This is a genomic window from Peribacillus sp. NJ4, assembly GCF_030348345.1.
Classification (GTDB): Bacteria; Bacillota; Bacilli; order Bacillales; family DSM-1321; genus Peribacillus.
Window position 1 is genome coordinate 2559872 of sequence record NZ_JAUCFQ010000001.1, and the last position, 115343, is coordinate 2675214.

The 115343-nt window shown below is 39.4% G+C and carries 106 protein-coding genes, 1 pseudogene and 1 riboswitch (1 of these 108 cut by a window edge); of the genes and pseudogenes, 88 read left to right on the forward strand and 19 right to left on the reverse strand.

The features are described 5' to 3' along the window. The 8 genes from QUF94_RS12850 to QUF94_RS12885 form a co-directional block, all read left to right on the forward strand. Positions 1-336, forward strand: partial view of a C-terminal binding protein gene (locus QUF94_RS12850; RefSeq protein WP_289316197.1) — the 3' end only. It extends 624 nt beyond the left edge of the window; 336 of the gene's 960 nt are visible here — the last part of the coding sequence; its start codon lies beyond the left edge, outside the window; it ends in the stop codon at positions 334-336. Between the two features lie 14 nt (positions 337-350). After that, positions 351-1214 (forward strand): fumarylacetoacetate hydrolase family protein, encoded by an 864-nt coding sequence (locus tag QUF94_RS12855; RefSeq protein ID WP_289316198.1) that lies wholly within the window; start codon positions 351-353, stop codon positions 1212-1214. Between the two features lie 434 nt (positions 1215-1648). After that, positions 1649-2464, forward strand: a complete 816-nt coding sequence (larE, locus tag QUF94_RS12860; RefSeq protein ID WP_289316199.1) for an ATP-dependent sacrificial sulfur transferase LarE — start codon at positions 1649-1651, stop codon at positions 2462-2464. After that, positions 2461-3231: a nickel pincer cofactor biosynthesis protein LarB gene (gene larB, locus QUF94_RS12865; RefSeq protein ID WP_289316200.1), complete on the forward strand. Its 771-nt coding sequence runs from the start codon at positions 2461-2463 to the stop codon at positions 3229-3231. Before larE ends, larB begins: the two co-directional genes overlap by 4 nt. Beyond that, entirely contained in the window at positions 3212-4078 is an 867-nt protein-coding gene (gene larC, locus QUF94_RS12870; RefSeq protein WP_289316201.1) for a nickel pincer cofactor biosynthesis protein LarC, read from the forward strand. Before larB ends, larC begins: the two co-directional genes overlap by 20 nt. After that, a complete protein-coding gene (gene larC2, locus QUF94_RS12875) occupies positions 4075-4551 on the forward strand; it encodes a nickel pincer cofactor biosynthesis protein LarC2 (protein ID WP_289316202.1) in 477 nt (158 codons plus the stop codon). The genes larC and larC2 overlap by 4 nt, the downstream gene beginning before the upstream one ends. Further along, entirely contained in the window at positions 4548-5186 is a 639-nt protein-coding gene (locus QUF94_RS12880) for an urease accessory protein UreH (RefSeq protein ID WP_289316203.1), read from the forward strand. The genes larC2 and QUF94_RS12880 overlap by 4 nt, the downstream gene beginning before the upstream one ends. Before the next feature lie 90 nt (positions 5187-5276). Further along, positions 5277-5456 (forward strand): hypothetical protein, encoded by a 180-nt coding sequence (locus tag QUF94_RS12885; RefSeq protein ID WP_289316204.1) that lies wholly within the window; start codon positions 5277-5279, stop codon positions 5454-5456. 87 nt (positions 5457-5543) lie between these two features. Here the strand turns inward: QUF94_RS12885 and QUF94_RS28795 are convergent, their stop codons facing one another. Both QUF94_RS28795 and QUF94_RS12890 read right to left on the reverse strand, forming a co-directional pair. Next, a complete protein-coding gene (locus QUF94_RS28795) occupies positions 5544-5846 on the reverse strand; it encodes an EamA family transporter (RefSeq protein ID WP_353957757.1) in 303 nt (100 codons plus the stop codon). Continuing rightward, positions 5758-6453, reverse strand: a complete 696-nt coding sequence (locus QUF94_RS12890; RefSeq protein WP_353957758.1) for a DMT family transporter — start codon at positions 6451-6453, stop codon at positions 5758-5760. Before QUF94_RS12890 ends, QUF94_RS28795 begins: the two co-directional genes overlap by 89 nt. Positions 6454-6819: 366 nt before the next feature. Between QUF94_RS12890 and QUF94_RS12895 the strand changes: the two genes are divergently transcribed. The 8 genes from QUF94_RS12895 to QUF94_RS12930 all read left to right on the forward strand — a co-directional run bounded on the left by QUF94_RS12895 (position 6820) and on the right by QUF94_RS12930 (position 15006). Further along, positions 6820-7776 (forward strand): sugar kinase, encoded by a 957-nt coding sequence (locus tag QUF94_RS12895; protein WP_289316205.1) that lies wholly within the window; start codon positions 6820-6822, stop codon positions 7774-7776. A gap of 26 nt (positions 7777-7802) precedes the next feature. Further along, positions 7803-8813 (forward strand): ureidoglycolate dehydrogenase, encoded by a 1011-nt coding sequence (gene allD / locus QUF94_RS12900; RefSeq protein WP_289316206.1) that lies wholly within the window; start codon positions 7803-7805, stop codon positions 8811-8813. Positions 8814-8822: 9 nt separating this feature from the next. Beyond that, positions 8823-9842 (forward strand): zinc-binding alcohol dehydrogenase family protein, encoded by a 1020-nt coding sequence (locus QUF94_RS12905; RefSeq protein ID WP_289316207.1) that lies wholly within the window; start codon positions 8823-8825, stop codon positions 9840-9842. A 13-nt stretch (positions 9843-9855) separates the two neighbouring features. Then, on the forward strand, positions 9856-10476 hold the full coding sequence (locus QUF94_RS12910; protein ID WP_289316208.1) for a bifunctional 2-keto-4-hydroxyglutarate aldolase/2-keto-3-deoxy-6-phosphogluconate aldolase: 621 nt from the start codon (positions 9856-9858) through the stop codon (positions 10474-10476). Positions 10477-10488: 12 nt separating this feature from the next. Then, a complete protein-coding gene (gene uxuA, locus QUF94_RS12915; protein ID WP_289316209.1) occupies positions 10489-11565 on the forward strand; it encodes a mannonate dehydratase in 1077 nt (358 codons plus the stop codon). Continuing rightward, positions 11562-12398, forward strand: a complete 837-nt coding sequence (locus tag QUF94_RS12920) for an SDR family oxidoreductase (RefSeq protein ID WP_289316210.1) — start codon at positions 11562-11564, stop codon at positions 12396-12398. Before uxuA ends, QUF94_RS12920 begins: the two co-directional genes overlap by 4 nt. Positions 12399-12605: 207 nt before the next feature. Further along, complete coding sequence (locus QUF94_RS12925) at positions 12606-13607, forward strand: LacI family DNA-binding transcriptional regulator (protein ID WP_289316211.1); 1002 nt, start codon at positions 12606-12608, stop codon at positions 13605-13607. A 157-nt stretch (positions 13608-13764) separates the two neighbouring features. Further along, positions 13765-15006 carry an MFS transporter gene (locus tag QUF94_RS12930; protein WP_289316212.1) on the forward strand — a complete coding sequence of 414 codons (1242 nt, stop codon included), beginning with the start codon at positions 13765-13767 and terminating at the stop codon, positions 15004-15006. Between the two features lie 108 nt (positions 15007-15114). Here QUF94_RS12930 and QUF94_RS12935 read toward each other — a convergent pair whose 3' ends face one another. Further along, positions 15115-15984 (reverse strand): AraC family transcriptional regulator, encoded by an 870-nt coding sequence (locus QUF94_RS12935; protein WP_289316213.1) that lies wholly within the window; start codon positions 15982-15984, stop codon positions 15115-15117. 199 nt (positions 15985-16183) lie between these two features. On the opposite strand from QUF94_RS12935, the gene QUF94_RS12940 reads away from it, so the two are divergent. From QUF94_RS12940 to QUF94_RS12955, 4 genes are all read left to right on the forward strand, one after another. Next, positions 16184-17689, forward strand: coding sequence for a UxaA family hydrolase (locus QUF94_RS12940; RefSeq protein ID WP_289316214.1), 1506 nt, complete (start codon positions 16184-16186; stop codon positions 17687-17689). A gap of 31 nt (positions 17690-17720) precedes the next feature. After that, entirely contained in the window at positions 17721-18734 is a 1014-nt protein-coding gene (locus tag QUF94_RS12945) for a zinc-binding alcohol dehydrogenase family protein (protein WP_289316215.1), read from the forward strand. A gap of 83 nt (positions 18735-18817) precedes the next feature. Then, the gene (locus QUF94_RS12950) at positions 18818-20305 is read left to right on the forward strand and encodes a tagaturonate reductase (protein ID WP_289316216.1); all 1488 of its coding nucleotides are present in this window, start codon (positions 18818-18820) and stop codon (positions 20303-20305) included. Positions 20306-20626: 321 nt separating this feature from the next. Further along, complete coding sequence (locus tag QUF94_RS12955; RefSeq protein WP_289316217.1) at positions 20627-21331, forward strand: TerC family protein; 705 nt, start codon at positions 20627-20629, stop codon at positions 21329-21331. 241 nt (positions 21332-21572) lie between these two features. Here the strand turns inward: QUF94_RS12955 and QUF94_RS12960 are convergent, their stop codons facing one another. Beyond that, positions 21573-23054 (reverse strand): aldehyde dehydrogenase family protein, encoded by a 1482-nt coding sequence (locus QUF94_RS12960; protein WP_289316218.1) that lies wholly within the window; start codon positions 23052-23054, stop codon positions 21573-21575. 576 nt (positions 23055-23630) lie between these two features. Here QUF94_RS12960 and QUF94_RS12965 point away from each other — a divergent pair. From QUF94_RS12965 to QUF94_RS13000, 8 genes are all read left to right on the forward strand, one after another. Continuing rightward, positions 23631-25472: a sigma-54-dependent Fis family transcriptional regulator gene (locus tag QUF94_RS12965; protein WP_289316219.1), complete on the forward strand. Its 1842-nt coding sequence runs from the start codon at positions 23631-23633 to the stop codon at positions 25470-25472. A gap of 233 nt (positions 25473-25705) precedes the next feature. Further along, positions 25706-26836 carry a histidine kinase N-terminal domain-containing protein gene (locus QUF94_RS12970; RefSeq protein WP_289316220.1) on the forward strand — a complete coding sequence of 377 codons (1131 nt, stop codon included), beginning with the start codon at positions 25706-25708 and terminating at the stop codon, positions 26834-26836. A gap of 843 nt (positions 26837-27679) precedes the next feature. Next, entirely contained in the window at positions 27680-29089 is a 1410-nt protein-coding gene (locus QUF94_RS12975; protein ID WP_289318366.1) for an amino acid permease, read from the forward strand. Between the two features lie 269 nt (positions 29090-29358). After that, positions 29359-30117, forward strand: coding sequence for a hypothetical protein (locus QUF94_RS12980; protein WP_289316221.1), 759 nt, complete (start codon positions 29359-29361; stop codon positions 30115-30117). A 283-nt stretch (positions 30118-30400) separates the two neighbouring features. Beyond that, positions 30401-31396, forward strand: a complete 996-nt coding sequence (locus QUF94_RS12985) for a cation diffusion facilitator family transporter (protein ID WP_289316222.1) — start codon at positions 30401-30403, stop codon at positions 31394-31396. A gap of 290 nt (positions 31397-31686) precedes the next feature. Beyond that, entirely contained in the window at positions 31687-32430 is a 744-nt protein-coding gene (locus tag QUF94_RS12990; protein WP_289316223.1) for a Cof-type HAD-IIB family hydrolase, read from the forward strand. A 170-nt stretch (positions 32431-32600) separates the two neighbouring features. After that, on the forward strand, positions 32601-33599 hold the full coding sequence (locus QUF94_RS12995; protein ID WP_289316224.1) for an NAD(P)H-dependent flavin oxidoreductase: 999 nt from the start codon (positions 32601-32603) through the stop codon (positions 33597-33599). A gap of 421 nt (positions 33600-34020) precedes the next feature. Next, positions 34021-36414 (forward strand): YhgE/Pip domain-containing protein, encoded by a 2394-nt coding sequence (locus QUF94_RS13000; protein ID WP_289316225.1) that lies wholly within the window; start codon positions 34021-34023, stop codon positions 36412-36414. 571 nt (positions 36415-36985) lie between these two features. On the opposite strand, the gene QUF94_RS13005 is transcribed toward QUF94_RS13000, so the two are convergent. The 3 genes from QUF94_RS13005 to QUF94_RS13015 form a co-directional block, all read right to left on the reverse strand. Continuing rightward, the gene (locus QUF94_RS13005; RefSeq protein ID WP_289316226.1) at positions 36986-37585 is read right to left on the reverse strand and encodes an exonuclease domain-containing protein; all 600 of its coding nucleotides are present in this window, start codon (positions 37583-37585) and stop codon (positions 36986-36988) included. A gap of 189 nt (positions 37586-37774) precedes the next feature. Further along, positions 37775-38656, reverse strand: a complete 882-nt coding sequence (locus tag QUF94_RS13010) for a helix-turn-helix domain-containing protein (protein WP_289316227.1) — start codon at positions 38654-38656, stop codon at positions 37775-37777. 272 nt (positions 38657-38928) lie between these two features. Beyond that, positions 38929-39555, reverse strand: a complete 627-nt coding sequence (locus tag QUF94_RS13015) for a CAP domain-containing protein (RefSeq protein ID WP_289316228.1) — start codon at positions 39553-39555, stop codon at positions 38929-38931. 544 nt (positions 39556-40099) lie between these two features. Between QUF94_RS13015 and QUF94_RS13020 the strand changes: the two genes are divergently transcribed. From QUF94_RS13020 to QUF94_RS13055, 8 genes are all read left to right on the forward strand, one after another. Beyond that, the gene (locus QUF94_RS13020) at positions 40100-40672 is read left to right on the forward strand and encodes a GNAT family N-acetyltransferase (protein ID WP_289316229.1); all 573 of its coding nucleotides are present in this window, start codon (positions 40100-40102) and stop codon (positions 40670-40672) included. 180 nt (positions 40673-40852) lie between these two features. Next, positions 40853-41287 (forward strand): DMT family transporter, encoded by a 435-nt coding sequence (locus QUF94_RS13025; RefSeq protein WP_289316230.1) that lies wholly within the window; start codon positions 40853-40855, stop codon positions 41285-41287. Positions 41288-42004: 717 nt separating this feature from the next. Further along, complete coding sequence (locus tag QUF94_RS13030) at positions 42005-43639, forward strand: peptide ABC transporter substrate-binding protein (protein ID WP_289316231.1); 1635 nt, start codon at positions 42005-42007, stop codon at positions 43637-43639. Positions 43640-43772: 133 nt separating this feature from the next. Continuing rightward, complete coding sequence (locus QUF94_RS13035; RefSeq protein WP_141994689.1) at positions 43773-44702, forward strand: ABC transporter permease; 930 nt, start codon at positions 43773-43775, stop codon at positions 44700-44702. Then, positions 44702-45631: an ABC transporter permease gene (locus tag QUF94_RS13040; RefSeq protein ID WP_289316232.1), complete on the forward strand. Its 930-nt coding sequence runs from the start codon at positions 44702-44704 to the stop codon at positions 45629-45631. The genes QUF94_RS13035 and QUF94_RS13040 overlap by 1 nt, the downstream gene beginning before the upstream one ends. Positions 45632-45680: 49 nt before the next feature. Next, positions 45681-46694 carry an ABC transporter ATP-binding protein gene (locus tag QUF94_RS13045; RefSeq protein ID WP_289316233.1) on the forward strand — a complete coding sequence of 338 codons (1014 nt, stop codon included), beginning with the start codon at positions 45681-45683 and terminating at the stop codon, positions 46692-46694. Positions 46695-46707: 13 nt separating this feature from the next. Then, positions 46708-47700 (forward strand): ABC transporter ATP-binding protein, encoded by a 993-nt coding sequence (locus QUF94_RS13050; protein WP_289316234.1) that lies wholly within the window; start codon positions 46708-46710, stop codon positions 47698-47700. Between the two features lie 214 nt (positions 47701-47914). Continuing rightward, positions 47915-48769 (forward strand): crotonase/enoyl-CoA hydratase family protein, encoded by an 855-nt coding sequence (locus tag QUF94_RS13055; protein WP_289316235.1) that lies wholly within the window; start codon positions 47915-47917, stop codon positions 48767-48769. 218 nt (positions 48770-48987) lie between these two features. Here QUF94_RS13055 and QUF94_RS13060 read toward each other — a convergent pair whose 3' ends face one another. Continuing rightward, the gene (locus QUF94_RS13060; RefSeq protein WP_029714163.1) at positions 48988-49188 is read right to left on the reverse strand and encodes a cold-shock protein; all 201 of its coding nucleotides are present in this window, start codon (positions 49186-49188) and stop codon (positions 48988-48990) included. A 184-nt stretch (positions 49189-49372) separates the two neighbouring features. Beyond that, on the reverse strand, positions 49373-50329 hold the full coding sequence (locus QUF94_RS13065) for a D-2-hydroxyacid dehydrogenase (protein WP_289316236.1): 957 nt from the start codon (positions 50327-50329) through the stop codon (positions 49373-49375). Between the two features lie 122 nt (positions 50330-50451). Between QUF94_RS13065 and QUF94_RS13070 the strand changes: the two genes are divergently transcribed. From QUF94_RS13070 to QUF94_RS13090, 5 genes are all read left to right on the forward strand, one after another. Beyond that, positions 50452-51000: a GNAT family N-acetyltransferase gene (locus QUF94_RS13070; RefSeq protein ID WP_289316237.1), complete on the forward strand. Its 549-nt coding sequence runs from the start codon at positions 50452-50454 to the stop codon at positions 50998-51000. A gap of 199 nt (positions 51001-51199) precedes the next feature. Next, on the forward strand, positions 51200-52657 hold the full coding sequence (locus QUF94_RS13075) for a CoA-acylating methylmalonate-semialdehyde dehydrogenase (RefSeq protein ID WP_289316238.1): 1458 nt from the start codon (positions 51200-51202) through the stop codon (positions 52655-52657). A gap of 70 nt (positions 52658-52727) precedes the next feature. Next, a complete protein-coding gene (locus QUF94_RS13080) occupies positions 52728-54068 on the forward strand; it encodes an aspartate aminotransferase family protein (RefSeq protein ID WP_289316239.1) in 1341 nt (446 codons plus the stop codon). 582 nt (positions 54069-54650) lie between these two features. Then, complete coding sequence (locus QUF94_RS13085; protein WP_289316240.1) at positions 54651-55265, forward strand: NUDIX hydrolase; 615 nt, start codon at positions 54651-54653, stop codon at positions 55263-55265. A gap of 93 nt (positions 55266-55358) precedes the next feature. Then, positions 55359-56156, forward strand: a complete 798-nt coding sequence (locus tag QUF94_RS13090) for an endonuclease I family protein (RefSeq protein WP_289316241.1) — start codon at positions 55359-55361, stop codon at positions 56154-56156. A gap of 65 nt (positions 56157-56221) precedes the next feature. Here the strand turns inward: QUF94_RS13090 and QUF94_RS13095 are convergent, their stop codons facing one another. The 3 genes from QUF94_RS13095 to QUF94_RS13105 form a co-directional block, all read right to left on the reverse strand. Further along, positions 56222-57280 carry a lactonase family protein gene (locus QUF94_RS13095; protein ID WP_289316242.1) on the reverse strand — a complete coding sequence of 353 codons (1059 nt, stop codon included), beginning with the start codon at positions 57278-57280 and terminating at the stop codon, positions 56222-56224. A gap of 145 nt (positions 57281-57425) precedes the next feature. After that, the gene (ade, locus tag QUF94_RS13100) at positions 57426-59192 is read right to left on the reverse strand and encodes an adenine deaminase (RefSeq protein WP_289316243.1); all 1767 of its coding nucleotides are present in this window, start codon (positions 59190-59192) and stop codon (positions 57426-57428) included. A gap of 32 nt (positions 59193-59224) precedes the next feature. Beyond that, on the reverse strand, positions 59225-59677 hold the full coding sequence (locus tag QUF94_RS13105) for a nucleoside deaminase (RefSeq protein ID WP_289318367.1): 453 nt from the start codon (positions 59675-59677) through the stop codon (positions 59225-59227). 260 nt (positions 59678-59937) lie between these two features. Between QUF94_RS13105 and QUF94_RS13110 the strand changes: the two genes are divergently transcribed. The 10 genes from QUF94_RS13110 (at position 59938) to QUF94_RS13155 (ending at position 67516) form a co-directional block, all read left to right on the forward strand. Further along, complete coding sequence (locus QUF94_RS13110) at positions 59938-60840, forward strand: AEC family transporter (RefSeq protein ID WP_289316244.1); 903 nt, start codon at positions 59938-59940, stop codon at positions 60838-60840. A 338-nt stretch (positions 60841-61178) separates the two neighbouring features. Beyond that, positions 61179-61595, forward strand: a complete 417-nt coding sequence (locus QUF94_RS13115; RefSeq protein WP_289316245.1) for a hypothetical protein — start codon at positions 61179-61181, stop codon at positions 61593-61595. A 433-nt stretch (positions 61596-62028) separates the two neighbouring features. After that, the gene (locus tag QUF94_RS13120; protein ID WP_289316246.1) at positions 62029-62757 is read left to right on the forward strand and encodes an amino acid ABC transporter ATP-binding protein; all 729 of its coding nucleotides are present in this window, start codon (positions 62029-62031) and stop codon (positions 62755-62757) included. A 22-nt stretch (positions 62758-62779) separates the two neighbouring features. After that, the gene (locus QUF94_RS13125) at positions 62780-63607 is read left to right on the forward strand and encodes a transporter substrate-binding domain-containing protein (RefSeq protein WP_289316247.1); all 828 of its coding nucleotides are present in this window, start codon (positions 62780-62782) and stop codon (positions 63605-63607) included. A 102-nt stretch (positions 63608-63709) separates the two neighbouring features. After that, complete coding sequence (locus QUF94_RS13130; protein ID WP_289316248.1) at positions 63710-64348, forward strand: amino acid ABC transporter permease; 639 nt, start codon at positions 63710-63712, stop codon at positions 64346-64348. Between the two features lie 14 nt (positions 64349-64362). Further along, on the forward strand, positions 64363-65013 hold the full coding sequence (locus tag QUF94_RS13135; protein WP_289316249.1) for an amino acid ABC transporter permease: 651 nt from the start codon (positions 64363-64365) through the stop codon (positions 65011-65013). A 713-nt stretch (positions 65014-65726) separates the two neighbouring features. Beyond that, positions 65727-66008, forward strand: a complete 282-nt coding sequence (locus tag QUF94_RS13140; RefSeq protein WP_289316250.1) for a DUF4190 domain-containing protein — start codon at positions 65727-65729, stop codon at positions 66006-66008. A gap of 109 nt (positions 66009-66117) precedes the next feature. After that, complete coding sequence (locus QUF94_RS13145; protein WP_289316251.1) at positions 66118-66438, forward strand: type II toxin-antitoxin system HicB family antitoxin; 321 nt, start codon at positions 66118-66120, stop codon at positions 66436-66438. A gap of 386 nt (positions 66439-66824) precedes the next feature. Then, positions 66825-67271: a nucleoside 2-deoxyribosyltransferase gene (locus tag QUF94_RS13150; protein ID WP_289318368.1), complete on the forward strand. Its 447-nt coding sequence runs from the start codon at positions 66825-66827 to the stop codon at positions 67269-67271. A 107-nt stretch (positions 67272-67378) separates the two neighbouring features. Continuing rightward, entirely contained in the window at positions 67379-67516 is a 138-nt protein-coding gene (locus QUF94_RS13155) for a hypothetical protein (protein WP_289316252.1), read from the forward strand. 394 nt (positions 67517-67910) lie between these two features. Here the strand turns inward: QUF94_RS13155 and QUF94_RS13160 are convergent, their stop codons facing one another. Then, positions 67911-68657, reverse strand: a complete 747-nt coding sequence (locus QUF94_RS13160) for a L,D-transpeptidase family protein (protein ID WP_289316253.1) — start codon at positions 68655-68657, stop codon at positions 67911-67913. Positions 68658-68876: 219 nt separating this feature from the next. On the opposite strand from QUF94_RS13160, the gene QUF94_RS13165 reads away from it, so the two are divergent. Further along, the gene (locus tag QUF94_RS13165; RefSeq protein WP_289316254.1) at positions 68877-69329 is read left to right on the forward strand and encodes a YueI family protein; all 453 of its coding nucleotides are present in this window, start codon (positions 68877-68879) and stop codon (positions 69327-69329) included. A 354-nt stretch (positions 69330-69683) separates the two neighbouring features. Here QUF94_RS13165 and QUF94_RS13170 read toward each other — a convergent pair whose 3' ends face one another. Then, complete coding sequence (locus tag QUF94_RS13170) at positions 69684-70751, reverse strand: AI-2E family transporter (protein WP_289316255.1); 1068 nt, start codon at positions 70749-70751, stop codon at positions 69684-69686. Positions 70752-71121: 370 nt separating this feature from the next. Next, entirely contained in the window at positions 71122-71367 is a 246-nt protein-coding gene (locus tag QUF94_RS13175) for a hypothetical protein (protein ID WP_289316256.1), read from the reverse strand. Between the two features lie 3 nt (positions 71368-71370). Between QUF94_RS13175 and QUF94_RS13180 the strand changes: the two genes are divergently transcribed. Beyond that, entirely contained in the window at positions 71371-71541 is a 171-nt protein-coding gene (locus QUF94_RS13180; protein ID WP_289316257.1) for a hypothetical protein, read from the forward strand. Here the strand turns inward: QUF94_RS13180 and QUF94_RS13185 are convergent. Beyond that, complete coding sequence (locus tag QUF94_RS13185) at positions 71524-72792, reverse strand: L-lactate MFS transporter (protein WP_289316258.1); 1269 nt, start codon at positions 72790-72792, stop codon at positions 71524-71526. The two genes, QUF94_RS13180 and QUF94_RS13185, sit on opposite strands and share 18 nt — an antisense overlap. A 664-nt stretch (positions 72793-73456) precedes the next feature. Here QUF94_RS13185 and QUF94_RS13190 point away from each other — a divergent pair. Beyond that, a complete protein-coding gene (locus tag QUF94_RS13190) occupies positions 73457-74548 on the forward strand; it encodes a branched-chain amino acid aminotransferase (RefSeq protein WP_289316259.1) in 1092 nt (363 codons plus the stop codon). Between the two features lie 37 nt (positions 74549-74585). Here the strand turns inward: QUF94_RS13190 and QUF94_RS13195 are convergent, their stop codons facing one another. Continuing rightward, entirely contained in the window at positions 74586-75272 is a 687-nt protein-coding gene (locus tag QUF94_RS13195; protein WP_289316260.1) for a helix-turn-helix transcriptional regulator, read from the reverse strand. 138 nt (positions 75273-75410) lie between these two features. On the opposite strand from QUF94_RS13195, the gene QUF94_RS13200 reads away from it, so the two are divergent. Then, complete coding sequence (locus tag QUF94_RS13200) at positions 75411-76298, forward strand: R2-like ligand-binding oxidase (RefSeq protein WP_289316261.1); 888 nt, start codon at positions 75411-75413, stop codon at positions 76296-76298. 146 nt (positions 76299-76444) lie between these two features. After that, a complete protein-coding gene (locus QUF94_RS13205) occupies positions 76445-77656 on the forward strand; it encodes an iron-containing alcohol dehydrogenase (protein WP_289316262.1) in 1212 nt (403 codons plus the stop codon). Positions 77657-77797: 141 nt separating this feature from the next. On the opposite strand, the gene QUF94_RS13210 is transcribed toward QUF94_RS13205, so the two are convergent. Further along, a complete protein-coding gene (locus QUF94_RS13210) occupies positions 77798-78052 on the reverse strand; it encodes an alpha/beta-type small acid-soluble spore protein (RefSeq protein WP_289316263.1) in 255 nt (84 codons plus the stop codon). 265 nt (positions 78053-78317) lie between these two features. Between QUF94_RS13210 and QUF94_RS13215 the strand changes: the two genes are divergently transcribed. From QUF94_RS13215 to QUF94_RS13250, 8 genes are all read left to right on the forward strand, one after another. Next, positions 78318-79052, forward strand: a complete 735-nt coding sequence (locus QUF94_RS13215) for a YqcI/YcgG family protein (RefSeq protein ID WP_289316264.1) — start codon at positions 78318-78320, stop codon at positions 79050-79052. A 252-nt stretch (positions 79053-79304) separates the two neighbouring features. After that, a complete protein-coding gene (locus tag QUF94_RS13220; protein WP_289316265.1) occupies positions 79305-79931 on the forward strand; it encodes an FMN-dependent NADH-azoreductase in 627 nt (208 codons plus the stop codon). Between the two features lie 117 nt (positions 79932-80048). Further along, positions 80049-81845: an oligoendopeptidase F gene (gene pepF, locus QUF94_RS13225; protein WP_289316266.1), complete on the forward strand. Its 1797-nt coding sequence runs from the start codon at positions 80049-80051 to the stop codon at positions 81843-81845. Between the two features lie 224 nt (positions 81846-82069). Then, positions 82070-84316: an AAA domain-containing protein gene (locus QUF94_RS13230; protein WP_289316267.1), complete on the forward strand. Its 2247-nt coding sequence runs from the start codon at positions 82070-82072 to the stop codon at positions 84314-84316. 290 nt (positions 84317-84606) lie between these two features. Further along, positions 84607-85605, forward strand: a complete 999-nt coding sequence (locus tag QUF94_RS13235) for an LLM class flavin-dependent oxidoreductase (protein ID WP_289316268.1) — start codon at positions 84607-84609, stop codon at positions 85603-85605. 93 nt (positions 85606-85698) lie between these two features. Then, positions 85699-86721, forward strand: a complete 1023-nt coding sequence (locus QUF94_RS13240; protein WP_289316269.1) for an LLM class flavin-dependent oxidoreductase — start codon at positions 85699-85701, stop codon at positions 86719-86721. Positions 86722-86811: 90 nt separating this feature from the next. Then, positions 86812-88560 (forward strand): aminodeoxychorismate synthase component I, encoded by a 1749-nt coding sequence (gene pabB / locus QUF94_RS13245; protein ID WP_289316270.1) that lies wholly within the window; start codon positions 86812-86814, stop codon positions 88558-88560. A gap of 101 nt (positions 88561-88661) precedes the next feature. Then, on the forward strand, positions 88662-89993 hold the full coding sequence (locus QUF94_RS13250) for a D-serine ammonia-lyase (protein WP_289318369.1): 1332 nt from the start codon (positions 88662-88664) through the stop codon (positions 89991-89993). A 36-nt stretch (positions 89994-90029) separates the two neighbouring features. On the opposite strand, the gene pdxR is transcribed toward QUF94_RS13250, so the two are convergent. Then, positions 90030-91424: a MocR-like pyridoxine biosynthesis transcription factor PdxR gene (gene pdxR / locus QUF94_RS13255; protein WP_289316271.1), complete on the reverse strand. Its 1395-nt coding sequence runs from the start codon at positions 91422-91424 to the stop codon at positions 90030-90032. Between the two features lie 133 nt (positions 91425-91557). On the opposite strand from pdxR, the gene pdxS reads away from it, so the two are divergent. The 24 genes and pseudogenes from pdxS to cls all read left to right on the forward strand — a co-directional run bounded on the left by pdxS (position 91558) and on the right by cls (position 115303). After that, positions 91558-92445, forward strand: coding sequence for a pyridoxal 5'-phosphate synthase lyase subunit PdxS (pdxS, locus tag QUF94_RS13260; RefSeq protein ID WP_289316272.1), 888 nt, complete (start codon positions 91558-91560; stop codon positions 92443-92445). 1 nt (position 92446) lies between these two features. After that, positions 92447-93046, forward strand: coding sequence for a pyridoxal 5'-phosphate synthase glutaminase subunit PdxT (pdxT, locus tag QUF94_RS13265; protein WP_289316273.1), 600 nt, complete (start codon positions 92447-92449; stop codon positions 93044-93046). A gap of 106 nt (positions 93047-93152) precedes the next feature. Further along, positions 93153-93885, forward strand: a pseudogene (locus tag QUF94_RS13270) (SDR family NAD(P)-dependent oxidoreductase). A gap of 173 nt (positions 93886-94058) precedes the next feature. Beyond that, entirely contained in the window at positions 94059-94646 is a 588-nt protein-coding gene (locus QUF94_RS13275) for a TetR/AcrR family transcriptional regulator (protein WP_289316274.1), read from the forward strand. A gap of 208 nt (positions 94647-94854) precedes the next feature. Beyond that, positions 94855-95388 (forward strand): NADPH-dependent FMN reductase, encoded by a 534-nt coding sequence (ssuE, locus tag QUF94_RS13280; RefSeq protein WP_289316275.1) that lies wholly within the window; start codon positions 94855-94857, stop codon positions 95386-95388. Positions 95389-95662: 274 nt separating this feature from the next. Next, a riboswitch (SAM riboswitch) is annotated at positions 95663-95771 on the forward strand. 171 nt (positions 95772-95942) lie between these two features. Further along, the gene (locus tag QUF94_RS13285; protein WP_072273036.1) at positions 95943-96086 is read left to right on the forward strand and encodes a YezD family protein; all 144 of its coding nucleotides are present in this window, start codon (positions 95943-95945) and stop codon (positions 96084-96086) included. A 185-nt stretch (positions 96087-96271) separates the two neighbouring features. Then, complete coding sequence (locus tag QUF94_RS13290; protein ID WP_370017047.1) at positions 96272-96976, forward strand: phosphoadenylyl-sulfate reductase; 705 nt, start codon at positions 96272-96274, stop codon at positions 96974-96976. 52 nt (positions 96977-97028) lie between these two features. Then, positions 97029-98177: a sulfate adenylyltransferase gene (sat, locus tag QUF94_RS13295; RefSeq protein WP_289316277.1), complete on the forward strand. Its 1149-nt coding sequence runs from the start codon at positions 97029-97031 to the stop codon at positions 98175-98177. Between the two features lie 43 nt (positions 98178-98220). Then, the gene (cysC, locus tag QUF94_RS13300) at positions 98221-98820 is read left to right on the forward strand and encodes an adenylyl-sulfate kinase (RefSeq protein WP_289316278.1); all 600 of its coding nucleotides are present in this window, start codon (positions 98221-98223) and stop codon (positions 98818-98820) included. Between the two features lie 16 nt (positions 98821-98836). Then, complete coding sequence (locus tag QUF94_RS13305) at positions 98837-100462, forward strand: nitrite/sulfite reductase (RefSeq protein ID WP_289316279.1); 1626 nt, start codon at positions 98837-98839, stop codon at positions 100460-100462. Between the two features lie 20 nt (positions 100463-100482). After that, positions 100483-100698 carry a DUF3906 family protein gene (locus tag QUF94_RS13310; protein WP_063233666.1) on the forward strand — a complete coding sequence of 72 codons (216 nt, stop codon included), beginning with the start codon at positions 100483-100485 and terminating at the stop codon, positions 100696-100698. A 19-nt stretch (positions 100699-100717) separates the two neighbouring features. After that, complete coding sequence (gene cobA / locus QUF94_RS13315) at positions 100718-101494, forward strand: uroporphyrinogen-III C-methyltransferase (protein WP_289316280.1); 777 nt, start codon at positions 100718-100720, stop codon at positions 101492-101494. Next, positions 101495-102256, forward strand: a complete 762-nt coding sequence (locus tag QUF94_RS13320; protein ID WP_289316281.1) for a sirohydrochlorin chelatase — start codon at positions 101495-101497, stop codon at positions 102254-102256. Beyond that, complete coding sequence (locus QUF94_RS13325; RefSeq protein WP_289316282.1) at positions 102237-102869, forward strand: NAD(P)-binding protein; 633 nt, start codon at positions 102237-102239, stop codon at positions 102867-102869. The genes QUF94_RS13320 and QUF94_RS13325 overlap by 20 nt, the downstream gene beginning before the upstream one ends. 152 nt (positions 102870-103021) lie before the next feature. Continuing rightward, complete coding sequence (locus tag QUF94_RS13330) at positions 103022-103921, forward strand: sulfite exporter TauE/SafE family protein (protein ID WP_289316283.1); 900 nt, start codon at positions 103022-103024, stop codon at positions 103919-103921. Positions 103922-104794: 873 nt separating this feature from the next. Beyond that, positions 104795-105313: a mismatch-specific DNA-glycosylase gene (locus QUF94_RS13335; RefSeq protein ID WP_289316284.1), complete on the forward strand. Its 519-nt coding sequence runs from the start codon at positions 104795-104797 to the stop codon at positions 105311-105313. Positions 105314-105348: 35 nt separating this feature from the next. After that, on the forward strand, positions 105349-106089 hold the full coding sequence (locus QUF94_RS13340) for an AzlC family ABC transporter permease (RefSeq protein WP_289316285.1): 741 nt from the start codon (positions 105349-105351) through the stop codon (positions 106087-106089). Beyond that, positions 106080-106406: an AzlD domain-containing protein gene (locus QUF94_RS13345; RefSeq protein WP_289316286.1), complete on the forward strand. Its 327-nt coding sequence runs from the start codon at positions 106080-106082 to the stop codon at positions 106404-106406. Before QUF94_RS13340 ends, QUF94_RS13345 begins: the two co-directional genes overlap by 10 nt. A 319-nt stretch (positions 106407-106725) precedes the next feature. Next, a complete protein-coding gene (locus tag QUF94_RS13350; RefSeq protein ID WP_289316287.1) occupies positions 106726-107739 on the forward strand; it encodes a glycoside hydrolase family 15 protein in 1014 nt (337 codons plus the stop codon). Positions 107740-107997: 258 nt separating this feature from the next. Next, a complete protein-coding gene (gene glgB / locus QUF94_RS13355; RefSeq protein ID WP_289318370.1) occupies positions 107998-109926 on the forward strand; it encodes a 1,4-alpha-glucan branching protein GlgB in 1929 nt (642 codons plus the stop codon). Continuing rightward, positions 109926-111092, forward strand: a complete 1167-nt coding sequence (locus tag QUF94_RS13360) for a glucose-1-phosphate adenylyltransferase (RefSeq protein WP_289316288.1) — start codon at positions 109926-109928, stop codon at positions 111090-111092. Before glgB ends, QUF94_RS13360 begins: the two co-directional genes overlap by 1 nt. Before the next feature lie 18 nt (positions 111093-111110). Further along, entirely contained in the window at positions 111111-112217 is a 1107-nt protein-coding gene (gene glgD, locus QUF94_RS13365) for a glucose-1-phosphate adenylyltransferase subunit GlgD (RefSeq protein ID WP_289316289.1), read from the forward strand. A gap of 16 nt (positions 112218-112233) precedes the next feature. After that, entirely contained in the window at positions 112234-113670 is a 1437-nt protein-coding gene (glgA, locus tag QUF94_RS13370; protein WP_289316290.1) for a glycogen synthase GlgA, read from the forward strand. A gap of 127 nt (positions 113671-113797) precedes the next feature. After that, complete coding sequence (cls, locus tag QUF94_RS13375; protein WP_289316291.1) at positions 113798-115303, forward strand: cardiolipin synthase; 1506 nt, start codon at positions 113798-113800, stop codon at positions 115301-115303. Positions 115304-115343: the final 40 nt, after the last annotated feature.

Genomic DNA, 115343 nt, shown 5'->3' on the forward strand with positions numbered 1-115343 from the left:
CCCTTAATCGATGATACGTTCCATCTGATTAACGAGGAGCGCCTTAAACAAATGAAGAGAAATGCGGTCATCATTAACACCGCACGTGGACCGATAATCGATGAAACAGCACTTTCTGATGCACTTGAAAGAGGGGTAATTGCAGGTGCAGCACTTGATGTGACAGAAAATGAGCCAGTCCGCATCGATAGCCCACTACTCACTATGGACAATGTCATCATTACACCGCACAGCGCCTGGTATTCTGAGGAAGCGATGGTTGAACTTCGTCAAAAAGCAGCAAGAAATATCGTTCAGGTCTTAAAAGGTGAAAAAACACCATACGCTTTGACGTAAGAAAGGGGGAAAATATGAAAATAGCCACTTTTTCCGTACAAGACGAACGGCACATTGGCCTAGTTCAAGATGATCGAATTATTAGTTTAACGGCTCTAGGTTCAGATGAATTTCCTGCTTGTATGAAAAGATTTATAGAACGAGGCAGCGAGTTGCGTACACGTGCTGAACAGTTAATCGAGCAACGGGTAAATGATGATGCGATATTCAGACTGTCAGAAGTAAATGTCCTGCCGCCAATTGCACAGCCGGAAAAAATCATTTGCGTTGGGCTTAACTATATTGATCATTGCAAGGAAACCGGGATGGAGACACCTGCATCCCCGGTCATTTTTTCAAAATATGCGAATGCGATTGCGGGCCATAACGATGCGATTGAAATCCCAATTAATTCAACCGAGGTCGACTTTGAAGCAGAGCTTGCGGTTGTCATTGGAAGAGAAGCGAAACATGTGTCAGAAGAAGAGGCGAATGACTATGTTTTTGGCTATACAATTATGAATGATATTAGCGCCCGAGATTTGCAATTTCAGGACGGCCAGTGGTCAAGAGGAAAAACGGCGGACACATTTGCTCCATTTGGACCTGTTGTCGTTACACATGATGAAGTGGGCGATCCCCATAATCTAGCGATTTCGCTTGAATTAAACGGTGAAATTATGCAGGATTCTAATACAAGCAACCTGATTTTTACGGTTCCGAAAATCATATCATTTTTATCACAGTCCATGACACTTAAACCAGGTGATTTGATTGCAACTGGTACACCACCTGGCGTTGGAATGGGACGCAATCCGAAAATCTGGTTGAAAAACGGTGATCGGTTGAACGTCAGTATTGAAAAGATCGGCACGCTTTCCAATCACGTAATAGCCTGACAAGAGAAAGAAGATGGTGACGTGGACGTTGTAATAAAAAACATTTTAAAGGGCCGCTTCCTCACAACCCGCTTATGCCAGCTGGCGGTGTCAACCTTGACAACCTCGCTTTTTTTTTAGACTGCTGCCAACGCGGAGGGACTTGGTGGTTCATTGATCAATCCTGCGAAATTGATTTCAGGTGATGACTACTCCAGGCTGTCGGAAACGGCAAAAAAATTCTCGGCAAACGTAAAAATAGCTATAGCTTGCCGTCGTTTATATGGGTGTCACTTTAAAAACGCTGGGAAATGAAAAATAACTGTGTATTTCATCCTTTCCGGCAAATTGGCAAAAGTATCTCGGCAATCTTTTAGTGGTCCAGCAGCGGTGTTATTTCTGGTGGAACAGTAAATAAATTCCTAAATCCTCAAATCAGAAGGGAGAAAAGTGCTATGTTACTAGAAAAGTACAGAAACCTGCTGGCTATTCTCCAAAAAATGGAGACGGTTGTGGTCGCTTTTTCAGGAGGGGTGGACAGCACGTTTTTGCTTAAAGTCGCTATTGATACATTGGGTTATGATAATGTGTTAGCCATTACAGCAGATTCGGAAACCTATCCGTCGAGCGAGTTGAATGAAGCACTTATGCTATCAAAATGGATTGGCGCCAACCATCGTGTCATTCAAACTTCGGAGTTAGCCATTCCTGGATATACAGCAAATAACCAAAATCGCTGTTACTTTTGTAAAAGTAGTTTATTTGATCACTTGCGTCCTATTCTTGAAGAATATGAATTTAATAATATTATTTATGGTGTTATTGCTGATGATGCTAACGAATTTCGTCCAGGTATGAAAGCTGCTAAAGAAAAAGGAATCAGGGGCCCGCTTCAGGAAGCCGACTTGTTCAAAGAAGAAATAAGAGTATTGTCCAAGGAAGCAGGTTTGCCAACCTGGGATAAACCGTCATTTGCTTGCCTATCCTCACGTATAGCCTATGGCGATATCATTACAAAGGAAAAATTGACGAAAGTGGATAAGTCAGAGGCTTACTTAAAATCATTGGATATTCACCAGGTACGAGTCCGGACGCATGGGGAGACGGCCCGAATTGAAGTCGAACCCGCTGATATGCCGCGAGTGCTTAAATATCATGTCGCGATTACGAAACGGCTGAAGGAATTCGGTTATAAGTATGTATCAATGGATCTCACTGGCTATACGAGCGGGAGTATGAATATAGCGCTTGAAAAGGAAGAGATGTTATGATTGACGACATTTTAGAGCAGGTTCAAAATGGTACATTGACTGTAGCGGAAGCAAAGGGAAAACTTGCATCCTATGAAAATTTAGGATTTGTAAAAATCGATCACCATCGTAAAAAGAGACAAGGATTTCCCGAAATTGTGTTTGGAGAAGGGAAAACAGCTGAACAAATTTTAACGATTGTCCAATCGCTGCGGATAAGGAATGATTCCGTGCTTGTGACGCGTATTTCTCGGGAAAAAGCGGTTTTTGTACAAAAAGAATGTAGTGATTTTGAGTATAACGAGATTGCACGGACACTTGCATGGGTTAAAGAAAAGCCGAAATCCGGCGGTACATATATCGCAATTATATGCGCCGGGACTTCAGATTTGCCGGTTGCTGAAGAAGCAGCCGTAACGGCCGAAACTCTAGGTATTCCAGTCAGGCGTATTTACGATGTTGGTGTTGCTGGGCTGCACCGCCTCCTTGATCATATAGACGAGATACGAAGTGCTACCGTTTCAGTTTGTGTCGCGGGTATGGAAGGGGCACTACCAAGTGTGTTAGGAGGCCTTGTCATGAATCCAATTATTGCTGTGCCGACAAGTGTCGGGTACGGTGCGAATTTTAACGGTTTATCGGCCCTTTTATCGATGCTCAATTCATGCGCATCAGGTGTAAGTGTGGTAAACATCGATAATGGATTTGGTGCGGCCTACAATGCAGCGCTTATTTACAAACTTGTACATAAAAAGGAGATCAATGATGATGAGGACATTATATTTTGACTGCTTTTCCGGCATAAGCGGAGATATGGTAATTGGTGCGTTGATTGATGCAGGTGCAGATCCTTTACAAATGGAAGAAGAGTTAAAAAAGCTGAACATAGATGAAGAATATACTCTGTCGTGGGGGAAGGTCGTCAAAAATGGCATTACGAGTACTAAATTTGATGTCATTCTCACCAGTGGATCAGAGCAACCACATGAACACGAACACAGTCACGAACATAGTCATGAAAACAGCCAAAGTAATGGACATGAACACAGTCATAGCCATGAACATAACCATACCCATGAACACGAACACAATCATATCCATGTGCATCACAATCATCATGGCAGCCGTACGTACAAACAAATTGTGGAGGCAATAAATGAGGCTAACTTTAATGAATCGGTATCGAACATGTCACTCGCCATTTTTAAGAAGATTGGTGAAGCGGAAGGGCACATACACGGGCTTCCTCTTGAAAAAGTTCACTTTCACGAGGTAGGAGCGGTAGATTCCATTATAGATATAATCGGGGCAGCAATTTTAATCAATCAGCTAGGTATCGAATCAGTTCAGTCATCAGCCATTCCAACGGGGTCTGGACATATACATATTGATCACGGCATATATCCGGTTCCTGCACCTGCCACTCTTGAAATATTAAAAGGGGTACCAATTGCCGCAAACGATATTCGTTCTGAATTAACAACGCCGACAGGTGCTGCCATCTCTGCGGTTTTAGCTGAAACATTTGGCTCGCTTCCAGCCATGACTGTCGAATCGATTGGCTATGGAGCGGGAACAAAAACATTTGAAAATCATCCGAACGTCCTTCGCATTATCATCGGGGAGATTCAATGAACCGCCCACCTGATCATGAGCATCTTGATGAACAAATGGTAAAAATGGAAGTGAACCTGGATGATATTTCCGGTGAATGGCTTGGACATGTAATGGATTTGCTGTTTGAATCAGGAGCAAATGATGTATATTATACGCCAATCTTCATGAAAAAAAATCGACCAGGGGTGTTATTGCAACTTCTCTGTTCACAGCAGTTGATTTCGAAAATGAAGAAAATATTATTTGCTGAAACGACGACGCTTGGTATACGCTACTATCCGCTTACCGTGCACCGGCTCGAACGATCTTTTTTCAATGTGCATACACAATGGGGGAAAGTGACGATAAAGAGAGGGCTCCATGAGGGTTTGCCCATGCAGCAGGCACCTGAATATGAAGATTGCCGTAAAATTGCCATGCAAAACAATATACCGCTTAAACGGGTGTATGAAGAAGTATGGAAGTGTCTCGGGAAGGTGGTGGAAAAATGAGTTTCGTTTCGATTCTCACATTAGGCTTCCTATTGGGGATAAAACATTCGTTAGAGCCGGATCACGTTATTGCAGTTGCAACCACAGCAGGAAATACGAAAAAATTATCACGTTCCACTCTAACGGGGGTGTATTGGGGAATAGGCCATACATGTACCCTGTTTCTTACAGGGATGCTGTATATTTGGATGAAAGGGGAAATTCCGGAGTCGTTAAGCATGACGTTGGAATTCGGTGTTGGTGTTATGCTAGTTATGCTTGGGGCGAAAAGTTTATTTAAAGACCGCCTTAATATCACGAACGACCATGATGGATTACGTCCTTTTTTGGTGTCTGCATTAATTGGGTTCGTCCATGGTCTCGCCGGCAGTGCCGCAATGGTCATCCTAACGATGTCGACCGTTACCGGTATAGGTGAAGGATCCATCTATATAATTATATTTGGCGCAGGGACGATTATTGGGATGCTGTGTTTTACAACTATACTGGGCATACCGTTTGCTTTGAATGGAAAGAACATCGGTATAAACCGAACCTTCATCAAACTGGCGGGAGCTATAAGTTTTGGATTCGGACTTTATTATATATACAAATTGGGTGTGACAGAAGGATTGTTTGCGCTTTGGGCGAATTAATATAGCATAAAGGGAATCTCAGGCTGTCTGTAACGCATAGACAGTCTCTTTTTTTATTAAGTTCACAATATGTTTCCGAGGAGGTTTCTCTTGGTTGAAATAAGGGGGATATGGTCTCGTTGGTTTCCGTTCAAGGCGGGTTTGCTGCAACAAAAGTTGGATGGCACAGCTAACAAAAGGCTTGTGCAAATGGGGACACTACAATGGACTTGTTCATACATTGGTTTGTTTGGCCGGTATCATAGTAAATACGCGATTGTACATGTATAAAAAAACCTATGACACTTCAATTCCTTTTTTTAATAAGGGTAGTAGTGTCATAGGAAAAGATTCGGAAACTAGATAATGCGGTTGCCGCTAGGCAGATATCCCTTTATTTTTCCTTTGAAGAATCCAAATTTCCATTGCCCCGGAGCCCAGCAATACACCTGAAACAATGAAGATCAGTCCAATGAAGTGTGCAGGCACTATGGCTTCATTAAGGAAAAATGCTGCCCCTAACAGAGAGAATAAAGTGTTTAAGTTAAGAAAAATGGATGATTCGGCTGCGCCTACCTGACCAATTGCATAATTATAGCCCATGTGCCCAAGGGCAGTGGCAAAAATAGCGGAGAAAAAGACAGATGGAATGCGGTGCAGTTGCCAGTGAAGATAAGCCATCAGGTTCTTTCCATAAGCTGATGGCAAAAAGGATAAAAGACCCGATCAGCATCATGTAGCCGGTTAATAATCGTGGATCCATTGTTTTGGATGCTTTATTAATAAGAATGAAACTTAACGCCTGTGACAGAATTGAAAGCAAAATATCAATATCCCCCAGATTAATAGACTGTATTCCTCCACTTCCTGCCATAACGGTAAAACTCACTCCTAACGCACCGCATATAAAGCCAAGAAGCCGGATTAATGTGGGCTTTTTGCGAAAGAATATCATAGTCAATATGACTGTCAAAATAGGACCCATACCCAAAATCAGCCCAGCATTCGAAGCGGAAGTCTTCGTTAATCCCTCAGCTAAAAAATAATGATGAAAAACGACACTCAAGAGTGCTCCTCCAAAAACGTAAAAAAGTTCACTTTTTTTAGGAAGACGTATTAGACCAAGAAAGAAAAGGATAATAATGACTACAAGGGAAGCTGTAAAAATTCTCAAAGATGTTATTGTTACGGGCTGTGTATTCGCAACTAAAATTTTAATAACTGAGACGTTCAATCCCCATGTGATCATAATTCCCGTAAGTAAGATGTAAATTTTCACAAAACTCATTCAAAACAACCTTTCAAACTTATTTAACAATTGATATATTATACAACTTACTCCAAATTAATAGCAAAGAGTAAAATTTTAATAAGATATCCAGGATAAAAAATCAGAAACTGATAATCAATTAAAAATCCAATACCGATTTTACGTAATATGGATATTTACCATGGTTTAAGCTGAAATATGCACGGAAATAGGTCGAATAAAAATAAAATTACAAATTATCAAACTTTTCTATTGTTTTTGGTAGGGTTTTCATTTACAATTTCCTTATGATTTACCAAACCGGTTTAGTAATTAGCTAAATCGATTTAGTGTTATCGCATGTTTTATTTTTTACTTGATTGTTCGAAAGAAGGAGGTACTGTATTGTCATCAAAATATGGTGTTTTAACGCTCGGCGACGCCATGATTACGCTAAATCCGGAAGAAACAGGACCTTTAAGATTTGTTACCCGTTTTGAGCGAAAAGTAGGAGGCGCTGAACTCAATTTTGCGATTGGCTGTGCAAGGCTTGGCCTGAGGGCAAAATGGTTAAGCCGTTTAGGCAAGGACGAGTTCGGTAGAGTCATATATAATTTCGCACGCGGGGAAGGCGTGGACATGAGTGATGTTGCCTATGTAGATGGATATCCAACATCCATTAACTTTAAAGAAATACGGGAGGATGGTTCCGGAAAGACATTTTATTACCGTTATCAATCTCCCATTCTGACTTTAAAGCCGGAAGATATAACGGAGAAGATGTTTGAAGCGATTGATATAGTCCATCTTACTGGAGTTTTCTTGGCTATAGACCCCAAAAATGTGGATATTGCCAAAAGGGTGATGGAAATAGCGGAACAAAAAAATATCCCTGTTTCGTTTGATCCGAATATCCGATTGAAACTATGGTCCATCGAGGAAGCGAGATCGGTTTATTTCGATATTTTCCCATATGTGGATATTTTGCTTACAGGTTTAGATGAAATAAAATTGATCACCGGAAATGACACTCAAGAATCATTGGCGGAATTCGCAAAACTGAATGATATTGATCAGCTTGTCATCAAAGACGGGAAACATGGTTCAAAACTATATACAAAAAGGGAATGGCATGAAAAAGAAGCCTTCCCTGTTATACCGGTAGATACTGTTGGAGCGGGGGATGGTTTTGATGCCGGTTATATATACGGATATCTTCATGGCCTATCCATCGATGAAAGATTGACATTCGCTAATGGTGTAGGAGCTCTTGTCACGACTGTTTCAGGGGACAATGAAGGTTTACCATATTTAGATGAAGTAATGCCTTTCATACAGAATGAGGCTGTTATTGAAAGATAGAAGACTGAAAGGAATGAGGGGATAAAATGACAACAGTAACGATACAAGCTGAGGAAGCAAAACGATTAGTCATAAAACAACTGACCAAAGTGGGTTTAAATGAAGAAAATGCCGGAAAAATCGCAGAGGTATTGGTTCATGCCGATCTAAGAAATGTCAATTCCCATGGTGTTTTGCGAACGGAGCATTATGTAAACCGTTTACTGGCAGGAGGTATAAATCCCGATGCACAGATTTCCTTTCAAAAGACAGGGCCTGTTACCGGTGTAGTTGATGGAGATGATGGATTTGGGCATGTCATTGGCGAAGTGGCCATGGACCATGCGATTGAAATGGCCCGGAATAACGGAGTGGGCATGGTGACTGTTTTTAATAGCAGCCATTGCGGAGCACTAAGCTATTTCGTTCAAAAAGCCACTGATGCAAAGTTGATAGGCATTGCGATGTCACATACCGATAAAATTGTGGTCCCTTTTGGAGGAAAAACCTCATTTCTTGGTACAAACCCTATCGCTTATGGAGTTCCTGCTAAAACAAAGAAACCCTTTATCCTTGATATGGCAACTTCGCATGTTGCATGGGGGAAAATCCTTCAGGCGCGTGAAGAAGAAAAGGAAATCCCTGAAGGATGGGGAGTGGATGAAAATGGAGCCGCGGTCACAGACCCGAATAAAGTCGTTTCCCTTTCCACTTTCGGAGGCCCGAAAGGCTATGGTCTATCCGTAATTGTAGATGTGTTTTCTGGATTATTGGCAGGCGCGGCATTTGGTCCGCACATTGGGAAAATGTACGACGATCTTGATAAGAAACGAAAGCTGGGACACTATTTTTGTGTAATTAATCCTTCGTTCTTTACGGATACCGATATATTTTTAGGACAAATGGATCATATGATTGAAGAACTGCAGCAGGTTGAACCTGCTCCAGGGTTCGAACGCGTATATGTACCTGGTGAGATTGAACAAATCAATGAAGAAAAAAACCTGAAACAAGGTATAACGATAGCTGCAAGTGTTTATGAATTTCTTACAAAGTAGGTGGAAGAAATGAAAGCGGTTCAAGTACGTAAAGCTCATGAACTTATCATTCAAGAAGTGGAAAAACCCCAGATTTCGAACTCAATGGATGTACTTGTGAAAGTAAAAAGAGTCGGGATCTGTGGATCGGATATGCATATTTACCATGGTACGAATCCCCTTGCAACTCTGCCGCGGGTAGTTGGGCATGAGGTAGCGGGAGAAGTTGTGGAGATAGGTCAAGGTGTCGCGGGCATAAAAGTGGGGGACCACGTTGTTATTGAGCCAATCAGTTATTGTGGGGAGTGTTACGCTTGCCGTAAAGGTCGCCAAAATGTTTGTGAAAAACTGTCCGTTTTTGGCGTGCATGAAGATGGTGGGATGAGGGAATGGTTCGTCCTTCCCGAGAAACAATTACATGTTGTGGATTCCGCTTTAGCTTGGGAAGAAATAGTATTGGCTGAGCCTTATACAATTGGCGCACAGGCCGTTTGGAGAGGCGAAGTGGAGGAAGGGGAAACAGTGCTTATCCAAGGAGCAGGCCCTATTGGAATTTGCATATTAAAGATGGCAAAGCTTCAAGGCGCATCAGTGATGATCACGGATTTAAGTGATGAGCGTTTGGAATTCGCTAAAGAAAGCGGCGCCGATATTACCGTCCATGCGGGAAAAGAAGATGTTCAAAAGCGAGTACAGGAATGGACGAAGGGCGAAGGGGCCAACGTCGTCATTGATGCAGTATGCTTGCCGATGACATTTGAATTGTCATTCGATGTCGTATCAACGGCTGGCCGGATTGTCGTACTGGGTTTTGATGAACGTCCTGCATCCGTTTCCCAGCTGCCAATCACTAAAAAGGAAGTATCGGTAAAAGGATCTAGATTGCAAACCAACCAGTTCCCAAAAGTGGTCAAGCTGTTAAATGAAGGCAGACTCAGACATGAAGGTTTAGTTACCCATACATTTTCACTCGATGATATCCAAGAGGCATTTAATTTTGTTGAAAATCATCCAGAACAAGTTCGAAAAGCGATCATCGTTTTTAATTAAGGGGGTAGGAGTTATGGATAAACATTCTATTATTCATCGAATAACGGAAACGAAAGTTGTAGCTGTTATCCGTGGGCAAGATGCAGGGGAGGCAGTACAACTTTCGAAAGCAGCTGTGGAAGGCGGTGTTCAGGCAATCGAATTGACTTACACAACACCGGGAATTGAAGAAGCTTTCAAACAATTGCAGAATACGAATGCACTTTTAGGAGCAGGCTCGGTACTGGATTCTGAAACGGCACGACATGCGATTTTAGCTGGTGCCAATTTTATCGTCAGTCCCTATTTTGTCAATGGTGTTGCTGAGCTTTGTAATCGATATGGCATTCCCTATATGCCTGGTTGCATGACAGTTAAAGAAATGGCTATGGCATTGGAGGCAGGTTGTGATGTTTTAAAATTATTTCCGGCAAACCATTTTGAACCTTCTTTCATCAAGTCGGTTAATGGTCCCCTTCCCAATGTAAGGATCATGCCAACCGGCGGAATTAATTTGGACAATATGAAGGACTGGCTGAATGCAGGCGCGGTATCAATCGGTATCGGCAGTGACTTGAACAAAGCCTATAAGAATGGCGGCTATGAGGCCGCAGTGGAGTTAAGCAGAAAATACATGCAGAAAATTGCGGAATGATGGAGGTGCATGATGAACATTACATTTAGATGGTACGGGAAAGACAATGATACTGTTACATTGGAGCACATTAAACAGATTCCTGGAGTGAAAGGGATTGTCTGGGCACTACACCAAAAACCTGTTGGTGAGGTATGGGAAAAGGAAGAAATTAAAGAAGAAATCGAGTATATCCAATCATTTGGTTTTCACACGGATGTCGTGGAGAGTGTAAATGTCCATGAATCGATAAAATTGGGTAACGAAGATCGCATGATATATATAGAGAAATACAAAGAGACGATTCGCAATCTTTCGGAAGCCGGAGTGAAAGTCATTTGTTATAACTTCATGCCGATCTTTGATTGGACTCGGACGGAAATGTTCCATCCTTTGGAAGATGGCTCAACTGCCTTATTTTATGAAAAGGCGAAAGTGGATACGTTAGATCCGCAAGATTTAATTCGTACTGTAACCGAAGCTTCAGATTTAACTTTACCCGGTTGGGAACCCGAAAAGATGGATCAAATTTCTGAATTATTCGAAGCTTACAAGACTGTTGACGAAGAGCAGCTATGGGCGAATCTTGAAATATTCCTTAAAGAAATATTACCTGTTGCCGAGGCTTGCGGTATAAAAATGGCAATACATCCTGATGATCCGCCATGGTCCATTTTTGGCTTGCCAAGAATCATCACCGGAGAATCGAGTTATGAAAAACTGATCTCGATTTCGGATTCGCCGTCGAATGCGTTTACCATGTGTACAGGCTCGATGGGGGCAAACCCAAAAAATGATATGGTCCAAGTAGCTAAAAAGTATGCAAACCGTGCACCTTTCTCCCATATACGCAATGTGAAGATTTATGAAAACGGTGACTTTGTGGAAACGTCCCATCATACTCAAGATGGTTCCATCAATATACAGGGTGTCGTGGAAGAATTGAATAAGCAAAATTATACGGGTTATGTCAGACCGGACCACGGCCGCCATATTTGGGGAGAAGTTTGCCGCCCAGGTTACGGTTTATATGACCGAGCACTTGGAATCATGTATTTGCTGGGTTTATGGGATGCATATGAAGCTACTAAATTAGGTGAAAAATCATGATTCCCATCCATGAAAACCTAACAAACAGGGTAGCGGTAATCACTGGAGGCAGTGGTGTATTATGTTCCAAAATGGCTGTGGAATTGGCCCGTCATGGTGTCAAGGTAGCGATATTGAATAGAACGGCTGAAAAAGGGCAAGAAGTGGTCGAACTCATTGAACAATCAGGGGGCGCTGCGATATCCATCGCGACAGACGTTTTGGATAGAACTTCATTGGAAAATGCAAGGGAGAAAATAATAGAAACGTTCGGTAGTGTTGATCTATTAATAAATGGAGCGGGAGGCAATCACCCTGATGCCATTACAGCTCCAGAGAAATATGGGGAAGAAGCGGAAGGAAAATCCTTTTTTGATTTGGATGAAAATGGTTTCTCTCAAGTTTTTGCCAGTAATTTCACCGGTACATTTTTGGCCAGTCAGGTTTTTGGAAAAGAGTTATTGCAAGTGGAAGCACCAGTTATCGTAAACGTATCTTCCATGAGCTCCTACGCTCCAATGACTAAAGTACCAGCATATAGTGCTGCCAAAGCTTCGATAAATAATTTCACTATGTGGATGGCTGTACATTTTGCCGAAGAGGGTTTACGGGTGAATGCCATTGCTCCGGGATTCTTTTTGACGAAGCAAAACCGGGACCTGTTGCTTAACGAAGATGGCAGCATGACAGAAAGGTCTAATAAAATCATTACCGCGACACCAATGAAGCGTTTTGGTCAGCCTGAAGATTTACTCGGTACTTTGCTGTGGCTCGTTGATGAATCCTATTCGGGTTTTGTCACGGGAATAACGGTACCTGTCGATGGGGGCTTCATGGCATACTCAGGCGTCTGAATTCAGTTCCAATAAAAAAGCAATAAAGTGACCGATTGTACATTAGTTCAATTAGTTCGAGGGTAGGGGAAATTGACTTTTTTACTGCATCAGAAGGTGATTGTAAAGCTTTACTTATTATAATAGAATATTCCTTATATAAATAAGCCAATATTGTTTTATGGCTTTAGGCAGAGAAATGAAAAAACACGACAGGAATGAATGAAAATGAAAACCATTACAATTACTGATGTCGCCAATCACGCGAAAGTATCAAAAAGCACGGTTTCCCAATACCTGAACAAGCGATACGAATATATGAGTGAAAAAACCAGGAAAAAAATTGAAGAGACTATAGAAGAGTTAAACTATCAGCCTAATATAATTGCGCGTAGTTTAAAACAAAAATCCACTTTTACAGTTGGGGTAGTGGTTGCCAACATCCTTCATACGTTTTCAACGCAAGTTATTAGAGCTATAGAAAACTACTTTTATGAACAAGGGTTCCATATTATCGTATGCAATGCAGATGATAATCCTGAAAAAGAAAAGAATTATATTGAAATGCTAAGAGCTAAACAAGTGGATGGGATCATCATTTTTCCCACAGGGGATAATCTGGATTTATATAAACGGATGAAGAGTGATCAATTCCCGATTGTTTTCATGGATAGGACGATCGAGGAATTAAATATTGCAACAGTCATGCTCGATAATCACCTTGCTTCCAAGTTAGCCATTGACCGGTTTGTTGAAAGGGGTTTTGAAAACATTGCAATCATGACCACTTCAATAATACGCGATATCAGTCCCCGAATCGAACGGATCCAAGGGTACAAGGATTCACTCGCGTCACATGGGATACCATTCAATTCTGAATATATTAAAACAGTGAACGTAGATGAAATTCCGAATGCACTTTCAGAATTTTTCGAATTGGAAAAGCCGCCTCAAGCCATATTGGCAGGAAATGATATCGTCCTTAATGAGGTATTGCGTTATATGAAACAGCACGAAATCAACATACCTGATGACATAGCGGTCATAGGAATCGATGATGTACCGTATGCCAGTTTCTATACACCGACCATCACAACGGTTAATCAGCCAGCCATTGAAATGGCCAACTTGGCAGCAGAGTTACTGCTTAGTCAAATCAATAAAACAGGAAATGAGGATACAAGTGTCCATCGCTTGAAACCGACTTTGCTTTCAAGGAATTCTTGCTAGAAACGGATGTAAGAATTCCTGTGAAAAAGAAAACGCTTAATTGCGGGAATTCTAAACCGATTTAGTTATAGGTCATATAGGCTTTACTCTTGGTTATTAAATGGAAACGTTTCCAAAAATGCGGCTGCATTTATTGAAGCGTATAGGGGGGTACTTTATGTTTTCAAATGGTAGAGGAATGGTCATCGTTTTCTTGTTCTTGGCAGGGGTAATAAATTATCTGGACCGATCTGCACTGTCCATTGCGGCTCCGTTCATCCAAGATGATTTATCTTTAACTGCAACACAGATGGGAATTATCTTTAGTAGCTTTTCTGTTGGATATGCCATCTTTAACTTCCTTGGAGGAATGGCGTCCGATAGATGGGGTGCGAAGCTAACGCTTTTTGTTGCGATGATCGTTTGGTCTTTATTCAGTGGTGCACTTGTACTTGCTGTCGGTTTTGCGAGTATGATAGTCATCCGCATACTGTTTGGGATGGGCGAAGGCCCTCTTTCGGCAACAATCAATAAAATGGTGAATAACTGGTTCCCAGCGAATCAGCGGGCATCTGTCGTTGGTTTAACGAATAGCGGGACACCGCTTGGTGGCGCAATTGCAGGTCCAATAGTTGGATTTATTGCGATCTCATATGGATGGAGAGTTTCTTTCATTGCCATTATGGTGATTGGTCTTATATGGGCGATTTGCTGGTGGAAATTCATTAAAGAAAAACCAGAAGAGTCAAAAGAACAGAAACTTACGGGGAAATCTTATGTAGCGGCAACATCGGAAGAAAAGGTGAAATTCACCTTTTATTTAAAACAAAAAACGGTTTTATTTACAGCTCTAGCCTTTTTTTCTTACAACTATATTCTCTTCTTTTTCTTAACTTGGTTCCCAAGCTATTTGGTGGATGCACGCGGCCTAAGTGTAGAAAATATGAGTATCATTACAGTGATTCCTTGGATTTTTGGATTCATCGGACTTGCTTTGGGTGGATTCGTGTCGGATTTCTTTTTTAAAAAATTCGCTCAAAAAGGTGTTTTATTCTCACGTAAGCTCGTACTTGTAACATGTTTGTTCTTATCGGCGGTATGTATCGGTTTTGCCGGACTTGTATCCACAACGCTCAGTGCGGTTACACTTGTCGCACTTTCCGTCTTCTTCCTATATTTGACTGGTGCCATTTACTGGGCAATCGTCAACGATGTTGTCGACCCTGGTAATGTTGGATCTGTTGGAGGTTTTATGCACTTCTTGGCAAATACAGCAGGAATCATCGGACCTACTTTAACAGGATATATTGTCGATACCTCAGGCACATACACAGTTGCATTCTTGCTTGCAGGTGGATTGGCCATCGTTGCATCGCTTGCAGTCATCCGTTTTGTACAACCGATAGGAAAGCCTGCGTAATAGATTGTTAGAATGGAAGTGTCTCCCAAAGGATATATCAAGGGAAGACACTTCCATTTTTAATCGATCGATATTTTTCCATGTTTAACAGACATGAATTTTACCATCCTAGCCCATTCGATTTTCTTTGCGAAATGCAGCAGGTGTCTTATCATTGTATTTTTTAAAGGTACGATAAAATTGGGGCATACTTTCAAAACCACACATTTCAGCAATATTGGCAATGGTGTGATTCGTTTCCAGTAATAGTTCCTTTGCCTTGATGATCCTTTTCGTATTTAAATACACGATTAACCCAATTCCAGTCGTTTCCTTAAAAACTCTGCTGAAATGAGCGGGACTGACCAATGCTTTGTGTGCAAGTACCGTCAAGGATAATGGTTCACCCAAATGGTCATTAATATAAATTAAAATATCTTTGATCCATTCTGAGCTATAGCTTTTGCCTTCAGTAAAATCTTGTTTGTCATTTATCCGGGTACGGTATAAATCAAGTATGATTTGGTGAACGACCAGCAAACAAGCATGTCTCGAACCCATTGAATGGCTAGTTGACTCTTGCAGGATGAGGTGGAGCTGTTCTTCGATCTTTACTTGTTTCTTTTGCGGCAAAGATATTTTATAATTCTTACTCTTTTTTGTTAGGTCAAACAAATGTAAATATGAAAAAGAATCATCAACCATATCTTTATATATTAATGTTGGACTGAAAAAGATAATGGTGGATGTAACAGGATCGTCCTTGTTGGGTAATGCCCTATGAATGGTATTATTCGGGATTAGGAATACATCCCCTTGCTGCATATCATAAAACACATCACCGATAAAAAAGGTACCCTTACCGTTATAAACATAAACAATTTCATAATGGTCGTGCATATGATCTGACAATTCAGTCTGAGGACTTTTAGTATCTTGATAGACAAAAGAAAATGGGAAGAGTAAATCATGTTTTAATGGATTATGGGTTTTTTTCATTTCGTTCAGCTCCTGAAAATATAATACAACAAGAATGAGTATATTTATAGCAAAATATGCAATTTATATTTCAAATATTGATGTTAAAATGATAATAGATTCAATAGAAAATATATTTAAACACAAAAATGAAAGGGCTTTCTAAACGTATTGACGTTTGCTCTTTGAACGTCATCACCCATGATAAGGAGGGGACAAAATGAATAAATTTGTTCAATTGCATTCAAATGATGATGTGGTTATTTCCTTGGAGGAGATTCATAAAGGACAGAGCCTCCAGATTCAAACAGAAGACAGCGGTATGATCCATATAAAGGCAAGTGACGACATTCCTAAAGGGCATAAGATGTCAGTGAAACCGGTAAAACGAGGGGGGGACGTAATCAAATTTGGCTACTCGATCGGAAAAGCTAAAGAAGATATCTCCATAGGGGATTGGGTTCACACCCATAATCTAGCATCCGGTTTGCAGGGTATATTGGATTATTCCTATAAACCCAGCATTCAAGATACAGAAGAGCCAAGTCAAAATCATACCTTCCAAGGATTTATCCGTGAAAATGGGGAAGTGGGTATCCGGAATGAAATCTGGATCATCAACACGGTCGGTTGCATCAATAAAACATGTGAAGTTCTCGCTAAAATGGGCAATGAGCAGTTTAAAGATCGCCAAATTGATGGGGTTCATCATTTTTCCCATCCCTACGGTTGTTCTCAATTGGGAGATGATTTGACCCATACACAAAAGCTATTAGCGGCCTTGGCTCAACATCCGAATGCAGCCGGGGTTTTGGTTGTAGGATTAGGATGTGAGAACAATCAAATCGAAGCATTTAAAGAAGTAATAGGCGAATTTCCTCCAAATCGAATTAAATTTTTAAAAGCCCAAGAGGTTGATGATGAATTAGAGAGCGGCTTACGTTTAATGGGAGAATTAGTGGAATATGCGGAAGGGTTCGTACGAATGCCCGTACCGGTTTCAAAGTTGAAAATAGGCTTGAAGTGCGGGGGTTCCGATGGTTTTTCAGGCATTACCGCTAATCCATTGGTTGGTGCGGTTTCCGACCTAATAGTAGAACATGGCGGGACGACGATATTGACAGAGGTTCCTGAGATGTTTGGAGCGGAAACGATATTAATGAACAGGGCAAAGGATGAAGACACCTTTAATAAAATCGTTGGCCTTATTAATGATTTCAAACAGTATTTCATTCGCCATGATCAGGAAATTTATGAAAACCCTTCACCTGGAAACAAGGTGGGCGGCATAAGTACACTGGAGGAAAAATCACTTGGATGCACGCAAAAAGGGGGCCATGCCACTGTAGTGGATGTAAGCCCATATGGTGAACGAGTATTGAAGCATGGATTGAATTTGATCAATGCTCCAGGGAATGACCTGATTTCGGTGACGGCCTTGGCGGCAGCGGGCGCACATATCGTTCTATTCACCACAGGAAGGGGAACACCTTTTGGCGGTCCGGTGCCAACTGTAAAAATAGCTACGAATTCAGAATTGGCCAAGCGTAAAAAGCACTGGATTGATTATAATGCCGGGCGGTTAATTGAAGGTCAAAAGATCGATGAATTAAAGGACGATTTATTCCAATACATCCTTGAACTTTCATCCGGTAAAAAGAAAACGAATAATGAAAAATTCGGTTATAAGGAGATAAGCATCTTTAAAGAAGGAGTCATTCTTTAATACATATCTCATAAAAAAGGAGTGTTAATCAGTGAAGACTATCGTTTGTGAACAACCTTTTGAATTTAAGATGATCGTGTCGGAAAAACCAGTTCCAAACCCGGGGGAAGCTTTGATTCGTGTGCGGCGCATAGGAATATGCGGTACTGATATTCATGCATATGGAGGTAATCAACCCTTTTTTAGCTATCCTCGAATACTTGGCCATGAACTATCCGGTTATATTGAATTTATACCGGAGAACGCATCAGGATTGAATGTCGGGGATCAAGTATCGATCATTCCCTATATGGAATGTGGAAAATGCATCGCATGCAGAAATGGAAAAACGAACTGTTGTACAGATATGAAAGTGTTGGGTGTACATAAGGAAGGCGGTATGTGTGAATGGATTACGGTTCCTTATGATCATTTGGTGAAAACCGAGGGTCTTACACTTGACCAATCGGCAATGATAGAGCCTTTAAGTATAGGGGCCCACGCGGTCAGACGGGCTGCTATTCATAAAGGGGAATTTGCACTTGTAATTGGTGCTGGTCCAATTGGCTTGGGAGTCATGGCATTCGCTAAGGAACAGGGTGCGAAGGTGATCGCAATGGATGTAAATGATGAACGCCTTGCGTTTGCTCGCAAATGGGCAAATGTCGATTATTCTTTGAACGTATTGGAGAATCCAATGGAGAAATTAGCTGAATTGACAAATGGAGATATGCCAAGCGTAGTATTTGATGCGACAGGTAATGCTAAATCAATGATGGATTCATTTAAATTCCCTGCTCACGGCGGAAGGTTGATATATGTAGGTTTGGTTAAAGCGGATATTTCCTTTAATGATCCTGAATTCCACAGTAAAGAGCTTACATTAATGGGAAGCCGTAATGCAACAAGGGATGACTTTGACTATGTCGTAAAAACGCTGAAAAATGATAAGTTGGATATGAGTCAGTATATTACACACCGCACACATATGGATGAAATGATCAATCAATTTGAGGGGTGGTTAACTCCTGAAGCTAAAGTGATCAAGGCCATTGTTGAAATATAAGTTTAAGGTTTCAGGTCGTAAGGACAACCACTTGAAATTGTACTCCGAATTGGATATTCCTATGAGAAAGGAGTTTTTTGGTCATGAACATGAATAAAGGTCACCTGAAGAGTCTGAGTAAAGATACAAAAGCTGTCCAAAATCAACATATGATGGATTTTCCCATAAAGGTATTGCAGATTGGGGAGGGGAATTTTCTCCGCGGCTTCTTTGATTGGATGATTTATGAATGTAATAAACAAGGTCATTTCCTGGGAAGTATTGCTGTTACCCAGCCTCGCCCCGCTGGAAAAGGGAAAATAGAGGAACTAAAGCGGCAAGATGGACTGTATACATTAATGTTAAGGGGTTTTCACCAAGGTGAGAAAGTGGAACATCCAGAGATCATTTCCGTTTTTTCAAAGGTAATTGATCCTTATGATGAATGGATGGAATTTTTAACATTATCCGAAAACCCTGCATTGGAATTTGTAGTTTCCAACACGACCGAAGCAGGAATCAAATATCAGCCGATTCCTTTGGAAGAAGGAGTGCCGATTGAATCTTTTCCAGGAAAACTGACTGCATTTTTATATCGGCGCTATCTGCATTTTAACGGTGATGCGGAAAAAGGACTCATCATGCTACCTTGTGAGCTTTTAGAGAGAAATGGTGATTCATTGAAGCAATGTGTTCTCAAGCATGGCAGTGATTGGGATTTACCAAAGCCATTCATGGAGTGGGTGGACCGGGACAACCTATTTTTAAACTCGCTTGTAGACCGTATCGTAACAGGATTCCCCGCTAATGAGTCGGAAAAACTATTTGAGGAATGGGGATATAAGGATACTCTCCTAAATACGGCTGAACCCTATCATTTATGGGCTATTGAAGGTGACCCTTCTATTGATGAACGTCTACCTTTACAAAAAGCCGGATTAAATGTGCGTTGGGTTAAAGATTTAGTACCTTATCAAATGAGAAAAGTACGGATTCTTAATGGTTCACATACCTTGATGGCTCCTCTAGGCATTTTATCTGGATTGGTAGAAGTAAAACAGGCAATCGATCATCCGGATTTCTACAGATACTTGAGCATGGCCATCGAAGAGGAAATAATCCCTACATTACCTTTTGCTCATAATGAGATGATGCTATATGGGAAAAGCGTTCTTGAACGATTTATGAGTCCCTATGTACATCACCTCCTTGCCGATATTTCGCTGAATAGCATTTCGAAATTCAGGGTTCGTCTCCTGCCAACTTTAGAGGAATATTATAAGGCGAAAGGTAGCCTGCCTGACTGCATCGTACGAGGTTTTTCGGGCCTAATCCGATTTTATAAGGTTTACGAAGTGAATGGGAATTATATAGGTAAAAGCTTTAAGGGTAAAGAATATGTCGTTAAAGACGATATAAAGACAATTGAATTTTTTAGGGAACAATGGCTTCGTTATGAGAGTGGAGATATTACACTTTTACAATTGATAGAGGCCACCTTAAGTAATCAATATCTATGGGGGAAGGATTTGGGTTATATCAAAAACCTAGGAAACGAATTATGCCTAAAACTAGAAGAGATGATTGACTGAAATTATCCGTTGAAAGGTGATGGGCTAGGTAAAGTTCATGAATATTATTCCAATCTCTTATTTTTTACTTTATTTTATTTGTATTTTTGGTATACTAGATTAGTGATATTTTTTCTTGGTAGATTCCTAAGGGAAAGATATCAAAAGAATTACATATTCTTTATTCCCGTGAAGGGGAGTAGCGTCAGGGATAACCTGAAATAAAGTCGTCATTACGTGGGATTCCACCGGCTTTATTGGCCTAATTCATTTAGTGCTTAGCGAGACCTTTGCCATAAATGGCAGAGGTCTCTTTATTTTTGTATAAAGGAGGAAAATGTGTTGGATTTTTTAACAGGTGAATTTATTTCAGGACTTTTAGCGATCATTATGATAGATTTGGTTCTTGCCGGTGATAATGCGATCCTTATTGGATTGGCTGCAAGAAAGCTTCCAAAAGATCAGCAAAAAAAGGTGATAATATGGGGAGCGGTCGGGGCAATAGTGATAAGGATCATTGCAACGCTGCTGGTTGTTTGGCTCTTAGAGGTGCCAGGACTGCATTTAATAGGGGGATTACTTCTTGTATGGATTGCTTATAAGCTCCTTATCGATGAAGAAGAACATGATTTGAAGCCTGCAGACTCTATGTGGGCTGCCATAAAAACTATCATTATTGCAGATGCATTGATGGGATTGGACAACGTCCTAGCTGTGGCAGGTGCTTCTCATGGTAACTTCACTTTAGTGGTAATCGGTTTACTTGTATCAATTCCAGTAGTGATGTATGGAAGCACTTTGATCCTGAAACTGATCGAACGCTTCCCATTCATCATAATAATTGGTGCGGGAATACTAGGCTGGACAGCTGCTAAAATGATCGTAGCCGAGCCCTTCATGCACGACTACTTTACAAATCCCTTCATAAAATATGGATTTGAAGCGATAGTAGTGATCGGAATCCTGGTTGCCGGGACTTCAAGACAGCAAAAAATAGAAAAAGAAAAAGCAAACAAAGAGAAAATGCAAATCGAACGTAATGGGTAATTAGCCTAAAGAGACCTTTCAAAAATGAAAGGTCTCTTCTTTTTGTCTAGAATAAGTTACCAAAACAAGGAAAGGGTGTCCAAAGTCCGGACTTTGGACACCCTTTTGCGAATATTTAAAGGAAGCAAAAACAGGCTCTTATGTCTTTATTAATACATGAATTGAATGAGTGACTAATTCCCAATATCCAGATGCATTTCAATTGCAATGTCTGAGCCAAATGGAGCGATCATTCTTTTTGTTAGTTTAAGTTAATCCATACACTTTTAACTTCCGTATAATTATCCAATGCATAACTGCCCATTTCCCGACCGATTCCACTTTGTTTATAACCACCAAATGGAGAAGCTGCATCAAAGGCGTTATAACAGTTTACCCAAACTGTACCTGCCTTTAATTCATTAGCCACATAATGGGCCTTTTTTACATCTTGTGTCCATAAACCAGCGGCCAATCCATATTCAGTGTTATTTGCACGGTTTATTACATCGTCCAAATCGTCAAAAGGCATGGCAGCTACAACAGGACCGAAGATTTCTTCTTTAGCGATTGTCATTTCATCTTCAACACCTGCAAATATTGTAGGTGCTACAAAATAACCCTCACCTTGTCCGTAATTGCCCCCTGTAACCACTTCAGCTCCTTCAGACTTCCCTTTTTCAATATAACTGCCCACTCTTTCCATTTGTTCACTGGAAACCAATGGCCCTATCTGGGTTGATGGATCAAGACCGGCCCCTTGTTTAATATTTTTTGCGTGGGACACTAAGTCAGCTACCACGTTATCATAGGATTTCTTCTGAATATACAGCCGGGAACCGGCACAGCAAACTTGTCCTTGATTAAACATGATGCCCATCAAAGCACCAGGAATGGCTTTACTCATATCTGCATCCGGTAAAATGATATTAGGTGATTTCCCACCTAGTTCCAACGAGATTTTTTTCACAGTGCCCGAAGCTTGGCGCATGATCATTTTCCCTACTGAGGTTGAACCGGTAAAGGCAATTTTATCGACATCAGGATGGTCTACAAGCGGTGATCCTGCTGTTTCCCCAAATCCAGGTATGACATTAAGAACGCCAGGAGGAAAACCGGCTTCAAGCGCCAATTGCCCTAAATATAATGCTGAAAGCGGCGTTTGCTCCGCTGGTTTTAAAACGATCGTACATCCGGTTGCAAGGGCTGCACCTAATTTCCATGCCGCCATAAGAAGGGGGAAATTCCAAGGGATGATCTGTCCTACCACTCCAACTGCTTCATGACGGGTATAATTAAAGTAATTTCCTGCAACAGGAATTGTTTGACCCACTATCTTAGTGGTCCATCCAGCATAATAACGGAAGTGATCAATGGCGAGGGGGACGTCGGCATTAGTGGTTTCACCAATTGGCTTACCATTATCCAGGGTATCTAATTGTGCTAACGCCTCTTTATGATCCTCCATTAGGTCCGCTAACTTATAAATGAGGCGACTGCGTTCCGATGCACTCATTTTTTTCCAGGGACCGTTGTCGAAAGCCTTGCGGGCTGCTTTGACTGCTTTATCTACATCTTCTGGTCCTGCTTCACTCACAATGGCCAGAACCTTGCCATTTGAAGGATCGAGAGTCTCAAAAGTTTTTCCTGAAGCAGCTTCCACCAATTCCCCATTAATCAATAGCTTTTTAGTGCCCTTTAGGAATTCTTGTACTCGCGGATTAAGTTTAATAGTTTGTTCCATGTATAATACCCCTTTTCATATTAAAGTTCGATCATGAAAATCTGTCCGGATAATTGCGTTCTCTAAGTAAAAGGATCAGGCATATGCTTATGTCTTCGATAAAAGTTTCCCTTTGGCTGATCTGTTGCATATATGGATTTCTTTGGTCCTGATGGTACACAGCTATTCTTAATAGACCTAGTAGGCAAGGAAAACACTACCCAACGGAATACAAGGCTTTCGACTTACTTGATTCTTTCCCCCCTCATCAAAAAGGAATCAATTACTCATCATGTAATTATGCAAGACTTATGCCAATAATAAAAAACCAATAAAATCAAGGGAATTGGATAGAAGGAAGCCACCTAACTGTTCCACTTTGGAACAGTTAGGTGTTCCAAAGTGGAACAAAAACGTTTAATACTTGGCAAAAAGGCAATTTTCATTTTGGTGGATATCTGAATTTTCTGTTATAATTAAATTATATGGATTAACCTTAATACTCTTAAACTGTAGGTTGTTTAGAGTTGCCTAATTGAAATTGAATCGAAAAACAGTGGCCGTTTACTGGATTTTACATACGGGAGGACTTATTCAATGTCTATTAATATTAGCGCGGATAAAGGAACCGTTCCGGCATTTATTCAAGAATCATGGAAGCGGTGCCATTCAAAAGGACTTCAGCCTAGCACGATGGATAAGGAAGATATGCTTGGCGCATTTGAGTTGGCCGAATACCACGATCAATATGCAGAACTGCTGTACCATTCTTCCCCCATTTTAGAGGAAGTTCATAGCTCGATTAATGGCTTGGAGTCCATTTTATTACTTGCTGCTCCTGAAGGTTATATCATCGAAACAGTTGGCGATCCAGCTTTCATTCGGCATGCAGATAATGTTTCCCTCAGAAAAGGGGCCAATTGGCTAGAGGAATCAAAAGGGACAAATGCAATAGGAACAGCCATTGTAGAGAAAAAACCCGTATTGATTCATGGCAATCAACACTTTCATCAGGATAACCATTTCCTTACTTGTGCCGCTTCCCCCATCTATCACCCTGATGGGCATCTGCTTGGTGTCTTGAATTTAAGCAGTCATCAACAGAATTATCATCCTTTTTCCATTAGCCTGGTTCAAAGGGTGGCTGATAGCATCAAACAAGCACTCTTATTGTCACATACTCAAAAAAGGGAGAAAAACCTTTATTTTATATATGATCAATACCCTGATCCTCTAATTACCCTTGATAAAGAGGGAAAAGTTACAAATCTCAACATTGCGGCGTCCAAAGTTATTGGCACATTGAAAAAACCGATACCGAATATAATATCAAGATTAGACCCGCTTGTTTTAGAACAGAAGATTTCAATAAAAGACCAGGAATACACAGTTCAGACCCTTGGTAAAAATATAGAAAATCAGTCCTCCGTGATCCTACGGTTAAAAAAACAAAAATTGAATGATGGTTTAACTAATCGATATCAATTTACCGATATAATCAGTAATGATCCACAAATGAATCAAACCATATCCATTGCCAAAAGGGCAGCAACACTTGATATCAGTCTTCTAATCACTGGAGAAAGTGGAACGGGAAAAGAACTGTTCGCTCAATCCATTCATGGGGTTAGCTTAAGAAGCGATAAACCGTTCATCGCGATCAACTGCAGTGCAATACCCGAAAACTTATTGGAAAGTGAGTTATTCGGGTATGAAAAGGGTGCCTTTACTGGCGCAAAAAGCGGCGGACATAAGGGGAAGTTCGAAGCTGCTGATGGCGGAACCCTGTTTTTGGATGAAATCGGGGACATGCCGCTTCCAGCTCAAGCGACTCTACTTCGCGTGCTTCAGGAAAGATGTGTGACCCGTGTCGGCGGACATGATTCCATTCCAATCGATGTAAGGGTCATTGCCGCCACAAACAAAGACTTACAAAAAGAAATTGAAGCGGGGGAATTCCGTGCCGATCTATTTTTTCGCCTGTGTGGATTATCGTTAAAACTTCCAAATCTCAGGAGTCGTAAAGATTTATTACTGTTAGCAGAATACATTTTAGAAGGTTTAGCTTATAAGAGCGAACATACCGAATTAACGCACGAAGCTAATACATTCATTTTGGAATATTCGTGGCCAGGAAATTTCCGTGAATTGCAAAACGTGCTTGGACAGGCTGCATTCCTAGCTGATAATGGTCCGATTACAAGGGACTTACTCGAGGCACTTTGCCCTGTTTCTTCCATTACACTTGAAGAAAAGGCAAATGCCGATCGAGAACCAAGAAACTTTCGAGAACAAGAAACCAAACTTATCAGGAATGCCTTGGAACGAACAAATGGAAATATCAGCAACGCCGCAAAACAACTTGATATCGGCCGAAATACACTTTATAGAAAAATGAAAAAATACGGAATGAACTTTCAAAAAGTAAGAGATTCTTAGGATATAAAAAGCAGGAATGAAGAGTTTCCTTTTTATGAAAATCTCTGACCTGATTTGGTCGTTTCTTTGTTATCGCAAGCAACTATATGCGGACCAGCAAACCTTGTTTCCTTACAAGCTACTTTTCATCTGCAAAACAATAAATAATGAAGTGCAGGAAATCAAAATCTCATATAGAATGATGTTATTGATATAATATCTAAAATTCCGCAAGGGGATGTGTGGTCAATAGTATGGAGTTGTCATCTGAACATAAGGAGTACAAAAATGTTTTGATTCGATATCTGGAAGAAAATGAATCTTTGTTTTTAAATGAATGGAACGAGACCATTAAGATCAATGAAATAGACCCCTACAAAGAAAAAGTTAAAGAAAATGGATATGGGATGTACTCACTGGTCATCCAAACGTTCAAGGAGGCATTGTCGGAAGACGTGCTGATAAGGTTGGCTTACCAGGTTGCAAAAGAACGCCTTGAAGCAAATATCAACATCGGGGATTTTCTATATAATATTAATTTAGGGAGAAATATCATAATCAGAAATGTTTTTGGGGCCAATATCCCCATTTATTATATGCAGAAATTCATCAATGACATCAACTTGCACTTTGATTCATTCAGCTATCATGCAGTAACGAGATATACGAATCTTACAAATGAAGTGATTGAGGAAAAAAAGTCTTATATAAGTGAAAACCACAAAGATAAATTAGCGGTACTGGGACAGATATCATCAAGCTTTGTACATGAGTTCCGAAACCCGCTTACAGCTATCATGGGGTTCAATAAATTACTAAAGCGGGAGAATCCAGAGTTGAAATATTTGGATATCATTGATTATGAATTAAATCAGTTGAATTTCAGGATAACCCAATTCCTCCATACTTCCAAATCTGATTTTAATGAGGAACAAAGAGAGGAAATTTCCATATTAAAGTTAATTGAAGAAATACAAGAACTGACTTATGCGAATATTGTGGATGCCAGCGTTAATGTGGAAATAGATATATATCCAAACTTAGTCATGACAGCGAGCAAAGATGGGTTAAAACAAGTGTTCTTGAATCTTTTCATTAATTCCATTGATGCTTTAAAGGATAGGGAACACCCTAGAATTTTGAGGATAAACTCTTTAATTGAGGCGAATGAAAGAATAATTCGAATCTCTAATAATGGACCGGCCATTGCCAGTGAATTGATCGAATCTATTTTTGAGCCCTTTGTCACAACAAAAGAGTTAGGAACCGGAATTGGATTATACGTATGTAAAAAGATCATTGAAAGTAATGATGGGTATATGAATTGTGACTCTAATGAAAATTTAACCACATTCAGCATCCATTTCCCAAATGTTCAGTACTAAATTTTTATAATGGTTTGATACATATCCTACAGGACTTTACATACAGCTTTATTCATACATATCCTTATTTTCCGAAGCATGTAGTAGGTCTTGGATTAGTAGCGGAAGCACATCCCGGACGAAGAATCAGTCTTAGTGGAAATAAATCCATTTGGGAAGATGTCAAAATTCATAATTTGGATTTTGGCATCTTATTTTTATCGCCCCTTTAGTAATTTTTTTACACTTTATGAAAAAGATACTAGAATCCACCTTGAAATTTTTCAGTCGATAATTTTTGTCGATATTTTAAAAGATATCAATTAAATTGTCATTTTTTAATTCGAATGTGAATCAAAAGGGGAAAAAAATTAATTTATGAATCATATATTGAATTTTTGATTCAATATTGAATCGAATTAAATTCACAAAAGCGTTAAATCCTATTGAACTAACCATCCTTTTTTTGGCATGGATATTGCTTTTATAATATGTATAAATTTATTTGGAGAGAGGGTGTTTTTGGAAGGATATGGCAGGAGTGTGAAATTTTATTTTTTACATAACAATAAGTAAAAAGATCAAAATCCATCAAGGATCATTATACTTTTCGCGTGTTTCGTTTAGGGGCTGTAAATAGAAAAAGAAGAAGTTTTAATGGGAAAAGCGGATACGGTTAATAGTATAAGCGTTACAACATACATATAACTTTTTTCTTAACGACTAAATTTGGCCTCATAAAAGCATTGGTGAAACAGGGGGATAGACTGCAAACATTGTTTTTGAATGAAAGATTTCTACTAGGGTACCCATGAGCAGTAGTTATCTGCTTGCAAAACGTTAAATTGACAGTTTTAGAGGATGGTGACAATAGTGGCTTTTCAAACAAATGAACTGAAACATGGTCTCAAGACCAGGCATGTCACAATGATTTCTATTGGCGGGGTAATTGGGGCAGGACTATTTATCGGAAGTGGAACAATAATAGGTTCAGCAGGACCTGGTGCTATTTTATCGTATATTATCGCAGGATTGATGATCGTGCTCATCATGCGCATGCTGGGTGAAATGGCTGTGGTGAACCCTGATAGCGGATCCTTTTCAACATATGCACATCAGGCAATGGGCCCTTGGGCCGGATATACGATTGGCTGGTTGTACTGGTTCAACTGGGTTATCATTATTGCTATAGAAACAACTTTATTGGGTACTATGGTTCATGATTGGTTTCCTGCCATACCCATGTGGGCTGCTAGTCTTTCTTTCCCTATTTTAATGATGGTTACGAATATATATTCAGTCAAAGCTTATGGTGAATTTGAATACTGGTTAGCTTTCATGAAAGTGACAGCCATTGTCATTTTCCTGTTCCTGGGTGCAGCCATGATCTTTGGATTTGTTCCTGGATTTGATTCACCAGGACTTGCCAACATTACCGGGCATGGAGGTTTTGTTCCAAATGGTTTTCTTCCGGTCCTCCTTAGTGTGATATTCATTACCTTCTCTTTATCGGGAAGTGAGGTTGCTGCCATTGCTGCAGGAGAGTCTGAAAACCCTGAAAAAAATATTATTAAAGCCATAAACGCTGTTGTATGGCGTCTCCTTCTTTTCTTTGTCGGCTCAGTGGCTATTTTAGTTATCTTAATCCCGCAGGGGGCTGAAGATTTACTGAAAACCCCCTATGCCAGCGTTTTTGATATGGCAGGCCTCCCGGCAGCGGGTCAAGTTATGAATATTGTAATCTTCATATCATTGCTTTCTGTTTTGAATTCAGGGCTATATACAAGCTCACGTATGTTATACTCTTTATCAAAAAAAGGTGATGCACCGAAAATCCTATCCCGTGTGAATAAGAGGGGAATCCCGATTTGGGCGTTAATGGCATGTGTTTTCTTTGCTTATGTGTGTACGACATTTAAATTTGTTTCCCCTGATAAATTGTTTGCTTTTCTCGCAAATAGCTCGGGAGGAGTCACTATGATCATGTATATATTTATCGCTTTTTCTCATCTGTATTTGAGGAAAAAGACGGAAAAAGAAAATCCCGGAACACTTAAAGTGAAAATGTGGCTATTCCCTTACTTAACCTACGCGACTATTGCAGTATTATTTATTATATTTGTTGCTCAAGCATTTATTGATTCCATGCGGTTGCAATTCTTTCTTACAAGCCTTCTCACGATTCTTGTTATAGGGTCATACTTTCTGTTTTATCATAAGAAAAATGTAATGACTTCTGAACAAGACGGTAAACTAAAAAAAATTTCAAGTTAAAGAAGGGTAAAGGATGTAGTCGTTTTTGTCCAGGAAGAAATAATTGACTATTCTAATAAAAGTGCTGCTCTTAGTGAGCAGCCTTTTTTCTAGTTTAAAAAAGATGGCATTCATTGTATGGGGGGAATTGAAAGATGTTCGGGACTCTGAATGCCATCACTTCTGGACGATTTTTAGAGTGGACATTCGATTATGATAAACTCATTCATTTGCAACTTTGAAATCCTTTGCTAGAATATAATCTATAGAAAAGATTAGGAGTGGTGACTGTGGCTGAAACTCCAGCTGAAGATTTGATTCATTATATCGCACCAAAAGGAGAGTATATCCCTTTTTTAGATGATACGGACTATATCGCTAAAGGAATGGAATGGAAATTATTTACTGCCCGTTCGGTTAAAAGAGAACTATTATATAAAAGCGGCAGTTTTCAAGGGAAAGTCAAATTGGCAGGTTATGAACAATATGGAAACGGTCTTGACACGGTGGTAGTTGAATTTGAAAATGGAAAGCTTAGTTGCATTAACCCTTCCTATTTAAAGGAAATGCAAAGCTCCAGTTTCGGAAAAGAGTTGTTGAGCGGACCGGTTTCCGAAACATCCGCAGTTCCAAGTGAACAGGAACAGGTGATGGAAGCCCCAATTACCGAAACATCGGATCAGCTAAGTGAAGAACCAAAAAAAGCAAAAACCAAAAGTAAAAAGGCGACAGCAAAACCTAAGTTGGATTTACCTGGGGAAAAAGTGCATTTCACCGCAACCGTCAAGGAGTTCACGGCGAAAATGAACCATTTCACTGGTGAAGAAGATGAAGTGATACTCTTGGAGAATGTCAAGGTGACAACGGAACCTGAACTGACAATCGGTGATGCTTGGTGTGGATATAGCAAGACATTAAAAAAAGCTGAGCTCGAAGAAGGGGACGAAATCGAATTTGATGGAAAAGTGGTCGATAAAAAATACAATAAAGAAATACGATATAAAGTAAATAATCCATCTAAGTTAGTGAAAAAGGGGATGGAAGCTTAAAAAGGGAGTAAGCTGCTGCTTACTCCCTTTTTTTTGTAAGGATCTTTCATCGCATTAATCAGTTCCGAATAAAATGAATGAGTTTTTTGTGATCTTATTAGAATTTATGCGTCCAACCCTGGAATATAATCGTGTGTGGGAGATACAACATATAAACAACATAGTAATGCCAGTTATTCTGAATTCGTTTAGTTTGGAGTTTTTCCTTTTTGTGGTTTCATATATTCCAGTGTTGGGGATAATACACTAAGATAATGGATTTGATAAGGGGGGGGGCATTTATATGAAAGAATTATTCCGTTTATTAAAACAAGGTAATAAATCGGCGTTCATTGCTGCATGTGTGAATAGTATCATCTCTGTGCTAAAGGGAATTGCTTATTTCATGACAGGGAATGTCGCTATGTTTGCTGAAACATTACATACTTTGGGCGATGCTGCGAATCAGTTTTTTGTCTTCATCGGTTCTGCACTTAGTAAAAAGTCACCAACTGATCGATTCCCTGATGGCTTTGGGCGTTTGGTTAACCTCGTTTTATTAGGGGCGGTTTTGGTTGTCGGGATTATGTCTTATGAAACGATTAAAGAAGGGTTCCATCACATATTGCACCCTGTAGAATCAACTGGAATCATTATTAACTTGTCCGTTCTTTCGTTAGCGGTTGTGTTGGAATCATACGTTTTATTTAAAGCCATGAAAGAAGTGGTGCATGAGACTGGAATCGAAGCTAAAGGTACAGCCGTCATCTTTAAGAGTTTTGCTGGTTTAAAAAGAGCAAAACCAGCGACGAAATTAGTATTCATGGAAGATATGGTAGCAACTGGAGGTGGAGTGCTTGCGATAATTGCCATCTTATTAGCAAACTTCACGCCCTTCATTCAAGCGGAAGGTGTTGCTTCTGTCATGATTGGTCTCGGTATGTTCTATGTGGTTGGAAGGGTTTTCCTTGATAATGCTGCGGGCGCTCTTGGGGAAGCGGATATAGAAATGCGTCAAAAGATTGGATCTATGGTCATGGGTGACCCAGATGTAAGGGATATACAGAAACTGGCCGTAATAAAAGAAGGGGAGGACTTTCATGTTGAACTTGAAGTGGAACTTGATCCCCATATTTCAATCGCCCAGGCTGATGACATCAAAGATCGCCTGTTTAATGAGATATTCAAGGAAAGAGGAGTCACGGATGTCATCATAGAATTTGATGAAAATGACGGTGTTCCAAAATGGGAAGGTCAGATTAAAAAAGAATTGAATGAAATGGAAAAAGATAGGAAGTAGAGAATGTTTAGAATTCTAGAATACAAAGTGTTCGGATAAGGATATATTTATATTTAATCGAATCCGGATTGATGCTCAAGGTCACAAAAAATTTTGTGACCTTGTTTCACGACATTCATTTCCTTATACTAAATCATAAAAACATCAATAGCTATTTTACAATTGGAAATGGAAAAATCAAAGCCTCCATGGTATTGCCTGTTCAATACTTCACGTTCTTTCCTTGTGCATGCAAAATAAGCTATCATGGACATAGTTACATAGGAAGGATTAAGGAAGGGTGAATAAAAATGAAGAAACCTGATATTAAATTAGTTGCACTTGACATGGATGGCACGCTTCTAAATATTGCAGGAGAAATATCCGAAGAAAATAGGAGAGCGATTAAAGAAGCCGAAAATCAAGGGGTTTTTGTTGTATTGAGCACGGGAAGATCCTATGCTACATGCAGTGATTTTGCAAAGTCAATGGAACTCCAATCATACCTCATTACGGTAAATGGAAGCGAAATTTACGATAATCAAGGAAAACTGGTGGAAAGGAATATCGTCGATAGTGAGTCCATACAGTGGATGTGGGAATTAAGCCAAAAACATGGTACGCATTTTTGGGCAATTAGTTGCGATAATATTTACAGAGCTGAAATGCCTGAAAAAATCCATGATTCGCAATGGCTTAAATTCGGTTTTGATACAAATGATGAAGGTATCCGCAAAATCATCATGGATGAACTGTTATCAAAAGGAACCTTTGAAATAAGCAATTCAAGCCCAACGAATATTGAAGTGAATGCCATTGGAGTCAATAAAGCGAAAGCGATAAAGCTTGTATGTTCATTCCTCGATATTACTATGGATAATGTTATGGCGGTAGGAGACAGCCTTAATGACCTTGCCATGATTTCTGAAGCAAAAGTAGGAGTGGCAATGGGAAATGCCCAAGAAATTGTGAAAGAAAAAGCAGATTGGATTACAGCAACAAACGAAGAAGACGGTGTTGCTAAAGCCATTCGTAAATGGGTGCTTTCAAATTGAATCGATACTGTATATGGGCCCTTTTCCATATACAGTTTTTTTATGAAATGGCTTGCATGATGATGAAGTTCAGCTCCTGAATTAATTTCTTGAAAATTGTGTATTTTAGAAGTATGATAATCTTGTAGTGTTATATTTTGGTAATATATTAAAAATGGGAGGTTTCATAGATGAGAAGAAGTTTGCCTGAACATTGGTGGAATCAATTATCTTTACCAGTTATCTCAGCACCTATGTTTTTAATATCCGGTCCTGAGTTAGTGAAAGAATGCTGTTTGAATGGGGTGATTGGCTCTTTTCCAGCGCCGAACGCGCGGCCAATAGAGGTACTGGATCAATGGATGGGTGACATAAACGACACATTGAATGCAGCAGGGGAGAAAGAACCAGGCTCAAAGATTGCTCCATGGGCAATGAATATGGTTGTCCACCGTACTTATAGCCGTCTTGATGAAGAGTTGGAACTGGTCAAAAAACATCAGCCTCCCATTGTCATTACATCATTAGGTTCACCAAAACATGTGGTGGATGTGGTACATAGCTATGGCGGTTTGGTTTTTTCGGATGTCAGCTCTGTGGAATTTGCAAAAAAAGCTGCCGAGTCAGGTGTGGATGGATTGATCTTAGTTGCTGCGGGAGCCGGCGGTCATGCGGGTGAAATAAATAGTTTTGCTTTCGTTGACAGCGTAAGGACATTCTGGGACGGAATCATTTTGCTTGCAGGATCAATTAGTACTGGTCACAGTATTTTGGCGGCTCAGGCTGCAGGAGCAGATCTGGCTTATATGGGAACACGTTTTATCGTGGCAAAAGAGAGTAGGGCAAATGATGAATATCGTGAAATGCTTGTCGATTCTGATCATGATGACATCATCTTGACTGATGCATTTTCAGGCGTTAATTGCAACATGCTGAAACCGAGCATCAGAAAGCAAGGTATGGACCCAGAACAATTAGCAAAAAAAGAAAAAGTCGACTTTGACAGCATGTCCAAATCATCTGACTCAAAAGCGTGGCGCGATATTTGGTCAGCAGGTCATGGTGTAGGGGCGATAAAAAAAATAGATACCGCTGCCGGCATCATTAAACAATTAGAAAAAGAGTATCAGGAATCCTTAGAGAAATTGACTGGGCAGGCGGAAAAATTAAAAGGCATCATATCAAAATGATATGAAAGCGCTTCATTTAATTATGCGAATATAACTTATTTTCACACAAAAAAGGGTGTCCATAATGGATGCCCTTTTTTGTGTGAATTATCAGGGCTAATTTTTCAGCTGATGATAAAAGAATTATTCAGCCATAAATGCAATGTGTATAGGATATATAAAGAAAAATAGTGAATTTAGGATGTAAGACAGTGAAAAAATATTGATAAAAAGATGGATAAATGTTATATTATTTTCGTGATAATGACCGAATGAACAATATAGTCATTAGTCATTTTTTGTTTTGAAAGTAATATATAGATAAAGAATGATAAATATATATTGCAGAAGCAATTGACTTAATTATGTATTCTTCAATCCGTTTTTCACTGAAATAGATTAAATAAACGGCATATTCGTCGTTAAGGAGGACTTGGTAGGCGTGTTAAAATCTTTAAAGGGTGAATTTTTAGCCATTATAAAACATCCTATGATACTCATTTCCATAATCGGGATCATAATGATTCCCTTGTTATACAGCGGTACGTTCCTTTGGGCATTTTGGGATCCATACGGTAAGGTGGACCAATTGCCAGTTGCCATTGTCAATATGGATGAAGGTGCCGAGTTCAATGAATCGGAACTTACAATAGGAAAAGACTTAGTCAAGGAGTTAAAGGAGAAAAAGGATTTCGATTGGCATTTCGTCAGTCAAAAGGAAGCCAATGAAGGTCTGGAAAATCAAGATTATTACATGAAAATTGAAATCCCGAAAAACTTTTCGAAAAATGCAACGACCTTACAGGATGACAATCCGGAAAAACTGGATTTAATTTACACGTCCAATGAAGGGTTCAACTATATATCAACTAAAATAGGTGACGCAGCTTCGGAGAGAATCAAAGGGGAAGTTTCGTCAGCCGTTACGAAAACCTATGCGGAGTCAATGTTCGACAATTTGAACGAAGTGGCTGACGGACTCAAAAGTGCCAGTGATGGAGCTGGAGAATTGAAAGACGGAACAGATACAGTGAAGAACGGATCAAGTGAACTTGGTGATGGGATTAACTCTGCTAAAGAAGGTTCCAAAAAAGTGGATGAAGGAATTGATTCCGTTCATTCAGGTTCTGTAGAAATCCATGAAAACCTTGAAAAACTAGCCGAAAAATCATTGACCTTTTCAAATGGGGTAGGTTCCGCAGCAGCAGGATCAAAAGAGCTTAATCAAGGGTTACAACAGTTTAGCTCTGGTGTTGGACAAATGAAAGATGGGCAATCCGAGCTTTTGCAAGGAGCCAAGAAATCTGAAGCGGGTACCGGTGAATTGGCATCTGGACTGCAGCAGTCATTAGAGGGCTTCAATCAAATAGTAGAAAAGCTGCCCGCTTTGACAGAGGGGGCAAATGGCGTGGCCGCTGGTGCTGATCAGCTGTCAGGTTCATTGTCTGAATGGAGTGCAGCATCGAGCGAAGCGAAAGAGGGGGCTTCTGAAGTTTCAGCAGGTTTGGAAGAAGTTATTTCCGGATTGAAACAACAATCCGAAGCTACTGATGATCCTGCCGAGAAAGCGCGTTTGGATGGAGTGATTGCTTCTCTATCCCGCATAAGCGAAGGCAGTAAAGGAGTCTCTGAAGGAGTGGGGAAACTATCAGCAAGTGCATCCGAAATTGCTAAGGGCTCAAACAGTCTTAGTGATGGCGCAAATCAGTTAGGTGAAGGCACAAGTGCGCTAAGCGGTGGTTTTACTCAATTGAAGCAAGCTCAGGATAAACTTGCCAATGGAGCGAATGAACTGAAAAATGGTCAAGGTCAATTGGTTTCTGGATTGACAACGTTTGGCGATAGTATAAATTCAGCACAGAGTGGGCTTGGTCAGTTAACCGAAGGCAGCAACAACTTGGTAAGCGGACTTGATCAGCTTGAAGATGGCTCCAAGCAATTATCAAGTGGAACCTCACAGCTTTCGGAAGGTTCTAAAGGTCTAGTTACAGGAACGGATAAGTTGAAAGAAGGTTCATCCAGCCTTACTAGTGGTATGGGAGAACTGGCCAATGGAGCTATCAAGTTACAAGATGGAATCGCCAAACTTTCAGATGGATCTGAAGAATTACGTGACGAATTGAAGGATGGGGCAAACGAAGCTGGTAACATAAAATCAAATGAAGAAGTATATGACATGTTCGCAAGTCCAGTTAAAGTGGATAAATTGCCAATAAATAATGTACCGAACTATGGCACTAGTTTTGCACCATATTTAATTTCATTGAGTTTATTTATCGGGGCTATAGTACTGACGATCATATTCCCGTTAAGAGATCCTGCTGTTAAGCCTGCAAGTGGATTTAGCTGGTTTATTAGTAAATACAGCGTCATGGCCCTCATAGGAATCTTTCAAGCCGTATTGGTGGACTCGATTTTAATTTTAGGACTTGGAATTGATGTTACGAGCATGCCGCTGTTTTTTGCAGTAAGCATTCTTGCTAGCTGCACATTCATGGCTATCATCCAGTTCCTGGGTTCAGCCTTTGATAATCCTGGCCGGTTCATAGCATTATTAATTTTGATTCTTCAACTGACCAGCAGTGGCGGAACATTCCCGAATGAATTGGTTCCTGGCTTCCTACAAGGGTTCACACCATTCTTACCGATGACTTATTCGATTAATGCTTTCCGAGCAGTCATCTCAACAGGAGATTATAGCTTCATGTGGCATAACCTTAGCATATTGGCCATATTCCTTGTTGTCGCATTATTATTATCACTCACGTACTTTATTTTCCGGTATAAAAAATTGAACGGTGCATTAGATGAAAAACAGGAAGAGGCAACCGTATAATGATTAAAAAACAGCGTCCCGTAATGGGTCGCTGTTTCAGACTGTAGACAAACTCGATGAAAATCGAGTTTGTCTACAGTTTTTTTATGGGTGTACAATTTAGACGTTGATTTCCGCTCCAGGCACTCGCTTTCCGCGGGCGGTCCGCTCCAGGCACTCGCTTTCCGCGGGCGGTCCGCCCTCGGCGCCTTTGCGCCTGCGGGGTCTCCCCTGGACGCGCTTTTCCCGCAGGAGTCTCGCACACCCGCTCCAATCAACTTTGTTTTAACTTTTAGATAGAACCCTTTTGCCTAAAGTCTTTATTGTTTTAAAATAGAATTATAAAAATTGAGGTGATGAGGATGCTTTCTAAACATATTTCAAAAGGGATTCGGAATTTTTTAATTCCGAACCCCCTTTGTCTACAAACTGAACAGCGTCCCGTAATTGGTCGCTGTTTTTTATTGATAACCTGAATCTATGTGCCAAGCGCTTCCTGTTCACAAGGAAAAGGGAAAGATGTCAAAAAACGATTATAATGACAAAACTATGGCGCAAACTGTACAAGAGTGTAAAAGTATTTAAACAGCTGCTATACCCTTGTCTTTTGAGTGGCAGGTGCATATTTCTTCATCGGATTTTTAGCAATGACATCTTTAAAATAAGGGTGACCAGAAGGGCCAGGTTTTCTCATAAGTTCCATTAGGTAAGAAATATCGTCCAGAGCTCTGTGTGTTTGGAAATTGGTGATATTATGTGCCTGCAGTAATGTTAAGAGTTTACTATTCTCGAACCCGTATTGCTTCCAAGGTACATTCCGCATCGTACAGAACCACTTTTGATCATTGATTTCCGGATACATTTGGTAGAGAAAACTTCTATCGAAAGAAGCATTATGTGCGAAAATCGAATCAGTACGGGCTATGAAGGATTTAATTTTTTCATCGTGAAAACTTTTTCCTTCAACGGAGCTGTATGGAATTCCATGAATCCTGTATGCTTGATCATAATTACTTCTCGCTTGATAGGAGAGAGGCTCCCTTAAAAATGATTCTTGATCAATAAGATTAATAATTTCCCCTGTTTCACTGCTGTATGTAAAGAGTATAAGGGCAAGTTCGATAATTTCATCGGAAGAGGGACGTAAACCAGTTGTTTCCACGTCTAGTACTAAACCTAATCTATTAGACAATTTTTTTTCCTCCAGTAGAATTTCATTAATCTATTATAGCTGACATAGGTTAGCAATTGAAAGTGTAATGTAAGGGCGAGGTTGAACTATCCTGGATTAAAGCGATTTCGGATCAAACGATGCTATAAAAAAAAAGATAGAGAAGTGCTTTTATCAAAGCAATCTCTATCTTTTTTTATCAAATTAAGTTCAGATGAATTGTAAAATGCTCTCCAATTCATCTTCGACAATTTGTACGAATTCTTCGTTTCTTTGAAGACTGAAAATGTTCTTGGCTTGATTTAAATATTGCAGTCCTTCGTCAGGTTGTTGGAGATTAATCAGATTTTTACCAGTTAAAAGATGGAGTTCTGCATATAAATATAATGATTCTATCGAATTACAAATGTTGATCCCTTTAAGGGTATAATTTAACGATTCCTGATAGTATTGAAGTTCAGTCAATGTTTGTGCTAATCCATGAATGATCTTCACGATAATTGTACCTTCTTGATTCACATGGGGAATATTCTCGATAAATTCCAATGCTTCATTAAAGATGGTGATGGCCTCTTCATAATTCTTCGTTTTAAAATGGATGATTCCGATACTATTTAGTACTGCTATCTCCTGTTGATGTAGAATGACACGTTTACCCATTGTAATCCGAATGGCCTCATTCAATAATTCTATAGCCTTTTGTTTGTCATTGTACAAATAAAAAAAAGCTATACCTTCATGCCATTTCAAGAATTGATAAAATGAAATCGATTTTTCCGGTGCCGTTGCCATTTCTTTTTGGACGATTTCATAGATTGCTTCATAATTACGTGTGCGCCTATATTTGTTTATCAAAAGTTTAATGGTTTCTATGTAATTATAAATTGGTTCATTTTTGGTAGTGAAGAAATAGGGCAGGTCAACTTTAAGTTTATCCGCAAAAAGTGCCAATTCATCAATTGTTGGAGAAGTGATGCTTCTTTCATAATCTAACAGGATATTAGGTTCACATATATCCTTAGCCAGTTCTTCTCTTGTAAGATTTTTTTTTATTCGTAATTCGTGGATAACAGAGCCAACCTCTATTTTCATTTCAAATGCCCCTTTATACCTATGTCTAGATTTCTATTTTAACATAATTTATTTTTATCAGGAAGATAATTGAAAAATAGTATGATATAACTACTTTAACTGTTTTCCATTTGAATCCCTCCAACAAAAAAATAAATGACGAACGTTTTATTATTGAAGCTATCATACTGTAGGTGAACAGGTTCAGAATTAATAGATGAGGGGGAAGCGGTAGATTAGGAAGGGAGGGTAATGATAAAAAAAGAGGCGGCAATCTTCCGCCTCTAAAGATTTCAATTTCCAATGAATTGCTGGGTCCAATAGTGGGTGTACTTCCCTCCTGTCACATGCCCAATTCCAATATGGGTATAGTTCTTGTTCAGAATATTGGCCTTGTGTCCGGGGCTGTTCATCCAGGATTTCATGACAGCATCCGCACTGGGTTGACCTGCTGCGATATTTTCCCCTGCGTACCTGTAGCTGATCCCAAAGGATTTCATCATATCGAAAGGCGATCCGTAGGTTGGGCTTGCGTGATTGAAGTAATTACTATCACGCATATCTTCAGATTTCAGATTTGCAACCTTGGAAATGGCTGTATCCATCTCAAGGGAAGGGAGGCCGGATTTTGAACGTTCTTCGTTCACTAAATTAAGAACCTGCTGTTCAACTGACTGACTATTCTCTTGATTAGCTTTGTGGATGGATGTAGGCAGATTTATGATTTGTCCAATTTGTATTTGATTTGCATCTTTTATAGCAGGGTTAGTTTTAAGTAGTTCGGAAATGCTGACATCGTATTCAGAAGCAATTTTCGTTAAGGTATCTCCTTTTGCTACCTCATAAGTATCGGCTCCCAGGGCAACGGTTGGAGATAAAAGGGATAGTGACAGTGCTGATAAAAGGATGATTTTCTTCATTTTGTTTCCTCCTAGTATAATATCTGGATTGGAAGTATAGTATCCTATAAAAATAGTTTTGTGTAAAATTAGCTCATTCACATTCTTAGTTGCTATGGGAAAAAGGTATCGAATGGGAACAGAATAATAAGGGTCCATATAACCCTGGAAGTGTTAATGGTAAACCAAAATCATAGGGCTTTTTGATAGATCGGAAGAATTTCCCCATGTAGATAAAGAATCATTTTACGTTTGGCAAGCTATGTTTGTCAGGGTAAATAATAAGGACAGCAAAACGAAAGTAGCTGTATAGAACAAGTGAAAAAATGATGAAATAATTAAATGGTCCTAAGAACATCCTGATTGTTATTTCTGATTAGGTTAAGGCGGGAACAGGATGGTTTACGTCATTCTTACATAAACACAGGGATTTGATATAAGAAAGGACATACGGAATGGCTTTGTTCCTCAAAAAAACGAATTAAAAGAATTGTCCATTAAGACAGGTATCACTTCTTCATGAATAGAATTAAATAGACAGCTGAATATACGGGGGGGTTCTACGATGTGGTTTAAGGAATTGGAAACAGAAAGGCTGAGTTTAATCGAAATAGGTCACCATCATGCCGAGAGTCTGTTTGAAATTCTCTCTAAAGATGAAGTGACCAAGTATGATGGGATAGAAAGTTTAACTCAAGTTGAAGATGCCCGCCGCTTAATTGACTCGTTTAAAAGTGCTTATATAAACAAACGTGGGATGCGGTGGGGGGTTATTTTGAAAGATTCAGGCAAATTCATCGGTACCGTTGGCCTGAATCAATTGAGCATTGCCAATAAACGCGCCGAAATAGGATATGAAATCCATCCGGATTATTGGAGGCAACATTTCACATCCGAAGCTGTCAATGAAGTATTACGCTATTGCTTTGAAGAATTGAGACTAAACAGAATTGCCGCTTTAACTTTCAAGGAAAATATTGCATCTAGAAACCTATTGAAGAAATTTGGATTTAAAGAGGAAGGCAGCCTCCGAAGTTATCTATTTCTTCGTGAACAATCGCATGATGCCCTGGTATTTTCCTTGTTAAGTACAGAGTATTGCCAGTTACGGCAACAAAGGAATTCAGTGATCAAATAGATTTTAGTTTAGTATAGAACATTGCAGCTGGCCCAAAGTGCCAGTTTTTTTATTTGTAGATTATCTCTCCCATACAGATGATTTTATATCACTAAAGGACAATATACATATTTTTCATGTTAAAATGGAATGCGGATTCATTAATCAGTCCGGATGGACATAAAAAGGAGCAAAATCATTGTGAAGATATTATTTCCGTTGCTTGCGGTCCTAGGTGGCATCACCATTGCCATACAAGGGCAAATCAATGGTGGATTAGGGAAAAAAGTGGGGGTCATTGAAGCTTCTTTCATTTCGTTTGGAATCGGGACACTCGCTTTATTATTTATTGTTTTGTTTGCTGGAAACGGAAATATTTCTGCTGTTTCGACTGTACCTAAATGGCAATTGATAGGCGGACTCCTTGGGGCTATTTATGTCATTGTTATAATAATGGTTGTCCCGCAGATTGGAGTGGCCCCTGCATTGGTTGGGGTTATCGCTGGTCAGATACTGATTGGGGCTGTCATTGACCATTTCGGTTTATTTGGAGGGGTACGCATCCCATTGGATGCGAAAAAGGTGGCAGGCATATGCTTACTTTTCGTGTCATTATATTTATTTAATCATAAATGAGTTAGAGTTAGGTTATTTTTCGTGGGGGTTGACGCGTGAATATAGTTGAGAAACTGATATAATATTTCTATTCCCCTATAGTTTTTACCCATTATTTGGGATTTGGATAATTAGAACCCAGTATTTTTTTTAGGTAATGTATTATTCTACTAAAATGTATCATTTGTTTGAAAATGGTTTGCTAGGAAAGTGGGCTTAGCAACCGATCTGACTTGAATTATTAGAATATTTAGAAAAAAATAACATGGGTAAGACAAGCGAACATATATGAATACTGGTATTAAACTGTGTCGAAAAACCATAGGATGCCGAAAGTCATTTTACATTAATTAGGTTGCTCGATTCTATTTACCTATTATCTAGATCTAATTGATTAGCAAATAATTACTATCTTGTGAAAAAGTACTCATCGGTTTATTGATTTTTTGATTTATTCGTAATATACTTAAAATTCAACATCTTTAATTCGAGGTATAGTACCCTGGCGAGGTTGGAAAGTGGGTGATTTTTAACTAGTAGACTGCATTAATTGGTTTATTTAGGTAGAAACGCAGATTTATGCAAACGGTTCGCTAGTTTTTTTGTGGATTCCGGCAATGAATGCTTCTCACTTTCCTCGCTGACATTCAGTATGTACTATACGAACAATTATAGGTGGTAGAAGGATAATCTCGTAAACGGGAATATTCAAAAGATAAAGATGAGGGGGAATATTTTTTGAAAAAGTCTAAATTTTCAGTGCTTGCTCTTCTTATGGCCATCATGCTTATTCTTGCGGCATGCAACGGCGGTTCGAAGGAAACTTCGAATGAAAAAGAAGGCGGCTCGGGTGACTCAGCCAAATCAAAAGTGTTAAACGTAAACAACTCAAGTGAACCTGGTTCGCTTCACCCTGCCAATGCTCAAGGTACTCATGAATCATGGATCCTTGAACATACGTTTGAGGGATTGACTAAGAAAACAGAAGAAGGCAAAATCGTACCTGGTTCTGCAGAATCGTGGGAAATCAGTGAAGATGGATTAAAATGGACATTCAAATTGAAAGATGGTTTGAAATGGTCAAATGGAGACCCGCTTACAGCTAATGATTTCGAATATGCTTGGAAATATGCTTTGAAACCGGAAACAGCTGCTGATTATGCTTACCAACTTTATTATCTTAAAGGTGGGGAAGCCTACAACAGTAAAAAAGGGAAGGAAGAGGACGTAGGAGTTAAAGCGACTGACGACCTTACATTAGAGGTTACTTTGGAGCAGCCTACACCATATTTCCTTGACTTGACTTCCTTCTATACTTTCTATCCAATCAATAAAAAGGTACAGGAAGAAAATCCTAAATGGGCTTTGGATGCAAAAACACACGTATCGAACGGTCCATTCAAATTAACGGAGTGGAAACATAAAGAAAGCCTGAAAATCGAAAAGAATGAAAATTACTACGATAAAGACAAAATTAAATTGGATGCAGTTAACTTTGCTCTGATTGAAGATGAAAATACAGCATGGCAAATGTATCAGAGTGGCGAATTGGATATCGCTTATCCGCTGCCAGTGGATGTGCAAGGACAATTGGTTAATTCTGGCGACAAAGAATTCAAAAACGGCGCAGAACTTGCTGTTTACTATTACAACTTTAATACTGAAGTAAAGCCTTTCAATAATGCAAAAGTCAGGAAAGCGCTTTCAATGGCTATCGAACGTAAAAAAATTACTGAAAATGTTGCTCAAGGTGGTCAAAAACCTGCCTTTGGAGTAATCCCGCCGGGCATTCCTGATGCAACTGGAGATTTCCAGGAAAATACAGGTAACCTATTTGAGGAAAACGTTGCTGAAGCCAAGAAATTGTTAAAAGAAGGTCTTGCTGAAGAAGGCATGAAAGAATTACCTGATTTTTCAATTTTGTATAATACTTTAGATACTCATAAGAAAATTGCTGAAGCCGTTCAAGGAATGTGGCGCGATAACCTGGGTGTTGAAGTGACACTTGAAAATGCAGAATTCCAAGTTAAGCTTGATCGTGAAAAAGCTGGCGACTTTGAAATTTCCCGTGCAGGATGGGTTGGTGACTATGTTGACCCAATGACTTTCATGCTTTGGGAAACGGACGGTGCCTATAATGATGCAAATTGGTCGAACAAAGAATATGATGGTTTATTAAAAGAGGCAAAATCTACAATGGATCCAAAAGAACGCATGGCTGCTTTACATAAAGCAGAGGAAGTTCTGATTGAAGAAATGCCGATCCTTCCGGTTTACTTCTATACAAAACCATATATGGTTAAATCGAATGTTACTGGAGTTTTTGCTCCGATTAATGCTTATCCGAACTTTATTTACGCGGATAAAAAGTAATAGAAGGATAAAAGTGAAATGGGAGGTATGTCCGATTTAGGACATACCCCATTTTTCAATTGCGAATTTGAATATTTCATGAATTCATTTCCGTTTTCAACTCCTTAGAAAATCGATGATTGGGGTGATTACCATGTTGAGATATACATTAAATCGTTTTAAATGGGCGATTATTACTTTATGGGCTGTTATAACATTAACGTTCATCATAATGCATACGATTCCGGGAAATCCATTTGCTAAAGAAGGAGCTATGCCTCCTGCTGTATATGAAAACCTTCAAGTCCACTATGGATTGGACAAGCCGTTGTTGACCCAATATGGGAATTATTTATTGGAAGTCGTTCAATTTGATTTTGGTCCTTCATTGAAATCCTCTTCCATTTCCGTGAATGATTACATTTTGAAGGGTTTTCCAGTGTCCTTGCACTTAGGGGCACAAGCATTGGTGATTGCCATCTTCTTTGGGCTCATTTTGGGCGTAGTGGCATCACTGAAAAGAAATAAATGGCCCGACTATTTATCAATGGTCATTGCCATCGTAGGGATCTCTGTTCCTAACTTTATCTTGGCGACTATTTTAATCAATTATTTTGCAATAAAATGGAATATATTCCCTGTTGCTACATGGGCGACATGGCAGCATACCATTTTACCATCCATTGCCCTATCAATGATGCCTCTTGCTTTCATCGCGAGATTGATGCGGACAAGCATGCTTGAAGTAATGGGACAGGATTACATTTTGACAGCAAAGGCCAAAGGATTGAAACGGAGCGGTGTCATTATCAAACATGCCATTCGGAATGCGTTATTGCCGATTATCACAATCCTGGGTATCCTGACTGCTAATATCGTGACAGGAAGCTTCATCATTGAACGTATTTTTGGTATTCCGGGCATGGGAGATATGTTCGTAAAGGGAATATCCAACCGAGACTACCCGGTCATTCTTGGTTCCACAATTGTGTATAGTGCGGTGCTTATCCTTTTAATATTCATCGTTGATATAGCCTATACGTTGATTGATCCGAGAATAAAAGTGACGGGGGAGAAGAAATAATGGCAGATAAAGTGCATTTAACCGAAGATATGTTCCAACCCGCTGAAGGAAACTTTAAGGAAGCAGAAAGAATTGCCAGACCAACAGTTTCATATTGGTCTGACGTCTGGCGTCGCTTTAAAGAAAATAAACTGGCGATGACGGGATTTGTTCTTATTATCCTCTTGGTCTTAATGGCGATTTTTGGGCCATATATTAACGGATATACTTATTATGGACAAGATTTCGAGAAAAAGAATCTTAGCCCCAATGCCGAGCATTGGTTTGGAACGGATTCAGCAGGTAGGGATTTATTCACGCGAGCTTGGTATGGTGCAAGGATATCCTTGTTCATTGGATTGATGGCTGCGCTGATTGACTTTTTGATTGGTGTCCTTTATGGCGGGATTTCAGCCATTCGTGGTGGACGCACGGATAATATCATGATGCGGTTTGCTGAAGTTATTTATGCGATTCCATACCTATTGATGGTTATCTTAATGATGGTCGTATTAAAACCTGGTATTTTGCCAATCATCATTGCGATGTCAATTACAGGCTGGATTCCAATGGCGCGACTGGTAAGGGGACAGGTTTTACAACTAAAAGAGAATGAATATATCCATGCAGCAACCATCTCTGGAGCCAATACGAGCTGGACTTTAAGAAAACACATGATTCCGAATACAATGGGACCGATCCTTGTCAATTTAACGTTGACTGTACCCACTGCTATTTTTGCCGAAGCTACTCTAAGCTTTTTGGGATTGGGAGTGCCAGCGCCTCAGGCAAGCTGGGGAACATTGACAAGTGATGCCCTGGGAAGCATTTTGGTAGGGAATTTCTATCAACTTTTAATCCCGGCAATATTGATTTCCTTAACCATGTTCGCGTTCAATGTGGCTGGTGACGGACTGCAGGATGCCCTAGATCCAAAACTACGGAAATAAAAGAGTCCTAACATAAAGATTTGATATTACTAGAATAGGAGGGACGATGATGGAGAACCTATTGGAAGTCAAAGATTTACACATCACCTTCCATACTTATGCAGGAAAAGTCCAAGCAGTTCGCGGCGTGAACTTTGAAGTGAAAAAAGGGGAAGCCGTTGCCATTGTTGGAGAATCCGGATGCGGCAAAAGTGTTACTGCTAAATCCATCATGAGATTACTGGAAACACCCCCAGCAGAGTATGGAAAAGGGTCAATAAACTTTGGCGGCAAAGACCTTATTAAAATGAGTGAAAAGGAAATGCAGAAGATTCGCGGAAATGAAATCAGCATGATTTTCCAGGATCCAATGACTTCCCTCAATCCAACGACAAAAATCGGCAGCCAAATCATGGAAGGCATTTTAAAGCATAATAAAAATATGGCCCGAAAAGATGCATACGAACGGGCGTTGGAAACGCTTAAACTGGTAGGTATTCCTCAGCCGGAAAAAAGGATGCAGCAATATCCACATGAATTTTCAGGTGGTATGCGCCAAAGGGCGATGATAGCAATGGCTCTAGCTTGTGAACCGAAATTATTAATCGCCGATGAACCTACAACGGCATTGGATGTAACGATACAAGCGCAAATTTTGGAACTGATGAAAGATATCCAACGCAGAATGGATACTTCCATCATTTTAATCACTCATGATTTAGGTGTGGTTGCGGAAACTTGCGAACGGGTAGTCGTCATGTATGCAGGTAAGGTTGTGGAGACGGGTACAGTAGAAGCTATTTTTTCAAACCCACAGCATCCATATACAAGAGGCTTGCTTAAAACGGTGCCAAGGCTGGATATGGAAAAAACGGCACCGTTGGTTCCCATTATCGGATCACCGCCCGATTTATTGGATCCGCCAAAAGGATGCCCTTTTTATCCAAGATGTGAATCCGCAATGAAAGTGTGCAAAGACCATGATCCGGAACTTGAAGTAGTCGAAGTGGGACAGACAGCCGCATGCTGGCTACACCACCCAATGGCAAAAGCAACACAGGTACAAGCACCGACTAATGTATAAAGGAGGAGAACCAATGGTTTCACTAAAAAATAAGTCAGTAAAAGAAAAGACAGTCAACGAAAATTCTCCTCTTGTTGAAATTAAGAATTTGAAGAAATATTTTCCTGTTGGTTCTCAGTCGCTGAAAGCGGTAGATGGTTTGGATCTCAAAATCTACCCAGGGGAAACGGTCGGTCTTGTTGGGGAAAGCGGTTGTGGTAAATCGACTGCCGGTCGTACAATTACCCGACTTTATGAACCGACAGACGGAGAAGTTCTGTTTCAGGGAAAAAATATCTTCGATTACAAACCGGGGGAAATGTCACATATCCGCCGTGAAATACAGATGATTTTCCAAGATCCCTACGCTTCCTTGAACCCAAGGATGAAGGTGGAGGAATTGATTGGGGAACCACTTGCCATTCATGGGATATCAAAAGGTAAAGAGAGAAAAAAACGAGTGGAAGACCTGTTGAAGCTGGTTGGTTTAAGTCCGGAACATATCACTCGTTTTCCGCATGAATTCAGCGGTGGACAACGCCAGCGTATTGGAATTGCAAGGGCGTTGGCTTTAAATCCAAAATTCATCGTCTGTGATGAACCGATTTCTGCCTTGGATGTTTCGATACAAGCTCAAGTAGTTAACTTATTAAAAGAGCTACAAAAAGAAATGGGATTGACTTATTTATTCATCGCTCATGATTTATCGATGGTCAAGTATATTTCAGATCGCATTTTAGTCATGTATCTTGGAAGAATGATGGAACTTTCGGATAGTGATTCTTTAACGAAAGATCCGCTGCATCCTTACACGCAAGCTTTGCTTTCTGCAGTGCCGATTCCAGACCCCACTATTAAACGGGAAAGAATCGTACTTAAAGGCGATGTACCAAGTCCGATCAATCCGCCAAGTGGCTGTGTATTCCGCACTCGCTGCCCAAAAGCGATGGAGATATGCTCCAGTGCTGCACCTGAATGGAAAGAACAAAAACCGGGGCATTTCGTTGCTTGTCATTTATATTGGTAAATAAAAAAACCAGTTGCATTTGCGACTGGTCTTTTTTTACATATTTATGTAAAATATTTTAGATAGAAGCGATTATTTTTGCAGACTAAATTAATTATCAGTTTGTAAAAATAAATAACTAGGAATCTGAAAATAAAACATATAAAATGTAATTATATGTAAAATTAAAAATCTGTTGAATATTTCAATTTTTGAGAGAAGGAGGAGACTGATATTGTATTCCACGATAACTAGTGAAATCGTCGATCGAGTCATGATTGTTACTCTTAATCGTCCTGAAAAAATGAATGCTTTCAATGAAAAGATGTGTGAGGAGATGATCCATGCTTTTGATGAAGCGGATGAAAATGATGACGTACGAGCCGTAATTATAACTGGCGCTGGGGATGCTTACTGTGCTGGAATGGATTTGGAAAAAGGTGCAGAAACCTTTATGGATCACACTCCTTTGGTTGAATACCGCGATGCAGGGGGGATGTTGTCATTACGGATTTTTGAAATGAAGAAACCTATGATAGCGGCCATTAATGGAGCGGCAGTTGGGATTGGTATCACAATGACTTTGCCCATGGACATTAGAATTGCTTCAACAGATTCAAAAATGGGTTTTGTATTTGCGAGGCGAGGGATAACGATGGAAGCATGCAGCGGCTGGTTCTTGCCTAGGCTTGTCGGAATGGGTAAAGCTTCCGAATGGATTTTTACCGGCAGGATGATTTCGGCCAGTGAAGCATATGAGGGAAGGTTGGTAAACAAGATCGTCGAGCCGGATGAATTGATGTCTGCTGCAATGGAGATTGCATCAGACATTGCAGAAAATACATCTTCTGTCTCCGTGACGTTATCCCGGCAGTTAATGTGGACCATGCTCGGTGCTAACCATCCTGTTGAATCACATAAAATAGAATCGAAAATGATTCATTGGACCGGAAAACAAGCGGATGCACTAGAAGGGATTGAAGCGTTCTTGGAAAAAAGGAAAGCTGATTTCAAAATGAAAAGCAGCACCGATATGCCTCCGTTTTACCCATGGGGAACGGATCGAACATATGAAGTTGATAAGAAATAAGACATGAATGGTAGTCAGGGAGCCTGTGGAAGTGAGTGATAATTTTTACTTTTCGGATAAATTAGGGTTTCTTTTCTTAGTGTGTTATACTGTGTTTACCATTTACTAAACTTGTTTCATGTTCCCCTATTCCCCGCGAATAGGGTTTTTTTATTTTTGCTTTTTAATCAAAAAAAACAGACCCTACAAGTAGAGTCCGTTATATATTGTATTTAAAATTATGCTTTTTGAACGTTAGTAGCTTGGGGTCCACGTTGACCTTGCTCAACTTCAAAAGTAACTTCTTGACCTTCGTCTAATGATTTGAATCCTTCGCTTTGGATAGCTGAGAAATGTACGAATACATCGTCTCCGTTTTCGCGTTCGATGAAGCCAAATCCTTTTTCTGCGTTAAACCATTTTACTTTACCTTGTTCCATTGTTGTTGCCTCCTAGTGTGAATCCACACATTGTGTTACTACCCTTGCTCAATCATTAGACGAAAAGTGTTTCACTTATCAATCTTCCCGAACAAAAATAATTCTTTTTAAATATAACAGATAATGTCGGAATCTGCAAGCAAACAAAGTAAGATTATTTATTGTGCATAGTGTTGTACAATTCTTAATACCCTTTTCTGTAATCAAGTAAATTAATTGAGGGGTGTTTACCATTTAGGTAATTCTCTAAATTCGGCATGAAAATATCCTGAAAAAGCCGTTGGTCGTAAAATTCCGTATTACCGGATGTATGCGGCGTGATGATTACATTGTCCATCTCCCATAATGGGCTCTTCCCAGGAAGTGGCTCCGTTTCAAACACATCAAGTCCAGCTCCAGCAATATCTTTGTCCTTGAGAGCTTGGACCAATTCGTTTTGAATAACGAGATTTCCCCTTCCTATATTAATGAAAAAAGCGGAGGGCTTCATTAGTCGGAATTCGTTTTTCCCGAACATATTCCGTGTTTCTGGGGTCAATGGTAATGTCACGACAATATAATCGCACTTAGGAAGGAGATCATTCAATTGATTTTGTGTGAACATCTCATCGACAAATTCTTCAGATTTACCGGAATGGCGCATTCCTAATACGGACATGCCAAAAGCCTTGGCAATTTTAGCTGTTTCCTTTCCGATTTTTCCAACACCGATGATCCCGATGGTCTTTTCATGAATTTCCTGCTTCATATTTGCGTGATGCCAAGTCTTCACCTGCTGTTGCTTAATATATGTATCTATTTTCCTTGTTAAGGCAAGCATTAACGCGAAAATGGTTTCTGAAATGGGATAGGCATGGACGCCATTTGCAGTTGTAATCTGCACGTTCTTTTGTTCCAAACTTTCCAGGGGTAAGGCATTCACTCCGGCACTCCATGTCTGGATCCATTTTACTTCGCTTGCATCGATGGATTCAGCCATTTCCGTTTTCCAGCCTGCGATCACTTCAGCATCGGCTAGATGATCCTTCCATATTTCCGAAGATCTTCCGGTGATGACAGTCCACTCGGGAACCAATTCTTTAATCTTCTGTAATAAGAGCACATTCAAGTTTTGGCTTATTATGAGTTTTCTTTTTGGCATAATTATCCTCCGAGATCATTTTTCTGAATTATACGTAAATTTCAAAAATATTTCAATTGGGAAAGAGGTTGGGGTTCACAATCTTGTTATAATACTGATAATTAATGGAATGGGGTGTAATCATGAACGTCAAAGACATATATGGACAGCTGCCTATTATAGAATCAAAACGTTTGGTTATGAGGAAAGTCACCATGAGCGATGCAGAAGACATGTTCGCGTATGCATCCAACAGTGAAGTTTCCCGCTACGTCACATGGGAAGCGCATCGTTCACTAAGTGATACAAAGGATTTTATCAGATTCATCCTACAAAATTATGAGGATAAGAAAATCGCTCCATGGGGCATACAACACAAGGAAAGTGGTAAGTTGATTGGTACTATTGACTTTGTTTCATGGCAGGTTAATCATCATAATGCCGAAATCGGGTATGTATTGGCACCCGAATATTGGGGGAGTGGCTTAATGACGGAGGCAGCCCAAAAGATAATTGCCTTTGGCTTCGAAAATATGAACCTGGTTCGAATACAAGCACGCTGCTTCGTTGAAAATTTTGGTTCAGAGCGAGTCATGCAAAAGGCGGGTATGTCTTTTGAGGGAATCATAAGAAAAGGAATGTTTGTTAAGGGAAAGCATCAAGACCTAAAGCTATACTCGATTATTAAATGATGGGTGTGAGGGCTTCCGGTAAAGGGAAAGCACAAAGGAGATTCTACATGGTGAATTCTTTTCATGAATATAGGAAAATCAAAAACAAACAATATGTGCAAATATTGAATTAAAAACTATACAAAACGTCTAATGTAAAAAGTCCGTTTGAAAAATATAATGAAACTATGAAATCGTGTTGAAATGGAGGGTTTCTTTAATGGCAGTTATCAATGATGTAGAAACGTTGAAAAATTATATCGGTGGCAAATGGGTGGATTCCTCAACATCGAAACATGAAGAAGTGCCAAATCCGGCAACAGGAGAAGCATTGGCAATCGTACCCCTTTCCACAAGGGAAGATGTAAACCAAGCGGTGAAGGTTGCTAAAAATGCGTATAAAGAATGGAAAAAGGTGGCCGTGCCAAAAAGGGCGCGCTTCTTATTCCGTTACCAGCAATTATTGATAGAACACTGGGATGAACTGGCAAAGCTGGTCACGATTGAAAATGGAAAAAGCTATACAGAAGCATATGGTGAGGTTCAACGTGGGATTGAATGCGTGGAGTTCGCTGCAGGTGCGCCTACCCTAATGATGGGCAGTCAGCTTCCTGACATTTCCCCAGGCATTGAATCTGGCATGTACCGTTATCCAATGGGTGTCGTTGCCGGCATTACGCCGTTTAATTTCCCAATGATGGTGCCATGTTGGATGTTCCCGCTTGCAATAGCCTGTGGCAATACGTTTATTTTAAAACCTTCAGAACGGACACCGCTCTTAGCCAACCGTCTTGTAGAATTATTGACGGAAGCCGGTGTTCCGGATGGTGTCGTCAATATTGTCCATGGTGCCCATGATGTCGTGAACGGGATTTTGGAACATGAAGACATTAAAGCGGTATCTTTTGTAGGATCCCAGCCTGTCGCAGAGTATGTTTACAAAACGGCAGCTGCCAATAAAAAACGTGTCCAGGCTTTATCAGGAGCGAAAAACCATTCAATCGTCATGCCTGATGCAGACCTGGAAAATGCGGTAACGAACATAACCAATGCCGCTTTCGGATCTGCAGGCGAGCGCTGCATGGCTGCTTCGGTGGTTGTTGCAGTGGGAGAAGTGGGAGATTCGCTCGTTGAGAGATTAAAGGCTGCAGCGGATGAAATCAAGATTGGAAATGGAATGGATAAGGGCGTTTTCCTTGGACCCGTGATCCGTGATACACATAAAAAGAGAACAGAACAATATATTGAAATTGGGGAAAAAGAAGGAGCTGTCCTCCTTCGTGATGGCAGGAATGAAGGCGATCAGGAAAATGGCTATTACGTTGGACCGACATTATTTGATCATGTAAATACAAACATGAAAATATGGAAGGATGAAATTTTTGCCCCTGTCTTATCCATAGTACGGGTTAATACCCTTGAAGAAGCAATCGATTTGACCAATCAATCCGAATTTGCAAATGGTGCCTGCCTCTATACGGATAGTGCAAAAGCCATCCGGGAATTTCGTGAAGAAATTGATGCAGGAATGCTTGGTATTAACCTTGGGGTACCCGCACCAATGGCATTCTTTCCATTTTCCGGCTATAAAAGTTCATTTTATGGAGACCTTCATGCCAATGGAAAAGACGGAGTGGAATTTTACACTAGAAAGAAAATGTTAACGGCAAGATACTAATATGAAAAAGGGGTCGACGCAATTTGTGGTCGGCCCTCCTTTATACATTATGATAGGGGGAGTGTGGCTTATGCAGGTTGAAAAACAGGGTCAGGATCTTAAGGCGATGGATGGCAAATATGTTTGGCATCATATGAAAGGGGCTGAACCCAACCCTGGGACAATGGTGGTCAAAAACGGGCAAGGAGCATGGATAACGGATGTTGATGGAAATCGCTACTTGGATGGGATGTCAGGGTTATGGTGTGTCAACGTGGGTTATGGTCGAACGGAACTCGCTGAAGCAGCTTACGAACAGTTGAAGGAACTTCCTTATGCCCCTTTAACGAACAGCCACATTCCTGCTATTAAGCTAGCAGAGAAGTTAAATGAATGGCTGGGTGGGGATTATGTGATTTTCTTCTCTAACAGCGGTTCAGAAGCAAATGAGACTGCTTTTAAAATTGCTCGGCAGTATCATCAGCAAAAAGGTGAACATGGACGTTATAAATTCATTTCCCGTTATCGCGGCTATCATGGAAATTCGATGGGAGCCCTGGCAGCTACCGGGCAGGCGCAGCGGAAGTATAAATATGAACCACTCGCCCCAGGATTTCTTCATGTATCACCGCCTGATTCTTACCGAAATCCAGAGGATGAAAGCGGCGAAAAAAGTGCGGCGGAAATTGACCGTACCATTACATGGGAGTTGAGCGAAACGGTGGCTGCGGTAATAATGGAACCTATCATCACAGGAGGCGGAGTTTTGATGCCACCTGATGGATATATGAAACGTGTGAAAGAAATTTGTGAGAAAAATGGCGTCCTTCTCATTTCGGATGAGGTCATTTGCGGGTTTGGCCGTACTGGGAAGAAATTCGGATTTATGAACTATGATGTAAAACCGGACATCGTAACAATGGCTAAAGGAATCACTAGCGCTTACCTGCCATTATCCGCCACAGCCGTCAAACGTGAGATTTATGAAGCATACATCGGTACCGATGATTATGACCGCTTTCGTCATGTAAATACTTTTGGTGGCAATCCAGCTTCCTGTGCCCTTGCTTTGAAGAATATTGAAATATATGAAAATGAAAAACTTATAGAACGTTCTAAAGAGTTAGGGTTTCGCTTGCTGCAAGAATTTGAAGAAATCAAATCTCATCCTAATGTTGGCGATGTGCGTGGGAAAGGATTGTTGGTAGGAATTGAACTGGTTGAAGATAAAGGGACAAAACAGCCGATCGAACTTTCCAAAATCAATAAAGTGATTGTGTCATGCAAAGAAAAAGGGCTGATCATAGGTAAAAATGGTGATACGGTAGCAGGCTTCAATAATGTCCTGACCCTTGCTCCTCCACTTAGCATAACTGAAGAGGACTTCTTATTCATCGTAACGACAGTAAAGCGAACGCTAGCAGAACTATAATAAATATTACGAACCTTCAGAAATAATAGAATGAGTGGTCAAGAATTGAATTTCTGAAATTCAGTATTAAAGTGGATTGCTAAATAGACCTATTGATATTCTCTTATACATTCGGTTTTGTAAATTAACAAAGATTGGATCCAGTCTTTACTTTTTAATTGAGACTGCTGTGTTTCGTTTTAGCACCGTTCAGAACTTTGACCGGTGCTTTTATCTATTGTTAAATGATCCATATGGATGATGTGCATCCCATCAATAGTGAAAAAACCCTATCAGTGATCGTCCATCCATAAATTAGCTAATCACATAGGTTATTAAAGAATATAATTTCCACGTGGAAATGAAATGAGAGATTTGTAATGGAAAAAGGTTTAATTCCTCTTTTTCTTGGATGATGAGGGCCTATTTTGTATGAAATACCAAGAATATAGAGGTTAAGCAATCTATTACGAATTAAAGGGAACATATTGGAATCGTTTTCCTTGCTTAGTTATAGCGTATGTTTGAAAATGGAAGGATAAGGAGTGGTAGAAAATAAACCGATCTAATATCGTCAATATTCCGTCAGAAGAGGTGAGGGACATGAAAACTGAAGATATAACAAAAAAACTCACATTACATAACCCTGAAATTTTAGGGAGTGGGAATTTTTCAAAGTATGCCGTATTGGTACCGCTAATAGAGAAGGAAGATGGAATACACGTTCTATTTGAAGAGCGTTCACACAAACTGAGGAGGCAGCCGGGGGATATCTGTTTTCCAGGCGGTAAAATAGACAAGTTGGACCATGATGAACAGGCGGCTGCACTAAGGGAGACATACGAGGAACTTAATTTAAATAAAGAAGATATCTATAATGTCTTTCCAATTGATTATTTGGTATCTCCTTTTGGCATGATTGTTTATCCTTATGCAGGATTTGTTCGTGACCATCAACGGATAATACCAAATCCAGCTGAGGTAGAGACCATTTTTACGGTCCCGCTATCCTTTTTCATGGAAAAACCGCCAGAGATATATCATGTGAAGTATAAAGTGGAACCACATGAAAACTTCCCCCATGATTTAATCTTTGGCGGTGAGAATTATAAATGGCAGCCAAAACAGATGGAAGAATATTTTTACTTATATAACGATCGTGTAATCTGGGGAATGACAGCAAAAATCCTTACCCATTTTATTGAAATTCTTCGTTAGACCCTTCTAAAGCACCTTTTTTTTTCGTTCTATTTCTATTAAACTTTAAATATGGTAAAAGTTAGGTTTTAATATAAGTGGGGAGATGAGTGGATGAAGAATAGTTTTGAAGTACTTGAAAAAGAACGGGCAATGGCAATGGCTGCGTTTGTGAACTTCAATGAAAACCGCGAATACTATGATGAATCCAAAGATCAGGAACTTAAGAAAGTATACTATCAAAATGGTTCCTTGGACCGAGAAGCACTGAAGGAGCTGCTTGTGACAACCCATAAAAACCAGCTGAACTACTCACCACATCGTCATGTTTACCCTTGGGTGGACTTACAGGAAAATGGCAAGCTGAAAAGTCTGTATTCCGGAAAAGGAATGGATCCTGTGGAAGTCATTGAGGAAGATATCCGTATACTTGAAGTGTTGTCAAGAGGCATTGAATCAACAAAGATGGACAACATGCTCGTTAATTGTGAACATGTCGTACCTCAATCATGGTTCAATAAAAAAGAACCGATGAGGGGAGATTTGCACCATCTGTTCGCTTGTGAACCAACTTGTAACAGCAGCCGGAGTAACTATCCATACTATGATTTTGAGGATTATATCCCAGAAGCATCGGCTGCCGGTATAAAGCCGGGTTGCGGGAAATCTGATGAAGGTAAATTCGAACCTGAATACGGAAAAGGTATCGTAGCGAGAGCTACCATGTATTTTTTATTAAGGTATGAGGGAATCATCGATAGCGGCAAAGTTAACCTGGCACTGCTTTTGGAATGGCACCGGCTTTTTCCGGTCAGCATTTATGAAAAACATAGAAACCAGGCTATACATGAAATTCAGGGTAATCGAAACCCATTTATAGATTTTCCGGAAATGGCGGAGAAATGGAATTAAAGAAGGGTTTATAAAAAAGGGATTGAAGCTGTGGTAAAAGCTTCAATCCTTTTTTAATTATAGAACTAAAGGAATTTTACACAAACAGGGAAGGGAACTTGAACATCTTTTTGCAACAATGTTAATTTTCCGTCCTGTTCATTCCGTGCAAATAGTGTCAGGTTTCCTGATTGTTCATTAGAAGCGATCAGGAATTTTCCGCTTGGGTCCAATGAAAAATCACGTGGCCAATGTCCTTCGGTAGAAACCAGTTCCACGAATGCCAGTTTGCCTGTTTCTTGATGGATTTGGTAAACCGCAATACTATCATGTCCGCGGTTTGCGGCATAAATGAATTCCCCGTCATCAGAAATATGAATGGCGCTTCCTTGGTTATTTTCCTTGAAATCTTCCGGAACGGTCCGAACCGTTTGCAATTCAGAAAAGCTTCCTGATAGACTATCGAAGCTCAAAACAATGACTTCCGGTACAAGTTCTGCCATGACATACGCAAATTTTCCGTTTGGGTGGAAGGTCAAATGCCGCGGTCCGCTGCCGGGAGCAACAGATAAACTGTTTACTTCTTCCAAAACCCCATTATGTATTTTATAGGTTATTACTTTATCTATTCCGAGGTCGACTACAGCAATGAACCTTTCATCCGGTGTGAAACCAGCGAAGTGAGTGTGTGCTTTTTCCTGACGTTCTTCATTCGGTCCTTGACCCTCATGTTGAATGGTGGATGATACTGGCAAAGGGGTCGCATTGTCATGAAGCGGATATGATTCAATCAGGCCATCTCCATAACTGGAAGTGATCAAGATCTGTTTCTTGCTGTCGACACTTATATGGCAGGAAGAGCCATTCGGTGTCAATTGTTTGCCCAAGAAGGTAAGTTCACCCGATTCTTCATTAATCGAATAGGAAGAAACTCCACCGCTGCCCGCTTCTTTTAAAATGGCGTAGAGATTCTTTTTGTCCTGGCTGATGGCGAGATAAGTCGGATCAGTTAATTCTGCTGCAAGAACCGGTGTACTGAGTTTTCTTTCTGCTGTATCTAAAGTAAAGCGATAAATACCTTTGCTGTTTCCTTTTGTGTAAGTGCCAATATATCCAATGATGGTCTGTTGATCCTGTTTTGCCATATTTATCTCCTCCAAGAAAGATTTGTGTTTTTTTTATTTTAACATAGATGATACCCATTATATCCTTTTCCCGATTTAAGTTGAGTTATAACATTATTCATATAGAAATTTTGGGGGTGAATGGGAAAAACCCCCGGGTAGGGGGTCAAAGTAGATTGAACTTATCGGCAGGCATAACGGCTTCAATAGGAATATGCCTAAACTCAGAAACGGAAAATAAGCCCTGATCCGTCAGTTTAATTTCCGGGATGACAGGTAACGCCAAGAACGCAAGTGTAAGGAAAGGGTTGAAATGCCTGTTGGCACCGAGTTTCAAAAGGGCTTCATCGATTCGTTTCAATGAATGAACCACATCCATATATGTGCATTCACTCATCAATCCAGCTATTGGAAGGGGAAGGGAAGCTAGTATTTTCCCATTTTGGATTACGGCCAATCCACCCTGCATCTTTTTGATTTCCTTTGCTGCCCTTAGCATATCTTGGTCATTCGTGCCGGCAATGATTAAATTATGTGAATCATGGGCTACTGTAGTGGCAATTGCGCCTGATTTCAAACCAAGCCCTTTGACGATTCCAAGACCTAATTGTTTGGTCATATGATGCCGTTCAATAACTGCCAGTTTTATATGATCAACATGTTCAGAGAACTGGAATAGACCATCATGATTAAGTGTAACCGGTTCAATCGAATGCTTTGTAATCAAACTGTTTGGAGTAATCTCAATAATATTAGCAAGATTATTATTAAAAGGTATCGCCAAATCGTCTTCCGTTATTTCATGAAATTTAACGGAGTGCTTCAAACCGTCGTCAATAACCTGTTCCTTTTCAGCTGGAAAGTTCAGTAATCGATTATTTTGGACAATAGGTTTTCCCTCTTTAAAGACCGAATGGATGATGATTGTATCGAGATCATCTAATAGAAGGAAGTCTGCCTTGTATCCGGGTGCTATAGCACCATGTTCCTTTAAACCAAAGCATTCTGCAGCATTGATGGTCGCCATTTGAATCGCGGTAATTGGTGGGATACCATTTTCTATGGAAAGTCGAACGTTGTGATCGATACTTCCTTCAGAAACAATATCATCGAGGTGCCGGTCGTCGGTGACGAATAAACAACGGCGGGAGTTCAGCTCATTAATGGCTGGAACCAGGTTTAATAAATCTTTGGCAACAGTGCCTTCCCTGATCATAAGATACATTCCTTTTCGCAGTCTTTCTTTTGCCTCTTCCGCTGTAGTGCATTCATGATCCGTTTTAATGCCGGCACTCATATAAACATTGAGCTGTTGTTCGGATAATCCAGCTGCATGGCCATCAATGCTTTTGCCTAGTCTATTTGCATCGTATAATTTTTGCAGCATATCATCCTCCGTATGTGAAACGGCCTGGAAATTCATCACTTCGGCTAAACCAAGCACTTTCGGGTTTCGATAAAATGAATTTAGATCTTCACTTCTTAAGACAGCGCCAGAATGTTCAAACTCCGTAGCAGGTACACAAGATGGCATCATGAAGTAGAAGTCAAAAGGAAGTTGGCCGGATTGTTCAATCATATAATGAATGCCCTTTTTACCGGAAACATTGGCTATTTCATGAGGATCTGCAACGATGCTGGTCACACCATGTAAAAGGAGGATTTTTGCGAGTTCAGAAGGCCTGACCATCGAAGATTCAATGTGGACATGGCCATCAATGAATGAAGGGGATACAAATTTTCCAGCAGCATCAATTTCTGAAATACCCTCATAACTCCCAATGCCAGCAATAAAACCATCGACAATGGCAATGTCGCCTGAATAGGTATCACCATTGAATACATCTATGATTTGCCCGTTTTTAATGACGCAGTCTGCAGGCGTTTTGCCTGCGGCGACGTCTATTCTCCTTTTAAGCAAGTTTTTTTTCATATTCGTAACCCCTTTGGCAAAGATATAACATTTTAATATTTTACTTTTTCAATATGGGTCTCCCATGTCCGGAATGGTAAATCGTGGTCATTGAAAGACATTTGTTCCATTTTAATAGTGCGGTTTTTCATTGGCAGGGCAAGTTCTTGGTATATAAAGTGATCATCAAAGCCAATAAGTGCAGCGTCTTCTTTAGTGCATGAGTAATAAATGGCTTTTGGTCGTGCCCAATAAATGGCACCGATGCACATTGGACAAGGTTCGCAGCTAGTGTATATTTCACAATCTGTAAGCTGGAAGCTATTGAGATTCCTGCATGCATCACGTATCGCCTGTACTTCGGCGTGAGCTGTGGGATCGTTGGCTGTTGTCACATTATTACATCCTCTTCCTACAACTTTGCCGTCTTTTACGATTATAGCACCGAAAGGTCCTCCGTTCTTTGCCAATACATTTTCATTTGCTAGCCGAACAGCCATCTCCATGAATTTTATATCCACTAAAAAAGCACCCCTTCATTTATTAATAAACCAATAGTGTTGATGTTACGTTTATTAACGTAAATATAATAAATAATATACCATATATAGACAAAAATTGAATATAATTTTCTGAAAATAAAGAAAAATCATTTTGTGTTAGGATATATTACGTTGGAATCAGGAACGGTTTGAAAGAATTTTTACAAATAATGATAAAACTGATATTGTTATAAGAAAATCATAGGATTATGAAGGTGAGATGTATGGGATTTTTGGGCGTTCTTCTACCGATATTCGGTATTTTTGTTTTAGGGTACGTCGGTCAGAAAAAGTTTAAACTTGATACAAAATCGATTTCCACGATGGCATTATATTTAATGTCACCTTTTCTTGTGTTCCGAACTTTTTATTCCGCTGAATTTACGGTTGATTATTTTTATCTGTTCCTTTTCACGATAGTACTCTGTCTTTCTCTCATACTGGTAGTCTATATCATATCATTTTTCCGTAATTATTCAGTCACCGAAACAAGCGGCATGATATTGGCATCGGCATTCATGAATAACGGGAATTACGGAACACCAGTCATTTTCCTGTTATTCGGTGCAGCAGGACTCGATTATGCAATCATCCTGATGGTGGGTCAGCAGTTAGTCATGTGCACCATAGGCATCTATTTCGCAGCGAAGGGCAGCCCGGAAGGTAACGGAGTCCAAACAGCGCTTAAAGCAGTATTCAGGATGCCAATCGTGTATGGAGCTATTGCAGGTACGGTTTTTCAGTTTGTAAAAATTCCATTAAGCAATTCGGTTATGGAAGCTATTAACCTTGTTGCAAATGCAGCAATCCCAACAATCATGATTACACTCGGAATGCAGCTAGCCAACATTTCACTGAGAAAAATTGCCTATCGTAAGCTATCAGTTTCACTTCTTCTTAAACTTGCTGTTTCGCCAGCCATTGCATTCCTGTTATCACTTGCCTTACCAGTGGATGAAATGGTCAGGCATATCATGATTATCGTAGCTGCCATGCCAACGGCGGCCAACACTACGATGTATGCGCTCCAATTCAATACAGAACCTGAATTCGTCTCAAGTGCTACGTTCATTAGTACTTCATTAAGCTTGATTACGCTTCCGATCATCTTTTTCTTTGTATTATAGAAGATTATCATTCTGATTATGCGGGCAAACTTAATATATACACGAGGCGGAGAATTCCTTACAAATGCGCAGGAATCCGGATTACATGCATTGCCGTTGATGATCAAGTTTAGGCAAATTCCACTTATAGTAAGCAGGTGGAGTAATGATTATCATACGCGTCTAGGTTAAGGAACGAAATGATGGCTTTGGATTCCATTTGGATTTATGGGTTAATAAGGAACGGACTTATACCAGTTTTCATTTAATATTGATCAAAGGATGAGCTTGCTTTTTTTATTTTTCATTAAACTGGCATATACTTTTTAAATGTCATTGTATTAAATTGGAGGGATTTTGTGATCCAGACTAAAATTAAACTAACTAATCCTGGAAAGATTGAAGCCATTTTGAAGGAGATCGTTCAGAAATCCTATCAAGAAGCACTGGAAGAAAAACTCTTGCTATGCATGGAGTGTGGAGATGTGGATTTTTTTATCGCGTATTCAAATAATGAGGAACTTCAAGATGCGATTAATGAAAACTTTGTAATTGATGAATGTGGCGAAATCATGAAATTAGATGAACATCAGGAACTTATGGATGATTTATACGAGTATTTCTTGATCATACATAAGGAAAGTGATTTGTTTGATTTTTATCCAGCAGGTCCATATACTGTGGGTGGGGAAAGCCGGGAATCGGATACGGATATGCTGGCGCCTAGTGGCTTATTTTCAGCACCATTTGAAGATGCTATAAAGGAAGGAATGTAAAAGACAGCAATTGCTGTCTTTTTTTTGTTCGTTCTATAATTGCTAATTCATATCAGGCATTTTGCTTACGGGAAATAAATCTCCTTTTTACAAAAATAGGAATCGTTTAGGGGAGATCGATTTAAATATGTTGGTTTTATGGAATATAGCAATAGTATCATAAAATATGTTATTGTTTTTAACAATTTAAAGTTTATATGGTAATTTTAAGTAATATTATATATAATGAATAATGTGAATATTGAATATATTTTTTTATATTACTAGTTTAAAATAATAAAAAAAATAACCTTATATTGGGAAATAATAAATGGAGAAAGGATTATACATATAGAAATGATTCAATTTAAGAGAATGCTATTTTATGCATTCGAAATTCTGATTATTATCAATTTTCAGACCAAAAGATTGATTATGGGCAGGGAGGCTAATTATGATTGTTTTTGACCGGGTGAATAAGTATTTTGGTGATTTCCATGTATTGAAGGATATTAATCTTACTATTAATAAAGGGGAGGTGGTAGTAGTCATCGGACCGTCAGGATCAGGGAAAAGTACCCTGCTTCGATGCATTAATCGTCTTGAGACCATTTCGGAAGGCTCCCTTTCCGTTAATGGTTTAAATGTAGCGGATAGAAAAACGGACATAAACAAACTGCGTCGGAATATCGGTATGGTTTTCCAGCATTTTCACTTATATCCTCATAAAACCGTGCTCGAGAACATCATGCTTGCACCCAGGAAGGTTTTAGGACAATCAGAAGAGGAAGCGAAAAAGATTGCGCAAAAGTATCTGGAGAAAGTAGGGATTGGAGATAAAGCGAATTCATTTCCTTCTCAGCTTTCCGGTGGACAGCAGCAAAGGGTAGCGATTGCCAGAGGTTTGGCAATGGGGCCTGAAATCATGCTATTTGATGAACCTACCTCAGCCTTGGATCCAGAAATGATTGGCGAGGTACTGGATGTTATGAAAGCACTTGCCCATGAAGGAATGACGATGGTGGTTGTCACGCACGAAATGGGATTTGCCCGTGAAGTAGCGGATCGAATCGTATTCATGGACGAAGGCAGGGTTTTAGAAGAGGCATCACCGGCTGAGTTTTACGCCAATCCTCGTGAAGAGAGGGCTCGTTTATTTCTTAGCCGTATATTAAATCATTAAATAAAAAACAGGGGTGATTAACATGTTGAAGAAAAAGAAATGGTTGAAATTATCTTTGCTATCTTTATTGGCTGTCATTTTATTGGCTGGATGCGGCGGGGGAGAAGATTCAGGCAAAAATGAAGAGGGTGGCGGTAAAGACAAAGGAACGGATGTTCTTGCACAAGTGAAGGAAAAGGATAAGATTGTTTTTGGGGTAAAAAATGATACAAGGCTATTTGGATTGAAAAATCCTAGTACTGGAGATGTAGAAGGATTTGATATTGATATCGCCAAAGCTCTTGCAGCAGAAATCCTAGGTGATGAGAATAAAGTTGAATTTAAAGAAGTGACTTCTAAAACAAGGATGGCCTTATTGAATAATGGTGATATCGATGCGATTGTGGCGACAATGACAATCACGGAAGATCGTAAAAAAGAAGTTGACTTCACCGATGTTTACTTTGATGCCGGACAATCCCTGCTAGTCAAAAAAGGCAGCGACATCAAGGGTATTGATAGTTTAAAAGGGAAAAAGGTACTGGCTGTCAAGGGCTCTACTTCTTCCATAAATATCCGTGAAAAGGCTCCTGACGCACAAGTTCTTGAATTTGAAAACTATTCCGAAGCGTTCGCTGCACTTAAATCTGGGCAAGGGGATGCATTGACTACGGATGATTCAATCCTTTATGGCATGGCTGACGAGGATCCAAATTATGAGCTTGTTGGCGGTACATTTACAGACGAGCCTTATGGCATTGCTGTGAAAAAAGGAAATGCTGAGTTTGTTGACGAATTGAATAAAGCCCTTAAGTCACTTAAAGATTCAGGCAAGTACGATGAAATCCATGATAAATGGATTAAACATTAATCATTACCAAATGTAAGGGAAATGACCTTAATTAACATTTGAACATTTGTCTTGTGAGGATGAGCTTTTTGCTCATCCTTACTAGTTAAAGGAGTGTATGCCGTGCTTGATTTCTCCATTTTAACAGAGAATCTGGATATGTATTTATTAGGCTTTAAAAATACGATCATGTCGAGTTTAATTGCATTGGTAGCGAGTTTGCTCCTTGGTGTGCTTGTTGCTATCATGCGGATTGCCCCGATAAAGCCTCTAAACTGGCTTGGAACCGCCTATGTTGAGTTCATTCGGAACATACCGTTATTGATTATTACCTTTTTCTTCTTTCTGGGCCTTAAACTAAGTGGACTATACGCAGGAACATTAGCCCTGACCATTTACACTTCATCTTTCATAGCTGAGGCAATTCGGGCAGGCATTCTTTCCGTGCCAAAGGGTCAAATGGAAGCTGCCCGTTCTTCAGGACTGACATATGGGCAGGCAATGAGGCTCGTCATATTGCCACAGGCAGTTAAAATAGTCATTCCTCCTCTAGGAAACCAATTTATCAATCTAGTTAAGAATTCTTCCATTTTAGCCGTCGTTGCAGGACTAGATCTCATGTACCATGGGGATTTGATTTCTTCAAGAACATTTGTCGTGTTTGATGTATACATTTTCGTTGCAGCGTTTTACTTAATTCTTACCATTCCTTTAAGTCTTGGCGTTGGTTATTTGGAAAAACGTCTGGCAAAGAGTAATTGAGGGAGGTATAAGATATGGATTTTGCAGGTGCCTATACACCGGATAATCTTAAGTTTTTATTAGAGGGATTTTGGGTAACGCTCCAGGTAGCTTTTATATCCATTATTCTAAGTTTCATCATTGGCGGGCTTGTGGGCATAATCCGTTACGCAAAGGTACCGGTGCTATCTCAAATATTAGCCATGATTGTAGAAACGGTACGTAATTTACCGTTGTTATTAATTATATTTTTTACGTATTTTGCTTTACCTGAGATACGCATTAAACTGGAAATCATTCCAGCGGCCATCGTTGCCTTGACAATTTTCGAGTCGGCCATGCTATCTGAAGTAATTCGAAGTGGGCTAAAATCCGTAGATAAAGGGCAAATGGAAGCCGCTCGTTCATCAGGCTTGAGTTATACACAGGCATTGATACATATTATTTTGCCCCAAGCGCTGCGCCGCATGGTTCCTCCTATTGTCAGCCAATTCATATCATTATTAAAGGATACTTCATTAGCGGTTGTCATCTCGTTACCGGAGCTAACTCATCATGGTCAAATTATATATGGGCAAAGTCAAAAGTATTTAATACCTATTTTGATCCTGGTGGCGCTCATGTATTTCATTGTAAACTATAGTCTGTCTTTGGTAGCCCAGAGGCTTGAATTGAAACGAACCTAAAAAAAACGACTCAGAAATGAGTCGTTTCAGTTTGTCTGCAATTTTTTTATGGCTTGTGCAATTTGGACCTTGATTGGAACTTAAGGCACTCGCTTTCCGCGGGCGGTCAGGGAGCCTCCTCGGCTTGCGCCTGCTGGGATAATCCCTAGACGGCTTTTCCTAGCAGGATTCTCGAGCCTTCCATTCCAATTTTAAATTGAATACGAATAACCCTAAAGAAACTGAATACAGACAATAGGATTTGCCGGTCTCGGTTTGAAGACAACATAGGGTTCGGAATGGTCTCATCCCGTATAGCTGTCACGATTTTACCGTGGGAATGATTACCATGATTTCAAAACAAGATTTGGTTATACTCCATGATTATTTATTCATTTATATGTGATGAAACGAAGTTTTCGCGACTCCTGCCGAATAACTGGCTGGCCGAAATCCCTCAGATGCTTGCGGAGAGGAGGCTTGGCAGACAGTCGCCGGAAAGGGAACGGATTTCTGAAAACTTTTTTTAACTTCATGCAAACTCAATTTTTTAGAGTTTGTCTACAATCTGAAACGACTCTAAATGAGTCGTTTTTTACATGCATGGATCGGACCAAGTGTATGGAATTCACCGGCAGGAGAGCATGGAATATTAGTGATGAATGAGTAAACAAATAATGAATCTTTTGCTTTTAATGACCGTATATATAAGGAGAAGAGAGAAGGTGGAATATATGTCTGAAATTAAACCAAGCAATAGCAAAGCGATTGTATCATTAATCATGGGGGTATTATCCCTGCTTATTCCATTCATCGGCATCGTATTAGGTATACTAGGTTTAATATTTGCAGCGAAGAGTAAACAAGAAATGAAACTTACTGGTGAAACCGGTAATGGATTGGTGACAGCTGGTAAAGTGTGCAGCATTATTGGAATATTTTTGAATGTTATCGTGATTTTGATTTTCCTAGTGTTTTCTTATTTTGTAGTAAGTACGGACATAACAACTTATTGAATGTAAAAATAAGCTTGACAAACAAAGAAATGTAAATAAACCTATTTTTAATGGAATTTCATGTTATAATTAACTTAAAATCCTAAAAATTGTATGAAGGGATGATATTTTGACCATTCAAATCTTTGAGTATCCAGCTGTATTCTATTATGAAAAACACCCGTTGATTATCGACTCTTTTTCCGTTCAAGTTTGTTTCCCGGATTTTAGGCGAGAAGGAATTATTTCTTCCGTTAGCGGTAGGAATCGGGTAGATGCCTTAGCTTGTGCTCAAGAACTGTTGGAATCCATGGTCGAACATTTTATTCTCGATAAAAAAACAATACCGGATGCGAGTGAAATGGAAAAGGTAAATCTAGATAGGGGAATTAATATATGTGAGGCTGCACCCTTCAGGATTGAAATAGAAAATATCACATATGAAAAATAAAAAAACCTTGCCGGGTAGGGGACAAGGTTTTTATTTTTGATTTCTTGAAGATTAATCAACATTTTGTTACCCTTAAAATCAGATTTATAAGAGTAACTTTCAGTCTAACCATCCAAAAACATTAATATTTTTACATAAGTATATGTTTTTTTGAGAGTAAGGGAAGGCGACATTAATAATTGTAATAAGGCCAGAATACCCCGTCATATCATTTTTTTAACAAAAGCCATCATTGCCTGGAAAAGGAATGATGGCTTTTGTTTCGCTTAAATGTATGGGACCGAGACTTTGTCCTTAAATTTTTATTTATTTTTGGAAAAGGATATTGCGTTCTTTATAACGAATATGTATAGTGTAGGTAACGTAGGTAAAAAGTATCAATAGTTATATATTTTGGAGGTGGATGTGTGAAATATTATATAGCATCAGATGAAAAAAATTTGAAGCAAGTAAGGTCATTGATAAAGAAATTAACTTCAAAAGGATTTACATGTGTGAATGGCGGGAATTTAATTGCGGATGATGAGACTAACCAAATTACGGACGGTATTGGAGAATATGAAAAAAAGGGGATTGAGGAAGCTGATTTTATGCTGATCTTCCTAACTGCAGGTAAAGGTAATCTCTATGAACTTGGATATGCTTTATCGTTAAATAAGAAAATTATTGTGTATTCACCTGAGAAAGACAATTATCATATTAATAAAAAATCAATTTTTCATAATCTGCCTGAGGTAACCATCTGTAGCGGGACATTTTATAAGCTGGTTAAATTGATACATACACTTTCACCTGAAGGATCGGAAAAAAATGATTCACTTCCCCTTAAATAAATGTCAAATGTAAATTAAAAGGTACCCTCTAATAAAATATCTTTTGAACGAATTGTTTGATGTATTAAAAATGAGGGTAAAACCATTAAAAAAGGGAGAGGACTGTTTTGGTTTTGGCCATTATTGATATCGACCAATTATTGTTAGCCACTGAAGCGATTGCAGAAGAATCAGTTCCATTCCATCTTGATACATTTGACATTGACCAACTTTTAGATAAAACGGATTTCTGGAATGGTAAGTAAGCATGCCCTTTGAGGATATGCTTTTTTCTGAGTGAAATTAACCTGATTACCGGTATGAACATCATACGAGTAATCAGGCAATGAGGATATGTTAAGGAATTGGAAAAAATTAAAACTTGCGCCCTTTTACGAATCCTAAAATCACAAACATTCCGATTGTGCCGATAACAAAAATTGATTTAATGGATAGTATGAGAAGTTCATCGTACATTTTTATATACCTCCTTATATGTAGTGACAGTGCGATTATGATTAGCTGTTTATATATAAATTATAACATAAAGGCAAAAGTGATGGTGGAAAATTACAGCCGGGATGGGTATTAATGTATGGAGTGTCACAGTTTAAACATAAAAAAAGATATCCACTAATCAGTGGATATCAGTAATGATGATTATTTAAGTCCAAGCGCTTTTTTCGTTTTTGGTCCTACGATCCCATCAGAAGTAAGTTTTTTAGACTTTTGAAATTTCTTTACGGCCATTTCAGTATTTTTTCCAAATGCACCATCTATTCCTTTAGTGCTGTATCCAAGTTTAGTTAATCTTTTTTGTATTTCAATTACTTGGGGCCCCTTACTTCCATTCTTCAGGATAGAGTTGGTAGTATTTACAGGTAAGCTCTCAGATCCGATCACCTTATATCCATTCTTAGCTGCTATGGAAGCAAAAGATTTATTCGAACTGGCAATCAAGACTACAGTGTTCATCCTCACCTTATCGTACAGCCATTGTACATCATCGTTATACATGCGAATACAACCGGCACTTATATATTTCCCAATGGTTTTAGAATCATTATTGCCGTGTATTGCGTACGTATTTCCTGGTGTATTCCGTGCATTTATCCCCATCCATCGTTTACCTAAAGGATTCCTGGGATCTCCGCCTCTAATGTTGCCTTTATAATAGGGACGATTCACTATCTTTGTCACTACCTTGAACTTTCCTTCAGGAGTATAGGAGGGTTTCTTTCCTGTCGCTACGATGAACACCTTCACCAATTTATCATTTTCATAGTAGGCCAGCTGATTATTGGCTTTATTGATGATAATCAGTTGTCTCCCTGCTGCACCCGAAGTATTACTGAACCCAACAAAACAAAAGGCGAATATCAATACAAATACAATTAATTTTTTCATTTTCTTCCCCGTCCCTCATTTAAACAACCTAAATTCACGCATATACTATCCTATGCAAGAAGCGAATCTAGAGTGACAATTTTTTAACCGAAGGGTAAACTAAAAAAGGGAAAGTTAACCTAAATCACTTTTTACTTTTATGCATTCCAAAGAATGATGGGCACTATTTATGGCCATATTACATACAATTATTGAAGTGAAAGCGGAGGTGGGAAAGAATTGTCACGCCTAAAAGTGGAGGACTATCTAGAACAAGGAATCTATGGTCCAAAAGAAATCAAGCCTGGTGAACGAAAGGAGTTTCTGGGCACATTAAGAGAGCGCGTCGTCATCGTCTTAAAAAAAAGCCAAGTCTTTGAACTGAATGTATATCCGGAGATTGAGCAAAAGATGAAGCGGCATCCCCATTCAAATTTGTTTTTAAATGGTCAGATGGACTATCAATATCTAGGGAAATATATTAAATTGGCAATGAGTCATAATATTCCTTACAAAATTGTCCTAAACAAAGATCATGACTCCGATTTGGGTCTAGTACTAGCAGAAAAAAATGCAATAAACAAAGAAGAGATTTATATTGAGAAGCAAAATCATGCCATTAAAGTTATAAAAAAGAAAAGTGTCAAAGCGTTTTTCAAAAGGTGGGTTAAAAAAATATTAAACAAACGTTGATAGAACTATCAACGTTCAGTTTGTCGACAAAACGGGGTTGGGAATGGTCTCAATCCCATTCACGATTTTACCTATTGTTTAATATGGGGATGAAACCCTCAGTAGCTAGATTGAAGAAATTTGTGACACTCCAGCCGAATAACTGGCTAACGAGACACCAATGAAGCTTGCGGCGAGGAGGCTTGGCAGGCATTCGGCGGTAAGGGAGCGGATTTCTAAAAACAACTGGAACGCACATTAAATAAAAAAACTTAAGGCAAACTCGCTTTTCTTCGAGTTTGTCTACAGTCTGAAATGTGATAGAATTATCTTTGTTTTTTTAAAAAAAAGACCCCATGACTTAACCATTCCTGGTTATGCAATCCTCTTCCTTAATTTATAAAACTTCCTAAAGTTTCCAATAATCGTTTTTACTACTGAATAAGTAGGAATAGCTATTAAAATGCCAATGAAACCGTATATTGAGCCTGCAGCTAGCAGCAATAAGATAATGGTCAATGGGTGAATGTTAAGCCGTTTTCCCATAATATTCGGTGTAACCAAGTGCCCCTCGACTTGTTGAACGACGGTAAGGACAATGAGTACTTTCACTGCCAATCCAATGTCTTGCTGTAAGGCAATGAAAAGGGCAGGAATGATGCTTATTAATGGACCGAGAAATGGTACAACTGTAAAAATCATGGCGAGTAAGGCTAATACGAGTGCATAATCGAGACCGATAATCAGGTAGCCAATATACATTAAAGTCCCAATGACGATTGATACGATGAATTGACCGATAATATAAGTTGAAAGGGCTTTATCGACGCCTTTTAAAATCGTGTTTCCCTCTGATTCAACGTCGTTCGGAATATATTTTAAAAGAAATGGCCTTAGTTTATCTCCATCCTTCAAGAAATAAAATAAAATGAATGGTGTTATGACCAACACTGTTAATACACTAGTGATCGTGGAGAAAATAGAATTGACATTCACCAAGAGTTTCTCTGAGTAATCTTTCAAATGTGTAACCGCTTTTTCTTTCAGGTCTTCCATATTAACCATGCCAAAATCATTTTTTTCAATCATGTATTCAGATTCCTTAGAGAATTCCTTGACTTTGCCGGGGAGGTTTTCAGATAATTTTTGAAATTGGTCCACGATTACAGGACTTCCAAAGTAACTTCCCATCCCGATCATACAAAAAATAATCAAAAAGACGATGAATATGCTAACTGTCCTAGGGATAAATTCAGTTAAAAAGTTAACGACGGGCCGTAATAAATAGTATAAAAGCCCAGCCACTATAATAGGGAAAAACATAGCTGCAATGATTTTTTGCAGCGGGAGCAGAACATAATCAATCTTACCTAGTAAAAATATAATTAAAATGATCAAAATTATCGCACATGCATATTTGAAAAACGGTTTATTGATCCACAAGACAATCCCCCCTAATTCCATCTCTTTCTTAATTCCCTTGTTTGGCTGAATGTTAAACTATATAACTTGTTCAGTATGCTGGTAATCGAATTTCTTTTGCTTTTGAAATTCCCATAGCTATATAGCAGCAACCAAACGAAGTTGTTATCCATTAAAAAACGTTCCCGTTATTTTCAGAAATCCGCTCCTTTTCCGCCGACTGTCTGCCAAGCCTCCTCACCGCAAGCGTCTTTGGTGTCTCGGCTAGCCAGTTATTCGGCTGGAGTGTCGCAAATTTCTTCAATCTAGCCCCTGAGGGTCATCCCATATAAAACAATAAAAAATCATGGAATAAAGCCCGCCTACAAGGGTTACACCGCCAACTGCATAATCACAGTTGATGAAATATCACTTCAATTAACTTAACCAGCAAAGATATGGCAGCCACTTTCAAATAGGCTATCAATAAGATATCAGATTCAGTCAATCCCAGTAGATGTCCGAATATATAAACATCAAAAATAGATCTAACCTTAGTGATCGCAAACATGATCCTTAATTGATATTGTTCAATGGAAAATACCCATGTTTTTGTTGGGCACTCCGAGGTTAAAGGGATGATAGTGGAGGGAGCCAAGTAATGAATGGCGGGGTTCTTATCCAGAAGGCTTATGGGGGCTTGGGTGCATGTTCAAATAAAAAGGAAAAAGGCATCATCAAAGTATACTCCGGTAATGGAGGTTTACTTGATGATGCCTTTTTGCAGGTGTTTAAGAAAAAAGCTATTTTAAAATCAGGATATTTTACTTAAAGTATTCGTTAATCCTTGTTTCTGTTCTTTTTGCATTTTTTTAATATCCAAACGCAACCAGATGGAGATGGCGAATGCTATCGCAATTAATGCAGCGAAAACGTAGAACACCGGGATGTAACTGTTCGTACTTTCCCTTATTGCAGTAACCAGCATTGGCCCGCAAACTCCGCCTAGTGACCATGTAGTTAAAAGATAACCATGGATGGCCCCAATTTCCTTAGTTCCAAATAAATCCCCGGCAAATGCAGGGAGATTTGAAAATCCGCCTCCATAACAACTAACGACCAACAAGATGAGTCCTTGGAACAATAGAGTATTTGTAGTCGTTGGAAGTAAAAGGAACGCTCCGATTTGAATGATGAAGAAAATGACGAAAACATTTGGACGTCCAATATAATCTGATGCTGCTGCCCAGCCCAGTCTTCCTCCGCCATTAAAGATTCCCATAATGCCGACTAATGTTGCTGCACCGGCTACAGACAGCCCAACAACGTCTTGAGCCATGGGTGAAGCTACCGAAATCATCATGATCCCTGCACTTGTATTAATCAATTTCATGGACCATAACATCCAGAAGTGTTTAGTTTTAACCGCTTCTTTTGCCGTTAACTGCCTTAGGTCTTTCTTCAGTTCTTTCTTACCGGACTCAATATCTTTCTTCATTCCTTCAGGTAGCCAGTTGGCCTTTGGAGGTGCAATATAGGATGCCCCCAAGAACATCAGTATGAAATAGCCTGCGCCTAAAAGATAATATGTAGTATAAATGCCAACGGATTCCATAAGGCTTGCAGCTACTGGGGCTGTAATGAGGGCTCCGGCACCGAAACCTAATACTGCCATTCCTGTTGCCAATCCCCTGCGATCAGGGAACCATTTGACTAAAGTGGATACTGGTGAAATGTACCCGATCCCCATACCAAGTCCACTTAAAACCCCATATGTCAATAGGTAAAGCGGAAGTGAATCGACCATTACTGCCAAACCGGAACCAGCTTGTCCTAATCCGAATAATACAGCAGCGACCATAGCTGACTTCCTTGGACCATTTTTTTCTACGAATTTACCAAAGAAAGCAGCAGAAGTTCCTGCAAGCGCCATCATTATTGTGAATGCTAACGTTACTTCGGTTTCTGACCACCCCATAGTCTCAACTAATGGTTTTTTGTACACGCTATATGCGTATGCACCACCAATGGAAAGGTGAATGGCGATAGCGGATAAAGCGATTAACCACCTGTTTTTTGTCATGTTGTTACCCCTTTTCATCTAAAATAAGAAAGTTACATGCGTTTTATCTATAATATTTTAATTTGCATGCATTTTATCTATCTTGTGGGATAAGTATATAAGAATATTAATTAGTCGTAAACTGCTAAATTGAATTTTATGAAAATTTCACCTTTATAAACTGTATTATATTAAATTTGGGAATAACGCTAAATTTTATGTAATAGTATAAAAGTGTTTCATTTCTTTAGTTGAGCTTTGTTAAAATACATATATTGCGTCCAGGCGGCTGCGATTAGTAATCGGCTGCACATTTATCCATCTTCTTGGTTAAAGAAGTGGAAATAATTCATTTGATTTGCTTGCATTTGGTTCCATGATGGAAAATATTCAATAATTCTCATTGGCACTATTGTAGATAATTTGTTAAAATAACCTAATATTAAGGATATCAAGAAACCTTACAGAAAAATTCGGAATTGATATTTTTGAGAAATTTGACTAATAATAGGTTCTTTTTTCAGGAATAATAGTATGGAAATAAAAAAAAGTCATTTATTTTAAAAAAATTCCGAAAATTTCGTCTTAAAGGGTTGAACTATGATTCCTTATAGGAGTAAACTAATTAAAGATAGATTTTATGGAAGTGAAATCTTGTAAATTTATTCAACAAGGGGTTTTGGTAATGAAGGAACATGACATGCAAATCACGCTTAGTACAACAAAGAAAGAAAAACCACAAGCGGACCAGCTTGAGTTCGGTAAGCAGTTTACCGATCATATGTTTATAATGGATTACACACAAGGGCAAGGGTGGCATGATCCAAGAATTGTTCCTTATCAACCGCTCGCATTAGAGCCGTCAGCTATGATTTTTCACTATGGTCAATCTGTATTTGAGGGATTAAAAGCATATGCAACACCAGAAGATGAAATTATACTATTCCGTCCGGAAAAGAACTTTCAACGCTTGAATAGTTCAAATAGCCGATTGTGCATACCGGATGTCGACGTTGATTTTGCGTTGAAGGCCTTAAAAACTTTAATTAGCGTTGATAAGGATTGGGTTCCTCAGGCAGAAGGGACCTCCTTATATATCAGGCCATTCATTATAGCTACTGAGCCTTATCTTGGAGTTTCTCCATCAGAGAAATATCAGTTCATCATCATCATGTCACCTGTAGGTTCGTATTATAAAGAAGGCATTCATCCGGTTAAAATAGCAGTGGAGTCAGCTTTCACACGTGCAGTCAATGGTGGTACTGGAGAAGCTAAAACGGGCGGTAATTATGCATCGAGCCTAAAAGCACAAGAAGTATCAGAAAAGCTGGGTTATGCCCAAGTCCTTTGGTTGGACGGAGTAGAGAAAAAGTATATTGAAGAAGTTGGAAGCATGAATGTTTTCTTCAAAATTAATGGTGAAATTATCACACCTGCCTTAAATGGAAGTATCCTTCCGGGTATTACTCGTGATTCCATTATAGAATTGCTGAAACATTGGAATCTTCCCGTTTCGGAAAGACGTATTTCCATGGAGGAAGTCCATGAAGCATATAAATCAGGTCACTTGGAAGAGGCCTTTGGAACGGGTACAGCAGCGGTAATCTCACCAATTGGTGAATTTTTGTGGAATGGTGAAGAAATGATCGTTCAAACCGGGGAAACTGGCGAACTATCTAGAAAGCTTTATGATACACTGACGGGTGTCCAAACAGGTAAAGTTGCAGACGAGTTAAACTGGACCACTAAAGTTGAAGAAAAAGTGACTCAGATATAAAGACAAAAAAAACCTTCTGTGAAGGTTTTTTTTGTCTTTATATAATCATTTTGTTTCTTATGGCAACCGCGACGGCCTCTGTCCGGTGACTCACTCCTAATTTCCTGATTGCAGAAGAAATATGATCTCTGACGGTAAATTCACTAACGTTCATTTTTGGTGCCATTTGCTTTAGTCCTAAGCCATTGGCTAAATGTTGAAGGACCTCCACTTCACGTTTACTTAGCAGGTAAGTGGGAGGAGCGGATTCCAATGGTGAACTGACAGCCAGTTTCAAATAATGGGAAAGCTTCATTAAATCATTCTTGGTAACAGGCTTGTTGGCATGAATGGGGTCAACCAAAACGAAACCGATAACCATGTCATTCAAGATTATCGGAATGATTGCCAATGAAGAGATGGAAAATCTTTTAACGTATTTTGCAGGGATGGAAGATTTCGCATGTTGGATGGTTAAGTATACGGGTTTGTTATGGATGACTGCTTGGTGGATGGGGTATATATTATGAATATTTTCTTTAACATTATGAAATGAAAAAATATCTTCTCTTGTACATGCGCATATTCCTTCACCCATTCCTGTTAAACATGAGTAACTGAATAAAGATGCCCGTTGAAATGAAAAAAAATCCACACAGCCCTTTACGATCATTTGTGATTTATTTTCCATATCTTTTTGATCGGAAATCTTTTTTACATGATTCATCAGGGTTTCCTCAAGCATTCGACTTTTTTCCTCCCTACATTTTCAGTGCTAGGATACATACTACTAATATCTTACAATATAATGAAAATCCTTACAAATTAAAACATTCTATAGGAATTCAAAAGTTTACAGTTCATAAATCAAGGAGGCATTAACATGAAAAGAAAGAATTTAACGACCACCAGCCGGAGTTTTAGAGAAGATACCCTACCATTTAAACTTTATCAAAAGGCAAAGAAATTTGGTATATGGAATCCCCGTGACATAGATTTCAGCCAGGATAAAGAAGATTGGAAGTCATTTAATGATATTGAAAGGGAAGTGTTATTACGGATCATTTCCCTTTTTCAGGGGGGCGAAGAAGCCGTGACTTTGGATTTGCTTCCGCTCATCATGACGATAGCAAAAGAGGGTAGGATCGAAGAAGAAATGTACTTAACGACATTCTTGTTCGAGGAAGCGAAGCATATGGAGTTTTTCCGTTATACATTAGATCAAATTGGTGAAACGGGTGATTTGACGGTATATCACTCAGACACTTATAAATCCATTTTTTATGAGATATTGCCTGAAGCGATGGGGAAACTTTTATCCGATCAATCCCCTGAGGCATTGGCGGAAGCCGCCACTGTATATAACATGTTTACGGAGGGAGTTCTTGCAGAAACTGGATATTTCGGGTTCTATGAGACTCTCGAAGCTAGTAAAATGATGCCTGGTTTATTAAAAGGCGTTGGTCTATTGAAGAAAGATGAATCACGCCATATTGCTTATGGAACTTTCCTTCTGCAGAGAATCATCAGTGAACATCCACATATCTATAACCAAGTTGAAAAGAGGATGGAGGAACTTTCACCACTGGCCTTCAAGTTAAATATGGAGGGTTATGATCTGTTAGGCAATCCATTTGGTAATGACAAACAAGCTGTTCTAGATTTTACCATGAAACAATTATCAGTACGGATGGAGATTTTGGGAAGGGCAAAAGGAAAGGGAGTTGAAGAAATCTATCAAAGTAACGAAAGGGAATATGGGGTTTTGTGAATCGGAAACAAGCTTACGATGTTCCATTTCTGAATGTTGGATATTGAAAAAGGATTTCACCTCATGTATGACATCACGCACTTGAAAGCTGGAAATGAACAATCCTTAAACGTTAATATAGACTAATTTGACTGAGGTGAAACTTTATGAAGGCAAACACTCAATCCAATTTTTGGCTAAGGTCTTCGATTTATAGCGGCCCGAATGCTCGTTCAATCATTCCGGATATATTCAATGGTCTTGGGGCCCAAAGGATTCTACTAGTGAGTGATGTGGGTTTGGAAAAGGCTGGTGTCGTTAAAAAAGTGGTCGAGAGTTTTAAGCTGCCGATCTTAGGCACCAAAGCTGAAATAGTAGGGCAGTTTCTTGGTGTTACACAAGACGCAGCGAGTGAATGTGTAAACGAAGCATTGAAATATGCACGCAAAGTGAATGCCGATGCCATACTAGCCATTGGTGGTGGAAGTGTCATGGATACCGCAAAAGCATTGAAATATGGATTATTTCAAGGAATTACGGATATAAATGATGCGATACCAAGAGGTTATCTGTATGAGGGGTTTCCAAAAGCCCAACCTATGAATATTCCACATATTTCAGTAGCCACAACAGCTGGAACCGGTTCTGAAGTATCCCCGATCGCAGTCATTTATAATGAACATATAAAAGTCAAAATGAATATATACAATGTTTTCTTAAGTTCGGATGTAGCCATTTTAGATCCCGAGTTAACTATCGGACTTCCTCCTGAAATAACGGCGTTTACTGGGGCAGATGCATTGACACATGCAATTGAAGCGATCGTCTCACCTGCAGCGACATCAATAACTGATGCTTATGCATTTCAGGCCATTCGAGTTATTGAAAAAAATTTACCGTGGGCTGTAAAGGACGGAGCCAATATTGAGGCCAGAATGGAAATGTTGCATGGAAGCATGATGGGAATCACTGCATTTTGTAGTGCACTGAATGCGATTCCGGTTCATAACTTTGCGCACGCATTTGGAGCGTTATTCCGTATTCCGCATGGATTGGCCAATGCCGTGTTATTACCTGTTGTCATGGAGTCTATCCCGGAGTTATATCTCCAAAAGGCCCATTTGATAGCCGAAGCCTTTAAAGTCAAAATACACGATGAAGATCCAAAAGGGATCTTAGCGAAAGTGGTAGAAAAGATCCGCGTTTTCCTATCTGATCTTGGGTTGCCCCTTGACTTCAGTGACTATGAAATTAGAGATTCAGACATGGAGGGAATCCTTACTGCAGTAATGAAGGATCCAGCTGCCACTAATTATCCGATGTCGTCGGAATTAATCATGTCAGTGGTTTCAAGAGTTTCACCCGTAAGCATTAATTAATTTCAAAAAAAGCCAGCCAAAAGGTTGGCTTTTTTGTTAAGTCCCAAAATGTATATTCTTTAGCAGGTAGGTAATGATCGCTTCAATGATATGGGACTTAATGAAACAAACGATAACAACTTGGATCGGAGAGGCACCTACTTAATGCCTTTTTCCTAAGTTTTCCTGGGCCATCTTTATAAGTTCCTTGACCATGCCTCCTCCTAACTTTCCGCCAATTTTCCCATTCTGCTTGGATGTGAGCTCACCGTTATAGTCTTTTTTCAGCGGTACGCCAATTTCTTTTGCTACTTCAAACTTTGCCTCTTCAGGATTCTTTGTACCAGCAACTTTGGCTTTTAAATCATCGAGTCCTTTTCGTGCTTCGGGTACGAGAACTCTTCTTCTTCTTGCCATTTTAGCATCACTCCTATTTTTTTCTTAGGTTATCCTAATGGAAAGAAAATGATTAACATGCTGAACGATTGTTTTTGGCTGAATACCATAATTACGTTTTTATTAATGGAAATTGGAATCACCTTGGAACGGGGAACTTATAAAATCTTAAATGAAGAATTATTTAGATAAGATGTACCTGATTACGGTGATTTGCCAGGTCGAAGAAGTTTTAGTTTAAATAAATTCGGGTATCATATATTATCACGATTTAAGGAGAACAATGATGCTAACTGCTAATTCAAGTTTATTAACGAAAGAAGATATGACAAATCCCGATCGAGTGCCCAAATGGCTAATTAAAGAATATCAAACATTCCATAATACAGTGACGGACAAAACATTTCCTTGTTATTTCGGGATGAAAGCTGAAAATAAAGGGGAACTTCGTTATGCTTATATCACACAGGGAGATTGGTCCAATCTCCCTAAAGCAGTGGAAAGTTTTCTTGATTTATTTCAGGAACCACCATATACCAGGCATGGCCTGTTTGTCTTTATGGAGCCTGAATCGATAGAAGGAGATATTGAAATGTACCGTAAAAGGTTTTGGGATATCCTGCAATACCTCCATAAAGCGGATAAAAAACCTTGGCCAATTGAAAAGCCGAAAGATCCTGAGCATTATTTATGGGACTATCATTTTGCAGGGGAACCAATCTTTGTCTTTGGTAATGCACCTGCTTATAAACAGCGTAAAACCCGCGATTTAGGAAATAGCCTTGTTCTTGGATTCCAACCCCGGATGATCTTTGAAGGGTTGGAAGGAACGGAAAAAGGCGGGATCATGTCACGTGAAAAGGTTCGTGAACGAGTGGAGAAGTGGGATAACCTTCCTACACATCCTGATATCAGTCACTTTGGTGATGTAAATCATAATGAATGGAAACAATTTTTCATCGGCGATGATATAGAACCGATAAAGGGTAAGTGTCCATTCCATCACAAAGAGTTAACTTAACCGAGGGCAAATTGCTCTCGGTTTTTTTATTCGCGGCATAATGGAATGCTGGTGGTTATAAAAAATCCAGGAGCAAATTCCTGAAATGTACATTTGAAAATTAAAAACATATTACTTGCCTTATTGGATGTTCAGTCATATAATGTGAAAGTAGAGATTGCAGTTAATTCGAGATATATGGATTAAACATTTATTTCGAAACTGTACTTTTTTCTGACACATACAAAAATTAAATTCTTGGGGGAACTGAAAATGTCTAAAGTATTATTTGTTAAATCAAATGACCGTCCAGCGGATCAAGCTATTAGCGTGAAAATGTATGAAACGTTTTTGAACACATACAAGGAAGCAAATAGTAACGATGAAATAACTGAATTGGATTTATTTAAACTGAACTTACCTTACTATGGAAATACAGCAATTACTGCACTATATAAACGCAGCCAAGGAATGGAATTGACTGAAGAAGAAGTTGAGATTGCTGAAATCGTGCAACAATACTTGAATCAATTCCTTGCTGCCGACAAAGTGGTATTTGCCTTCCCGCTATGGAACTCAACGGTTCCTGCGCCATTGGTAACTTATATTTCTTATCTTGCTCAAGCTGGTACAACTTTCAAATACACAGCTGAAGGCCCTGTAGGCTTGGTTGGAGGTAAGAAAGTGGCTTTGCTTAATGCTCGTGGATCGGATTATGCATTGCCTGGTATGGATGCTGGCGAAATGGCAGAGAGATACGTAACGATGAATTTAAACTTATGGGGCATAACAAACCCAGTAACGGTTGTTATCGAGGGACATAATCAATATCCAGATCGTACACAGGATATCGTTGCAGAAGGATTGGCGAAAGTTGCTGAAACTGCGGCAAAATTCTAATTGATGAAAGAAAAACCAGTATGTATTTTTAACATACTGGTTTTTCTATGCAGATTTTTCTGAAAGTCGATTATAATAAAGGGTAAGCCTATAAGCATGAAAGGAAGTGCCGATAATATGCAAATGTTTAAATCACGTGACGAAATCAAAGAGGAAGAAACATGGAACTTAAAGGATATTTACGAAGATCAGGCTAAATGGGATAAAGATTTTCAAGAAGTACTTAAGATGACAGATAAATTAAAGGCATATGATGGGCATATTCAATCTTCTCAAGATTTGTTCGAGTATTTACGATTAAGTGAGGAACTTGGGTACATTTATAACAAGCTGTATGTATATGCCATGCTGCAAGCCGATTTGGATACAAGGGTTACCTCATCCCAAGCATTACTGGATCGAGCAGCTCGGTTAGGGCAGAAAATGAGTAATGCAACTGCATTTTTCATGCCGTTCCTTTTGGGCCTGGAAGAACAAACATTAAAAGGGTACATAAAAGAGATAGAGGGTTTAAAATATTTTGAAGAAGATCTCCTGGATTCCTATCGCTATAAAGCCCATGTGTTAGCGAAAGAACAAGAAGAGGTCCTTTCTCAAGTAGGCGAAGCCTTTTCAGCACCCCAAAAAACGTTCGGGATGATCAACAATGCTGATATTAAATTTGGGGAAGTTACGAATGAAGACGGCGATAGGGTAGAGCTTACGCGAGGAATGTATTCCAAATTGATTGAAGACGATGATCGCGATAAAAGAAAAGAGGCGTATATCGCCTATTATCAACCATATATACAGTTGAAGAATACCATCGCTTCCACACTTTCTACAGCAATCAAGAATAATGTGAATCTTTCAAAACTAAGAAATTATCCATCTGCCTTGGAAAAGTCCTTATTTGGAGATCAAGTTCCAAAAGAAGTATATGATAATTTGATTATGTCAACTAAACAAAATATCGGCCCCATGCATAAATACATTCATCTAAGAAAAAAATTGCTGGGGGTAGAAGAATTACGTGCTTATGATTTAAGTGTACCATTGGTGGAAGGTGCTAAAGAGGAAATTTCTTATGATGATGGTTTTGCTTTGATGGTGGAAGCACTGAAACCTCTTGGCGAAGAATATATCACAACACTGAAAACCTTTAAGGAAAAAAGATATATCGATGTCAGGGAAACACCTGGAAAACGTTCAGGCGCTTATAATTTAGGACTTTATGGTGTTCATCCGTTCATCTTATTAAATCACCGTGATGATTTAGACAGTGTTTTTACACTTGCCCATGAATCTGGACATGGCATGCATTCTTACTATAGCTCAAAATATCAACCGCAAATAAGTGCAGGATATTCCATTTTTGTTGCTGAGGTTGCATCCACTGTGAATGAAATCCTGCTGATCCGACATTTGATTAAGACAACAAAAGACGTGCAAAAGAAAAAACACTTACTTAACCATTTCATAGATAGTTTTAAAGGAACGTTCTTCACACAGGTGATGTTTGCGGAATTTGAAAAGATTGTACATGAAAAAGCTGAAAATGATGAACCTCTAAATGCCGAGGTTTTTAATACAGCTTATGAATCGATATTCCGAGCTTATAATGGAGATGAAATAATTTTCGATGAAGAAGTGAAGTATGGGTGGTCACGCATTCCACACTTCTATCGTCCGTTTTACGTCTACAAATATGCAACTGGTTACGTTTCAGCTATTACGATCGCAGATAAGATCATTTCCGGGGACCAAAAAACACTTGAAAGTTATTTGACGTTCTTGAAAAGCGGGAGTTCCGATTTCCCATTGGAGTTGCTTAAGAAAACAGGCGTAGATTTAACTAAACCTGATCCAATCGAAAATGCAATGAGGATTTTCAGTGATCTGGTTGATGAATTCACTGAGTTATCAGAGGGCTAATCTAAACCATTTCTTCCAAAAGAGCCCATGGTATGATGTTATAAAAAATGCTATAGTTAAACTATTGGCGTAGGAAAGGCCCAATCTTTTGATTGGGCCTTATTTTATATGTTAAAGAAACGAATACTGCGCGAAAAAGGTCATAGGGACAGATATTTTCTACATCGGAGCTTTAGGCCAGTTTCTTTAAACTTCAATGGCATATTTTGTGAGGAAAGTGAAAAATGAATTCAACAGTTAATTATATAAAAGAATGGCAGCAGGCCCTACAACTTGAAATCCTGCATTTAAAAAAATACGGCAGCACAAAATACCTGGTTTCGAACGGCCATCTGCTTACAAGTGACGGGTCTTTCAGCTATTATTTTGAAACAGGTTCATCGATAAAAATTCCTGTCGGTTCCCTAGTTCGACTGGAATGGGGAGGAATTAAACAGGATGGAAGGATCCTCTCATCGGAAGGGAAAAGTATAATTATCGTATTTGATCGCTCGTTAGGTGATATGATCGGTGAAGCCTTTTTATACCATGATCCATGGGAATTGCTAGAACAATTGATTATCCGCTTGGATGAAATCAAGAGAAGTAAAAAGAAAAGGCTTCGGATCAAGCGCCTGATGGACCCATCCATGCCTCAAAAACATCCTGTTAACGAAAAACTAAGCAGTGTGAAAGAGCTATATGCCCGTTCGAAGTTCAATCCTGTCACTTTTGTCTGGGGACCCCCTGGAACAGGAAAAACCTATACGCTGGCACGTACAGTAGCCAATCATTATTTACAAGATAAAAAAGTACTGGTCTTGTCCCATAGCAACCAGGCTGTAGATGTTTTGATGGCTGAGATTTCTTCATTCATTAAAAAGAAAGATCGTTTCAAAGAAGGCGATGTGCTTCGCTATGGGTCTCAAATCGGTGAATCTCTAGCCATCCATGATGATATTGTTACGGGACAATTATTAGGTAAACATGAACCGACATTAGTTAAAGAAAAAGAACAGCTTGGAGAAGAGAAACGTTTATTAAAACATGACTTGGCTGGCTCCTTCAGTAAAAGGGATACGGATCAATTAATCGAGATAGAAAAAAAGCTGGCCAAAGTTTTGGAGAAAATCCGCCAAAAAGAGGTTCAATTAGTAAAAGAGGCAAAAATCATCGGTACGACCTTGGCTAAAGCCGCAAATGACGAAACGATTTATCAAAAGGAATATGATCTGGTCATTTTGGACGAAGCGAGCATGGCTTACGTACCACAGGTGGCATTTGCTGCAGCGATATCCAAACATATTATCGTTTGTGGTGATTTCAAACAATTGCCGCCTATTGCTTCCGCTCGTGATTCACTCGTGAAACTTTGGCTGAAGGAAGACATCTTTCATCGGTCCGGTGTCGCTCAATCTGTGGAAGAAGGAGAACTTCATCCTCATTTATTCCTTTTAAAAGAACAGCGCCGCATGCATCCTGATATTTCGGCATTCACTAATCGTATCGTCTATAACAATTTTGTTGGGGATCATGAAAGTGTTGCGACTAGCAGGGAGAGCATAATGCAGGCGGAACCGTTTGCCAATAAGGCAGCCGCACTAGTCGATACTAGCTTATCAGGGGAATATTGCATCACTGAACGCACTTCCCACTCGAGAATGAATCTTTGGCAATTGCTTTTATCTTTTCAACTGATTCATGAAGCGTATATGGGCGGGACAAGGTCAATTGGTTATGTCGCCCCATATCGTGCTCAGGCAGACTTGATGGAAAAACTATTGGATGATTTATATGTCAAAGAACGGCAAACGGCTGATATCATCGCAGCAACTGTACACCGTTTCCAGGGAAGTGAACGTGAAATGATGATTTTTGACACAGTTGATAGTTATCCGCAAAACAGGGCTGGAATGTTATTGACAGGGAGAGAAAGTGAAAGGCTCATTAACGTGGCAATAACAAGGACGAAAGGGAAGTTTGTACATGTATGTGACACTTCATTTGTTAACAAACACGTTTATCGCAGTAAAACACTCCGTCAGCTTGTCGATCATCAAATTCAAAATGATCAGTTTGTGTCAAAGAAAGACATTGGAAAATGGGTTAAACACCAGCACCCAAAATTGCAATGGATGCATGCCCGTAAATTGGATGATTTTATGGAAGATATTGAATCAGCAAAACAAGAGATGGTTCTGGCAGTGCCGGATTTAAACAGTTTGTCAGAAGAATGGAAGCTATACTTAATGAAACGAAACCCAGCAGTGAAATTGACGATTATTTCAGTAAAAAGAAACCCTGATATAAATTCTGATCATTTTATTTGTTCACCGGTATCCTTTTCGTTTATCATCATTGATAAACGAGTTACCTGGTTAGGTTTGCCCGTAGAGTCCAATAATCGGATACAGCCCCCATTTATAGCGGCTCGTTTGGATTCGCAAATAATGGCTGATGAATTACTATCTCAATTCAAAAAAAATGAATAGCTCCGGAAAAGGCCCTTTTAAAGGGCTTTTTTTATTTTACAAAATGTATATTCCTTAAAATACCTCGCTAGAATATATGTTATTCTCTTGAGCCACCTACTAATGTTAATATATTAAAACAAAGACCTCGTCAGAATATATCAATCACCCATAATCCCGAATCTGGATTCAACTCCTTATAATTTCCGCTAAAGGCTGGAAACTACAATAACATAGCAAGCTTTTCATGCGACTTTCGAATAGTTATGATTTACTATTAAGTTACGAAAGACAAGAAGGGGGGTAATAAAATGAAACTGGGTATATTAGATCAATCCCCAATTGCATCCGGACAATCTGCACAAGAAGCATTACAGGCCTCTCTGCAACTTGCTCAAGAAGGCGATAGGCTAGGTTATAGCAGAATCTGGTTTACTGAACATCATGATCTGCCGGGATTGGCCTGTTCCGTTCCTGAGGTGTTGATAAGTTATATTGCTGCGCAAACCAAAAATATCAGAATTGGATCTGGGGCAGTGCTGCTTCCGCATTATAAGCCATATCGGATAGCGGAGACTTATAATATGCTTGCGACCCTTTTTCCAGGCAGGATTGATATGGGACTGGGACGCGCTCCTGGTGGATCTGCGGAAGCTACGATGGCCTTATCCGATAATTTTCTTCAGAATGTTTACAAAATGCCTGAACTTGTTAAGGAACTGTTGAATTTTCTTAGAGATGAATTTCCGAAAGAACATCCCTTTTCAAATGTTTCTGCTGCTCCTATCCCAAAGGTATCTCCTGAACCATGGATATTGGGAACAAGCGGGAAAAGCGCAAAACTTGCCGCTGAGAATGGTACTGCATACGCATTTGGTGAATTTATGAGTGAAAATGATGGAGTGCAGAGTTTTCAGCAATACCGTGATAACTTCCTATCGAAAGGGTTACTTAAAGCTCCTAAAACAATCGTTACGGTTGCTGCCATATGTGCGGAAACCGAGGAACTTGCAAAAGAAATCGCTCTTAGCAACACCCTATGGAAAATTCAAAGTGGACAAGGGAAAAGAAGGCAGGTTCCAAGCATAGAAGAGGTAAGGAATCATGTTTGGACTGAAAAAGAAAAAGCACTGATGGAAACCATGCATGAAAAACTGATTTTTGGTACACCTTCACAAGTGAAGTATCGTCTTTTGGAGATTCAGGAGAAATATCTAGCAGATGAAATCATGCTGATAACCATCACCCATAAGTTGGAGGATAGGCTTAATTCGTTTCGTTTGATTGCCAGGGAAATTCTTAACAGTTAATCCCTTCGAGCATTTTGTGTGCATTTTGTGTGCATTTTCTATATGATGGCTTTGCGTCCAATTTATCATAATTGAAAGAAAGAAGATGAAGATATGAATGCTGATCAACATGCAAAAAAACTTAGCGACATTTCTTTTTCCGTTCTGGACCTAGCTTCTATTGTTGAGGGTGGTACAGTTTCGGGAGCTTTTAAAAATACAATAGATTTAGCCAAGCATGTGGAGCAATGGAATTATAACCGTTTCTGGGTTGCAGAACACCATAGCATGCCAGGGATCGCAAGCTCTGCAACGTCAGTGCTTATTGGCTATGTGGCAGGAAAGACGGAAAGAATTCGCGTGGGTTCTGGTGGCATAATGCTGCCGAATCATGCACCACTTGTTATCGCAGAACAATTTGGAACATTGGAAGCAATGTATCCTGGTAGAATAGATTTGGGACTTGGGCGAGCTCCGGGAAGCGACCAATTTACGGCCATGGCTCTCCGGGGTGATGTACGTAATAACGGTCAGGATTTTCCTGAACAATTAGCACAGCTCCGCAGTTATTTGGATGCGGATTCTAAACATAATCGTGTTCGTGCCATCCCTGGAGAAGGACAGGACATTCCGATTTGGCTGCTTGGTTCAAGTGGCTTCAGTGCAGCATTATCAGCTCAGCTGGGATTGCCATTTTCATTTGCAAGCCATTTTTCCCCTGAAAATACCCAACCAGCTTTAGCTCGTTACCGCAATAATTTCCAACCATCCGACGTTCTCGATAAACCTTATGTCATGGTTGGTGTCAATGTTTTTGCAGCAGATACTACGGAAGAAGCACAAAGGATTGCTACATCTTATCAACAGCAATTCTTGAATTTGATCCGTAACACACCTGGACAACTTGCTCCTCCAGTTGATACGATGGAAGGCATTTGGACAGAATATGAAAAGGCCATTGTCATGAAACAGCTGAATGCCTCCATTATAGGAAATCCGGAAGAGGTAAAAGAGCAGTTACAGTCCTTTTTAGATGAAACCCAGGCGGATGAAATGATTATAAACTCTGCCATTTATGATCAGGATGCACGCCTTCGTTCTTATGAAATCATTGCAGAAGTGACTGGAATGAAATAAGTGTCATTGAATGAGCTTGCAGATCACGTGTCTGCAAGCTTTTTAAAAATACATAACGATTGACTTTATAAACAAAGTTAGGAGAAAAGAATGAAACGAGAAGATCCTTTATCCTTAGTATTTCACTTCACAGATAAACAAGGTGACAGCAGGCCACTCTATTTTACGAACCCGAAAAAAGTGTTCACCGCCCATTCCATTGGGGATGTCCTTCCTCAATTTCAAAAAGTCCAGGAAGCGATCGAACAGGGGCATTACGCAGCGGGATATGTTTCCTATGAAGCTGCACCTGCTTTTGAAAAATCTTTTAAAGTAAAAGATGGAGCCAAAATGCCATTATTATGGTTCGGAATTTTTGATAAACCGGAAGAACAATTACCTGGAAAAATGACAGGGACTTTTAATTTGGCTGAATGGGAATCAGAAACGGATTCAAATACCTATCATTCCGGGTTTCAAAGAATAAAATCCGAAATTGAGAAAGGCAATACGTACCAAGTGAATTATACGATGCGTTTGCAATCCATGTTCGAAGGAGATGACTTCGCTTTCTTTGATCGCTTGAAGAGAGCTCAACGCTCGAACTATAGTGCATATTTGAATGTGGGGACACATCGAATCCTCTCTGCTTCACCTGAGTTGTTTTTCCGTTGGGAAGATGGTCAGCTGATTACTCGACCAATGAAAGGAACGGTAAAGCGGGGAACGACACTGAAAATGGATCAGCTCAATGCAGACTGGTTAGCAGCCTCGGAAAAGAATCAAGCTGAAAACTACATGATTGTGGACCTGCTCAGAAATGATTTGGGAATGATTGCAGAACCAGGAAGTGTCGAGGTTCCACAACTTAAGGCAATTGAAAAATATCCGACCGTTTGGCAAATGACATCCACGATAACAGCCGATACGAAACCCGGAACAACAATCATTGATATATTCAAGGCCCTTTTTCCATGTGGATCGATAACAGGGGCACCTAAAATAAAAACGATGGAAATCATCACCGATATCGAAAATTCCCCACGTGAAGTTTATTGCGGTGCAATCGGGTTTATCACTCCTGATTCCGAAGCCGTTTTTAATGTGCCGATTCGTACGGTCGTGATCGAAAAGGAAACAGGTAAAGCCGAGTATGGGGTAGGCGGGGGAATCACTTGGGATTCCGAGTTAACGGAAGAATATGACGAAGCCTTTTTAAAGGCCAAATTATTGACAGTCGAAAGTCCTGCGTACAAACTATTGGAATCGATGAAGCTTAACGATGGAGAATATTATTTGTTGAATGATCATATCGATCGGATGAAACAATCCGCTGATTACTTTAATTATCGGTTCTCTGAATTGAAACTTAGAGATCAACTCCAAAAGTATGCGGATTTGAATAAAGGCACGTTGCAAAAGGTAAGGGTACTACTTAATGAATATGGTGAAATTGAAGTCTCCGGACAAGCAATTAAGCCTCTTGATTCAGAATTAACAGCTATCTTGGCTGAAACTCCAATATCAAGCGGAAATCCCTTTCTTTTTCATAAGACGACTAATCGTGATGTATATGAAGGCTTTCAAATGAATAATCCTGACTTCCATGACGTTCTACTTTGGAATGAAGAAGGATACATCACGGAATTCACGAACGGAAATGTAGTGGTGAAAATAAATGGAGACCTCTTTACGCCTCCTGTGGAATCAGGACTACTTGCTGGAACTTTTCGTCAAGAGTTAATCAGGAAGAAGGAAATCAAAGAAAAGCCCATTTCAAAGGCTGACCTTAATAGCGCTGAGGAAATTTGGTTTATTAATAGCGTGCGAGGGAAATTAAAAGTGAATTTAACATTCTAAGCTGATTTCCCTAAAAAAATGATAATTGTAATCTTTATTGCAGTTTGTTGAGTTATAGTAGATGATGAATACTACATATACTGGGAGGGACTGCTGTGGAGATGCATAAAATCGCAGGTTTATCGATTATGGAGTGGAAGACGAAAGATCCAATGCTTAAAAATCTTATAAACATGGATGAAGTCTTCTGGATGAATCCAAATTACGGTGCCAAACAAGAAAACCCAATCGTCCATGCTGAACAGGTTAAAACGGCTGAGGACAGATTGGATAGATTCGCAAATTATATGATTAATGCCTTTCCGGAAACTGGACCAATGGAGGGAATCATTGAATCACCACTAGTTGAGATTCCTTCCATGCAAAAAAACTTGGAAGAATCCTATAAGACTGAAATGGCTGGGAAACTTTTGCTTAAATGTGACAGTCATTTACCTATTTCAGGATCTATCAAGGCACGCGGAGGTATTTACGAGGTGTTGAAACGTGCCGAGGAAATTGCCATGAAGCATGGTGGTTTAAGACTAACTGATAACTATGGAATACTTGCGAGTGATGAATACAAAGAGCTTTTTTCAAAATATTCGATTGCGGTCGGTTCAACCGGCAATTTAGGAATGAGTATTGGAATAATAAGCGCTAAGCTGGGGTTTAGAGTAACAGTCCATATGTCGGCAGATGCCAAACAGTGGAAAAAGGATAAATTAACAAGTCTTGGTGTCATAGTAAGGGAATATGATGATGATTATAGTAAAGCTGTGGAAGAAGGCCGTATGGAGGCATCACTTGATCCCAATTGCCATTTTATCGATGATGAAAATTCGGTGGATTTGCTGCTGGGATATGCGACGGCTGCAACGCGGCTGAAGAAACAACTGAAAGATATGTCCATTCCAGTTGACGAAGATCACCCTTTGTTTGTGTACTTACCGTGTGGAGTCGGCGGCGGACCAGGCGGTATCACATATGGGCTCAAGTTAGCCTTCGGAGATGATGTTCATTGTTTTTTTGCAGAACCGACACACTCACCATGCATGACGCTCGGATTGATGACAGGCCTTCATGACAAAGTCTCGGTGCAGGAATTTGGAATCGATAATAAGACGGAAGCGGATGGACTTGCTGTCGGAAGACCTTCAGCGTTAGTTTCCAGTATGATGACGACCATGTTAAGCGGCAGCTATACCATAGAGGATAAAAGGTTATTCGAACTGCTCCGTGAGATGGCAGAGACGGAAGGTTATTATTTAGAGCCATCTGCCCTCGCAGGAGCATTCGGACCCATACAACTTTTTTCAGGTCCAGAAGGAAGGAAATATCTTAGGGACCAAAAACTGCTGGATAAAATGAACCAATCCACACATATCATCTGGGCGACTGGCGGAAGCATGGTACCCAAGGATATGATGGAACAATATTTATCTAAAAGTTAAAAAAAAGAAGTTCACGACAGTGAACTTCTTTTTTCTTTATAAACCCCATGATTTCAATAAAAGGTGAATGGCTTTTTCCAATTCAGATTCAGGAATCCCTGCAAAGCCCAATATGATTTTAGGAGGATGTTCGTCAATTTTTTCGATCGAATATGTGGATAATCCATAAATTTTAATACGGTCTTCGTTTGCCATTTGAATAAGTGTCTGTTCATCCATGCCGTTCTTAACGATGAGGACGATATGTAATCCTGACCGCTCACCAGTGATGGTTATTTGTTGATGTGGTTTAAACAGCTCGATCACTTTATCCAACTTGCGCCGGTAAACTTTCCTCATCCGATTTAAATGCTTTTCGAAATCCCCTTCCTTCATGAACTGTGTCAACACATGTTGATCAATTCGTGAAACGGTTGAATGGTAAAAAGATAATTTCTGTTGATGCATTTGTAACAGCGGAGCGGGTAGAACCATATAACTGATCCGAATTGATGGCATCAATGATTTGGAGAATGATCCTAAGTAAATCACCTTATCACCAGCATCCATACTTTGTAAGGAAGGAATTGTTTTTCCACTATAACGAAATTCACTATCGTAATCGTCTTCGATAATATAGCGGTTTGCTGCCCCTTGAGCCCAGTTCAGCAATCGCGTCCGTCTGTTAACGGATAAGATCGTCCCATAGGGGAAGTGATGTGAGGGAGTGACATACACTACATCGATCTTTGAATCTTCAATTGGGTTTACCTTTACGCCTTCTTCATCAATTTGCAGTGGATGGACTTCATTTGGGTAGCTGCGTAAAATCCGGTGAATCAAGTGAAATCCAGGATCTTCAACACCATAAATGGCATTTTTATCGAAAAGAAGGACAAGCTGCTGCAATAAAATTTCCATTCCTGCACCAATGATGATCTGTTCGGGCACACATTGAACCCCACGTGCATGATACACATAATGGGCAATTTCACATCGTAATTCATATTCCCCTCTAGAATCCCCCAGTAAAAGAAGATCTTGATGCGATTCATCAATTTTATTTTTCGTGTATTTTCTCCATTTTTCAAATGGGAAGTTTTCCGTGTCAATTTGGCTGGGATGAAAATGATACAGTAAATCCCCTTCATTATCATTAATTTGTTCCAAGGAAACTTGGTTGGTTTGCGTATACTCTAAATCCTCGAATGTTTGAATATAGTACCCTTTTCTTGGTATGACTTCAACGTATCCTTCAGCAGTTAATTGTTCATATGCTGTCTCGACAGTATTTTGACTAATCTGAAGGAACTCTGCCAATTTACGTTTGGAAGGCAGTTTTGAGCCATAAAGAAGACGGCCATCAATGATTTCTTTTTTAATATGTGAATATAATTGTTCGTACAAAGGTACTTCACTAAATCGATTTAAATCACAAGTTAGCATATTCATATTGTTTCCGCCTTTTAGATAAAATTATACTGACCCCATTAAATTAATTAAAACTGACACTTTCAATACGGTCAACTATTTTTTATACTAAACACAACAAATCTAAAAAATGCAAATATTAGGGGGAAGAGAAATGGAAAAATTATTAGGAACTGACACAGTAAAAAGAGGAATGGCACAAATGCAAAAGGGTGGCGTAATTATGGACGTCATAAATGCAGAACAAGCAAAAATTGCTGAAGCATCAGGTGCTGTCGCTGTCATGGCATTGGAGAGGGTTCCTTCAGACATCCGTGCGGCTGGCGGGGTAGCAAGAATGGCAGATCCGCGAATTGTCGAGGAAGTAATGAATGCAGTATCCATCCCGGTTATGGCTAAAGCAAGGATTGGCCATATTGTTGAATCAAGGATCCTGGAATCCATGGGAGTGGATTATATCGATGAAAGTGAAGTGCTGACGCCTGCTGATGAAGAATATCATATATTAAAAAGTGATTTCACAGTTCCTTTCGTTTGTGGCTGCCGTGATTTAGGCGAAGCTTCACGCCGTATTGGAGAAGGAGCATCGATGCTTCGTACAAAAGGAGAACCAGGTACAGGTAATATCGTGGAAGCTGTGCGTCATATGAGAAAGGTACAGTCCCAAATTCGTAGAGTTAGCATCATGAGTGATGATGAATTAATGACGGAAGCAAAAAATATTGGTGCCCCTTATGAAATTTTAAGAGAAATCAAACGGACTGGTAAATTGCCTGTAGTTAACTTTGCAGCTGGCGGAATTGCCACTCCAGCAGATGCAGCACTGATGATGGAATTGGGAGCAGATGGCGTATTCGTGGGGTCCGGTATTTTTAAATCGGAAAATCCAGAAAAATTCGCATCGGCAATCGTTCAAGCGACTACATATTTCACAGATTATGAATTGATAGGCCGGTTGTCAAAAGAGTTGGGCAGTGCAATGAAAGGAATCGATATTTCCAAACTAGCTCCAGCAGAACGTATGCAGGAACGTGGATGGTAATATGATAACTATCGGTGTTTTGGGATTACAGGGTGCAGTTGAAGAACACTTGAACCAAATCAATGCTGCCGGAGAACAAGCAATACTTGTTAAAAAACCGGAACAGCTGCAAGAAATCGATGGCTTAATCATTCCAGGCGGAGAAAGCACCACGATGAGAAAGCTAATGGATCGTTATGGATTCAAGGAACCAATCAAAACTTTCTTCGAACATAAAAAACCTATTTTCGGTACTTGTGCGGGGATGGTATTGGCGGCCAACGAATTGACTGGTGATGAGAAGGCCTATCTTGAACTAATGGACATTTCCGTGAAAAGGAACGGATTTGGACGTCAACGGGATAGTTTCGAGGCTGAATTATCAATTAAAGGAATGGAAGAACCTTTTAAGGCCGTTTTCATCCGAGCTCCATTTGCGGATGGAATTGGAGAAGATGTAGAGATATTGGCTGTTTATGAAGAGAATGTTGTCGCTGCGAGACAAGAAAATGTCCTTGTCAGTGCGTTTCATCCAGAATTAACAGGGGATGATCGTTTCATGCAACTTTTCATTGAAATGGTTAAGACATCCATAAGTAAAGTCGAATTGAAAACCTGTTAAACAAATGAAGCTGTCCTTTTATTAGGACAGCTTTTCTTTCTAATGCATTAAAAGCTAAAAGGGAATGATTAAATAACATATTTCTTGAAATTACTATTTTATACTTATAACAGCAAGAGTTGCAGTTATTACAGGAGGAGCAAGCGGAATTGGCTGAGCGACATGCTTGAATTCGACAAGGTCGTTGTTGCGGATTTTAATGAAGAAATGGGACGGGAAACCGTTGAACGGATAACGGCAGAGGTGGAGAGGGCATTTTTGTTAAAACGGATGTTTCCAATCATGAAGATGTTGAAGCGTTAATCAATAAAGCGGTCGAAGCATACGGTAGGATCGATATCATGTTTAATAATGCCGGCATTGGTGCTGGAGGGATGATCCTCGATCAAGATATGGACGGGTACTTCAAAACGATTGGAGTGAACCAGCACGGAGTGGCCTTCGGCATCATGGCAGCAGGCAGTAAAATGAAGGAACTGGGTATCAAGGGTGTCATTATAAATACCGCCTCTGTATTTGGCTACTTAGCTTCCCATGGGACTTTTGCCTATCAGGCGTCCAAAGGAGCAGTTAGAATGATGACACAAACAGCAGCTTTGGAATTGGGTGCTTATGGAATACGCGTAGTAGGCATTGCACCAGGCGGTGTTGATACTTCAATCATACAAAGCTATAAAGATATGGGAATCATCGATAAATTGAATGCAAGTCAAATGCACGGTAAATTAATTAAGCCAGAAGCCATTGCAAATGCTGTCTATTTATTATCCTTGGAAGAAGCGGATGCAATCAATGGAAGTGTAGTCATGGTCGATGATGGCTATGCATCTTTTAAATGATTATCTGAAAAAGAAAACATCGTCCAAATTAGACGATGTTTTCTATATACGATATATGGGAATATTGATTTCTAATAGATCGAAGGTAATATTGACCGATTGGTACCATCGGGATATCATGTAAAATAGATTGGTGAAACCGGTCTTATCTTTATAAAAGAAGGTTGATATTTTTGAAAAAGGGGCAACAAACCAAAGAACGAATCATAAATGTAGCCCGGACTCTTTTTGCGACAAAAGGGTTTGACATGACAAGAACGAATGAAATTGCCTCTGCATGCAATGTTTCCGAAGCTACTATTTACAAATACTTTGAAAGCAAAAAAGATTTGCTTCTGGCTACAATTACTCCTAATGAAAAAGAGGAGTCTGAAGATGGGACAAACCATCTGTCAACTGATGATCTTGTGGAAAATCACGTTTGCACCATGATAAAAAACGTTCTTGAAAATAAAGAACAGTTTTCGATATTATTTCGGGAAACACAATTCGATCAAGATATTTCAAAGCAATATGTTGATCGAATTTTCAAGCCGAATGCCAAGCATATTGAAATACAGAAGAGAATAGATAGCGGAGAGATACAATATATTTCTGATATTATCCTTTTTAATGTGGGGATCATTTCTTTCACATTGGCATTATCTACACATTATGAGATTCATCAACAGAAAAAGGAACCATATTTTACTTCTGAACGAATTAAGAGCATTGCACAACTTTTGGTATATGGTATTCATGGAAAACAAAATCATACATAATGAAACGGTCATATTAAAAGGCATGAGCATCAAGCCGCAAATATGACCGTGTTTTTTTGAATGGTAAGCAATCATTACTTGTGAAATTAATAAACCGGAGTGTAAGATTTGACTTATATTTTTCAGACTATTACGATAAATGCATGCTGCAACAAATTCATTACGAGGATTTTTATTCTAAAACCATGTAATATGGGAGGGGATTTATATGAGCGATATCGTAATTTTATCAGGAAGTCCAGCGATTCCATCAAGAACGGACATTTCACTAAAACATATTCAATCATTAGTAGAAAACCAAGGATTTACCACAGCTTATTACTCAATTACGGATTTCTCAGCAGATGATTTATTCCAAGGGAAATATAATAGCGAAGATATCTTAAAGCTTTCGGAGAAAATACAAGCAGCCAGAGGAATCATCATTGGTTCACCGGTATATAAGGCTTCTTATACAGGGGTATTAAAAGCCTTGATTGATTTGCTGCCAGAAGGAGCTTTTAAGGGGAAGCCAGTGCTGCCCATTATGATTGGCGGAAGTAACAGGCATTTATTGGCGATTGACTATGCGCTTAAACCATTAATTTCAATATTAAAAGGCGAGCCGTTGCAGGGCATATATTTTGTGGATAAGGAAATAGATAAACAGAATTCAGAAAACCCGATCAATGACTTGAATTTAGTTGATCGCGTTCAGAGTCAGGTTCAAGAACTAATAGAAGCGATTCAGTTAAGAAATTAATAAGTAATCGACTTCAATAAAAGGAATGGAATTCAAGTAATTACTTTTTCAATGAATGACAGGCATCAATAATAGCTTAATAATGAAAATAGACTCATTTTTTTGGAGACTTTATCTAAAAAGACGAGTCTATTTTCATATTTAAATGAACATAAAATCATGAATGGAATAGTGTGTATAAAAATAACAGTTCCTCCATAATATTAAACCAAGTTATTTTATAAGAAAACTCCATTGACAAGGATTAAATATATGTTAATATTTAAAATAATAAAACTTATCCAGAGCGACGGAGGGAATTGGCCCTTTGAAGTCCAGCAACCTGCATGATGGATGCAAGGTGCTACCTCCAACAAAATGTTGATCATTTTGGAAGATAAGGTAAAGAATATTTACCTTGAAATCTTTCCATCATGGAAAGATTTTTATTTTTCGGAAAATTCTTTGGGAAACCATAACAATTTAAGGTTGTTTGGAATTATATAAATTTAATAAATTCATTTAATCAGCGGTGAAATAATATATTCGCGGATTTTCTTAAAGGAGGAACAGGTTTGGATAAAGAGAATCAGCTTGAAGAAATATTTGAACGACTTCAAGAAATGCTTAATTCAATGAAGTATGGATCGATTACACTTATTGTCCAAGATGGTAAAATCATTCAAATGGAAAGAAATGAAAAACTAAGAATTAAATAAGGTATCTGCTGACTAGAAAAACTAGAGGCGGGTTTAACTGATATAAAGAGAGTATTGGTTAGATTCGTCTCTTTTTCCTAGGGTCATTTAAACTGGGGAAGATTATAACGGGCATTGATCAAAAGTAATTCTAACCAGTGACATACAGCAAGTTCTTAGAGGGGGCTGCAAAGTTGGCTGCATTAATAAACTATGAAAATTTCAACACCGGAGATTTACCTGTATTTCCTGAAGATAGTGAGACAAAAGGTGCTTTGGAAGTACTGCAATGGGCGAATGACCATTATGGAAACAAACTGATATATGCGTGTAGTTTCGGTATAGAAGGCATCGTGCTTACGGATTTATTGGCGAAGGTCAATCCCTCGGCAAAAATAGTTTTCCTTGATACAGATGTTCATTTTGAGGAAACGTACCAATTGATCGATCAAGTGAAAAAGCGATATCCAAATCTTTCGATCGAAATGAAGAAACCAGCATTGACGCTTGAAGAACAGGCAGCGGAACATGGGGATGAATTATGGCTTAGCGATTCCAATAAGTGCTGTAACATCCGTAAAATCACTCCGCTTACAGATGTGCTTTCAACGGCAACAGCCTGGCTTTCGGGACTACGGAGGGAGCAATCTGAAACAAGGGCTCTGACAGAGTATATCAATAAAGATAATAAGTTCAAGTCAGTAAAAATATGTCCACTCATACATTGGACATGGAAAGATGTTTGGCGTTATGCCCACAAAAATGGACTTCCATATAATATCCTGCATGATAATGGATATCCAAGCATTGGTTGTAAAACATGTACGGCACCTGCCTTCAATGCAGATGATTTACGCTCAGGCCGTTGGCAAGGAGCCCAAAAAACGGAATGCGGATTGCATTTATCTTAAATAAATAGAAAGTATAGGCTTAAATATTTAGAAACCATAGGGGGAAATTAGCATGACAATCAGTTTACCGCACGGAGGAACACTAATCGATCTTTGGGAACCAAAATATGATTTTAGTAAAATAACAAAGTCAATCGAAATTGACGAAATAGCTTTAAGTGATCTTGAATTGATAGGCACTGGTGCCTACAGCCCGATCAAAGGTTTCTTTACAAAAAGTGACTATGAGACAGTTGTCAAGGATATGAGGCTTAGCAGCGGCCATGTATGGAGCATCCCGATTACGCTGCCTTTGAACGTTGAAGTTGCAGAAACTCTTACTATAGGTGAAGAGGTAAAGCTGACTCATGAAGGTGAAACATACGGAGTTCTCTCCGTTTCCGATATTTTCACTCCCGATAAACAATTGGAAGCGACATTAGTATATCAAACGGATGATGAGAAGCATCCTGGTGTGAAAAATTTATATAACCGCGGGGATGTATATGTCGGCGGAGAAATAAAGTTAGTAAAGAGAATAGAGCGTCCGCTATTTCAAGCAAATTATCTGGACCCAGTTGAGACAAGGAAAGCTTTTGCTGAAAAAGGCTGGGAAACGGTTGTCGGATTCCAAACGAGGAACCCTGTTCACCGTGCACATGAATATATTCAAAAGACAGCATTGGAGATTGTCGACGGCTTATTTTTAAATCCTCTTGTAGGTGCCACTAAATCCGATGACATTCCGGCAGATGTACGAATGGAAAGCTATAAAGTGTTGCTTGAAAAATATTATCCCAAGGATCGCGTCTCACTTGCAGTTTTCCCTGCTGCCATGCGTTATGCAGGACCAAGAGAAGCGATTTTCCATGCGATGGTCCGTAAAAATTATGGTTGCACCCATTTTATCGTCGGACGTGATCATGCGGGTGTGGGTGATTATTATGGCACATATGATGCTCAAAAAATCTTTGGGAATTTTAATTCAGATGAGTTAGGGATCACGCTATTATTCTTTGAACATAGTTTTTACTGTAAAGAATGTGGCAATATGGCTTCCGCTAAAACTTGTCCGCATGGCAAGGAAGACCATGTCATCCTGTCTGGAACGAAGGTAAGGGAAATGTTGCGTAATGGAGAAATTCCTCCAGCTACCTTTAGCCGTAAAGAAGTCATCGAGGTGTTGATCGAAGGTCTTAAAAAGAATGAAGTTTATAACTGATTGGACATAAATTGAAGGATCACATGAAGAGGGGGATTATTAAATGAGTAAAAGTACGAATGTCACTTGGCATGAAACGTCATTGACCAAGGAGCTCCGCCGGAAGCAGAACGGGCATGAAAGCACAGTTCTATGGTTTACAGGACTCTCGGGTTCAGGAAAATCAACGATTGCGAATGCGGTCGCTAAAGAGTTATATAATCGGAATATTCGAAGTTATGTTTTGGATGGTGATAATATCCGCCACGGTTTAAATAAAGATTTAGGTTTTTCTGAAGAGGATCGGACCGAGAATATTAGGCGAATCGGTGAGGTTTCCAAGTTATTCGTGGATAGTGGGCAGTTCGTATTGACCGCCTTCATATCACCTTTCAGGGCAGATCGGCAGATTGTACGTGATTTACTCGATGAAGGGGAGTTTATTGAAGTATACATAAAGTGTCCGATCGAAGAGTGCGAAGTGCGTGATCCAAAAGGTCTTTATGACAAGGCGCGTAAAGGAATCATTAAAGATTTTACCGGAATCGACTCTCCATACGAAGAACCTGAACAACCGGAAATCATTTTAGAATCCGACCAATACAGCATTGAAGAGTGCGTTGAACAGGTAATCGCCTATTTGACAGCAAAGAAAGCGATCTAATCAAGGAGGAAATGTAATGGTTTACGAGAAATTTTGGTCGGAAAATCCACAAATCGCTAAAAATAAAACGGAAATCTGGAAATTGGAAAAAGACGGATTGAAGATATTCGATGATATTCCACATTACGCTGCAAATGGTTTTGATTCCATCCCTAAAGAGAATTGGGATATGTTCAAGTGGGCAGGTTTATACCTGCAACGGCCAAAAGAAGCAGGTTACTGGATGATGCGTGTCGTTATTCCCGGAGGTATCCTGACTTATGATCAACAGATAACTCTAGCTAACATCGCTAAAGATTACGGGAGGGATGTATATGACATTACAACCCGTCAAGCCATTCAATTCCACTGGTTGACCATCGAACAAGTCCCGGATATCTTAAACCGTTTGGAAAAGGTTGGAATGACTACGGCCGGTGCATGTGGTGATATCACACGTAATATTATCGGTAATGCATTGGCAGGCATCGATCCTGACGAACTTTTTGATACACGCGAGGTACTTTATGATGTATTTGAGTATTTCCGCCTTAACGAAGACTATTCGAACCTTCCTAGGAAATATAAAATGTCCATAAGTGCTAATATCCATAATGCTTCAAATGCTGAAATCAACTGTGTTTCATTCAATCCAGCTACTAAAGTAATTGATGGAGTAACGGAAGTTGGTTTTCACGTAAAAGTAGGCGGAGGGCTATCCTCCGTTCCGATGCTGGCAGAAGAACTTGACTTATTCATTTTACCTGAAAAAACAGTCGAAGTAGCGGCCGCCATCACGACGATATTCCGTGACTTTGGGTACCGTGAAAAACGTCATCGATCGCGATTGAAATTCCTTGTCGCTGATTGGGGTCCTGAACAATTCAAGGAAAAATTGCTGGAGTACACCGGTCCGCTTCCTGAAAAGGGTGAAAGTGCGGTGAAGGGATGGAATGCAGGTTATTTCTACGGCATCCATAAACAAAACCAAGATGGTCTGAACTATGTTGGAGTCAATATACCAGTTGGTCGTCTAAATCCAGACGAAGTGATCGAGTTTGCCGAACTTGCGAAGAAATATGGAAATGGTGAAATCCGAAACTGTAATTCTCAAAATCTTATCATTCCAAATGTGCCGGATGAAAAACTTGAGGAATTAAAGCAGGAATCCATCTTTGAAAGATTTCCATATCAACCAAAAAAATTCATTGGTTATTCCGTTTCTTGTACAGGCATCGAGTATTGCAACCTGGCACTCGTTGAAACAAAAAACAGAATGAGGGCCATTTCTGAAACACTGGACAAGGAGATAGATCTCGATGTACCAGTAAGGATGCATATGGTAGGTTGTCCTAATAATTGCGGTCAAAGAGCCATCGCCGAGATAGGGCTGCAAGGCATAAAAATGAAGAACCAGGATAAAAAGATGGTCGAGGCTTTTGAGATATACGTCGGAGGAACGTTGAATGAAGGCGGGAAGTTCAATGAAAAACTTAAAGGAAAAGTGGAAGCTGAACAGCTCTATCATGTTCTGAAAGAACTGATCCTATTTTTCAAAGAAACAAAGCTTCTATCCGAAACCTTCCTTGATTTCGTGGAAAGGGTAGGAATACCAGAGTTACAAAGTAAGCTTGATGATATATTAACGGAAGTGGCCGTTTAATAGGGGAAGGTAAGCAATCCATGAATCTATACCGTTTCGAAGTCACTATCAAGGAAAAACCAATCCATGTCATCATTGTTGCCGATTCAGATGAAAAGGCGTTTGAACTTGTTGATATCGAGCTGGAAAAACATTTTTTGAAAATGCCTGAAGTGGATGACATCTCATTATATGAAAAAAGGAAAATTAAAAATGGAGCAGGTTTCGTTTTATCGGAATTCGAAACGATTCTCTAAGGGAAGGCAGGTTGCATAAATGGGGAAAGTATATCTAGTAGGAGCCGGTCCCGGAGATCCAGATTTAATTACATTAAAAGGATTAAAATGCATTCAAGAAGCTGATGTCATTTTATATGACCGACTTGTCAATAAAGAACTTTTGAATCATGCAAAAGACGGTGTAGAACTGATTAATTGCGGTAAACTGCCGGATTATCATTTATTGCAGCAGGATACCATCAATCGGTTCCTGGTCAAATATGCAAAAAAGGGAAAAATAGTCACTCGTTTGAAAGGCGGCGATCCATTCGTCTTTGGGAGAGGCGGGGAGGAAGCGGAAGCCCTTGCCAAAAGTGGCGTGAGCTTTGAAATCGTTCCAGGAATTACGGCTGGAATCGCCGCTACAGCTTATGCGGGAATTCCAGTTACACATAGGGACCACGCTTCATCTTTTGCAATTGTTACCGGTCATCGGAAAAAGGATGAAGAGGATAATATCAAGTGGGAATCACTTGCAAAAGGCATCGATACATTAGCCATTTACATGGGTGTTAAAAATCTGCCATATATTCAAGGAAAACTTTTGGAGCATGGAAAAAGTCCCGAGACTCCGGTAGCCCTCATTCATTGGGGGACCTTAAAAACGCAAAGGACAGCTGTCAGTACTTTGGCTAATATAGTGGAAACCGCCAATAACGAACAGATTTCGAACCCTTGCATGATAGTCGTGGGCGATGTCGTTAATTTGCGAGAGAAAATTAAATGGTTTGAAGCAAAACAAACCGAAAATTTGTTGGCAAATGAGGCCTTTTAAATGGAAGCCATTTTATACATATGCCATGGTAGCCGCGTTAAAGAAGCCTCAGCCCAAGCCATTGATTTTATTAAAGTTTGTATGGAGGCACAACCCAATACCATTCAGGAGTATTGCTTCTTAGAGTTGGAAACTCCTACGATAGAAGACGCCTACGAACGCTGTGTACAAAAAGGTGCGACGAGAATAATCGCCATTCCAGTTCTATTGCTAACAGCCGTACATGCAAAACATGATATTCCAGTCATATTGAACAAAATGAAAAAACGGTACCCTGCCGTAGACTTGAAATACGGAAGGCCGATTGGTGTCAGTGATAAAATGGTTGACATTTTAGTGGAACGGTTGAAGGAAACAAATGTAAGGGTTACAGAGGATTCATTGGTTTTATTGGTTGGGAGGGGCAGTAGTGATCCCGACGTTAAAAGGGATTTAGCTCGATTGGCCGATTTGCTAAGGAACAGGTTTCCAAAAATCCGTGTGCAAGAGTGCTATTTGACAGCTGCCACACCAAGCTTTGGAGAAGCATTGGAATATGCAGAGGAATATCCATCAAACCAAGTATTTATCATTCCTTACCTATTGTTTACCGGTCTCTTAATGCAGTCCATCGAAAATAGTTTAAAAAAGATTCAAAAAACGGGAAAGCAGAAATTCATACTTTGCCAGTATCTAGGTTATCATCCAAAGATTGAACAAGCAATATCGGAACGAATTCATGAAGTGAGTGGGGAGGGAGCTTATGTATCCAATTACGCTTAATATCGAGAACAGAAAGTGTGTCATCATCGGCGGTGGTAAAATAGGTTACTTTAAAGCGGGCCCTTTATTGGAAGCTGGTGCTGAAGTGACCGTCGTAAGCCCCGAGATATGCACGGGTTTTCAACTGTTGGAGAAGGAAGGTAAGATTAAAGTTTTACTTAAAGAAGTGGAAGAAACTGATTATAAAGATGCGTTTTTAATCATTGTTGCAACCAATTCCACTGAAGTTAATGAACGAGTGTATGAGAATGCATCCCAAAGTCAGTTGGTAAACGTAATTAGTAATCATGAGCTGGGTAATTTTCATATACCAGCCACATTGAATAGAGGCATGCTATCCATAAGTGTTTCCACCAATGGAGCAAGTCCAACGCTCGCAAAAAAAATTCGCAATGACTTAAGGGAAGTATATGATGAATCATATGAAGAATATCTTGAATTCCTTTTCGAAGCAAGGATGATTATTAAAAATGGTTCATTCTCAAAAGAGGAAAAAGCTAAGTTATTGAAAGATTCAATTGAGGATATTTATAAATATTCCCTGAAAGAAAGATTTCGTTTTTTAGCTAGGCTTTTGCCAGTAGAAGCTGAAGAAAATATATCATTGGGCTGATCAGAAAAACTGAAGGCACCTAACCAACATGTCATTCCATTGGTTAGGTGCCTCTTTGTGTCTTAATGAAACCTGAATGATCTATTTATACAGGCGAACTGTACCGTCGGATTGATGTTATCAAGGTTCTATTTTAGTGAAAGGGGAAGGTCATGAAAAAGTTAATCGTTTTAGCCTTTATCGGGTTTTTAGCCCAATTAATCGATGGTTCGCTTGGCATGGGGTATGGGGTGAGTTCAACTTCCTTATTATTGACATTCGGGATTGCCCCTGCAGTAGCATCAGCATCCGTTCATTTATCGGAAGTAGTGACCACTGCGGTGTCCGGAGCTTCACATATAAAGTTTGGGAACGTAGATAAAAACATGGTCTATCGCTTGATCATCCCAGGTTCGGTTGGAGCATTTGTAGGGGCATGTTTCCTGAGCAACCTGCCTGCCGAATTAGCTAAACCATACATTGCCATATTTTTATTTGGCCTTGGTGTATACGTTTTATTCCGCTTTTTATTTATTTTTAAACCGTCAAAAGAAAATGAAACCGTTAAGCCATTAACCGCAAAACAATCCATTCCGTTAGGCCTTTTTGCAGGCTTTTGTGATGCAACAGGTGGAGGCGGTTGGGGCCCGATTGCAACGCCCGTTTTATTGTCAAAAAAAGGAATGACTGCTAGAAAAGCCGTAGGGACTGTAGATACGAGTGAATTTGCCATTGCTTTCTTCGGAAGTCTTGGTTTTATCCTCTCGCTTGGATGGGAAGCTGTCAATTGGCTTTGGGTGGTGGCGTTGATAATTGGTGGAGTGGTTGCCGCACCGATTGCAGCCTGGCTCGTCAGGATGCTTCCTGCTCAATTAATGGGTGTTTTAGTAGGGGGTTTTATTATCTTAATCAATGTACGAACCCTATTAACTACATGGATTCCGATTGAAGCCCATATATATATCTATACAGCTATCGTGGTAATTTGGCTTTCAGGAATTCTTCTTACCATCAATAAGATGTCTACAGCAAGAAAACATGATCATATCGAACAACGGCAGAATGTTTCCTAAATCCGGTTAGAAAGAAGCGGATTTAATAAAAAGATAGTCTGATACCTAACATGAAAACTCGTAGGTACATAAATACCTACGAGAAAAGTCATTTGATTGATGCGATTCGCCTTAAAAGTCAACACAGGTTGCGTTAAATTTAAAGGTTCCTGATCCTATTTAATAGACTCATTTAATTTCTGGATCCATAGCTTTGTTAATTACCATATCCATTAAGTATACCCTTTTTAAAATCGAGAGACTTGTGCCTCCAATAACTATATAGTTTTATTCTCCTGACAAAGGATCAAAACACCCCTATCCTAAAGAAGGCCATCCTTATCTTCATCCATTCTGAGAGTTTTGAAGTAATCTAAATATCATTACCATATCGTTTAATCAAATAAATTATGTTCGAGTGGATCGCGCACAATAAGGTATATGAAGAAGCAGCCATCTATAAGGTGGCTGTTTCTTTTGAACACGGGTTAATACCTCGTATCGAGACCTTTCCCGACAGGTTGGCTACGCTAGGGTATTTTATATTAAATAGTCATTCCATTATTCAGGGAAATGAATGAAGGAAGCTGGGTTAATGGTCATTTCATTCCTGAAACTACACTCATTCGAGCAAGAGAAATGAGTGTAGTTTTTTCTTGTTTTAAAGCATTTATCATTCTGTGGAAAAAAGAATACTAAATTCAAGCGGAGCAATGGGTCTTCAATCTTCCATTTGTCAGGTTATCACTATATCATGGAACTATCATCCTTCATTCTAATTAAAGCGTTTATAAGTTTTTGGACATATGTTTGTGAAAATGTCGGAAAAGGTAATTAAATATTTTTTGTTTTTTGTACAATAATTATATAAGAGATTTGAAAAGGAGTTTTAAAATGGAAGGCATCTCTGATCATTTAAAGGAAAATCTGGATATATTGTTCGTAGGTTTCAATCCAAGCATTCGGTCAGGAGAGACTGGCCATCATTATGCGAATCCAAACAATCGTTTTTGGAAAATCCTCTACGAGTCCGGACTGACACCAAGGAAATATCACCCAACTGAAGACTCGTCATTACTGGATTTAGGTTATGGTTTTACCAATATCGTTTCCAGGCCTACAAAAGGTGCTGACGAAATCACAAAAGACGAGTACATAAGGGGTAGGAAGCAATTAAAAAGGAAAATTGAAAAGTATAAACCTAAACTTGTCTGTTTTGTAGGCAAGGGTGTCTATCAGGAATATCGTCAAATTCGAAAGGTCTCTTGGGGGCTTCAGGAAGATCCTTCATCGAATCGGACCATGGAATTCGTTGCCCCTTCTTCCAGCGGTTTAGTGAGAATGCGGATAGAAGAGATCATTGAAATATATAGTGAATTACCAATTTTGCTCGGCAAGCAAGCTGGAATCTAATTGAAGGAACTTATTTAAACAAGGGTGGAATTCATATGAGTCAGGATCGTGCTGAATGGAAAAGCGATGGCATTTCCGAAGTCATTGATGGGGAAGGCTTTTGGCAAGGGGTAAAGGATTGTATTCCTACATTATTGGGGTACCTAAGTATCGGTTTTGCTGCAGGGGTCGTCGAAAAAACGTCAGGATTAAGTATGATGGAAGTGGCACTAATGTCGCTTTTACTCTATGCTGGGTCTGGACAATTCATAGCGGCAGGGATGATAGCTGCAAGTCATCCAGTATCGGCCATTATTTTTACGATTTTTTTTGTTAACAGTCGCCATTTATTACTTAGTGCGGCATTGACTCCATATTTCAGACATCAAAGTTTTAAACAAAACCTGATAACCGGGGCCTTGTTAACTGATGAAACGTTTGGAGTGGCCGTCACAACAGCACAGAAAAAGAAACAACTCGATTTTAAATGGATGCTTGGTCTGAATCTTGCAGCCTATTTAAATTGGTTCATTGCAAATATGGCCGGTGGTTTCTTTGGACAATGGATTCCAAATCCCGAAAAATATGGGATGGACTTCGCTCTGCCAGCGATGTTCATCGGCCTTTTAGTTTTGCAAATAGTAAGTAAAAAGGACTTTTTTATAGATCTTGCAGTGGCTTTTAGCAGCATATTAATCGTTGTTGCAGTAAGTTTCTTATTTCCTGGCAGTACTGGAGTAATAGTTGCAACGATTGTAGCTTCAACGATAGGGATGGTGATTGGCAGATGGAAATAAGCGGATATATCCTTATAGTAATCTTAGGGACTTCGATTGTAACTTTCATACCTCGAGTCGTACCCTTGATGCTGCTTAGTAAAATGCAGATTCCTGAGTGGGGCATCGACTGGCTAAAGCATGTTCCAGTGGCCGTAATGGCGGCGTTATTGGCTCAAGAACTTCTATTATCGGAACAAGTCTTTTCAATTAGGGATAATGCATTGAATTTGGCCGCAGCTTTACCAGCTTTCCTGGTTGCCATTTTTACGAGAAGTCTATTGGGTACGGTTATGATTGGAGTGCTTTCCTTGATGATATTACGATTTTTCTTTTAATGAATACTAAACTTTTATGTGATAGGCCGATATAACCAGTAATGGATTGCCATTACTGGTTTTTTATTTCACAAGAATAACCAGCAACTTTTTGAATTCGTTCATTTCCGTTAGGCAAATAACGCTTTTTAATGAACATTGGAAGCTTGATTATCAAAACCGGCAGTGATTACATAAACTAGGGTGAATGAACTTCTGAAATGTTGTTTTGGTTAACTGGAATGAAAGCGCTTCTAATAGAAAATGTATGAACCAACGTTTAGAAAGTGGGAGTTTGTCAACAATGGGAATAAGCAAATAACTATGGAGGTGTTCATTGATGAATGTAAATGGTGCCCTAGAGGTTCTAGATCGCATGCGGCTTCCTAATGGCGCATATACTGCAAGCATTTCCGATGATTATAATTATGTCTGGATAAGGGATGTCGTTTATACAGTATTGCCTTTTATAAATGATCCATCCAATCGTTACGAGAAAGCATATCATGCTCTATTCGACTTATTTCAATCCTATGAGTGGAAGATAGATATTCATACAGAACAGAAACCCCAGTTTCTTTTTGAACATATCCATGCACGGTATTCCACTGAGCTTAGGGAACTGCCCGATGAGTGGGGGCACGCCCAAAATGATGCGATCGGTTCCTTCTTATGGGGTGTCGGTGAAGGATACAGGCATGGGAAAAAGGTGATAAGAAATCAACGTGATTTACAAATCGTTCAAAAGTTGGTCAATTACTTGGAATGCCTGCAATATTGGCAGTCGGAAGATAACGGGATGTGGGAAGAAAATATCGAAATTCACGCTTCAAGCATCGGTGCATGTATTGCTGGTTTGAATTCAGTCAAGATGCTGGTCAACGTTAAAGAGGAACTGATTAAAAAGGGAGAAGAAACCCTCCGTTTCCTGCTTCCAAGGGAAAGTTATACAAAAGAGACGGATTTAGCCCTTTTATCCTTAATTTATCCTTATCGACTGGTAGATCGTGAAGTAGCCCTTAAAATATTGAAAAATGTCACAGAGCGCCTTGAACGAACAAAAGGCTGTATACGATATGAAAGGGACCTTTATTATAATGACGGTCAAGAAGCGGAATGGTGTTTCGGGCTTCCATGGTTGGGCCTATGCTATCTTGAACTTGGCATGATGAACAAAGTAAAGGAATATATAAATAAAACGAAAATGATCATTCCGGAAAATTGGGAAGTACCTGAGCTATATATAGGAGGCAGTGATATTCCAAATAGGAATACTCCACTTGCATGGTCCGTCTCTTTATCCTATTTATTCTTAACGAAAACTGACATGGTTCGAACTGAACAAGCAACATGAAACATTCATACAAGAAACCATAAAGCTCTTTCCATAAAATGGAGGGAGCTTTTAGTGGTATAATAATATTTTTACATTAAATGGTTATTTTTTTCAAAATAATGTTTTAATTTGCAAAAAAACGGGCATTTATTACAATAACTTCACCTCCATTTGAAGGATTAATGTCATTTTCACCGAATATATATAATAACTGGGGAAGGATAGGTAAAATACTATCGAGTTAATACTGATGGAGGGGTTTTATTGAGTACAATTATGGACCAGCTACAAGAGAATTATCCAAGCGATTTCGATTTATATTTGTTTCATGAAGGCACCCTTTATGAAAGTTATAAAATGCTTGGGGCACACATTGTAACATCATTAGGTAATGAAGGAGTACGCTTCGCCGTTTGGGCCCCCCATGCCAAGCAAGTTTCAGTAGTCGGTAATTTTAATAATTGGGACGGTAATGAACATGCGATGAAGCGGATCGAGCGTTCAGGTATCTGGGTGTTGTTCGTACCAGGACTACAAGAAGGGGAAATATATAAATACGAAATACATACACCTGGAAATAAACGTATCCTAAAAGCCGATCCATATGCCTTCTATTCGGAAGTCAGACCAAAAACAGCCTCGGTCATTAAAAGGCTTGATAATTTTGAATGGCAAGATTCGAAATGGATAGCCGATAGGAAAAAGGAAAATATTTATCATAAACCCATGTCCATTTATGAAGTGCACCCCGGAACATGGAAACAGACAGAAAATGGCGAATTTTATTCGTACCGTGAATTGGCTGATAGATTAGTTGATTATGTGATTGATAATAGTTTTACACATATTGAAATCATGGCCATTATGGAACACCCATATGATAAATCATGGGGATACCAGGTCACGGGATATTATTCAGTAACTAGTCGTTACGGATCACCGGAAGATTTTAAGTATTTAATTAACCTTTGTCACCAAAAGGGCATTGGGGTAATCCTTGACTGGGTTCCCGCCCATTTTTGTAAAGACGCGCATGGACTTTCCCGTTTTGACGGTACGCCTCTCTATGAACCAATTGATCATGCTAGGGCAGAGCGACCGTTATGGGGTACGTACAACTTTGATTTTACCAAACCGGAAGTAATCAGTTTCCTCATATCAAATGTAATGTTTTGGATGGATGTTTACCATATTGATGGAGTCCGTGTTGATGCGGTATCGTCAATGGTTTATTTAAATCATGATAATCCCTTGCCGGTCAAGCTAAAAAACCAGTTTGGCGGCGAGGAGAATCTAGAAGCCATACAATTTTTGCAAAAACTTAATGAAGTGGTTTTCAAGAAATATCCCAATGCATTAATGATGGCTGAAGAAGCAACAGACCGGCCACTTATAACTTCTCCTACCGATATAGGCGGCCTGGGTTTTAACTACAAATGGAATATGGGATGGACGAACGATATCCTTCGTTATATGAAACTTGAAACGGGAGAAAGGCCAAATCACCATAGCCTCTTAACATTTTCATTTTTCTATGCTTTTTCAGAAAATTTCGTCTTGCCCTTTTCACATGATGAAGTAGTTCATGGCAAGAAGTCTTTATTGAACAAGATGCCAGGTGACTATTGGCAGAAATTCGCAAATTTGCGTTTACTCCTTGGATATTTCATGGCGCATCCTGGTAAGAAGCTTCTATTTATGGGCAGTGAATTTGGCCAATTCATAGAATGGAAAGATGAAGAACAATTGGATTGGCTGCTTTTGGAATATGAATCTCACGAAAAGCTGGCATATTACTTCCGTACCCTTCAGGAATTTTACAGGGAAACTTCCTCTCTATGGAGACTAGATCATGTCCAGGAGGGATTTGAATGGGTAGATCCAAACAATAGTACCCAGAGTATCATTACCTTTATGAGAAAAGGGAAACGTAAAGGCGATTATTGCATTGTTGTATGTAATTTTTCTGCGCAGACCCATGCTCATTATCAAATAGGTGTACCATCCCATGGGAAATATATAGAGGTCTTCAACAGTGATTCGACAGCTTTTGGAGGATCTGGCCAGATCAATGAAGAACCCATTAATGTCAAAAAAGAACCATACCATAATCAACCATTCAGCATGGAAATAACTGTACCTCCATTAGGCATTTCAATTTATATGAAGCAAACAAAAAAAAGACGGGGGAGAGTGAACGAATAATGGGAGCGAAAAAATGGATAGCAATGTTATTGGCAGGAGGCCAGGGTTCAAGGTTAGGTGAATTGACAATTGGTTTGGCAAAACCAGCTGTTCCCTTTGGCGGTAAATATAGAATCATCGATTTTCCATTAAGTAACTGCACTCATTCTGGTATTGATACGGTTGGGGTACTGACCCAATACCAGCCATTGATTCTAAATGATTATGTTGGTAATGGCAAAGCTTGGGATCTCGATCTGGATGTTGGCGGAGTATCCGTTCTTCCCCCTTATCAAGGGAAAGAAGGCGGTGAGTGGTATAAAGGGACGGCAAACGCTGTTTATCAAAATATCCAATACATTGATAACTATGATCCGGAACATGTACTGATTCTCTCAGGTGACCATATCTATAAGATGGATTACAGTAAGATGCTGGATTATCATGTCGAAAAAAATGCAGAGGCAACCATCGCCGTCATTCAAGTGCCATGGCAGGAAGCAAGCCGTTTTGGAATCATGAATACCAATGATGATGATAAAGTCACCCAATTCGACGAAAAACCAAAGTATCCAAAGAGTAATCTTGCATCCATGGGCGTTTACCTTTTCAACTGGAAGACCCTAAGACGGTATTTAATAAACGATGAAAAAGATGCAAATTCTTCTAATGATTTCGGTAGCAACATCATTCCAAAGATGCTTGAAGACCGAAAAAAGCTATATGCCTATCGTTTTAATGATTATTGGAAAGATGTTGGAACGGTGGAAAGCCTTTGGCAGGCCCATATGGATTTATTGGAGGAAACGCCAAATTTCCAGTTGGATGATCAACAATGGAAAATCTTTGCCCGCAATGCGAATCACCCTCCGCAATATATATCGTCAGATGCCGAGGTCAGTCAGTCGCTTATCAATGAAGGGTGCATGATACATGGGAACATTGAACATTCTGTTTTATCCTATAATGTTCAGGTGGGCTATGGGTCAACCATAAAAGATTCAGTCATCATGCCTAATGTCACTATTGGTGAAAACGTTCATATAGAAAGAAGCATCATAGCCAGCAATTGCGTAATAGAAGATGGTGCCGTAGTTGGCAATTCAGCGGTTACATCCGATATTACATTAATTGGCGAAAATCAGACCATTATCAATCCAAACAAAAAAAAGATCACTCTGAACTAGGAAAAAGGGGAAGATGCTATGGAAAACGTGTTGGGTATTATTAACTTAATCAATGAAAAACAACATTTAAAAGATCTGACTGCTCACCGTAATGTAGCATCGGTGCCATTTGGCGGGCGCTACCGTTTGATTGACTTTACGATGTCTAACTTCATAAATGCGGATGTATCGAAAGTGGCCGTTTTTCCAAAGGAAAAATATCTCTCGGTTATGGATCATCTTGGATCAGGTAAAGAATGGAACTTGGATCGGCGTTCAGGAGGATTATACATCTTGCCCCCTATCCATCCGGATGAAACGGTAACAGGCGATATGAAGCAATTCTACGATCACCTCAGCTTTTTCGAACGTGCAGAGGCAGATACTGTCATCATTTCCCCTGGATGCCATGTATGCAAATTGGATTTTAATGAAGTGCTTGATTATCATAAAAAACATAAAGCGGATATCACGGTCGTATACAAGGATTATGAAGGGGAACTGATTGAAAAACCAATCTATCACACCTGCTCAGTAGATTCGGATGAAGACATCACTGACATTAGCTTCTACACAATCCCTAGACCTGGTGACCATGTTTGTCTAGAAACCTTCATCATAAGTAAAACCCTTTTGGTGAACTTGATCAAAAGCTGTGTTGCCAGTGGAGAATATGACTTTTTGAAAGATGCTGTGAAAGCCAATCTTCATCGTTTTACCGTCAAAGGCTACAATTTTACTGGAGATATGCCGTTCATCCATTCCATTGAAAGTTTCCATTCCAGTAATATGAATTTCCTGAACCCTTCGGTCATCCGTTCTTTCTTCGGGGATACTTGGGATGTTTATACAAAAATCAAACATGAGGCACCGACCAAATATTCAAGTTCTTCGAAGGTTACGAATTCATTGATAGCCAACGGTTGTGTTATTGAAGGGACTGTTGAAAACAGTATTCTCTTCCGTGGGGTAAAGGTTAAAAAGGGCGCGATTATAAAAAATAGCATCATCATGCAAAAAGGCGTGATCGAAGAAGGCGCTATCGTAGAAAATATCATTACCGATAAAGAAGTGAAGATTACTAGTGAAAAATCCGTAATTGGTTTAAAACAGCCGACTGTAATAAAAAAAGCGGAAGTAATTTAATAGAGGAGGTGCGGCAATGAACGTTGTATTTGCTGCTTCAGAATGCGCCCCCTTTATAAAAACGGGAGGGCTCGGAGACGTTATAGGCGCGCTCCCGAAAGCGCTAAAAAAACAGGGTGTCCATGTAAGTGTAATCCTTCCTAAATACGGGGATCTGCCAAACCGCTTCAAAAAAGAAATGAAACATATGACGAGTATCGAGGTCCCTGTCGGTTGGCGCCAGCAATTTTGTGGTATCGAAAAACTTGTTGCTGATGGAATTACATATTATTTCCTGGATAATGAATATTATTTCAAAAGGCATGGGAGTTATGGTTTTTTTGATGATGGCGAAAGATTCGCCTTCTTTTCCCGTGCAGTATTAGAGGCTTTACCCTATTTAGAAGAAAAGCCGGATGTCATACACTGTCACGATTGGCAAACTGGCCTTGTCAGTGTTTTGCTGAAAGCTCATTATCATAACCATCCTTTCTATCAGGATATTAAAACGATATTTACCATACATAATTTACGCTATCAAGGAGTTTATCCTAAAGCTGTTTTAGCAGAATTACTGGATTTGAGTGAGTTATATTTTAATATCGATGGTCTTGAATTCCATGGGAATGTCAGTTATTTGAAAGCTGGCTTAGCTTTCTCTAACATAGTCACAACTGTCAGCCCAAGTTATGCGGAAGAAATTCAAAGTCCCTATTTTGGGGAAAATCTGGATGGGTTTTTAAGGAAAAGGAATGGTGACCTTAAAGGGATTGTCAATGGTGTCGATTATGAGGAATATAATCCTGAGGAAGATGAACATCTTCCTGTTCCATTTGACTCCTATGAGGGTAAGATGGAGAATAAACGTCAGTTACAGGAATCGCTGAATCTTCCGGTCAATGATGGAGTCCCTGTTATATCAATGGTGACCAGACTTGTTGATCAAAAAGGAATCGACCTTATTCTCCATGTATTTCATGAAATGATGAATCAAGGGATTCAATTCATCCTTTTAGGTACGGGTGATGAGCAATATGAATCTGCATTTCACCATTTAGCTGACCAATATCCAAATCAGGTTTCAGTAAATACATATTTTGATGAGGGTTTAGCAAGGCGCATTTATGCAGGTTCTGATTTATTTCTGATGCCTTCCCAATTCGAACCATGTGGTATTGGCCAACTATTAGCGCTTCGTTATGGTACTCTGCCGTTAGTGAGGGAGACAGGCGGACTTCGTGATACGGTCATTCCGTATAATCAATTTACTGGTGAGGGGAATGGCTTCAGTTTTACGAATTATAATGCTCACGATATGCTTCATGCAATTGAACAATCTGTTGGGCTGTACAAATTCCAGCCGAAAAGATGGAGGAATCTGGTCGAAAACGCAATGAAGTTAGACTTCAGTTGGACTTCATCTTCCTTAAAGTATATGCAGCTATATGAATCTCTGATTCCTGTCATGAAGTGATAATTGGATAGGAAATACACAAAACACTTGCGAAAAGAGTCTTCGTAAGTGTTTTGTTTCTTTTACCATCAAATATGGGTATATGTTTAGATATATATAAAATATTGCTGTGTAGGAGAATGAAAAGATGAGAAGAAGAAGAATGGAAATTGTATTTTTATTTATTTTAATGGCTGCGGTTTATATGATCCTGTTCACTCATGTCAGCTTCAACGTGAAGCTATTTTTTATTGGATTATATATTTTTGTTGTGTTTGTTACCATGTTTTCACTCATGCTGGAAAATAGATTTGCTCACGAGACCCTTTTATGGATATACGTGCTTTTGTTTTTCCCTGTATTTGGATATGTGTTTTATCTATTTTCAGGACAGCTCTATTTAAAGGGGTATTTGTTTAGAAGTAAAAGAAAAAAAGATCGGGAAGAATGGAAGAGTCTTGTCACTCATGTATCATCGCCAGATTTAACGTTCTTGAATAATCATCAGCAATCATTCGCAGCTTTTGCCAAAAATGCTTCTGAGACCACTATAAGTACATCTTCGCAAACGGAAGTATTGAAAAATGGGAACGAAACGTTTACAGAAATCATCAAACAGTTAAAAAAGGCTGAAAAATTCATCCATATTGAATATTATATTTTTCGTTCAGACAGGCTGGGGACGGAAATAATAGATATCCTAATTGAAAAAGCAAAAGATGGTGTGGAAGTTTTATTCATTTTTGATGCCGCCGGTAGTTTAAGCCTTTCAAATAATGAAGTAAAGAGGATGAAAAATGCAGGGATAAAAGCATATCCGTTTTCGCCTCTGAAACACGGTTTTTTCAATCAAAAGTTTAATTTTAGGAATCATCGAAAAATCATCATCATTGATGGGGAAATTGGCTTTGTAGGCGGTTTAAACGTAGGTGAGGAATATTTAGGACGAAACAAAAACATTGGATTTTGGAGAGATACACACATGGTCCTAAAAGGTGAAGCAGTATATATGCTTCATACTGTTTTCCTTTTGGATTGGGAATATGTAAGTGGGGAAGATGTATTGCAGAAACGTCCGGTATTCAAAAATAATGTTAAACAAGGGGATGGAGCTGTCCAGGTAGTTGCGAGCGGACCTGATACACAACAGGGAATCATGAGTGATTTTTACTATTCGCTTATCACTAGCGCCACTGAATCAATTTGGATAGCGAGTCCATACTTCGTACCTAATCAAGCGATTAAAGCAGCAATTAAACATGCCGCCATTAAGGGGATACAAGTTAGGGTTATGGTACCCGCAGTAAATGATGGGTTTTTAACCCAATATGGCAGCCGCTCCTACTTCGGGGAGCTGCTTCAATTCGGTGTAGAGGTATACACGTATAAAAAGGGTTTTTTACATCAGAAAATTATTATCGTAGATGGTGATATGGCTTCCATAGGGACGGCAAACATGGATATGAGGAGTTTTCATCTGAATTTCGAAGTGAATGTCTTTCTTATGGGCAGCAGTTCCATTGATGATCTTGTCACTCATTATAAAGAGGATATGATCGATAGTGACAAACTAGATCTAATTAGTTATAACAATCGTGGCTTACTGGAACGTTCAAAAGAATCATTTGCCAGATTGTTTTCGAATATACTCTAATGGGAAAAAAAGCAGATAAATAGTATAGTGGAAATGTAAT

Coding starts and splice junctions, on each gene's coding strand:
- QUF94_RS12855 (WP_289316198.1), top strand. CDS start 351: ATGAAAATAGCCACTTTTTCCGTACAAGACGAACGGCACATTGGCCTA.
- larE (WP_289316199.1), top strand. CDS start 1,649: ATGTTACTAGAAAAGTACAGAAACCTGCTGGCTATTCTCCAAAAAATG.
- larB (WP_289316200.1), top strand. CDS start 2,461: ATGATTGACGACATTTTAGAGCAGGTTCAAAATGGTACATTGACTGTA.
- larC (WP_289316201.1), top strand. CDS start 3,212: ATGAGGACATTATATTTTGACTGCTTTTCCGGCATAAGCGGAGATATG.
- larC2 (WP_289316202.1), top strand. CDS start 4,075: ATGAACCGCCCACCTGATCATGAGCATCTTGATGAACAAATGGTAAAA.
- QUF94_RS12880 (WP_289316203.1), top strand. CDS start 4,548: ATGAGTTTCGTTTCGATTCTCACATTAGGCTTCCTATTGGGGATAAAA.
- QUF94_RS28795 (WP_353957757.1), bottom strand. CDS start 5,846: ATGGCTTATCTTCACTGGCAACTGCACCGCATTCCATCTGTCTTTTTC.
- QUF94_RS12890 (WP_353957758.1), bottom strand. CDS start 6,453: ATGAGTTTTGTGAAAATTTACATCTTACTTACGGGAATTATGATCACA.
- allD (WP_289316206.1), top strand. CDS start 7,803: ATGACAACAGTAACGATACAAGCTGAGGAAGCAAAACGATTAGTCATA.
- QUF94_RS12905 (WP_289316207.1), top strand. CDS start 8,823: ATGAAAGCGGTTCAAGTACGTAAAGCTCATGAACTTATCATTCAAGAA.
- QUF94_RS12910 (WP_289316208.1), top strand. CDS start 9,856: ATGGATAAACATTCTATTATTCATCGAATAACGGAAACGAAAGTTGTA.
- uxuA (WP_289316209.1), top strand. CDS start 10,489: ATGAACATTACATTTAGATGGTACGGGAAAGACAATGATACTGTTACA.
- QUF94_RS12920 (WP_289316210.1), top strand. CDS start 11,562: ATGATTCCCATCCATGAAAACCTAACAAACAGGGTAGCGGTAATCACT.
- QUF94_RS12925 (WP_289316211.1), top strand. CDS start 12,606: ATGAAAACCATTACAATTACTGATGTCGCCAATCACGCGAAAGTATCA.
- QUF94_RS12930 (WP_289316212.1), top strand. CDS start 13,765: ATGTTTTCAAATGGTAGAGGAATGGTCATCGTTTTCTTGTTCTTGGCA.
- QUF94_RS12935 (WP_289316213.1), bottom strand. CDS start 15,984: ATGAAAAAAACCCATAATCCATTAAAACATGATTTACTCTTCCCATTT.
- QUF94_RS12940 (WP_289316214.1), top strand. CDS start 16,184: ATGAATAAATTTGTTCAATTGCATTCAAATGATGATGTGGTTATTTCC.
- QUF94_RS12950 (WP_289316216.1), top strand. CDS start 18,818: ATGAACATGAATAAAGGTCACCTGAAGAGTCTGAGTAAAGATACAAAA.
- QUF94_RS12960 (WP_289316218.1), bottom strand. CDS start 23,054: ATGGAACAAACTATTAAACTTAATCCGCGAGTACAAGAATTCCTAAAG.
- QUF94_RS12965 (WP_289316219.1), top strand. CDS start 23,631: ATGTCTATTAATATTAGCGCGGATAAAGGAACCGTTCCGGCATTTATT.
- QUF94_RS12970 (WP_289316220.1), top strand. CDS start 25,706: ATGGAGTTGTCATCTGAACATAAGGAGTACAAAAATGTTTTGATTCGA.
- QUF94_RS12985 (WP_289316222.1), top strand. CDS start 30,401: ATGAAAGAATTATTCCGTTTATTAAAACAAGGTAATAAATCGGCGTTC.
- QUF94_RS12990 (WP_289316223.1), top strand. CDS start 31,687: ATGAAGAAACCTGATATTAAATTAGTTGCACTTGACATGGATGGCACG.
- QUF94_RS12995 (WP_289316224.1), top strand. CDS start 32,601: ATGAGAAGAAGTTTGCCTGAACATTGGTGGAATCAATTATCTTTACCA.
- QUF94_RS13010 (WP_289316227.1), bottom strand. CDS start 38,656: ATGAAAATAGAGGTTGGCTCTGTTATCCACGAATTACGAATAAAAAAA.
- QUF94_RS13015 (WP_289316228.1), bottom strand. CDS start 39,555: ATGAAGAAAATCATCCTTTTATCAGCACTGTCACTATCCCTTTTATCT.
- QUF94_RS13020 (WP_289316229.1), top strand. CDS start 40,100: ATGTGGTTTAAGGAATTGGAAACAGAAAGGCTGAGTTTAATCGAAATA.
- QUF94_RS13035 (WP_141994689.1), top strand. CDS start 43,773: ATGTTGAGATATACATTAAATCGTTTTAAATGGGCGATTATTACTTTA.
- QUF94_RS13040 (WP_289316232.1), top strand. CDS start 44,702: ATGGCAGATAAAGTGCATTTAACCGAAGATATGTTCCAACCCGCTGAA.
- QUF94_RS13045 (WP_289316233.1), top strand. CDS start 45,681: ATGGAGAACCTATTGGAAGTCAAAGATTTACACATCACCTTCCATACT.
- QUF94_RS13050 (WP_289316234.1), top strand. CDS start 46,708: ATGGTTTCACTAAAAAATAAGTCAGTAAAAGAAAAGACAGTCAACGAA.
- QUF94_RS13060 (WP_029714163.1), bottom strand. CDS start 49,188: ATGGAACAAGGTAAAGTAAAATGGTTTAACGCAGAAAAAGGATTTGGC.
- QUF94_RS13065 (WP_289316236.1), bottom strand. CDS start 50,329: ATGCCAAAAAGAAAACTCATAATAAGCCAAAACTTGAATGTGCTCTTA.
- QUF94_RS13070 (WP_289316237.1), top strand. CDS start 50,452: ATGAACGTCAAAGACATATATGGACAGCTGCCTATTATAGAATCAAAA.
- QUF94_RS13075 (WP_289316238.1), top strand. CDS start 51,200: ATGGCAGTTATCAATGATGTAGAAACGTTGAAAAATTATATCGGTGGC.
- QUF94_RS13080 (WP_289316239.1), top strand. CDS start 52,728: ATGCAGGTTGAAAAACAGGGTCAGGATCTTAAGGCGATGGATGGCAAA.
- QUF94_RS13085 (WP_289316240.1), top strand. CDS start 54,651: ATGAAAACTGAAGATATAACAAAAAAACTCACATTACATAACCCTGAA.
- QUF94_RS13090 (WP_289316241.1), top strand. CDS start 55,359: ATGAAGAATAGTTTTGAAGTACTTGAAAAAGAACGGGCAATGGCAATG.
- QUF94_RS13095 (WP_289316242.1), bottom strand. CDS start 57,280: ATGGCAAAACAGGATCAACAGACCATCATTGGATATATTGGCACTTAC.
- ade (WP_289316243.1), bottom strand. CDS start 59,192: ATGAAAAAAAACTTGCTTAAAAGGAGAATAGACGTCGCCGCAGGCAAA.
- QUF94_RS13105 (WP_289318367.1), bottom strand. CDS start 59,677: ATGGAGATGGCTGTTCGGCTAGCAAATGAAAATGTATTGGCAAAGAAC.
- QUF94_RS13110 (WP_289316244.1), top strand. CDS start 59,938: ATGGGATTTTTGGGCGTTCTTCTACCGATATTCGGTATTTTTGTTTTA.
- QUF94_RS13120 (WP_289316246.1), top strand. CDS start 62,029: ATGATTGTTTTTGACCGGGTGAATAAGTATTTTGGTGATTTCCATGTA.
- QUF94_RS13125 (WP_289316247.1), top strand. CDS start 62,780: ATGTTGAAGAAAAAGAAATGGTTGAAATTATCTTTGCTATCTTTATTG.
- QUF94_RS13135 (WP_289316249.1), top strand. CDS start 64,363: ATGGATTTTGCAGGTGCCTATACACCGGATAATCTTAAGTTTTTATTA.
- QUF94_RS13140 (WP_289316250.1), top strand. CDS start 65,727: ATGTCTGAAATTAAACCAAGCAATAGCAAAGCGATTGTATCATTAATC.
- QUF94_RS13160 (WP_289316253.1), bottom strand. CDS start 68,657: ATGAAAAAATTAATTGTATTTGTATTGATATTCGCCTTTTGTTTTGTT.
- QUF94_RS13180 (WP_289316257.1), top strand. CDS start 71,371: ATGAATGGCGGGGTTCTTATCCAGAAGGCTTATGGGGGCTTGGGTGCA.
- QUF94_RS13185 (WP_289316258.1), bottom strand. CDS start 72,792: ATGACAAAAAACAGGTGGTTAATCGCTTTATCCGCTATCGCCATTCAC.
- QUF94_RS13190 (WP_289316259.1), top strand. CDS start 73,457: ATGAAGGAACATGACATGCAAATCACGCTTAGTACAACAAAGAAAGAA.
- QUF94_RS13195 (WP_289316260.1), bottom strand. CDS start 75,272: ATGCTTGAGGAAACCCTGATGAATCATGTAAAAAAGATTTCCGATCAA.
- QUF94_RS13200 (WP_289316261.1), top strand. CDS start 75,411: ATGAAAAGAAAGAATTTAACGACCACCAGCCGGAGTTTTAGAGAAGAT.
- QUF94_RS13205 (WP_289316262.1), top strand. CDS start 76,445: ATGAAGGCAAACACTCAATCCAATTTTTGGCTAAGGTCTTCGATTTAT.
- QUF94_RS13210 (WP_289316263.1), bottom strand. CDS start 78,052: ATGGCAAGAAGAAGAAGAGTTCTCGTACCCGAAGCACGAAAAGGACTC.
- QUF94_RS13215 (WP_289316264.1), top strand. CDS start 78,318: ATGCTAACTGCTAATTCAAGTTTATTAACGAAAGAAGATATGACAAAT.
- QUF94_RS13220 (WP_289316265.1), top strand. CDS start 79,305: ATGTCTAAAGTATTATTTGTTAAATCAAATGACCGTCCAGCGGATCAA.
- pepF (WP_289316266.1), top strand. CDS start 80,049: ATGCAAATGTTTAAATCACGTGACGAAATCAAAGAGGAAGAAACATGG.
- QUF94_RS13230 (WP_289316267.1), top strand. CDS start 82,070: ATGAATTCAACAGTTAATTATATAAAAGAATGGCAGCAGGCCCTACAA.
- QUF94_RS13235 (WP_289316268.1), top strand. CDS start 84,607: ATGAAACTGGGTATATTAGATCAATCCCCAATTGCATCCGGACAATCT.
- QUF94_RS13240 (WP_289316269.1), top strand. CDS start 85,699: ATGAATGCTGATCAACATGCAAAAAAACTTAGCGACATTTCTTTTTCC.
- pabB (WP_289316270.1), top strand. CDS start 86,812: ATGAAACGAGAAGATCCTTTATCCTTAGTATTTCACTTCACAGATAAA.
- QUF94_RS13250 (WP_289318369.1), top strand. CDS start 88,662: ATGCATAAAATCGCAGGTTTATCGATTATGGAGTGGAAGACGAAAGAT.
- pdxR (WP_289316271.1), bottom strand. CDS start 91,424: ATGAATATGCTAACTTGTGATTTAAATCGATTTAGTGAAGTACCTTTG.
- pdxS (WP_289316272.1), top strand. CDS start 91,558: ATGGAAAAATTATTAGGAACTGACACAGTAAAAAGAGGAATGGCACAA.
- pdxT (WP_289316273.1), top strand. CDS start 92,447: ATGATAACTATCGGTGTTTTGGGATTACAGGGTGCAGTTGAAGAACAC.
- ssuE (WP_289316275.1), top strand. CDS start 94,855: ATGAGCGATATCGTAATTTTATCAGGAAGTCCAGCGATTCCATCAAGA.
- sat (WP_289316277.1), top strand. CDS start 97,029: ATGACAATCAGTTTACCGCACGGAGGAACACTAATCGATCTTTGGGAA.
- cysC (WP_289316278.1), top strand. CDS start 98,221: ATGAGTAAAAGTACGAATGTCACTTGGCATGAAACGTCATTGACCAAG.
- QUF94_RS13305 (WP_289316279.1), top strand. CDS start 98,837: ATGGTTTACGAGAAATTTTGGTCGGAAAATCCACAAATCGCTAAAAAT.
- QUF94_RS13310 (WP_063233666.1), top strand. CDS start 100,483: ATGAATCTATACCGTTTCGAAGTCACTATCAAGGAAAAACCAATCCAT.
- cobA (WP_289316280.1), top strand. CDS start 100,718: ATGGGGAAAGTATATCTAGTAGGAGCCGGTCCCGGAGATCCAGATTTA.
- QUF94_RS13320 (WP_289316281.1), top strand. CDS start 101,495: ATGGAAGCCATTTTATACATATGCCATGGTAGCCGCGTTAAAGAAGCC.
- QUF94_RS13325 (WP_289316282.1), top strand. CDS start 102,237: ATGTATCCAATTACGCTTAATATCGAGAACAGAAAGTGTGTCATCATC.
- QUF94_RS13330 (WP_289316283.1), top strand. CDS start 103,022: ATGAAAAAGTTAATCGTTTTAGCCTTTATCGGGTTTTTAGCCCAATTA.
- QUF94_RS13335 (WP_289316284.1), top strand. CDS start 104,795: ATGGAAGGCATCTCTGATCATTTAAAGGAAAATCTGGATATATTGTTC.
- QUF94_RS13340 (WP_289316285.1), top strand. CDS start 105,349: ATGAGTCAGGATCGTGCTGAATGGAAAAGCGATGGCATTTCCGAAGTC.
- QUF94_RS13345 (WP_289316286.1), top strand. CDS start 106,080: ATGGAAATAAGCGGATATATCCTTATAGTAATCTTAGGGACTTCGATT.
- QUF94_RS13350 (WP_289316287.1), top strand. CDS start 106,726: ATGAATGTAAATGGTGCCCTAGAGGTTCTAGATCGCATGCGGCTTCCT.
- glgB (WP_289318370.1), top strand. CDS start 107,998: ATGGACCAGCTACAAGAGAATTATCCAAGCGATTTCGATTTATATTTG.
- QUF94_RS13360 (WP_289316288.1), top strand. CDS start 109,926: ATGGGAGCGAAAAAATGGATAGCAATGTTATTGGCAGGAGGCCAGGGT.
- glgD (WP_289316289.1), top strand. CDS start 111,111: ATGGAAAACGTGTTGGGTATTATTAACTTAATCAATGAAAAACAACAT.
- glgA (WP_289316290.1), top strand. CDS start 112,234: ATGAACGTTGTATTTGCTGCTTCAGAATGCGCCCCCTTTATAAAAACG.
- cls (WP_289316291.1), top strand. CDS start 113,798: ATGAGAAGAAGAAGAATGGAAATTGTATTTTTATTTATTTTAATGGCT.